Source organism: Neorhizobium populisoli (assembly GCF_019430945.1).
Lineage (GTDB): Bacteria > Pseudomonadota > Alphaproteobacteria > Rhizobiales > Rhizobiaceae > Neorhizobium > Neorhizobium populisoli.
Map to the genome: position 1 here is coordinate 114189 of NZ_JAHYCB010000002.1, position 115343 is coordinate 229531.

Below are 115343 nucleotides of genomic sequence, written 5' to 3' on the forward strand. Positions count from 1 at the left end.
CAAAGACGAGATCGATCGCCGGGTGCGCTCGGCGGCGAATATCCTGCAGCTGACGCCCTATCTCGACCGCCTGCCCAAGGCGCTGTCCGGCGGCCAGCGCCAGCGCGTCGCGATCGGTCGCGCCATCTGCCGCAATCCGAAAGTCTTCCTGTTCGACGAGCCGCTGTCCAACCTCGATGCCGCACTGCGCGTCGCGACCCGCATCGAGATCGCCAAGCTCAAGGAGGCGATGCCGGATACGACGATGATCTACGTCACGCACGACCAGGTCGAGGCGATGACGCTTGCAGACCGTATCGTCGTGCTGTCGGCCGGCCATATCGAGCAGGTCGGTCCGCCGCTGGAACTGTACGAGCGGCCCAAGAACCTCTTCGTCGCCCGCTTCATCGGCTCACCGGCGATGAACATCATTCCGGCCACGGTAAGCGAGACGGGAGAGAGCACCACCGTCTCTCTGAAAGGCGGCAAGTCCGTCCGCGTTCCGGTGCCGACTGCGGCATCCGAAAAGGGCAAGACGACCAGCTTCGGCGTGCGCCCCGAAGACCTGACGATCGCCACCGGCGAGGATTATCTTTTCGAAGGGACGATTTCGATCGTCGAGGCGCTTGGCGAGGTGACATTGCTTTATGTCGAAGGCCTTGCCGAAAACGAGCCGATCATCGCGAAAATTCCCGGTATTCTGGACATCAGGAAAGGCCAGACGATGCGCTTCTCGGCTGATCCGAAGAAACTGCATCTTTTCGATGCAGAAGGTAAGACCTACCGTATTTAAGCGGTAACTGCATATTTACTATGCTGTTGCTTGGTGCGGGCCACGTTGTGCCATTGTGATACCTCCTCACCATCTGTTAAATTTCAGCATTTAATCTTCTTTCCATGAAAAGGAGAGATGACGTGAGTGCTGCACCGGGGAACAAGCCTAGCTACCTGAACAAGGAAGAGTCTTTCATGTACGACCGCGAGAAGCGGTTCAAGATGGAAGACACGATGAACGCAGCTCGTATCGAGTACACGGAAAAAGGCGTGATGAACATGGCGCAGCGCCGCTGCGACGTTCTCCGCATCTCGCAGAGCGAAGCGGTTCTCGGCATTCTCACGCAATACAATCTGCCCCAGCAGTTCTACCTCGATATCCCGGATGCCCGCATCACGAAGGTCGGTTGCCTGCTGATGCGCGCCAATTCCAACAACACGATCCAGGTTCGCTTCCTGCGCCTGCTGTCGGAAAAGGAGATGAACCGCATCTTCGTTTTCTCGACGCATCCGAACCACAAGGATCGCACGATCGATATCCGCGCCTGGTAAGATCGCGCTGCTTTCCAATCCGTGTCGCCCGAAACCATTTCTGGTCTCGGGCGATTTGCTTTTTATGGCCCGGTATTAAGCCTTCTTGGCCAGCGTCTCGGCAACAAGCGGCTTGAGTTTCACGTCCGGCAATTCGGTAAAGGCGATGTCCTCGCGGCCGAAATAGCTCTTCTGGTTGATTGCCGACCAGTCATTGCAGACGATTCTGTAGCGCTGCTTGCCTTCCGGCGCCTTCGGCGACGCATAGAGGAAATCGCCGGTGCGGGTGGCAAGCGGGATGTTGCCATCCTGGTTGCAACGGGCGAGGATGGCGGTCAGCACCGCCGCGTCCACTTCCGAGACCATTAATTTGCCTTCGAAGCGCAGGCCGGCATTGTAGTCGAACCGTGTCACGTCGCCGGCCGGCAGACCGGTGCCGAAAGATGTGTGGCCGATGAAGCCGATATCGGCTCCGGCCTTCGCCGCCATCGCTTCCGAGCTGAAACGGGCGAGTTCGCCAAGCGTCATGGCCTTGGAGGTTTTGGCGATAACGGCGCGCTCCTCTTCCTTCAGGTGCTTGGCAAGCACGGCCGGGATGAGATCCTTCAACACGGAAGAGGAGGGAGCCGCGCGGTCGATCTCGACGCGGGCGAGTTCTGGCGCCTTGCCGGCCGCCTTGAAGGTGGCGACCATGATTGCCGAAGACCAGGAGCCGGTATGGATATAGCGGGTCTCGCCCTGGTTATGGGTCAGCGTCAGGTGGTCATGACCGCCGATCATCAGGGTGCCATCCGGAATGATCGGTAGAATATCGCGATCCGGTACGACACCTGCATGGCTGAGCACGATATTGACGCCTTCGCCAGCCAGGAGCGAGGGAAGATTGGCCTTCGCCCATTCGACCGGCTTCGGGATGTCCATCATCTCGCGGGTCGGCTTCGGATAGGTGCCGAGCGCATCGGTCGCAAAAGCGGCGAGCTTCACCTTGAGGCCGCCGATTTCCATCACCTTACCGGCATCCGCATAGGGCTTGCCGGTGCGTTTGTCGGTGATGTTGCTGAGCACGGTGACGCCAAGACCACGGGCGCGTTCGACGAAATGGGCAAGATCGTTGTCGAGATCCGGCTCATGATTGCCGATATTGACGACGGTCGGCGCAAGCTTGGCAAGGGCGCCGAGGAAAGCCCAGTCGATCTCGCCGGCGGATCGTGTGGCGACGACATTGCCGAGTTCGAAGATGTCACCGTTGATCAGGATGAGCTGCGGCACGCTGGCCGCGGCTACCTGTTTCTCGACGACGTCCAGCAATTGGCCCATGCGCTCATAAGCCGAATGCAGATCGGAGAGGATGATCGCCTGAAAGCCCTGGTCGGCAGCCATGACCGGCATTGGGACGAAGGGCACCATGGAAGCCGACGCCAGCAGGGTCAGCAGGTCGCGGCGAGTAATCTGAACGGTCATCGGTACGTCTCCCAAGCAATGTGTTCGCTTGGGAGTTTCTTAGAAATCGCTGAAGACAACCGTGTGACGCGTGCTGCCGGCCGATCAGGCGAAGACGCTTGCCCCGTGTTCCGCATGGCCGACATTGCGGCGGAAGGCGGCGAAGAGTTCGCGGCCCATCCCGAATTCATTGTCGGAAAGGTCGATGACGACGGCTTCCCGCGAAGCGAGTTCGGTCGCGTCCACCAGCACTTCCAGCGTGCCCTTGACGGCATCGAGCCGGATCATGTCGCCGTTGCGGATCTTGGAGATCGGGCCGCCGAGTGAGGCTTCCGGTGTCACATGGATAGCGGCCGGCACCTTGCCGGATGCGCCGGACATGCGGCCGTCGGTGACCAGCGCCACCTTGAAGCCGCGATCTTGCAGCACGCCGAGCGGCGGAGTAAGGCGGTGCAGTTCCGGCATGCCGTTCGCCTGCGGGCCCTGGAAGCGCACGACGGCGATGAAATCGCGGTTCAGCTCTCCGCGCTTGAAAGCGTCCTGCAATTCCTGCTGGCCGTGGAAAACGACGGCCGGTGCCTCGACGATATGCCGCTCCGGCTTGACCGCGGAAATCTTGATGACCGAACGGCCGATATTGCCGGACAGCATCTTGAGGCCGCCGGTCGCCTGGAACGGTGCATCGACCGTCGTCAGCACTTTCGGATCGCCGCTTTCATCGGGGATCGCCTGACGGGTCACATTGCCCTTTTCATCCAGCTTTGCCTCCACCGTATAGGCTTCGAGCCCGTGGCCGAAGACCGTGCGGACATCGTCATGCACATAACCATTCTTCAGGAGCTGCTTGATGAGGAAGCCCATGCCACCGGCGGCGTGGAAATGGTTCACGTCGGCAAGCCCGTTGGGATAGACGCGAGCGAGCAACGGCACGACGTCGGACAGTTCGGAAATGTCCTGCCACGTCAGCTTGATGCCGGCAGCCGCTGCCATGGCGACGAGGTGCATCGTGTGATTCGTCGAGCCGCCCGTTGCGTGCAGGCCGACAACGCCGTTGACGATCGAGCGCTCGTCGATCATCTCGCCGGCCGGCGTGAATTCGTTGCCAAGAGCGGTAATCGCCAACGCGCGCTTGGCCGCCTCGCGCGTCAGTGCATCACGCAGCGGCGTGCCCGGATTGACGAAGGAGGAACCGGGCAGATGGAAGCCCATGATCTCCATCAGCATCTGGTTGGAATTGGCGGTGCCGTAGAACGTACAGGTGCCGGGGCCGTGGTAGGATTTGGACTCCGACTCCAGCAGTTCGGCGCGGCCGACCTTGCCTTCCGCATAAAGCTGGCGGGTCTTGGCCTTTTCGTCGTTCGGAAGACCCGTGGTCATCGGCCCTGCCGGGACGAATACCGAAGGCAGATGGCCGAAAGTCAGCGCAGCAATCGTCAGGCCAGGGACGATCTTATCGCAGATGCCGAGGAAGACGGCCGCATCGAACATGTTGTGCGACAGGCCGATGCCGGCTGCCATGGCGATCGCATCGCGGGAGAACAGCGACAGTTCCATGCCGGCTTCGCCCTGGGTCACGCCGTCGCACATGGCCGGCACGCCGCCGGCCACCTGGGCGACACCGCCGGCTTCTTTGGCGGCCTGCCGGATCAGCGCCGGATAAGTCTCGTACGGCTGATGGGCCGAAAGCATGTCGTTATAGGAGGTGATGATGCCGAGGTTCGGGACGACGTCTCCTGCGAGCGCGGCCTTCTCGGCGGGGGAACAGGCTGCAAAGCCGTGGGCGAGGTTGGCGCAGGAGAGGGCGGCGCGATGCGGGCCTTTTGCGGCTGCCCGTTTCACCCGGTCGAGATAGGCCTCGCGATGGGGTTTCGAGCGTTCGACGATACGGGCGGTGATCGCCTCGATCCTGGAATGGGCGGCCATGTCATGTCCTCTTTTCATCGATCCCGGCCTGGGAGCGGCCAGGGTGATGAAGCCCTGACCAACCGGGATCGCTGTCGTTGCAAATTCGGGAGCGCTTAAGGCGCCCAGTAGATATCGACGATCGATACGGAGCGGGTCAGCACGGCGCGGATCGGCATTTCGGACTCGTCGGAGCCTGAATTTGCCTGTTGCAGCACGTCCTTCTTGCCCTGGCCTTCGATATGCAGCGCCAGGAAGCGGGCGTCCGCAAGGCTGGCGAAGGAGAAGGTCAGGCGTTCTTCGCCGGCGCCTTCCGCCTGCATGGTCAGGATGCCGCGCGGACCGGAAAGGTCGAGCGCCTGATCTAGATTGTTGCCGCGCGGGAAGAACGAGGCGGTATGACCGTCACCACCCATGCCGAGGATCGCCACATCGAACGGATTGCCGATGCCGGCAGTCTCTTCCGTCGCCTTCACGGCGGCATCCTCGATCGAGGCCACGTCATAATAGAGCGGAATGAACTTGGCGGCTGCGGCCTTGTCCTTCAGCAGATGCGTTGCCACCAGCTTGTGGTTGGAGCGATCGCTGTCGGCCGGCACGAAACGTTCGTCGACCAGCGTCACCGTCACCTTGGCCCAGTCGATATCCCGCGTCGAAAGCGTCTCGAAGAAACGCTTCGGCGTCGAGCCGCCGGAGACCGCGATCGAGGCTGTGCCCCGGTCGCGGATTGCGGCTGCGAGGCGTGCCGCAACCTCGTCCGCCAAGGTGGCGGCGAGGGCTGCGGCATCCGGAAATTCATGCATATGCGCAGTCATTGCGGTTGCCTCGTTCCGGTTCAGCCTTCATGCCAGGTGCGGCCGTCACGCTCGATCAGCGCGATAGCCTGGCTCGGACCCCAGGTGCCGGCGGTATAACCCTGCACCTGTTGGCCCGTGGCTTCCCAGCCCTTGAGGATCGGATCGACCCAGCGCCATGCGGCTTCCACTTCGTCGCGGCGCATGAACAGTGTCTGGTTGGAGCGGATCGTGTCCGTCAGCAGGCGCTCATAGGCATCCGGGTTACGAACCGAGAAGGATTCCGCAAAGCTCATGTCGAGCGAGACTTCGCGCAGGCGCATGCCGCCCGGACCGGGATCCTTGATCATCAGCGACTGCTTGACGCCTTCGTCCGGCTGCAGGCGGATGATAAGCTGGTTGGCAGCGATACGGCCGGCAGTTGAATCGAAGATGTTGTGCGGGATCGGCTTGAAGGTGATGACGATTTCCGAAACGCGGTTCGCCAGGCGCTTGCCGGTGCGGATGTAGAAAGGCACGCCCGCCCAGCGCCAGTTGCCGATCTCGGCCTTGATGGCGACGAAGGTTTCGGTGTTGGAAACGCCGCCTTCCAGCTCTTCCAGGTAACCCTTGACCGGGCCGCCCGCGGAAGCACCGGCGCGATACTGGCCGCGCACCGTCATCTGCTCGACATTGGATTCGTTGATCGGCTTCAGTGCCCGCAGAACCTTCAGCTTCTCGTCGCGTACCGCTTCGGAGAACATTGAGGAGGGCACTTCCATCGCGACAAGGCAGAGGAGTTGCAGGATATGGTTCTGCACCATGTCGCGCAGCGCGCCGGCCGTGTCGTAATAACCGGCGCGGCCTTCGAGGCCAACGGCTTCAGCGACCGTGATCTGCACGTGGTCGATATGCTGGGCGTTCCACAGCGGCTCATAGAGGGCGTTGGCGAAGCGCAGCGCCATCAGGTTCTGCACCGTCTCCTTGCCGAGATAGTGGTCGATACGGAAGATCTGTTCTTCGTTGAACGCCTTGCCGATCGTGTCGTTGAGCTGCAGCGCCGACGCAAGATCGCGGCCGATCGGCTTCTCGACGACGATGCGAGTCTGCTTGGTGATCAGCTTGTGATCGCGGATCTTTTCCGAGATGGGGCCGAAAATGCCCGGAGCGACAGCAAGATAGAACACGCGAATGCGGTCCTTGCCATCGTCGAGCAGCTTCTTGAGCTCGGCCCAGCCGCCTTCCGCCTTCGCGTCGACGGAAACGTAATAGAGCCGCTGGCAGAATTTCTGGACTTCCGCCTCGTCATATTCGCCCTTCTTCAGATGCTCCTTGAGAGCATCCTGAGCGAATTTGCGGTAATCCTCGTGGGACAGCGCACTACGGGAGGCGCCGATAATGCGGGTCGGGTCGGTAAACTGACCTTCGATCTGGCGGTGGTAGAGCGCCGGCAAAAGCTTGCGTTCCGCAAGGTCGCCGGTACCGCCGAACACGACACAATCAAAAGGCTCAACTGGGATGATCTGGGCGCTCATCGCTGTTCTTTCGTCCTGCATGGTTAGGGGCACACTTATTCTAATCGATTTAAAAACGCTAGCCCGAAATGGCTTCCGGGCTGTACTAATGTCGCTGGCTTGTCAGAGCCTGTCGCGCAGCGCAAACCACGTGAGAGCCAGGAAAAGCAGCGGCGTTCGCATTCGGCGCCCGCCGGGGAAGGCGGGAATTTTGAGGGCAGCAAGATGATCGAGATCGGTCGCCTTGCCGGTGACCATATCAGCATAAAGCTTGCCGCAGTAATTTGACAGCATCACGCCATGACCGGAAAATCCTCCGATCGACGTCACGCCGGGCATCACTTCCCGCACGAAAGGCTGCCGCGGCATGGTGATTCCGACGTTTCCACCCCATGCGTGGGTGATTTCCACGTTCTTGAGGGCCGGATAGGTGGCAACGATCTGCTGCCGGATGGCGTTAGCGGTATCTGCCGGATTTTTCGACGAATAGACCTCGCGGCCACCGAACAGCAGCCTGTTGTCGCGGCTTTTGCGGAAATAACGCACCACGAAGCGCGAATCACATGCCGCTTCGCCGCCCGGAATGACGGATGGAAAATCGTCGAGCGGCGCGGTTGCTGCAATGAACGAACCGATCGGCATGACATGCGCCGAGGTGACCGGTTCGAGATCACCGATATAGGCATTGGTGGCGATCAGCACCCGGTCGGCGGTGAGCGTTCCTTTCTGCGTCTTCACCAGGATCTTGCCACCAGGACCGTTTCTGGTTTTCTCGATGCCGCTCGCCCGGGTCATCTCGAAGATCTGCGCGCCGGCTTCGTTTGCGACCCTTGCCAGGCCGACCAGCAATTTTAGCGGATGAATATGGCCGGTGCCGGTATCCCGCACGCCGCAATAATAATCGCCGGTGCCGAGCCGTTCGGCGGTTTCCCGCTTGTCCATGAAGGATACGTGCGGATAGCCATAGCGCGCCGCCGCGATCTCGGCATTCGCCTGATATTCCTTATCGTGTCCCGGCTTGTGGGAAACGTTCATCTGGCCCGGCATGTAATCCATGTCGATGCCGTGGCTTTCGGAAAACTGCATCAGGTGCCGTTTGGCATCTTCCGCCATGTCGAACAGGGTTTTCGACCGCTCGTAGCCGATCTGCTGCTCGAGTTCTTCCGGCCACCAGCGCTGCCCGGTGCCGAGCTGTCCGCCATTGCGGCCGGATGCACCGTCGCCGAAGCGGCCGGCCTCGATCAGTGCGACCGAGACACCGGCTTTGGCAAGGTTATAGGCCGCCTGCAGGCCGGTATAACCGCCGCCGATGATCGCCACATCGACAGTCTTCGAACCGTCGAGCACCGGATAGGCTGGTCGCTCGCCGACCGTTGCCTGATACCAGGAAATCCCCGGCGCGATCGGGCTTTGCCACGCATCCATGGATCGGCCCTCACACGTTGAGGAGCAGGAATTCGCGCTCCCAGGGGCTGATCACCTGCATGAAGGTCTCGAACTCGCCGCGCTTGACGCCGGCATAAAGGCCAATGAACTCCGCGCTCAGCACGCTCGCCAGTGCCGGGTCGGATTCCAAAAGCGAGAGGGCTTCCAAAAGGCCGCGCGGCAGCTCGATGTCGCCATCATTGGCAGTGTCTTCCGTCGGCGGCGTGGGGGTGAGCCCGTTCATGATGCCAAGCAGACCGCAGCCAAGCGAGGCCGCAAGCGCCAGATAAGGGTTTGCGTCCGAGCTCGGCAGCCGGTTTTCGACACGTCGGGCATTGGCATCCGAGATCGGGATGCGGAACGCGGTCGTGCGGTTGTCGTAACCCCAGGCGGTGTTGACCGGCGCGGACATGTCCGGCGTCAGGCGACGGTAGGAATTCACATAGGGCGCCATCATGACCAGCGTCTTCGGAATGAAGTTCTGCATGCCGCCGATGAACTGGAAGAATTCCTTGGAGGCCGAGCCGTCCGGGTTGGAGAAGACGTTCTTGCCGGTCTTGATATCCACCACCGATTGGTGGATGTGCATGGCCGAACCCGCCTGGCCCTGCATCGGCTTGGCCATGAACGTGGCATAGATGCCGTGTTTCATCGCCGCCTCGCGGATCGTCCTCTTGAACATGAAGACCTGGTCGGCAAGCTCGATCGGATCGCCATGTCGCAGGTTGATTTCGAGCTGCGCCGGACCTTCTTCATGGATCAGCGTGTCGATTTCGAGGCCCTGCTTTTCGGAGAAATGGTAGATATCATCGATCAGCTCGTCGAACTCGTTGATGCCGGCGATCGAATAGCCCTGGCCGCTGAGTATGGAACGGCCGGAACGGCCCTTCGGCGGATGCAGCGGATAGTCCGGGTCGTCGTTCTTGGCGACGAGGTAGAATTCGATTTCGGGTGCCACGACTGGCTTCCAGCCGCGCTCCTCGTAGAGATTGACGACGTTCTTCAGCACGTTACGCGGCGTATAGGGCACGGACTTGCCGTCGGTATCGACGATATCGCAGATGACCTGCGCGGTCGGATCGGTTTCCCAGGGCACGACGGAAAGCGTCGAAAGGTCCGGTACCAGCTTCAGGTCGCTGTCGCGCGGCTCGTAGCGGAAACTGCCGGTTTCATCGGGATATTCGCCGGAAATTGTATGGCGATAGACAGCGGACGGCAGCGCCAGGGACGTGTTCGACGTGAATTTCGACGAAGGCATCATCTTGCCGCGCGGCACGCCGGCGAGGTCGGGCGTGATGCATTCGATATCCTCGATGCCACGCGCCCGCAACCATGCCGCGGCCTCCTTCCAGTCCGCCACGCCTCGAAGCGAGGTCAACGTTGGCTGAGCAACGGCTGCTTTCGCGACCGTGCCGACTTTGGGAGTGGGGTTGGCTTTTTTGGGCGGCATGACACACCGGTGTGAGGTTGATCGAAGTTCCCATCATAACCACGGATTGGCAATTGGCGAGGGGGCAGCATTGACTTTGGAACAACTATGGCGAAGAGCGGAGCCGACAACCTAAGGAGCAGCAATTGGCGCGCAAATTCGATGTGGTGATCCTTGGCGCCGGTGCGGCGGGCATGATGTGCGCCATCCGGGCCGGTGCCCGCGGCCGCTCCGTGCTCGTCATCGACCATGCCAAGGCGCCGGGCGAAAAGATCCGCATCTCCGGCGGTGGGCGCTGCAATTTCACCAATATCCATGCCGGGCCGAAGAACTACCTCTCCGCCAATCCGCATTTCGCCAAGTCGGCGCTTGCCCGCTACACCCCGCGCGATTTCCTTGATCTGGTCGAGCGTCACCGCATCGCCTGGCACGAAAAGACGCTCGGCCAGCTTTTCTGCGACGACAGCGCCAAGGACATCATCCAGATGCTGCTGTCGGAGATGAAGGCAGCCGGTGCCGCGCTCGAATTGCAGAAGCAGATCACCTCGGTGGAGAAAACGCCGAATGGTTTTCGCATCGGCACATCGGATGGCCCGATCGAAGCCGGCTCGCTGGTCGTTGCGACCGGCGGCAAATCGATCCCGAAAATGGGAGCGACAGGTCTCGCTTACGATATCGCCAAACAGTTCGGCCTGAAGATGGTTGAAACCCGGCCTGGACTGGTGCCGCTGACGCTCGATCCGAACACGCTCGAAAAACTCTCGCCACTCTCCGGTATCGGCGTTCCCGCAGAGCTTCGTCACGGCAAGACGGCGTTCCGAGAAGCGCTGCTCTTTACCCATCGTGGATTGAGCGGCCCTTCGATCCTGCAGATTTCCTCCTATTGGCGGGAAGGGGATGACGTCACCCTCGTCATCGAACCGGATCTCGACATTGCCGCCGTCCTGAAGGCAGCCCGCAAGGCGAACGGCAAACAGGCGGCCCAGACGGCGCTGGCCGAGGTGCTGCCAAAGCGGCTCGCGCAGTTCTTCGTCGAGGCTCGCGGCATCTCCAGCCATCTTGCCGATCTGTCGGACAAGGCGATCGACGGATTGGTCGCCTCCATCCAGAACTGGACGATCCGCCCTGCCGGTTCAGAAGGTTATCGTACGGCGGAAGTGACGCTTGGCGGCATCGATACATCGGATCTGGATTCAAAGACCATGCAGGCCAAGGCGGTGCCAGGTCTCCACTTCATCGGTGAATGCGTCGATGTTACCGGCTGGCTCGGCGGCTACAATTTCCAGTGGGCATGGGCTTCGGGCCATGTTTGCGGGGAAGCATTGTAATACCGATTGATTCAGCACTTCTTAATGTGCGTGGCGGATGCTGCCTTATTGCCGGCCCGTTCTTGTGTTTCAACGTCGGCATGCGCTTCCTGCCGGGTCGCGGTGGGACGCCAACAATCGTTGTCTGGGGTTCGTAAAACATGCAAAAAACCCGTCGTGCTCGTGCCATCGCCATCGCTCTCGTCAAGGACGACGCAAAACTGAGGCGGCTGCGCTTCCTGGCCATCACGATCGGCGCAACGGCTACCCTTCTGGCACTGCCCGCCCTGTTTCATTGATCGCCAATACGGTATCTGCAGCGAGCGGCTGAAGGCCTGATTTCGGGCCTTTGCAAACGGCGCCCGCAACTGTCGGACGGCACTGCAACTCTCGATTAAATGCAGATTTAGTGAATTTTTACATATATCGCTAATATTGGATCGATTACCTGGCGAATTGGGGAACCGGTCCATGTCTAGATTTCTGCCGTCATCCGTCGTTTCGCGGATCGTTATTCTCTGTCTCTTCATGATCTTCATCGCGGTGTCTGCCGTCGGCGGCCTGGCCTATCTTTACCTGCGCAGCGACATCATGGACACCGCGAAGGATGATGCCCACAAGGCCATGCGGACGATGAGCCTGCTTTATGAAGTAGAGCTTGCCGGCGTAAAGGCGGATATGAAGGACGGCGTCGTGGCGCGCGTCACCCAAGGCGACGGCGCTTTGAAAGACCACGACATGGTCGATCGCACAGCAAATGCGATCGGCGGCGTGGCGACTGTCTTCGAAAAGCGCGGCACCGATTACGTTCGCATCTCCACCAACGTCAAAACCGAAAAGGGCGAGCGCGCCGTCGGCACCAAGCTCGCTGCAGAACATCCCGCCCAGCCTCTACTCGCCCAGGGCAAGGCCTATTTCGGCCCCGCCGTTCTGTTCGGCAAGGATTTCATGACCGGTTATTTCCCGATCACCAATTCCTCCAACGCCGTCACCGGTGTCCTCTTCATCGGCATTCCGATGGAAGTCTATTTCGCCCATATCGCCAATTCCGGTTATGTGGTGATCGGCAGCTCGATCGCCGCGCTGATCGCGGTCGGGCTCGTGAGTCTGTTTGCACTGCGCATCCTGCTTGGCCCGCTCGGCGTTCTGACCGGCACGGTGCGGACGCTGTCGGAAGGCAATCACGAAGCTGAAATCCCTTACGTCCAGCGCCGAAACGAGTTCGGAAACATTGCCCGCGCACTGGAAGTCTTCCGTGATTCCGGTCGCGAAAAGCGGCGTATCGAGAACCGCAGCGCCGAAGAGCGCGCCGAAGCGGAAGCCGAGCGCCATCGCAACGATACCGAAAAGCAGCGCGTCGACAGCCAGATCGATCTTGCCGTGAGTGAGCTCGGCGCCGCATTGTCCCGCCTGGCCCAGGGCGATCTGTCGAGCACGATCGAAACCCGGTTCTCCGGCCGCCTCGAACAGCTCCGCAACGATTTCAACGGTTCGATCATCCGCCTGCGCGATACGCTTTCGCATATTCGCGGCAGCACGCTGGCGATCCAGAAGAACAGTGCCGAACTCAGCCATTCGTCGACGGAACTCTCTCGCCGTACTGAAACCCAGGCAGCCTCGCTGGAGGAAACCGCCGCTGCCGTCGACGAGATCACCGCGACCGTGCGTTCTTCCGCCGAGCGTGCCCATGAAGCCAACCAGGCCGTTTCCACCACCAAGAAAAGCGCCGACAGCTCCGGCACGGTCGTTAGCAACGCCGTCGCGGCCATGTCCCGCATCGAGGAAGCCTCGCAGAAGATCGAACTCATCATCGAAGTGATCGACGACATCGCTTTCCAGACCAACCTTCTGGCGCTAAATGCCGGTATCGAGGCCGCTCGCGCCGGCGAGGCTGGCAAGGGGTTTGCCGTCGTGGCGCAGGAAGTGCGCGAACTCGCACAGCGTTCTGCCGGCGCCGCCAAGGAGATCAAGGACCTGATCACCCAGTCAAGCCGCGAGGTCAGCTCCGGCGCCGGTCTCGTGCAGCAGGCAGGCGAGGTTCTGGCAAGCATCAGCCAGCAGATCACCGGCATCAGCCAGCACGTGGACATGATCGCCACCGCCAGCAAGGACCAGTCGGCGGCGCTGCAGGACATCAACAATTCCGTCAACCGCATGGACCAGATGACCCAGCAGAATGGCGCCATGGTCGGCGAGACGACGCAGGCAAGCCTGCGCCTGGCGGAGGAGGCCGATGCCCTTCTGCAGCTCGTACAGCAGTTCAGAATAGAAGCGGTTGGCCGCGAAAGGCATTCGCGCGCAGCATAATATCTAGAAATACTAATTGTCGGAAATGTAATTTTACAAGTTAAGTTACATTTCCGACTAGTTTTCGCCACGGATAATTACAGTTAATTTTAACTGAGGTTTAAACGCTGGATTTTAACGTAACGTCGGACTGACCTTACGGATGACCAGCTGCTGGATTTCATTCTGCCGACGGCACCGTTTGGAGGTGTAGTGTTGAGGCGCCTGTTTCGGGCGTCATTTCTTGTTGGGGGAATGAAATGAAGCGTCCGAACATCCGGACCTCGATGACCGGCATTTTTGCCGTGTTCGCGGTTCTGTTTGCTCTCACCGGTGTCGTCTCGCTGAACGGCCTTGCCGAGCTGAACGCCAATACCCAGGAACAGGCAACCAATATTCAGCCGAGTATTTCTCGTGCTAAGGATATCCAGATCGCGCGTTATTCGCTGCGCGGTTCCTATGGCGACTACGCGATGGGACGCCTTTCCGGCAATCCGGCAGCGCTTGAAGAGAAGATCGTCAAGAAGGAAAAGGTCCTGATTGACACGATCGCCGGCTACAAGAACCTTGTAAGCTCCAACGCCGAACGCGCCGCCTTCACCGAGATCGAAACTTCCGCGAAGAAGTATATCGATGTCGGCCAGAAGATGCTTGCCGTTGCCAAGGCCGGCAAGAGCAAGGAAGCCATGGACGCTTTCGACAACGATCTCGGCCCGGTTGCCGATTATCTGGCTGAAAACGTCGACAAGCTCGTCAAGGTAAACCAGCAGGAATCGGATGCGGGCATTGTTGAAAGCCGCTCGCAATATGCGACGACGTTGACGGTTATTTACGCGATCCTCGGTTTCAGCGCCTTCATGGTCTGCCTCGCCGCCTATTTCGGCATCGCCAGCATCGCTGTTCCGGTCACCCGTATCACCAAGGCGATGCGCGAACTGGCAAACGGCAATACCGATTATCAGGTCGCCGACAAGGAACGTGCCGACGAGATCGGCGAGATGGCCAATGCCGTCGAAGTCTTCCGCCAGGCCGCTCTTGCCAATCGTCAGCTGCAGACCGATGCCGAAGCCCAGCGTTCGAAGTCTGAAGCCGAGCGCAATCGCCTGATGGCTGATGCCGAAGCTGCCGCCCAGACCCGTCTGCAGGAGGCGACCGCCGGTCTTGCCGCCGGTCTGCGTCGCCTCTCGGCAGGCGACCTGTCCTTCCAGCTCAATGACCCTTTCGCTCCGGACTTCGAATCGCTCCGTCATGACCTGAATGCTGCCATCTCGCAGCTCGGTTCGGCTCTCGGCGCAGTGGCGCATTCGGCAAGCTCGATCGACAGCGGCGTCCAGGAAATCGGCCGCGGCGCCGACGACCTTTCCAAGCGTACCGAACAGCAGGCCGCTTCGCTCGAAGAAACCGCAGCGGCACTCGACGAGATCACTGCAAACGTCTCGAACTCCTCGAAGCGTACCGACGAGGCCCGTCAGGTTGCCGTCCAGGCAAACGAGAGCGCTGCACAGTCCGGCAAGGTCGTCGCCAACGCCGTCCAGGCGATGCAGAAGATCGAGGACTCGTCCAACCAGATCTCCAGCATCATCGGCGTGATCGACGAGATCGCCTTCCAGACCAACCTTCTGGCGCTGAACGCCGGCGTCGAAGCAGCGCGTGCCGGTGAAGCCGGCAAGGGCTTCGCGGTCGTCGCACAGGAAGTCCGCGAACTTGCCCAGCGTTCCGCACAGGCCGCCAAGCAGATCAAGGACCTCATCCGCAACTCGACGGAAGAAGTCGAAGGCGGCGTGAAGCTTGTCCGCGAGACCGGTGAGGCGCTGAAGGGCATCGAAAGCCTGATCGTGACCATCAACCAGCATATGAACGCGATCGCCACCTCGTCCCGCGAACAGGCGACCGGGCTTGCTGAAGTCAACACCGCCGTCAACCAGATGGACCAGGTGACCCAGCAGAATGCCGCCATGGTCGAAGAAACCAACGCCGCCAGCGCGACGCTTGCTTCCGAGGCGGTCCGCATGCGCGAGCTGATCGGCCGCTTCCAGCTCGGCAATGGCGGCTCGGCAGGCAATCAGGCAAACCGCCTGCGCCAGACGGCAGCCGCCATGGCCCAGCCCGCACGCGAAACCGGCCGCTACACGGCACCGGCGACCCGCGGCAACGCCGCCGTCAAGCAGGAATGGTCGGAATTCTGATCAGCCGGATCGGGAAACCGGGCACGACATGAATTGGGGGTGGCAGCAATGCCGCCCCTTTTCGTTTCCGATCTGGCGCGAAGCCCGATCATCCATCCGAACCAATGCGGATAGGGGTGCGCAAGACGCCGGTAGAAATCGTCTTCGGCGCGACGATCCTGAGGACTGGATCTCCACTGTGATCTTTTGGAGAGCAGGATTGCGACGACATTCTCATACATCGGATATCCTCCGTTGGTTGATGCCGTCTTTCTCAGTAAACACAAAAATCCGCTTCTTGTAGCGATGAATCCCCGCTATGTTTTTCACCCATGAAAAACATCAATTGGTATGCTTACGAGCTTTTTCTGCAGGTCGCACGGCTCGGCGGGCTATCCGGCGCCTCCGGTGCGACAGGCTTGAGCCCTGCCACGATCGGCCGGCGCATGCTCGATCTCGAGGAAGCGATCGGCCGTCCGCTGTTTTCCCGCAGCCGGACCGGCTACCAGCTCACCGCCGACGGGTCGGCGCTGTTTTCGCAATTGCTGGAAATGGAAGGCGTCGCGCGTCGCGTCGAAAGCTGGAAGCACGAAGGAGCGGGAACGCCGCTGGTGCGGATCGCTTGCGGCACCTGGCTTGCCTGGATGCTGACCCGCAATTTCGCCGATATCCGCACCGAGCGGGACGAGTTCCGGCTGGACTTCTTCATCGCCGAGCGGCGTGCCAGCCTGGCTCATCGCGAAAGCGATATCGGCATCCGCGCCTTCGAGCCGGAAGAACCCAATCTGGCGGCAATCAAGCTTGGCGAGGTCGCCTATGCGGCCTATCGTGCCCGCAATGCCCATCCCTCCATTGCCGAGCGCTGGCTGGCGGTGGCTGAAGAGGATGCGATCTCGAATTACTTGCGCTGGCCGCATCAGGAACGGGCAGGGCAGATCGCAGTCACCGTCAACCGGCCGCGCTCCTTGCGTGACCTGGCGCTCGGCGGGGCAGGGACGGCGGTGCTGCCTTGTTTTATCGGCGATCAGGACATGCGGCTCGAGCGTGTCGGCGACGAGATTGCCAGCCTTCGCCACCGTCAATGGATCGTCATGAACAACGACGACCGCCACCGGCGGGAAATCCGCACGGTGGCCGATCGCATGGTGAAGTTCGTCAAGGACCGCACTCAGCTTTTCGCCGGGCAGCGGCCGTAATCACTGCGTGCGGTTTGTCACGATGACGGGGATCATCAGATCACCCCAATGCCCGTCGCCGCCATGATGGCGTGCCGAGCGGACAAGCTCGACTGAAACACCGGCCTCGACGGCTTTCATGATCGCATGGTTGAGGCGGTGCAGGTCGTTGGCCAGCGAGCGGATCGCCGCCTGCTGGTCGGGCGTCATTGCGGACGCCTGTTCCTCGGCGCGTTCCTTGACGTGTGTTTTGAGCGGGGTCTGGATGTTCATCTTGGGTCTCCTCTGGTTGGGGTTTGAGTGATGCCCCTCATCCGGCTGCCGCCACCTTCTCCCCGCTCGCGGGGAGAAGGACACATGCCGCATCGGCATCGACTTATTTCAACTTGGCGCGGGGCACGTTCCCTCTCCCCGCAAGCGGGGAGAGGGTTAGGGTGAGGGGCGATGATGGTGCGGTTATTCCGCTGCCGGCCGGAACTGGTCGTGCTCGGTCGATTCCTTCATCGCCGTGGTCGACGAAAGCCCGCCGGTGATGGCCATCGAGACGGCATCGAAGTAACCGGTCCCCACCTCGCGCTGATGTTTGGTTGCCGTATAGCCATTAACCTCGGAAGCGAATTCTGCCTCCTGCAGCTCGGAATAGGCGGCCATCTGCCGCTCCTTGTAGCCGCGGGCCAGTTCGAACATGCCGAAGTTCAGCTGATGGAAGCCGGCCAGCGTGATGAACTGGAACTTGTAGCCCATCGCCCCCAGCTCCCGCTGGAACCTGGCGATCGTCGCGTCGTCGAGGTTCTTTTTCCAGTTGAACGACGGCGAGCAGTTATAGGCGAGCATCTTGCCCGGATGGACCTTGTGGACGCCTTCCGCAAACCGGCGCGCCTGTTCCAGATCCGGCTTGGAGGTCTCGCACCAGATGAGATCGCAATAGGGCGCATAGGCCACCGCGCGGGCAATGCAGGGCTCAAGCCCGCTGCGAACATTGTAGAAGCCCTCGACCGTTCGGCCCGCATCGTAATCGACGAACGGCCGATCGCGCTCGTCGATATCGGAGGTGAGCAGCTTGGCCGCCTCCGCATCCGTGCGGGCGATGACGAGCGACGGCACGCCCATGACGTCGGCGGCAAGCCGCGCGGCGGTAAGGTTGCGGATATGCGCCGCCGTCGGGATCAGCACCTTGCCGCCCAGATGGCCACATTTCTTCTCGGACGCCAGCTGGTCTTCGTAATGAACGCCGGCGGCACCCGCTTCGATGAAGGCCTTAATGATCTCGAACGCATTCAGCGGCCCGCCGAACCCGGCCTCCGCGTCCGCGACGATCGGCGCAAACCAGGTATCGACCGAAAGGCCCTTGCCCTCGGATGTCTCGATCTGGTCGGCGCGCTGCAGGGTGCGGTTGATGCGCCGCGCCAGTTCCGGCGCGGCATTGGCCGGATAAAGCGACTGGTCAGGATACATGGAGGACGCAGTATTGCTGTCGGCGGCGACCTGCCAGCCGGAGAGATAGATGGCCTTCAGACCGGCGCGTACCTGCTGCATGGCCTGATTGCCGGTCATGGCGCCGAGCGCGTTGACGAAGTCTTCCTTATGCAGCAGCGACCACAGCCGATTGGCCCCGGCTTCCGCCAGCGAATAGCGGATATCGATCGATCCGCGCAGCCGCTTGACGTCCTCTGCCGAATAGGGCCGTTCGATACCGTCGAACCGACCCTTCGATGCGCCAGGAACCAGTGTGTAAAAATCTGTCATGCCTTCTCTCCCATGTAAAATCTTTGACCGCTTCCGAGCGATTTCGATGTGACTGAATTTACAGACGGGAATGCTGCATTGCGAGAAGAGATGCAGAAACGGCGCTTTGAAAAGGGTTAGGATGTCTTGTCTTTCACAGGCGCCTCTGTGAAGATGTCAAAATAGTCAAAACGGCGTTCTGTCGAATTCTGTAAAAGCGAGAGCCATGGTGGAGCGGAAGATTTTTGCTGGCCCGCGCGTCCGGCGCGTCCGGTTGGGGCTGAGTCTGACCCAGACGGCCATGGCCGAAGGGCTTGGCATCTCGCCGTCCTATCTCAACCTGATCGAGCGCAACCAGCGCCCGCTGACGGTCCAGCTCCTCCTCAAGCTCGCCTCCGTCTACAAGGTCGATCTCGATGCGCTACAAGGTGAGGGCGGCGGGCTGGCGAGCCAGTTGCGCGAGGTCTTCGCCGATCCGCTGCTGGCCGGCGAAATTCCCGGTGACCAGGAAATTATCGAGGTCGCCGAAGCCGCACCTAATGCCGCGCTCGGATTGATGAAGCTTTACCGCGCATATCGCGAGCAGGCAGGGCGCTTGTCCGACCTTGCCGAGATGCTCGCCCGCGAAGGCCGGGAAACCTCGCTTGCCGGTGCCCGCCTGCCGATCGACGAGGTGCGCGAGACGCTGGAACGCCGTCCGAATTTCTTCGCGCGGATCGAGGATGCGGCGGAAGCCTTCTCGGCAAAACTCGGCGCCGGAGACGAACTTCCCGTTGCGCTAAAGGCTTGGGCGAAAAGCGAACATGGCATCGTGGTGCGGACTCTGCCCGTGCATGCCATGCCGAACCTGCGCCGCCGCTACGACCGGCATTCCATGCGGCTTTTCCTCTCCGAGCGGCTTTCGCCTTTCGATCGCACCCGCGAGCTGGCCATGGAGGTCTCGCTTCTGGTATTCTCAGAGGAGATCGCCGCCGAGCTTGCGGAACTTAATCTTTCCAGCAACGAAGCAAAACGCATCGGCCGTTTCGAACTGGCGCGCTATGCCGCCCATGCGTTGATGATGCCCTACGGAGCCTTTCTCACGGCCGCCCAGCGCGCCCGTTACGATATCGATGTCCTGCGTTCCCGCTTCGACGTTTCGTTCGAACAGGCGGCAACCCGGCTCACCTCGCTTGTCCGCCCCGGCGCTTCGGCAATCCCGTTTTTCCTGATGGAGATGGATCATGCCGGCAATATCATCCGGCGCGCCGGCACTCAGGGTTTTCCGCATGCCCGCTTCGGCGGAGGGTGTCCCAAGCTCGGCATTCATACGGCCTTCGCACAACCCGGTCAGGTTCTGACTGATCGAATAGAAATGCCGGATGGAAGTTTGTTCATGACATTGTCGCGCACGCTGGAAGGACCGCAAGCGGGGTTTGCCGAGCGCGTCCGCCGCACGGCGATCCTTCTCGGCTGTGATTTCTCCGCAGCGGGTGAAACCCTTTACGGTGAAGCGGCTTCGCACCCTGCCGCCATGGTGTTTGCTGGCACATCGTGCCGGCTTTGCGAACGGCAGGGCTGCCTGTCGCGCGCCGAGCCGCCGGTCACCCGCCCGCTCGGGTTGGACGAGATGGCGACGGGCCTGAGCGCCTTCGATTTTCAGTAAGCAGTTGAGTAGGGAACATTTACCTCTTGTGGCGAGAAAAATTCCTTTCTACTCTCGCGGAAAACATAAGGGAATTTATGCGCGGTTTTGATTTTGCGCAGAAAAAGCTGGAACAGGAGAGATCATGAAAAACCATTTGCTCAGCCTCGCCGCAGCCCTGGCCGCGTCCGCCTTCGCCGCCACCGCTGCCTTCGCGCAGGAAAAGGAAGTCCACGTCTATAACTGGTCGGACTATATCGACGAATCGATCCTGGCGGATTTCACCAAGGAAACCGGCATCAAGGTCGTCTACGATGTCTTCGACAGCAACGACATCCTGGAAACCAAGCTGCTTGCCGGCGGCTCCGGTTACGACGTCGTGGTGCCGACCGCGCCCTTCCTCTCCCGCCAGATTGCGGCGGGCGTCTTCCAGAAGCTCGACAAGTCCAAGCTGCCGAACCTTACCAACCTGTGGCCGCAGATCACCGAGCGGCTCGCCAAGTATGACCCCGGCAATCAATATGCCGTGAACTACATGTGGGGCACGACCGGCATCGGCTTCAACGTCGACAAGGTCAAGAAAGCGCTCGGCGACGTGCCGCTCGACAGCTGGGATATCATCTTCAAGCCGGAAAACGCCAAGAAGCTGAAGGCCTGCGGCCTCAACATCCTCGATGCGTCCGACGAGACCTTCGCGATTGCGATGAACTACATCGGCAAGAACCCGGACAGCAAGGAAACCAAAGATCTCGAAGCCGGCGGCAAAGTCTATTCGGGCATCCGTCCTTACGCCAAGACCTTCAATTCCTCGGCCTATATCGATGACCTCGCCAATGGCGATATCTGCATGACGATCGGCTGGTCGGGCGACATCGTCCAGGCCAAGACCCGGGCGGAAGAAGCCAAGAACAATGTCAACATCGACTTCATCATCCCGAAGGAAGGCACATACATGTGGTTCGACAACCTCGCGATCCCCAAGGACGCGAAACATGTCGACGAAGCGCATGCCTTCATCAACTACCTGATGAAGCCGGAAGTCATCGCCAAGGCTTCTAACTACGTCCAATATGCCAACGGTAACCTTGCTTCGCAGAAATTCATCGACAAGTCCGTTCTGGACAATCCGAACATCTACCCGCCGGAAGATGTCGTGAAGAAGCTCTTCACCATCTCCGCCTACGGACCCAAGGAACAGCGCGTTCTGAACCGGGTCTGGACCCAGATCAAGACCGGCAAGTAATCGACATCGGGGCAGGCCGCAAAGCCTGCCCCGAATGCTTTTGATGTTGTAATTGGGCGAAAAGGGCTGGGGCATGGCTAAATCACTTGGACCGGTAAAGCGTAAATTCTCACCCTGGACCGATCCTTCGGCCGTGCCCTTCATCCGCTTCGAAAACGTCACCAAGCGTTTCGGCACGTTCACCGCCGTCAACGACCTGACGCTCGATATCTACGAGCGCGAATTCTTCTCGCTGCTCGGTCCCTCCGGCTGCGGCAAGACGACCCTCATGCGCATGCTGGCCGGCTTCGAAGAGCCGACGTCGGGCCGCATCCTGCTGCAGGGAAAGGATATTTCCGGCGTGCCGCCCTATCGCCGGCCGACCAACATGATGTTCCAGTCCTATGCTCTTTTCCCGCATATGTCTGTCGAGAAGAACATCGCCTTCGGCCTCGAGCAGGACAATCTGCCGAAGGGCGAAATCTCGGCCCGCGTCGAGGAAATGCTGAAACTCGTCAAGCTCGATCAATTCGCCAAGCGCAAGCCGGCACAGCTTTCCGGCGGCCAGCGCCAGCGCGTGGCGCTCGCCCGTTCGCTCGCCAAGCGCCCGAAGGTGCTGCTGCTCGACGAACCGCTCGGCGCGCTCGACAAGAAGCTGCGCGAGGAAACCCAGTTCGAACTGATGGATATCCAGCACACGCTGGGCCTGACCTTCCTGATTGTCACCCATGACCAGGAAGAGGCGATGACCGTGTCCGACCGCATCGCTGTGATGGACAAGGGCATCATCATGCAGGTGGCGACGCCGGCGGAAATCTACGAGGCGCCGAGCAGCCGTTACGTTGCGGATTTCATCGGCGACATCAACATCCTCGAAGGCACGATCTCGAAGACCGAGGCGGCACTCGGCGCGCCCGGCGCGATCCACATCGACAGCGATGGCATCGCCGTCAAGGTGGAGCAGGAATGCCAGGCGGTACAAGGCGACAAGGTCGCTTTCGCCGTCCGCCCGGAAAAGGTCCGCATCTCGCCGGAACAGCCGGCCGATACCTCCGTCAACGCGGTTTACGGCGAGGTCTGGGACATCGGTTATCTCGGCGACTTCTCGGTCTTCCTCGTCCGCACGGCGGATGGCCGCATCGTCCGTGCCGCGCAGGCAAACGTCTCGCGTCTCGTCGACCGGCCGATCACGTTCGGCGACATGGTGTGGCTGACCTGGTCGGCGGATGCCGGCCTCGTGCTGACACGCTGAGGGGAGAAGGAAATGGCAACCGTTTCCGAACCCCAGACCGGCGATCGCTCCAACCCGGCCCGCTGGCTGGTCGTCGCCATCCCCTATATCTGGCTGCTGCTTTTCTTCGCGGTACCCTTCCTGATCATCCTGAAGATCTCCTTCTCGGATACGGCGATCTCCATTCCGCCCTATACGCCGGTCTTCGAAGGTTTCGGCGCGATCGGCGATTACCTCTCGCAGCTGGATTTCGAGAACTATCTGTTCCTGACCGACGATCCGCTGTATTTCCAGGCCTATATCTCCTCACTCCGGATCGCGCTCATCTCGACCTTTCTGCTGCTGCTGATCGGTTATCCGATGGCGCTCGCAATGGCGCGCGCGCCATCGTCGATCCGGCCGACGCTGGTCATGCTGGTCATCCTGCCGTTCTGGACGTCGTTCCTGATCCGCGTCTATGCCTGGATCGGCATCCTCAAGCCGGACGGCCTGCTGACGCTGCTCCTGCAGACCATCGGCCTGATGGGACCGGACGACCAGGTGCAGATTTTCCGCACTGACTACGCCGTCTTCATCGGCATCGTATATTCCTACCTGCCGTTCATGGTCCTGCCGCTCTATGCGGCACTAGAGAAGATGGACAATACGCTTTTGGAGGCCGCAAGCGATCTCGGGTGCCCGCCCTGGAAGGCTTTCTGGAAAATCACTTTCCCGCTGTCCTTGCCGGGCGTCATCGCCGGTTCGATGATCTGCTTCATCCCGATCACCGGCGAATTCGTCATTCCGGACCTGCTCGGCGGCGCAGATACGCTGATGATCGGCAAGACCCTGTGGACCGAGTTCTTCAGCAACCGCGACTGGCCGCTCGCCTCCGCCGTGGCGGTGGTGCTGCTGCTGATGCTTGTGGTGCCGATCGCCATCTTCCAGAACCAGCAGAAGAAGGTGGCGTGAGATGAAGTCACATCGTTTCGACGCGACCGTCCTGACCCTCGGTTTCGCCTTCCTCTATATCCCGATCATCATCCTGGTCGTCTATTCGTTCAACGCATCTCGGCTCGTTACCGTCTGGGGCGGCTTCTCGCTCAACTGGTACACGACCATGTGGTCTAACGAGGGATTGATGGATGCCGCCTGGGTGACGGCGCGGGTCGGCGTGATCAGCGCGACGCTCGGCACCATCCTCGGCACACTGGCGGCGCTGACGCTCGTCCGTTTCGTCAGGTTCCCGGGCCGGATGCTGTTTTCCGGGATGATATACGCGCCGCTCGTCATGCCGGAAGTCATTACCGGCCTTTCGATGCTGCTGCTCTTCGTGGCGCTCGGTATCGACCGCGGCTTCTGGACGGTGATCATCGCGCACACGACCTTTACCATGTGCTACGTGGCGATTGTCGTGCAATCGCGGCTGCTGACCTTCGACCGCAGCCTGGAAGAGGCGGCACTCGATCTCGGCTGCCCACCGGTCAAGACCTTCTTCAAGATCACCCTGCCACTGATCATGCCGGCTGTCGTCGCGGGCTGGATGCTCGCCTTCACCCTGTCGCTCGACGACTTGGTGATTGCAAGCTTCAACACCGGACCGGGTGCAACGACGCTGCCGATCAAGATCTATTCGCAGGTCCGTCTTGGCGTGACGCCGGAAATCAACGCGATCTGCACCATCCTGATCGGTCTCGTGACGCTCGGCGTCATCGCCACCTCGATCAGCACCAAGCGGACCGAACTGCGCCGCATCCGCGACGAACACGAGGCCGCCCGCGGAGCGTGAGCACCGGACAGGTTTATGGCGTGGGTTTCGCAGGCGCCTGCGAGATCGGCCAGAGCACCGGGTCCGGCCATGAACCGCCGATAAAGGTTGCGAATGCAGCCGCTTCTTCGCCGGCTGGCCTGAAGGCGGCGGAAAGTGCGAGACTGTTGCTGGCGTAAGGAATGACGCCGGAAAGGCTGAGCGCGCCTTCGCTTCCGACGATCTGCCCTTCCCTGATATCGGCCGATCCATTTGAAAGTGACGCGGCAATAGTCATGCTATCGAAGGGAAACTGACCTTTGCCGGCTTCGCTCAAGGCAAAATAGGGCTTTTGCGCAGCAAGCTTGCGGATGCCGGAAATATCGACACCCTGCAGCACGCCACGCCCCGCCTTCAGCCGGATGTCGCCTGCCGCATTCTGCCATGCCTCGCGGGTCATCGGCCGGTCAATATCCAGCACCAGTTCCAGGGATCCACGACCATTCGGCAATGGTCCCGGAAGCGCCAGCTGTTTGACGATCGAACCCAGATCGGCGTCGTGTATGTCGAGCCGCAAACCAACGCCGCCCTCCGCGCTGCTTCCCTTGATGGTCGCAATGCGGCCGGTCAGCCTGCCGCTCTCGAAATCGCTGTCGACGATGTCGATGCGCGATTGATCGGCCGTGCTCATGACGCTGATCGCAGCCTCGGAAAGCTGGAATGGGCCGAGCATTGCCTGTTGGGCGGAGAGGCGCATGTCCAGATCGAGCAAGGTGCGCAATCCTGCGCCAGGCGACGCAGACCCGAGTGCCCGAGGTGCTACGGCGGCAAGCACGCCGGAAAAATCCAGCTGATCGAAGGCGAGCGTTCCCGTCAGCCGCGGGGCCCGGCCCGGTATCGTGACGAGGTCCAGAATGCCGCTCGCTTTGGCATCGTTGAGGGCAAGGCTTAAATCGTCGAACCGAAGGGCGTTGTCGTTGGTGACAAGCCGGGCTTCGAACGAAAGCTTTTTCAGCCGCTCTGCACCGGGGAAATCCAGCCCGGACCATGCCCGCATGGCGACGAGGTCAGGGATTTCCAACTCCGCTTCACCGGAAAGGTAGGGCTGGGTGGTAAAATCAATCGATCCATCAAAACGACCCTGAAAAAGCTCGGATCGCAGAGTGCCGGTGGCCTGGCCGCTTCTGCCGGACAAGAGCAACAGCGGTTGTGTCGAGCTCGCATCAAGCGAAAGCCGGCGCCCGTTGACCTGGCCTGCGGCCTTGATTGCAATGCCATGGGAAAGCCACGGCCAATCGAACGAGCCCTGGACGGAGCGAATCTGCAAGGTTTGGCGGCTTGCAACATCGAAAACGGCCACCGTACCGTTGACGATCTCCACGGCGCCCATGCGCGCATCGGCATCGGAGGCCAACACCTGCCCGGAGCCGTCCGGCTTCACTTCGCGCACGGCCCGGCTCAGAATGCCGTCATTGGCCCAGTCGAGGCGCCCGTCGGCCTCCCGGATGACATGGATTTCCGGATCGGTCAGCCGAAAATCCTGAAACTCCGGCTTGCCGATCAAGGCGCGGAAAACATCGAACGAGGCCGAGAGACTGGCGACCTGCCCGAGCAGCACGTCCTTGCCGTCCTGCTTCTTGCGTACGGTGATATCGCGAAGCGTCACGCGCGGCTTTGGCCAGAAACGGATATCCGGCGCGCCGGCGATGGTCACTTCATGGCCGGTCCATCGGGCCACCGCCCGCTCCATGTTTTCGCGAACCAGTGTCGAGGATATGAGGAACGGCGCAAGCGCCTGGAACAGCACGAGAATGCACAGCACGACGCCGGCAATGATCAGCGCGCGTTTTGAGCGCCTGCCAAGCGGGCGGCCGAAATTTTTCCGCAAATGTGCAAACCCGTTTCTCAGCATGGTACCGCGCATATAGGAATTGCAGGTATGGCGCAAACAGGGGCCTGGAAGTCCCCCGGTTGTCCTCTTTATCCTGCATTGCAACATGCTATACAGGCCAGAGGATTTTGCCTGATTTCGGGCCTGAAGTTGGGTGAGTGAGGAAAATGACGCGTCTTCCATTTCCGGTCTTGGCCGGAGGCCAAGGAAGAGCGGATTGGGAGGATTGAATGGCCAACGAACAGCCGCTGTGGAGCCCTTCGAAAGAGCAGCAGGAAAAGACCCCGCTTTCTCACTTCATCGGCTGGTGCGCTGAGCATTACGGCAGGGATTTCTCAGGTTACGACGCCTTTTATGCCTGGTCGATCACTGAGCGCAGCGATTTCTGGTCGGCCGTCTGGGATTATTGCAACGTCCGGGGCGAGCGCGGTGATCGTGCGCTGATCGACGGCGACGATATGCTCGGCGCCCGGTTCTTTCCCGATGCAACACTGAACTTTGCCGAAAACCTGCTGACCGGTGCCGGTGCAGGCGACGCGTTGATCTTCCGTGGCGAAGACAAGGTGAGCTATCGCTGGTCCTGGGACAGGCTGCGCGAAGAAGTCTCGCGACTGCAGCAGGCGTTCAAGGCGCTCGGCATCGAAAAGGGCGACCGCGTCGCCGCCATGATGCCGAACATGCCGGAAACGATCGCCTGCATGCTGGCCGCGGCTTCGATCGGCGCCATCTGGTCCTCCTGTTCACCGGATTTCGGCGAACAGGGCGTGCTTGATCGGTTCGGCCAGATTGGCCCGAAACTGTTCATCACCTGCGATGCCTATTGGTATAACGGCAAGCTGCAGGATGTGTCCGCCAAGGTGAAGACCGTCTCGGGCATCCTCAAGGCGCCGGTTCTGGTCGTGCCTTATGCGGGTGATGCGCCGGTTCTTGCCGCCTCGCTGGCCGATGGCCGCACGCTGGCCGATTTCACAGCAGCCTATCAGGCGCAGGCGGTGGAGTTCGAGCCGCTACCGTTCGCGCATCCGCTCTATATCCTCTTCTCCTCCGGCACGACCGGCGTGCCGAAATGCATCGTCCATTCGGCCGGCGGCACGCTGCTGCAGCACCTGAAGGAACATCGGCTGCATTGCAGCCTGGAGCCGGGCGAACGCCTGTTCTATTTCACCACCTGCGGCTGGATGATGTGGAACTGGCTGGTCTCAGGCCTCGCGGTCGGCGCAACGCTCTGCCTGTTCGACGGTTCGCCCTTTGCACCGGATGGCAATGTCCTGTTCGATTATGCGCAGGACGAGAAGTTTGCCGTCTTCGGCACGTCGGCGAAATATATCGACGCGGTCCGCAAGGGCGGCATCGTGCCAAAACAGACGCACGATCTTTCAGCGCTCCGGCTGCTGACCTCGACCGGTTCGCCGCTCTCGCCCGAAGGCTTCTCCTTCGTCTACGACGGCATCAAGGGTGACGTGCATCTCGCCTCGATCTCCGGCGGCACGGATATCGTTTCCTGCTTCGTGCTCGGCAATCCACTGAAGCCCGTCTGGCGCGGCGAGATCCAGGGGCCGGGCCTCGGCCTGGCGGTCGATGTCTGGGATGACGACGGCAAGCCGGTGCGCCGTGAAAAAGGCGAGCTGGTCTGCACCAAGGCGTTTCCCTCCATGCCGATCATGTTCTGGAACGACCCGGAGGGCAAGAAATACCGCGCCGCCTATTTCGAGCGCTTCGACAATATCTGGTGCCATGGCGATTTCGCCGAGTGGACGGAGCATGACGGTATCGTCATCCATGGCCGTTCGGACGCGACGCTCAATCCGGGCGGCGTGCGCATCGGCACGGCGGAAATCTACAATCAGGTCGAGCAGATGGAAGAGGTCGCCGAGGCGATCTGCATCGGCCAGGATTGGGATGATGACGTCCGCGTCGTGCTCTTCGTCCGTCTGGCCGGCGGCCGCGCTTTGAACGCCGATCTCGACAAGGCGATCAAGACACGCATCCGCACCGGCGCCTCGCCGCGCCACGTGCCGGCCAAGGTCATTCAGGTTGCGGATATCCCCCGTACCAAGTCCGGCAAGATCGTCGAACTCGCAGTCCGCGACGTGGTCCACGGACGCCCGGTCAAGAACAAGGAAGCGCTGGCAAACCCGGAGGCGCTCGATCTTTTCGCCGATCTCCCGGAGTTGAAGAGTTGATTTTTGCTATCGAAGGATGTGGACATGTATCATTTGATAACAGACCTGACATAAATTCCGAAAATCGGACGGTGTTTACGGCTTGTTAAGTCGCGTTGGTCAAAAGTGGAGCAACATGGTTTCGTCTCGTGTATGAAAGACCCGTAACCGCGAGTTTTCATAGACATGACGTCTCCTCCGACCCTCGTTGGACAGCATTAAATTTATAAAGGCAGCCTCGGCTGCCTTTTTTTTATGCCGGATCATCGCGCGCGATCGAGAGAGCGTGAAACGAACAGAACCGGGATCAGCCCTGCCGCGATGATGATGATCGCCGCGACCGAGGAATCCTCGATTTTCGCTCGCGACGCATCCTCGTAAACCAGCGTCGCCAGCGTATTGAAGTTGAACGGCCGGAGCATGATCGTCGCCGAAAGCTCCTTCATCGTCTCGATGAACACGAAGAGGGCGGCGGTCAACAGGGCAGGGTGCATGTTGGGCAGAAGCACCGAGACAAGCGTCTGCCGCCGGTTGCGGCCAAGCGCGCGGGCGGCCATGTCGAGATGCGGCGAAAGCTTCTGGAAGCCGGCATCCAGGCTACCCTCCGCCATGGTCATGAACCGCACGGTGCAGGCATAAACGATGGCAAAGCCGGTGCCGGAAAGCAGCAGTCCGGTCGAGATGCCGAAATGGGTGCGCAGATATCCATCCAGCGCATTGTCGAAACCGGCCAGCGGGATCAGCACGCCGATCGCCAGCACCGTTCCCGGCACGCCGTAACCGTGCGAAGCGATGCGGCCAGCAAAACTAGCGAGCGGCGATTGTTCGCTGCGTGCGGCATAGGTCAGCACAAAGCCCAGCGTAACGGCGACGAGTGCAGCCGCGGCCGAAACCGCCATGCTGTTCCACAACGCTTCGACAAGCCGGGGATCGGCAAACATATCCAGCCGGGCAAAGGCGAAGCGGCCGAGCACAGAGACCGGAATCAGAAAGCCGAAGATCAGCGGCAGTGCGCAGAGGGTCACCGCCAATCCGCCCCTGGCGCCGGAAAGCCTTGGTCGCACGGCATTCTGCATGGTCGTCCGGTTGCCGGCGAAGCGTTGGCGTTGGCGGGCGCGTCGCTCGATGACGATCAGCAGGGCCACGACGATCAGCATCACACTGGCGATCTGGGCCGCACCCGGCAGATTGCCGCGGTTGAGCCATGTATCGTAGATCGAAAAGGTCAGCGTGTTGACGCCGAGATATTCCACCGCGCCGATATCGTTCAGCGCCTCCATCATCACCAGCGTCAGACCGATCATGATCGCCGGCCGCGCCATCGGCATCTGCACCTTGAGAAAAACCCGGAGCGGCCCGGCGCCGAGCGTGCGAGCTACATCCGCCGCGGCGCGGCCCTGCATGGCAAACATCGAGCGGCAGGCGAGATAGACATAAGGATAAAGCACCGAGGACAGCACGGTTACAGCGCCTCCGATCGATCGGATCTCCGGAAACCAGTAGTCCCGCGCCGAACGATACCCGAAAACCTGCCGGTACCAGGTTTGAACCGGGCCGGTGAAATCAAGGAATTCGCCGTAGGAATAGGCTGCGAGATAGGAAGGGATCGCCAGCGGCAGGACAAGTGCGGCCGAGAGCAGGCGCCTGCCCGGAAACTCGAAACTGGTGACCAGCCATGCCGAAAGAATGCCGAAAAAAGCCGTGACGGCTCCAATCATCAGCAGAAGCGAGAGCGTCCGGCCGGTGGCGCGCGGGATCACGTTGGCGACGATATGGCCCCAGGTATCATCGGCCCCGGAGGCCGCGATCCAGAAGATCGCCAGGATCGGCAGGACGACGACCGCGCCGATGCCCATGGCGAGCCATGAAAGGGAGCGGCCGGGCCGGCGCGCTTTCCGCGCGGACGCGGCGGATGTCCCTAAAACCTGCAAGCAGCACTCCTCTTTCTCAGAGGAGTGCTAACCGGCGCGATCTCAGTTCGCAAGCACCCGCGGCGAGGGGAAGGTGATTTCCACCAGCGTGCCTTCATTCGGCGCCGAGGTGATCGCGAAGGCGGCGCGGTTCGCATCCACCATCGCCTTGGTCAGCGGCAGGCCGAGACCGGTGCCGTCGCCCCGCTTGCGCGAACCGCCGGCCACCTGCCGGAATGGCTTCATGGCAAGTTCCAGCTCGGAACGGGTCATGCCGATGCCGGTGTCGCGGATGCGCAGAACCACGCTGCCATTCGCCTCATAGGCGGTAGAAACGACGATCTGGCCGCCGGACGGCGTGAACCGGATGGCATTCGACAGGATGTTCAGCACGATCTGCTTGATCGAACGAAGGTCGGCGACCACCTGCGGCACGGAATGCGACAGCGCGGTGCGGATGATCACCCGCTGGCCGTTTGCCTGCGGCTGCACCAGCGAAACCGCTTCCGACACCGTCTCGTTCAGGCCGACCGCGATGAAATCCAGTTCCAGTTCGCCCGCCTCGATCTTCGATATGTCGAGGAGGTCGTTGACGATGTCGAGCACATGGCGGCCGGAGCGGCCGATATCATTGGCATATTCCACGTAACGCGGATGGCCGATCGGTCCGAAACGCTCGGTCGCCATCATATCGGCAAAGCCGATGATCGCGTTGAGCGGCGTGCGGATTTCATGGCTGACATGCGCCAGGAATTCGCTCTTGTGGGCGTTTGCCGTCTCGGCGGCGCGCTTGGCAGTGCGCAGCTCGTCCTCGGTCCGTTTCCATTGGGTGATATCGCGGATCACGGCGCAATAGCCGTTGGAAGAGGTAAGCTTGCCGATCGTCATGAACAGCGGCAGGAAACCGCCGGATGCCTCGCGGCCGATGACTTCGCGCCCGTCATTCAGCACGCTCGCGACGCCATGGCCGGAAAGGCCGCTCAGGTAATCCAGGATCGCCCTCTGGCTCTCATGCGCAAACAGGGTCACGAAGGGCTGACCGCTGACTTCTTCGTTGTCGTAGTTGAACAGCGCGCTGGCGGCCCGGTTGACCGAACGGATTTCGCCGTCGGCGCCAAGGATGACGACACCATCGGTCGCGGTTTCCAGAATGGCGCGCAATTCCTCGACTTCCACCTGCAGCTTGGCGAGCTGATCGGCCGGACGCACGACGCGCAGCGGCACGACTTCGGCGATAGTCTCCGCTTCGCTCGCCGGCTGGCTTTCGGCGGCAACCGGCATCAAAGCCAGCATCAGCGCAGTCATATCGCCCCAGCGGACGGATTGCAGACGCGCGGTGACGGGTACGATGGCATCGTCGGCACGCACAACGACCATGCCACCGGCTTCCGCCGTCTTGCCTTCCAGATCCTGGCGCTGCAGCAAGGCATCGAGCCCGCCGACCTCGGCAAGATCGTCGAGAGAGGTATAACCGGTCAGGCGCAGGAATTCCGGATTGCCGTGGATCAGCGTATCGCCGGCATGAACCAGCAGGGCCACCGGCATCTGGTCGATGATCTCTGCCGAAAGCCCGATCCGCTCACGTACGGGGATCATCTGGCTCAGGAGTTCGCGGTCGGAAAGCTCCGGATGCGGGTCGTCCGAACGGGCGGCGACCGGCGGCACATCGCCTGGCTGAGCGGCAGCGATCTTCGCCAGTTCCTCGGGCTCCGTCGGTGCCTCGAATGCTTCATTGGCATTTTCGGCAAAGGCCTCGGCCTCTTCCTCGGAAATTGCCGGGGTCTCATCGAGCGAAGCCGTTTCCGAAGCATCCTGATCCGCTTCCGCCGCTTCGTCGGAGACCGGATCGGCTTCCGTGAAAGAGGCGGTTTCGCGCTCTTCATTCAGCAGGACATGCGGATCTTTGGCCGGATCGATCTCGACAGGCGTGGCGGCATTCGCCAAAGGCGCTTCCGGAGCAGCCGCAGTTTCGGTTTCCGGAGCTGCCGGCTTGTTTTCTTCGTTGCGACGCCCAACGAAATTGTCGAGCTGACGGGCGATTTCCTTGAAGGCGGCCTGCTCGTTGGGCGAGAGGCCGTCACGGCGCGTGGTGCGGCGCTCTTCGAGCTGGATCACCTTGTCGGAATGGCGGTGGCCGGGGTTTTCGATGATCCGCAGTGCCGGGCGCTCGCCTGCCGGCCAGTCCAACAGCGACGGAACCTGACGGCCGGACATCGGCTGATCTGTCTCGGTCGGCTCGGAGGCTTCACCTTCTTCCGACGTTGCGATCACATCCGACAATTCTGCGGCAGGTGCCTCGGTCGGAGTTTCATTGACGGCCTCTTCACTCGGCTGCAGCGTTTCGGAAACCAAACCGTCATCGTTCGACGGCTCCGTAATCTCATCGGCGGCAGGGTGGTGATCAGGCGTTTCCGAAACTTCGGCTGCTTCCTCGGAAACAGGTTCCGGATCCACAGCCACTTCCATCACCTGCGATGCAAGTTCCGGAGTGTCGGAAACGGCTTCGTCCGTCGACATCTCTTCCGGCCGTTCCGAAGGCGCAAAGCTCACCTGTTCGGCGGGCATGTCCGTCCCTACCTCTGCAGTTTGCTGCACCTTGTCCTCAAGGATGGAAGGTACAAGCGCCAGGCCGGTCGCAGTCGGATCTTCCGCCGCATCGCCGATACGCACGATGCCGAAGCCGCGGAAGCCGTCGAATTCACGGGTGCGGGTATAGGTCGGCAATGCGGCGAGGTCGACGGGCACGACAAGCGACGTTCCTTCGACCGGCCACCAGATGGTCTTGCCCGACCAGGTATCCCGCTTGTTCAGAAGCTCGATGATCTTGCCTTCGGGATCGAGATTGAAGAGGGCGGCGAGATCGGAAAAAGCCATGCCGTTGATATCGGCAGCATGCGGGCCGACGGCATCGGCAAATTCGCTGGAGACTTCGCTGAAGCGACCTTCCGCATCGATCTTCCAGACGAAACGCGTGGCGCGGCCATCGCGGCGGAAGGCGAAAGCCGGAACTTCCGGTTCTGCTTCGACCGTCTCGACAACCGGCGCCGATTGTTCGACTGCTTGTTCGGCGATCGCCTCGGCAGGCTGTTCGGTCCCGGCAACGATATCGATAGTATCTTCCGCGGGGATATTTGCCGGCTCCTTGGCCTCAGCATCTGCCGGCGCGTCATCCGTTGCTGCTTCAACAAGTGCTGCCGGTTGTTCCGTAACCTGAGCCGGCACATCGGCGGTTTCGAGAGAGATTTCCTCGTTGGCCTCTTCAGTCTCTTCGATCTCGGAAACGGCGGTGATGACATCCGCAAAATTGTCGGACGGTACAGCCTCGGCGGTAAACTCTTCGCTCGGTGCCGGTTCAGTCGTGGCCTCTTCAGGCTCGGTCGCGGCAATGTCTTCTACGGCTCCAGGGACGGGCTCTTCCGAAGCCATCTCATCCACAACAACCGGAGCCGTTGCAGCGTCGCGCGGCTCAAGACTGGCTTCCTGTGCCGGACGCCCGCCTACGGCCTCGACCGTGAAGAGCAGGTGCAGGGCCGGATCGTCGGAAAGCTTGCCGATCGCCGCCGGCAGATAGCCTTTCGAGGTGGCAATGGGGCGCTTCACGAGCCGGCTCGGGTCAGCGCCGGCCATGGTCGTCATCATCTCGGCCGTCTGTTTCGTGACGCCGAGCGCCGCGAAATCGGCGGAGGCGGCCAGTACGTCGCCATTCTCGTCGATGACCGCCATATGCGTATCCGGGTCGTCGAACCCTTCGATCATCCGGGCGGCACAGGCCGCAGGCGACAGCCGGCCCTTTTCGACCGGCGCGCTGAACAATACGGCGGTCTCGCCCTGAACCTTGATGAGTTCACAAACCGCCTGCACCGGAATGCGCTGGAAACCGGACGCAATGCGCATGGTGAAATTGCGGATATCGCCGATGGAACCGAGCTGGCGCGCCGCCGCCTCGGTCTGACGGAAGGCGATATCGATGCGGTTCGGGCCCTGGTCGAGGAAGTCGTAGATCGACGCGAAGCCGAAAAGATCGGCACCGCGGCCGTTTGCCCAGAGCGGGCTCTTCATATCCGGCGAAAACAGCACGATCGCTTCGCCAGCCGCGAAGCGTTCTCGCACACGCTCGTGCACGGCTATATCGATGAACGGATACTGGACTGCGGACATAGGCGAAACCTACAGGACGTTTGGAACCGGATTTCTTGGTATTTAACGGATTGTTAATAACCTTCCGCTGGTCTTGGGTCGAGAGTGGCGCTTCGCAAACCAAGGATAGGGTTAATTCGGGAAAGAATTTTTGTGCAGCGCACAATCATGTTGCAATGCACAACGACATCGTCTATATAAGAGGCATGAGATCTTCGGTGCTGCCGAAGAAAACGCCAACGAGGACCAATAGCGATGGCATACACCAACGACGTATTTTCTTTCTCCGCTTTCGACCCGTCGAAGTTCACTGAAAGCTTCCGCGACTTCGCTGAAAAGGGCGCCACCCAGTCCCGCGAAGCCTATGCTAAGATGAAAACCGCTACTGAGGAAGCCACCAAGACCGTGGAATCCACAATGCAGTCTGCTCAGGCTGGTTCCGTCGAACTGGGCCTCAAGGCGATCGACGCACTGCGCACCAATGCCGACGCTTCGCTTTCCCACATGGAAGCCCTGCTGGGTGTGAAGTCCGTTTCGGAACTTTTCGAACTGCAGACTTCTTTCTTCCGCAAGCAGGCTGAACTCACCGTCGAGCAGGCCAAGTCCATGCAGGACACTGCTCGCAAGATCGTCGAAGACGTTGCCAAGCCGGGCAAGGACGCTGCCGAAAAGGCAATGTCGACCTTCAAGGCCGCTTGATCTGCTGCATGATTTGAGAAGAGGCTGGAGCTGAAGTTCCGGCCTCTTCTATTTGCACGAAGGGGCTTGCCAAAACGGTTCGATGGCCGTATGTGACGCCTCAACGACGCCTGCGGGCGTTTGTGCGGTTGTAGCTCAGTTGGTTAGAGCGCAGGTTTGTGGCACCTGAGGTCGGAGGTTCGAGACCCCCCAACCGTACCATTCTATCCTATAAGCATTCTTCCTTCCCTATCTGCTTAACTCCTGTCATTTTCGCAGCGCCATCGTTCGACCCGAAATCGAACACATTTTTGTGCGCTGCACTATAAACCCTTGTCAGGATCGTAAGCATGCCTATGTTTGCGCCAGCAGGTGCCTAATTTTTTAGACTCTTGCGTCTTGGGCGCTTGCCCCCTTCACCTGCCAGATAGTCCGGCAGGCGTTTCCAGAAGGAGTCATGTAGATGACAATTTCCATGAATGATTTCGCATCCGCGAATGGAGCAAAACTTTCTCCGCAGCCTATTGCCGCCGCAGTTTCGGAGGCTCGCCGCGCAGTCGGTTACAGTGTCGAAGATCTCGCCGTCACGACCGGTCTCATCAACGATGAGATCTTGCGCATCGAAAACGGCACCGATGCCGACCCGGCCAAGCTGAAGCGTATCGCCTCGGCTCTCAAGGTTCCGGTTTCAAAGTTCCTGACGTCTTAAAGCAGGATATATGCCGGCCGCATCGGCGGCCGGCATTCGGCCACGCTATCCTGGCGAAGGCTTTTTTCTTTCCCATTCCCCATTGCTGCCTGTCCGTATCGCCTGACTATCAGGGCGACCCCGTGCGTCGCATGAAAACATCGCCTTCGGTTTCGACCAGTTCCTTCAGGAACTCGACGACGGCCCGCAGGCGCATGAGATCGCGTGTCGTTTCGTGATAGGTCGTCCAGTAGGAACGGCGGATCGAAATCTCGGGCAGTACAGGGGTGAGCTCGGGATATTGGCGTGCGACATAATCGTGCAGGATGCCGATGCCGGCGCCGGAGCGCACCGCTTCCGTCTGGCCGATTGCGCTCGATATCTCGAAACTGGCGTCCCAGTCGCGCATCACCTCGCCCGTGAAGTTGAGGGAAGGGGAGAAGATCAGGTCTTCCACATAACCGATGCGCGGATGGCCCTTAAGCTCATCGACGGTCTTCGGCACGCCTGCCTGCTCCAGATAGGCTTTCGAGGCATAAAGCCCGAGCGTATAATCCGTGAGCTTTGATGAAATCAGCCGCCCTTGTTCCGGCCGCTCGATGGTAATGGCGATATCCGCCTCGCGCTGCGATAACGAGAACGACCGTGGTACCGGCACCAACTGCAGCTTCAATTCCGGATGCCGGCGCGTCAGCTGACCGAGCCGCGAGGCGAGGAACGATACCCCGAAACCGTCCGGCGCGCCGATCCGCACCGTGCCGGCAATCGCCGTATCGATGCGGCCGGTGCTTGCCTGCGCCGCCAGCATTTCCGTTTCCATCCGCTCGGCGGCGCGAAAGAAGACTTCGCCCTCGGCCGTCAGCTCGCAGCCATTGGTGCGGCGGATAAGAAGCCGGGTGCGCAGATCCTCCTCCAGCGCCGTGACCCGCCGGCCGAGCGTCGCGTGGTTGATCCCCAGCCGGCGCGAGGCTGCAAGGATCTGGCCGGAGCGCGCCACCGCCAGGAACATACGGACGTCATCCCAGTTCATGATCCCTCACTTCGCCCCCATCATGATGGGATCGACATCGATCAGCCTCAGCGACCGCACCATATCTGCCGTCTCCCGCATGTATTTGAGGAAATGCGGCATTCCCAAATGGGCATCATAGGCCTCCCGGCCGGCATAGACTTCCAGAATTCGGATCAATTCCGGCTGCGCTTTTTCCGAGACCGCATGCAGCATCAGCACGCCGGGCTCCAATGCGATCGACGCTTCTATTTCTTCGGACAGCAGTGCCCGGTAGGCGTCCAGCCGGGCAGGATCGATTTCAAGCTCCGCAATCCTGACGATCTTTTCCGACACGATCTTGCCAACCTTGCTTCAATTTTTGCACAACGGATACTTATTTCATTCCATTGCGCTGTGCAAATTGAGGAGTACACTCCCGCCATCTATAAAAACGGAGGAGCATACCCATGCGCGAGATCGGGCATTTCATCGGCGGCAAGCACGTTGCCGGCACCAGCGGCCGTACGGCCGACGTCTTCAATCCCGCCACTGGCGAAGTCCAGGCGAAGGTGGCGCTGGCGAGCGTTTCCGAAATCCGCGCCGCGGTGGAAAACGCCAAGGAAGCGCAGCCGAAATGGGCCGCCACCAACCCACAGCGCCGCGCCCGTGTCTTCATGAAGTTCGTCGACCTGCTCAACCAGAACATGGACGAACTGGCCGAGATGCTGTCGAGGGAGCATGGCAAGACGGTCGAGGATTCCAAGGGCGACGTCATTCGCGGTCTCGAAGTCTGCGAATTCGTCATCGGCATCCCGCACCTGTCCAAGGGCGAGTTCACCGAGGGCGCCGGCCCGCAGATCGACATGTATTCGATGCGCCAGCCGGTCGGCATCGGCGCGGGCATCACGCCGTTCAATTTCCCGGGCATGATCCCGATGTGGATGTTTGCGCCGGCCATCGCCTGCGGCAATGCCTTCATCCTGAAACCGTCCGAGCGCGATCCGTCCCTGCCGATCCGCCTTGCCGAACTGATGATCGAGGCGGGCCTTCCGGCCGGCATCCTCAACGTCGTCAACGGCGACAAGGCGGCCGTCGATGCGATCCTCACCGATCCGGATATCGGCGCCGTTTCCTTCGTCGGTTCGACGCCGATTGCCCGTTATGTCTATGGTACGGCCGCGATGAACGGCAAGCGCGCCCAGTGCTTCGGCGGCGCCAAGAACCACATGATCATTATGCCGGATGCCGATCTGGACCAGGCCGTCAACGCCCTGATGGGCGCGGGCTACGGTTCGGCCGGCGAGCGCTGCATGGCCGTTTCCGTCGCGGTGCCTGTCGGTGAGGAAACCGCCAACCGCCTGGTCGAGAAGCTGGTACCGAAGATCGAGTCGCTTCGCATCGGCCCCTATACCGACGACAAGGCCGACATGGGTCCAGTCGTCACCAAGGAAGCGCATGCCCGCATCAATGGCCTGATCGACCGCGGCGTCGAAGAGGGCGCAAAGCTGGTGGTCGATGGCCGCGGCTTCAAGCTGCAGGGTTATGAAAACGGCTATTTCGTCGGCGGCACGCTGTTCGACAATGTCACGCCGGATATGGACATCTACAAGCAGGAAATCTTCGGACCGGTTCTCTCCGTTGTTCGCGCCCATAACTATGAAGATGCCCTGTCACTGCCGATGAAGCATGAATACGGCAACGGCGTCGCGATCTTCACCCGCGACGGCGACGCGGCCCGTGACTTCGCAAGCCGCATCAATATCGGCATGATCGGGATCAACGTGCCGATCCCGGTTCCGCTCGCCTACCATTCCTTCGGCGGCTGGAAGGCTTCGTCTTTCGGCGACCTCAACCAGCACGGCACGGACTCGATCAAGTTCTGGACCAAGACCAAGACGATCACCGCCCGCTGGCCGTCCGGCATCAAGGACGGCGCCGAGTTCGTCATGCCTGTCATGAAGTGATAGTGAAGGCGCCGGCCAACCGGCGCCTTAAATTTCCCCAACGCCTTGAATTAAAAAGAATAGTCGGGTTTTTTCGGAAACCTGACTATTTTTGTCGTTGGACTACTTGAAAGTCGTGGAGTGCTCTAACATTTCCCCCGGGTTTTGGGTTGGCCGGCCATGGGGATGGCGGTCGTTAGGGGATTTATTTCATGGCTATGTCAGGAATGGCGCCTTCCGCAGGCGCGGGTCAGTTTCAGCGTGCCTCGTTCACCGGCAGCGCCGGCGAATATTTCGGCATCTGGATCGTCAACGTACTTCTGACGATCATCACGCTCGGCATCTATTCGGCCTGGGCGAAAGTACGCCGCAACCGCTATTTTTACGGCAACACGGTCATCCTGGATCGTGCTTTCGAATATCACGCCACCGGCAAGCAGATCTTCATCGGCCGGCTGATCGTCGTCGGCTTCTTCATCGTCATGAACATCCTGGCCGTGATCGTGCCGCCGGTGGCGATCATCACGCCGATCGTGCTGTTGATCGCACTGCCCTGGCTGATCCAGCGCGGCGTGCGTTTCAGCGCCCGCGTCACCAGCTATCGCAATGTCCGTTTCGATTTCGTAGGCACCGCCGGCGGCGCCTTCAAGGCGATCATTCTCGGCAGCATCATCGCCGCGATCACGTTTGGTATCCTGGCGCCGGTCGCCAGCCGCTGGCTGTGGCGTTATCTGTTCAACAACTTCCGTTACGGTGACCGCAAGTTCGCCACCGAGCCGCGTCTTGGCGCGATCTATGGCGTCTGGTTCCTTTCCGCGGCCATGGTCGTCATCGGTACCGTCATCGTCGGTGGCATTGTCGCGGTGGTGGTTGCCGGCGCATCCGCTGCCGGAGAAGGCCTTGCAGGTGAATTGGAAGGCTTCAACGTCGCGGCTTTCCTCGGCATTTATGCCGTCGCCATCGTCTATTTCCTCGTGTACGGCCTCGCGGCACTCTTCTACCGCGCTGGTGTGCGCAATGTCGCTTGGTCTGCCGCGACGCTCGATGGCCGCCATGAACTGTTGAGCGATGTGTCGCGCGTTCGTTACGCCTGGATCGTCATCTCCAACATCATCCTGACGGTTCTGACGCTCGGCCTGATGCGGCCCTGGGCGGCGGTGCGCATGGCGCGTTACGTCAACGAGCACACGGCGATCCGCGTCAACGGCAATATCGGCGAGGTCCTGTCGTCAATGGAAGCGTCGGGTGCGGCGATCAGTGCCGAATACATGGATCTGGAAGGCTTCGACTTTGGCTTCTGATCACGGGATCATCGCTAAAGGAGAATGGCACAAGGCCAATTCCAGCCAGGCCATGGAAGCGGAACTGCGCGAGGAGGAGGGGCGGGTCACCGCCCTTTCCGACGGGCAGGTTTTTGCTTTCGCGGTGCTGGGTCGGGTGGAGTTCAGCCAGCGGGTGGGCTCGATCCCGCGCCGTGTGACGTTCCCGGACGGCTCGGTCTTCGAAACGCGCGATAATGACGCCGTCGATGCCTACCTGCGTGCCCGTCACGGAGTGCGAAGCGGGATCATCCATCGGCTGGAAGAATTTCACCCACGCCTGATCGTCTTCACCATCGCGGTGATCCTGCTCGGCATGTCGATCTACCGCTACGCTCTGCCGGCGCTGGTGGAAGTCGCCGTGCTGGTAACGCCACCCTTCGTGCCGGAAATGATCGGTTCCGGAACGCTGGCCTCGCTAGACAGAACGGTTCTCAAGCCATCAGAACTTCCGGAAGCGCAACAGCGGAAGTTCGCCGAAGGGTTTTCCAAGCTTGCCGCGCGCTCCAAGGGCGGAGAGGCGGCCTATAAGCTGAATTTCCGCGATGGCGGCGTGATCGGCCCGAATGCCTTCGCCTTGCCGGATGGCAACCTGATCCTCACCGACGATCTGGTGAAGCTAGCCGGCAGCGACGAGGAAATGGTGCTCGGCGTGCTCGGCCACGAGATCGCCCATGTGGAAGGCGAGCACAGCCTGCGCCAGCTCTATCGCGCAGCCGGCGTTGCCGGTCTCGTCATGCTGATCGCCGGCGATGTGGGCTCGGGCGTCGAGGATATCCTCACCCAGGGCGGCACGCTTCTGGCATTGTCCTATTCCCGCTCTGCGGAAGCGGAGGCTGACCGTCGCTCCGTCGAATTGATGAACGCCGGGGGTTACGATCCTGCCGCCCTTGCCCGCTTCTTCGCCATCCTGGAAGACAAGCTTGGCGATCACGGCAAGACGAATATGCTCTCCAGCCACCCCGGCACGCCGGAGCGCCAGCAGGATATCCGCGCCTATGCCGCTGAAATCAAAGGCCGACCTCAGCCATGACAAGCATGAGACAAGGTAAGCATGATTGAACACAGCTGTTGACGTATCCGAAGGCTGATCTAATTTAGCCTGTGGAGTAGGAGTGGGGAGTTCAGTTATGGTTTATGAGTGGGACGAAAAGCGTGCCCGTCGCGCGCATCTGGCCCGTATGGGCATCGGCATGCTGTTCGGTCTGATGATCGTCGCGGTTCCGGCCTGGGTTGCGATCAGCCTGGAAATTCTTTGATCTCGCACGCTTCGGCATGTCTCTATCCCGGCATGCTCTCATATGACGTGAAAACGCATAAGGGCCGACTTTCGCCGGCCCTTTTTGTTTGCGCTCTTTGATCAGCCCTCAGCTTTCCGGGCCTTCGTTGAAGCCGACCTTGTCGACCAGCTCGGAGGCCTTCTTGCGGTTGGCGGCGATATCGGCAAGCGACAGCGTATCCGGCTTGATCGGGCCGAAGCCCTTGACGACGGCGGACGGCTCCGCACCCGGCATGACCGGATATTCGAACACCTGTTCCGCATAGATCTGCTGCGCCTTGCCGGACGACAGGAATTCCATCAGCTTGACGGCATCGGCCTTGTTCGGCGAATTCTTGGCGAGCGCCATGCCGGAAATGTTTACATGAGTGCCGCGATCATTGGCATTCGGGAACATGACCTTGATCGCCTCGGCCCACTTCTTCTGCTCCGGCTCCTTCTCGTTGGTCTGCATCAGACCGACATAATAGCTGTTGCCGATGCCGATATCGCAGCCGCCGGCGAGAATCGCCTTGGCCTGGTCGCGGTCGCCGCCGCTCGGCTTGGAGGTCAGGTTGTTCTTGACGCCCTTCAGCCAGGTTTCGGTCTTGGCTTCGCCATGCACGGCGATCATCGAGGCGATCAGGCCGATATTGTAGGAATGCTGGCCGTCGCGGACGCAGATCTTGCCCTTCCATTTCGGATCGGCAAGTTCCTCATAGGTGATGGCCGTCTGGGTGACGCGCTCCTTGGAGGCGTAGATGACACGGCCGCGGGTGGTCAGGCCGAACCATTCACCCTGCGGATCGCGCAGATTGGCCGGGATGTCCTTGTTGATCGTCGCATTGCCGGTAACGGGCTGCGTCACGCCGCCTTCCTTGGCTTCCATCAGGCGGGCGATGTCGATCGTCATGATGACGTCGGCCGGCGAATTGGCGCCTTCCGCCTTGATGCGCTCGACCAGACCCTTGTCGAGGAAGAGCACGTTGGTTTTGATTCCCGTCTCCTTGGTAAAGGCATCGAGCACCGGCTTGATCAGATCCGGCTGGCGATAGGAGTATATATTCACCTCCCCAGCCGCCGATGCCGCGGTGGCGCTCGCAAGCGCAGATACACCAATAAGTGTAAATTCGCGGAATGACCGGAAAAATGACATGCAAAATCCTCCTAGGGTTGTTATCTTGACGCAGATGGTCATGATTTGATTTAACCGTCAATGGGAGAGGATCAGAGCTGCCGGAAAACCTGATCACGATTTTCTTATTTTGGAATTGTTCAAAACTAGCAGAGCCTCTATATAGGGACTGCAAGAGTCTCGGGAGACCAGCATGCGCTTGACGAAACAGACGAATTACGCGGTACGGATGCTAATGTACTGCGCGGCGAATGAAGGTCACCTCAGCCGTATTCCGGAAATTGCCAGGGCTTACGGCGTTTCCGAACTCTTTCTTTTCAAGATTCTCCAGCCGCTCACCAAGGCCGGTCTGGTCGAAACCGTTCGCGGCCGCAACGGCGGCGTGAAGCTCGGCCGCGCAGCCGACCGCATCACTCTTTTTGACGTGGTTCGCGTCACGGAAGACAGTTTTGCCATGGCGGAATGCTTCGAGGATGGTGCGGTGGAATGTCCGCTTGTTGACAGCTGCGGCCTCAACTCGGCGCTTCGCAAGGCACTGAACGCCTTCTTCGACGTGCTGGCCGAATATACGATCGACGATCTGGTCAAGGCGCGCCCGCAGATCAATTTCCTGCTCGGCCTCGACACGCTGCATCTGCCGAAGATCGTTGCTCCTGCGGCCTGATTGTAATTCGCTGGTCTCTTTTGAAAGCGTCGCCGACCGGGCGGCGCTTTTTGCTTTTTGTCATTTCCCGCAATTGACGTCGCCCGCATATGCAATAGAAGGGCTTTAGGCGTTTGCGGCCTTTCGGCCATTCCTTTCCTGTGGCGCCTTCAGGACATGTGCCCATGAATTTTCCGGAATTGCGGGACTTCGCGCTGACGGCGCTGATCGGTACCGCCGGCGCCCTGATCGCAATCGCGGTCGCTTTTCCCGCTCCTTATCTCATTGGCCCCGCCATTGCGGTGACGATTGCCGGACTGGCAGGCGTCAGGCTTTCCGTGCCGAACGTGGTTCGCAGCGCCTGTTTTGTCGTCGTCGGGGTCTCCATGGGCACGACGGTGACGCCGGAGGTGATCGAGGCTGCGCGCACATGGCCGCTGAGTTTCGTCATGGTTCTGGTGACGGTGGTGATCCTGCTTTACGCCAGCTGCTTCGTGCTGCAGCGGTTCTTCCACTATGACCGTATCACGTCGCTCCTGTCGTCCTCTCCCGGCCACCTGAGCTATATCCTCAGCCTTGCCGCCGAGATGCGCTGCGACCTGCGCACCGTCAGCATTTCTCAGAGCGTGCGCGTCCTAGCTTTAACCATCACCACGCCGATCATCGTCAGCGCGCTGGATCTGGTCGACGTGAACGCCGTGCTGGTCATCCAGCCGATGAGCACGCCGATGCTTGTCGGATCGTTGGTCGCGGCCGTACTCGTCGGCCTTTTCTTCATGCGGCTGAACTTTCCGGCCGCGCTTCTTCTCGGCGGTGTTGCGGTGTCCATCGGTACGCATGTGACGGGCTTTATCAGCGGTGCGGTTCCGGACTGGCTGCTGACCCCGATCTATATTCTGCTCGGCGCGCTGATCGGCACCCGTTTCAGCGGCGTCTCGATCCGCGAAGTCCGAAAGGCCTTTCTTGCCGGTGCCGTCGTCACCGTCGTCGTAACCATTCTTGCCGGAAGCGTTGCGCTCTGCGTTTCCTATTTCCTCGGCGTGCCGCTGGATGCCGCGCTGATCGCCTTTGCACCGGGCGGGCTGGAAACCATGTCCGCCATGGCGGTCATGCTCAATGCAAACCCGACCTATGTCGGCGCCCATCATGTCCTGCGACTGCTGTTCCTGTCGGTGCTGATGCCGCTGGTGCTCGGCAAAGATGCCCGCCAGAAATAGCAGCTCCGGAGGCGGCCGCCGTTCCTGCTTGCCGAGCCGGTCCAACCCGGTTATCCCGTCCTTGAGACATGAACGGAAATGGGCCGGCAATCATGGTTGAGAAAGCTTCCTTGGCAGTTATCGTCATGGGCGTCAGCGGATCGGGAAAAACCTCCGTCGGCGAAATGATGGCCAAAAATCTCGGTTGCCGTTTCGTCGAAGGCGACCGCCTGCATCCGGCTGCCAACATCGAAAAGATGGAAAAGGGTGTCCCGCTGACCGACGAGGACCGCTGGCCTTGGCTCGATCTGATCGGCGATGAACTGGCTGCCGCCGTTCGCGACGGCCAGGATATCGTCGTCACCTGCTCGGCGCTGAAGAAAATCTACCGCGAGCGGCTCCGCAATGCCGCTGCCGGCCGGCTGAAATTCGTCTTTCTCACCGGCGACCCAAAGGTGCTGGAAAGCAGGATGGGCGCGCGTACCGGCCATTTCATGCCGACCTCGCTTTTGCAGAGCCAGCTCGCGACGCTTGAAAGCCCGGAGGGCGAGCCGGGCGTGGTGACGGTGAATATCGATGCGCATGTTGATGTCATCGTCGAGGAGGCCTTGAAAGGCCTGTCGAAGAATTGACGCCAAGAATTGACACGCGTCAATAAAATCTGATTACTGCTCTTATTTCGGCTTTACAGAGGCCTATAGTGACGGTCCAAGTATTTTAACAAAAACCGAAAAACCGTGTGATCTGAAACTCTTCACGCGCCGTATAAAGACACACTTTGTGTTTGTGCGATCTCGTCATGTCTCCGAAAAATCGGCCATGGACGGAATGCATTGATGGCACGTTTGAGGAGAGACTGTGCGAATGGCAGATTCGACGCAAGGGCCTGGGCGAGGTTCGCTTCGCCGGGTTCCGAAACAGGAGAGAAGCCGCGAGCGCATCGACGAGATCCTCAAAGTATCGATGGACCTGATCGGCCGCAAAGGCATCGATGCCGTGACCATGAAGGAAATCGCCGCGCTCTCAGGCGGTCCGATTGCCTCTGTTTACCAGTATTTCCCGAATAAATCCGCCATCATAGCCATGCTCTACGAGCGTTATGTCGAGGAAGTGCGCGGCCTGGTCAGCGGCCATATCGGCGCCATCACCACGCCGGATCAGGCGCTTGACGCCACCGACCTGCTGTTCGACGCTTATTATTACAAAATGCGCGAAAGACCTTCCACGCAGGATTTGCTGAACGCCATCCAGGCGGACAAGGCGCTTGCCGATCTGGATATCGCCGAAACGCGTTTCCAGGCCGAGGTCTTTTATCGGGCGACCGAACATTTCGTCGGCGAAGGCCTTCGCGAAGGATACGGCCGCACGCTGTTCGTGATGTTCCACATGGCGGGTGCCACGCTGCGGTTGGCGCTGATGGTGTCAGAAGCGGAGGCCGCGCAGGTCATCTCGCAGTTCAAGTCGATCGTCCGCGCCCAGTCGACCTTTTTCTTCACCGGCAGCTTCCCGGCTTCGGCCTGATCAGAGGCCGAGGCGGTCCCGAAGACCGTACCACCATGCCCCGAGCATGGTGAGCGGCACGCGGAACGTACGTCCGCCGGGGAAGGGGAGGTTGGGCAGCGATGCCCAGATATCGAACCGCTCCGCATGACCGGCGACTGCTTCGCCCAGAATTTTTCCGAGCAGATGCGTGGTGGTCACCCCGTGGCCACTGTCGCCATGCGAGAAATAGACTTTGTCGGAAAGCCGGCCGATATGAGGAATACGAGTCAGCGTCAGCGCGAAATTGCCGCTCCAGGCATAATCGATCTTCACATCCTTCAACTGCGGAAAGGTCTTCAGCATATTGGGGCGGATGACGCCGGTGAGATCCTTCGGATCGTTGCCGCCATAACCGATGCCGCCGCCATAAAGCAGCCGGTTGTCGGAGGTGCGGCGGTAATAATCGAGGATATAGTTGGCATCCTCGACGCAATAATTCTCCGGCAACAGGCTCTCGATCAGCCGGGCATCCAGCGGTTCCGTCGCCATCACCTGGCTTGAGACCGGCATCATCCGGCCGTGCACTTCGGGCATGAGCGGCGCGAGATAGGCGTTGCCGCAAACGAGCACGTAGTAAGCCCTCACGGAACCCTTATCCGTCCGCACCACCGGCGTCTCGCCCGTATCGAGACCGATGACGCGCGAACCCTCGAAAATCCGTCCGCCAAGGCTTTCCACCGCCGCCGCCTCGCCGAGAACGAGGTTAAGCGGATGGATATGCCCGCCGAGCTTGTCGATCATTCCGCCGGCATACCGGTCGGTCTTCACATATTTGCCGACCTCGGCCTTCGAGACCATTTCCAGTCCGGTATGGCCGTGCTTTTCCCAATGCGCCTTGCCGTCCGCCATCTCGCGGATCTGCTTGTCGGTGAAAGCCGCAAAGAAGCCGCCATGCACGAGGTCGCAATCGATCCCGTATTTCGCCACCCGTCCGCGAATGATCTCGCCGCCTTCCAGCGACATTTCGCCGAGCTTCACCGCCTTCTCATGCCCGTAGCGGCTGGCGATCACTTCGAGGTCGCGGCTATAGCCGTTGACGATCTGCCCGCCATTGCGGCCGGAGGCACCGAAGCCGATGCGTTCCGCCTCCAGCACAACGACCGAATATCCACGCTCGGCAAGTTCGAGAGCCGCGGAAATGCCGGTGAAGCCGGCGCCGATGACGCAGATATCCGCTTCCGTTTCGCCTTCCAAAACGGGCCGGACACGTTTGTCCTTGGCGGAGGCGGCGTACCAGGAGTTCGTATGGCGCGGATTGTCGGCAGGTTTGAAAGCCATGTCTTACACCGTCCGGATATAGGCGTCGTATTCCACATCGGTGACGCGGAGCGAGAATTCGGAAAGTTCCTGTTGTTTGCAGGCCGTATAGAGCGCCCGGTATTTTGGCCCGAGCGTCGCATAGGCGAAGGTCGAGCGGCTGAACTGTTGCAGCGCATAATCCCAGTTGGTCGGCAGCGGCTCGTGGCTGATCGCATGCTGGTCGCGCCGCCCGGATTGCGCTTTTCCTTCATGCCGGTCAGCGCCGCATTGAGGATCATCGCCAGGACCAGATAGGGATTGGTGTCGGACCCCGCGACGCGATGTTCGATACGCGTGGCCGGCTTCGAGGCGGTGATCACCCGCACCGCCGCCGAACGGTTATCGAAGCCCCAGGAGGCATAGGTCGGCGCATGTTCGGAGGGGCGCAGGCGGCGGTAGGAATTGGCATGCGGCGCAAACACCGCCATGCTTTCTCCCATGTTTTCCAACAATCCGCCGACCGAATGGAACAGTGCTTCCGAAGGCCCGTCATCGCCGACATAGACATTGCGTCCGGCCTCGTCGATCAGCGAGAAATGCACATGCATGCCACTGCCGGCCTGCATGCCATAGGGTTTCGCCATGAAGGTGGCATCGAGATCGTTGGCCCGCGCCACGCCCTTAACGATGCGCTTCAGCAGCACCGCGTAATCGGCCGCCTTCAGCGCATCCGGCACATGGTTGAGGTTGATCTCATACTGGCCGGGACCGTTTTCCCGCAGCGTCGTATCGGCTGGAATGCCTTGCGCCCGAGCCGCGCTGGCGATGCCGTGGAAGACATCCTCGAAATCCTGCAGTTCCGAGATTGAAAGCACCTGCGTCTGCCCCGTATGCCAGCGGCCATCGCGGGAATTCGGTGGACGCACCGGATCGAGCGCCGAGCGCACCGGATCGATGAGGTAGAATTCCAGCTCCGTTGCCACGACCGGTGTCAGGCCGATCTTCGCAAAGCCTTTCAGCACATTTGCTAAAACCTGCCGCGGATCGCCGTAGAAGCCGGCGCCATCCGGATCACGCATGCCGAGCAGGACCTGTGCGGTCGGTCGGTTCAGCCATGTGACGCGCGACAGCGTGCCGGGGATCGGGAAACAGATGCCGTCCGGATCGCCGGTGCCTTCCGCCAGCCCGGCATTGTTGACGTCGCGGCCCCAGACGTCCAGCGCGTAAACGGAGCGCGGCATCGCCATGCCTTTCGACAACACGTCGAGCGCCCGTTCGCGCGGAATCCATTTGCCGCGCGGCACGCCGTTCACGTCGATGACGAAGGCTTCGAGGACTTCGATATCCGGATTGTTTTCGAAAAAGATCTGGGCGTAGCTGATATCATCCATGGGATATCAGATAGCCCAGACTTCAAAGCATGTCGCGCAAAAGTGTGCCGCGGTTTTGCGAGAACGACATGCGAAAAAAGAGACGCTAAAGTGCTCGAGCGAATCCGCAAGATCGCGGTGCGCTTTAGCTTTCGACTAGGCGTTGAAACGTTCCGGGCGATAGGCCGAGATATCGATCAACGTCTTTTCACCGCAGATGGCTTCCGCGATCACCTGACCCGTTACCGGGCCGAGGGTGAGGCCGTGATGCGCGTGGCCGAAGGCGAACCACAGGCCTTCATGGCGCGGCGCCTTGCCGATGACCGGCATCATGTCCGGCGTGCAGGGGCGGGCGCCCATCCAGGGCTCCTTGTCCAGCCGTTCGCCAAGCGGGAAGATTTCCCGCGCGACCGCTTCGGCGCGCTGCAACTGCACCGGCGTCTTCGGCGCATCGCGGCGGGCGAACTCGGCGCCGGTGGTCAGGCGGATGCCCTGATTCATCGGCGCGAGGAAATAACCCCGCTCCGCATCCATGGTCCAGCCATTCAGCTTGGCATTGCCCTTCGGCGCATAATGCATGTGATAGCCGCGCTTGACGCCCACCAGGAAATTGTAGCCGAGCGGCTTGGTGACCGTATCCGACCACGGCCCGAGCGCCACGACCACATGCTTCGCCTCGACCGTGCCGTCTGCCACGACGACTCGCCAGCCGGTGGTCGTCTTGGAAAGGCTCTTCGCATCGCCCTTCAGCACCCGGCCGCCAAGCTTTTCGAACAGTGCCAGATAGGCACGCGTCAGCGCCAGCGGATCCTTGACCGACCATGGATCTTCCCAGCGCAGCCCGCCGACGAAATCACCAGACAGATTGGGCTCCTGCTCGGCGATATCGGCCGGTGAAAGCTCCTTGAAGGCAACGCCATATTCCTTTTTGAGCCGCGTCGCCTCGCCGATTTCGCCGTCATGCTTGGCGCGGGTGCGGAACACTTCCGTCCAGCCGTTCTTGGCGATCAGATCCTGCGCGCCGGCTTCCTCGATCAGCTCGTTATGGGTGGAGATCGAATGCTCGATCAGCGGCGCATAGGAACGCGCGATCAGCTGATGACGGGTCAGGTTCGAGTTCCACCAGTATTTCGCCAGGAACGATGTGACCGAGGGAATGGCCTTCCAGTGGTAATGCGCATCGATGCGGTTGTTCAGCGCATAACGCAGGATCAGACCGAACTGCTGCGGAAAACCGTAGGGCACCACGCCTTCGCGCTGGATCAGGCCGGCATTGCCGTAGGACGTTTCCATGCCCGGTTCCTGCCGGTCGACGAGAACAACCGACTTGCCGCGCCGCGCCAGCTGTACTGCCGTCGAAACGCCGATGATGCCGGCTCCCAGCACGATCACATCTGTTGTTGCCATGATCTGAATTCCATTCCCAAGTTTTATGGTTCAAGTCTTTTATGCTTCTAGCACCTGACCATGCCGCCCCGGATGCTGCGGTGCAATTGAAAAATTGCCACCACATATATGGATTCCCTATTTCTTCGTGCCCGGCATCCAATCGAATGCCTATGGGCCGCTCGCTACCTTCTGGATCGTGCATCGCTTTCGATGCCATCCATCAAGGAGTGACTGAAATGTTTGGTCGTTTGGGAAGCATTACCTTCCTGCATCTCGCCGAAGCCGAGGCGCAACGACGCCGGCTCGCCGATGGCAACCGCCCGGAAGATGCCAATCTCGGCATTTTCCTGCGGCTGATCGGCGTCATCGCGCTCGGCGTCTGCGCGGCAAGCCTCGTCTCGATGGCGGTGGCTTGAAGGAGATGGCCATGAACAAGTCTAAGCTCAGCAACGCCTGGAAAAGCGAACCTCCCCAACGCGCCGGCGTACGCTTCATGGTCGGCCGCGATGCCGGCGGCCGCTGGATCGTCTCCGACCGCGAAGGTCGTGTCGGCGGCCTGTTCACCGACCGTGCCTCGGCAGTGCATTTCGCCATGTTCGAAAGCGACCACTTGCCGGGCGCCGTCTGCTGCGTGCCGGAAGAGGTGACGCTGAGCTTGGATTCGGCTTTCGACAGCCGGGCGATGCGGCCGGGCATTAAGGTCGCGGGCAGGGCATAGAGGCGGACATGTCCAAGTCGTTCGATCGGGTGCGCGGGTATGTTTATCCGCGGGCGGTGAATTTTGACGCGCGGGATAGTGCCCGGGCTTCAACGGTCATTCTTGGCATGCTGGGTGTGATGTGGGTTGTCATTCTCATCGCCCAGGTGATCATGCTGATTGCGGGGTAGGGAGGGAGCCGCGCGCTCCTGTCTTCCCCCTTGCGGGGAAGATGTCAGCAGAGCTGACAGATGGGGGTGGTGCCACGAACCCGACGTTAGAGGTTGTTGAACCACCCCCCTCCGCCCTGCCGGGCACCTCCCCCGCAAGGGGGGAGGCTGGCCAGAGGCGCTGCTCAACCCCAAAATTCCTATAAAATTCCTATTTCTTTCCCCGTCCCTCAATCTCGAACCCCTATGCGCTCCAGCCGCATATTAGGCGTCGAGATGCAGACCATCTCAAAAGCCAGAAAAGCATGATCGGTGCCCCATCCGGACGGCACCCTTCATCTTGCCTGGCTCCCCAAAACCCGGAGTCCAGATCGATGATGGATATCATTCTACTCGGCACAGCGGTCGTCTTCTTCGCGCTCTGCTTTGCCTACACGCAAGCCTGCGACAGGCTTTGAAAGGAGGCCGCCGATGATCTTCGATTATGTCCTGAGCGGTGCCGTGACCGTATTTCTCACCGTCTATCTCACCTACGCTCTCATTCGTCCCGAACGTTTCTGACGAAGCGCGGGTATTGAAAGTTTCCTCCCATGACCCTCAACGGATGGTTACAGATCCTCGTTTTCTGCGGGGTTCTGATCATGCTCGTCAAACCGCTCGGCGCTTATATCACGCGGGTGTTTTCCGGCGAGCGCACACTCCTCTCCCCGGTCCTCGTTCCCGTCGAACGGGGCCTTTACGCATTGGCCGGCACCAGCGAGCGCGAAGAACAGCATTGGACCTCCTATGCCTTCTCGCTGCTGATGTTCAACCTGCTCGGCACGCTGGTTCTCTACGGCCTGCTGCGCTTCCAGGACATGCTGCCGATGAACCCGGCCGGCATGGCTGCCGTCGGCCCCGAGCTTTCCTTCAACACCGCCACCAGCTTCGTCGCCAACACCAACTGGCAGAGCTACGGCGGTGAAAGCACCATGTCCTATCTCAGCCAGATGATGGGCCTTGCCGTGCAGAACTTCGTGTCTGCCGCAACCGGCATGGCGATAGCCATCGGCCTGATCCGTGCCTTCTCGCGCGCCTCCGGTAAGGCGCTCGGCAATTTCTGGGTCGATATGACCCGCGCCGTTCTTTATGTCCTGCTGCCGATCTGCGTCGTGCTGACGCTCGTTTATGTCTGGCTCGGCGTACCGCAGACCTTCGGTCCTTACGTGGAAGCCACGACGCTCGAAGGCGCCAAGCAGACGATCGCGCTCGGGCCTGTCGCCTCGCAGCTCGCCATCAAGATGCTCGGCACCAATGGCGGCGGTTTCTTCAACGCCAACTCCGCGCATCCGTTCGAAAACCCCGACAATATCTCGAACATGATTCAGATGTTGTCGATCTTCGCGATCGGTGCAGCCTTCACCAACGTCTTCGGCCGCATGGTCGGCAACCAGCGCCAGGGCTGGGCGATCCTCTCTGCAATGTTCATCCTGTTCATTGCTGGCGTGGCCGTCGTCTACTGGGCGGAAGCTGCCGGCAATCCGATCATGCACCAGCTTGGCCTTGCAGGTGGCAACATGGAAGGCAAGGAAGTCCGCTTCGGTGTCGTCATGTCGTCGCTCTTCGCGGTCATCACCACGGCTGCCTCCTGCGGCGCGGTCAATGCGATGCACGGCTCGTTCACGGCGCTTGGCGGCCTGATCCCGATCATCAACATGCAGCTCGGCGAAGTCATCGTCGGCGGCGTCGGCGCGGGCTTCTACGGTATCGTGATGTTCATCATCGTCGCCGTCTTCGTGGCGGGCCTGATGGTCGGCCGCACGCCGGAATATCTCGGCAAGAAGATCGAGGCGAAGGAAATGAAGATGGCGCTTCTCGCCGTCCTCTGCCTGCCGCTCGCCATGTTGGTCTTCGCCGCGATCGCCACCGTGCTGCCCTCCGCCGTCGCCTCGATCGGCACGGCCGGTCCGCATGGCTTCTCCGAAATCCTCTATGCCTATACGTCGGCTGCGGCCAACAACGGCTCGGCTTTCGGTGGCCTCACCGGCAACACGCCCTGGTACAACGTCACGCTCGGCATCGCCATGCTGATGGGGCGTTTCCTGGTCATCATCCCGGCGCTCGCCATTGCCGGCTCGCTGGTCGCCAAGAAAACGGTTCCCGCTTCGGCCGGCACGTTCCCGACCGATGGCGGCCTGTTCGTCGGTCTTCTCGTCGGCACGATCCTGATCGTCGGCGGCCTCACCTTCATGCCCGCCCTGGCGCTCGGCCCCGTGGTCGAACACCTGGTCATGATCGCCGGCCAGACATTTTGAGGATGGTAGTCATGAGCATTCGTCAGGCCCTCCGCAAACAGTCCGACCTTGCCTCGCAAAAGCGGGGCAAGGGGACCACCAAAGGTCATCAGAGCTGGTGTGGTTCCAATGCAATCCTCGCGATGATGGCGGGTGTTCTCGCCATCGTCTGCGCAGTCGAAATCCTTCACGGCTGATCAGCTTCCCTTATCGGGAACGCAAGTCGCCTCTTTTTCAAAGCTGGAGTCTCTTATGAGCCAGTCCAAATCCGCGAGTATCCTCGATAGTCGCATCCTCATTCCGGCCGTGGGCGGCGCTTTTACCAAGCTCAACCCGCGGACGCTCGCCAAGAACCCGGTCATGTTCGTCGTGGCCGTCGTCTCGGTACTGACTACCATCCTGTTCCTCCGCGACCTTGCGAGCGGCAACGGCAATCTCGGCTTCTCCTTCCAGATCAACCTTTGGCTCTGGTTCACCGTGCTGTTCGCCAACTTCGCGGAGGCCGTTGCCGAGGGCCGCGGCAAGGCGCAGGCGGATTCGCTGCGCAAGACCCGCACTGAAACCCAGGCCAAACTGCTGACCGGCAATGACCGCACCGCCTACAAGATGGTGCCCGGCACCAGCCTCAAGGTGAACGACGTCGTCATCGTCGAGGCGGGCGATATCATTCCGTCGGACGGCGAAGTGATCGAAGGCGTCGCCTCGGTCAACGAAGCCGCCATCACCGGTGAATCCGCCCCGGTCATCCGCGAATCCGGCGGCGACCGTTCGGCTGTGACAGGCGGCACGCAGGTCCTGTCCGACTGGATCCGCGTGCGCATCACCGCCGCTGCCGGCTCCACCTTCATCGACCGGATGATCGCGCTCGTTGAAGGCGCCGAACGCCAGAAGACGCCGAACGAGATCGCGCTCAACATCCTGCTTGCCGGCATGACGCTGATCTTCGTACTCGCCACCGCGACGATCCCGAGCTTCGCATCCTATGCCGGCGGCTCGATCCCGATCATCGTACTGGTCGCGCTGTTCGTGACGCTGATCCCGACGACGATCGGCGCGCTTCTCTCGGCCATCGGCATCGCCGGCATGGACCGCCTCGTCCGTTTCAACGTGCTCGCCATGTCCGGCCGCGCCGTGGAGGCTGCCGGCGATGTCGATACGCTGCTCTTGGACAAGACCGGCACGATCACCCTTGGCAACCGTCAGGCGACGGAGTTTAAGCCGGTCCGCGGAGTTACCGCCCAAGAACTGGCCGATGCTGCCCAGCTTGCCTCGCTCGCCGACGAAACGCCGGAAGGCCGCTCGGTCGTCGTGCTCGCCAAGGAGAAATACGCCATCCGCGCCCGCGACATGGCGAGCCTGCAGGCGACCTTCATTCCGTTTACCGCCCAGACCCGCATGAGCGGCGTCGATATCGACGGTTCGCAGATCCGCAAGGGCGCCGTCGATGCGGTTCTCGCCTATGTCGGTTCAGGTCCGCTGCAGGTTTCCGGCAACACGGCGATTGCCGTGAGCCCGGAAAATGAAACCGTGCGTGAACTGCGCGGCATTGCCGAGGAGATTGCCAAGGCCGGCGGCACCCCGCTCGCTGTCGCCCGCGACGGCAAACTGCTCGGAGTCATCCAGCTCAAGGATATCGTCAAGGGCGGCATCCGCGAACGGTTCGCGGAGCTGCGCCGCATGGGCATCCGCACCGTGATGATCACCGGCGACAACCCGATGACCGCCGCCGCCATCGCTGCCGAAGCCGGCGTCGACGACTTCCTCGCCCAGGCCACACCGGAAATGAAACTCGCCCTCATTCGCGAGGAGCAGGCCAAGGGTAAGCTGGTCGCCATGTGCGGCGACGGCACCAATGACGCTCCCGCGCTGGCCCAGTCAGACGTTGGCGTTGCCATGAACACCGGCACGGTGGCCGCCCGCGAGGCCGGCAACATGGTCGACCTCGACTCGGACCCGACGAAGCTCATCGAGATCGTCGAGATCGGCAAGCAGCTCTTGATGACCCGTGGCGCACTGACGACGTTTTCGATCGCCAACGACATCGCCAAGTATTTCGCCATTATCCCGGCGATGTTCCTGGCCTTTTATCCGCAGCTTGGTGTGCTCAACATCATGGGCCTCGCCACGCCGCAGAGCGCCATCCTGTCAGCGATCATCTTCAATGCGCTGATCATCATCGCGCTGATCCCGCTGTCGCTGAAGGGCGTGAAGTACCGCGCCATCGGCGCCGGCGCGCTTCTGTCCCGTAACCTGCTGGTCTACGGCCTCGGTGGCATCATCGTCCCGTTCATCGGCATCAAGGCGATCGACATGGTCATCACGGCAATCGGTCTCGCTTAAGGAATCTCGTCATGTTGAAACAACTCCGCCCGGCAATCGTCATGATCGTTGCCACCACTGTTATCACCGGTCTGATTTACCCCTTCGCGATGACCAGCGTTGCCCAGGCCATATTCCCGGCGCAGGCAAACGGCAGCCTGATCGAAAAGAACGGTCAGGTTGTCGGCTCGAAACTGATCGGCCAGGCTTTTGCCGGCGACCAGTATTTCCATGGCCGGCCCTCGGCTGCCGGCGCCAATGGCTATGATGCTGCCTCGTCCTCCGGCTCCAACCTCGGCCCGACCAGCCAGAAGCTGATCGATCGCGTGAAGGCCGATTATGAGGCGGCCAAGGCGACCAATCCGAATGCAGAAGTGCCGATCGATCTGGTCACCGCCTCGGGTAGTGGGCTTGATCCGCATATCTCGCCGGAAGCGGCTTATTTTCAGGTGCCGCGTGTGGCGAAGGCTCGCAATGTGGATGAGGCCAAGGTTCGTGCACTGGTCGATGAGAGTGTCGAGGGTCGCGAACTCGGGTTCCTCGGTGAACCTGTCGTCAATGTGCTTGCGCTTAATATGAAGCTTGATGCACCTATGACGCGGTGAGGGATGGCGCAAGCGGCCCCCTCACCCGGCCTCCGCTTTGCTCGGCCACCCTCTCCCCGAGGGGAGAGGAGGAGCGGCGACGGTGCGGCACTTCCCCTTCTCCCCAGCGGGGAGAAGGTGGCCCGAAGGGTCGGATGAGGGGGCCGTTTGCGCCAACCGATAAGAAAGACCAAACGCATGCTCGACGATAGCCGCGATACTCCCAACCGCCCATCCCCGGACGCTCTCCTCGAGCACGCCGAACGGGAAACCCGCGGCCGTCTGAAAATCTTCCTCGGCGCTGCCCCTGGTGTCGGCAAGACTTACGAAATGCTGATGTCCGGCCGCGCTCGCCGGGCAGATGGCCTGGACGTGGTGATCGGCGTCGTCGAAACCCACGGCCGCCGGGAAACCGAGGCGCTGGTCGACGGTTTCGAGATCATTCCCCGCAGGAAGATCGACTACCGCGGCCAGCAGCTTGACGAGATGGATATCGACGCCATCCTCGCCCGCCGCCCGAAACTGGTTCTGGTCGATGAGCTCGCCCATACCAACGCCGCCGGCAGCCGCCATCCGAAACGCTACATGGATGTGCAGGAAATTCTCTCCAATGGCATCGACGTCTATTCGACGCTCAACATCCAGCACATCGAAAGCCTGAACGACATCGTCGCGCAGATCACCAAGGTCCGGGTGCGCGAGACGGTGCCGGATACGATCATCGACCGCGCCGACGACGTGGAAATCATCGACATCACCCCGGACGACCTGATCAAGCGGCTGAACGACGGCAAGGTCTATGTGCCGACCACCGCCCGCCGAGCCGTCGAGAACTATTTTTCGCCCGGCAATCTCACGGCGCTGCGCGAGCTGGCGCTCCGCCGAACCGCCCAGCGGGTGGACGAACAGCTCCTGAACCACATGCAGGCGCATGCCATTTCCGGCCCATGGGCGGCCGGGGACCGCGTGCTAGTCTGCATCGACCACGGCCGCAATGGCGCGAGCCTCGTGCGGTATGCCCGCCGACAGGCCGATCGCCTGCGCGCGCCCTGGGCGGCACTGCATCTCGAAACGCCGCAGTCGGCCAATCTCTCCGATGAAGACAAGGACCGGCTCGCCGCCAACATGCGGCTTGCCCAAAGCCTCGGCGCCGAAACGGTGACACTTCCGGCCGTCCAGCCATCACGCGAGATCATCGCCTATGCAAACGCCAACAACTTCACCCATATCGTTGTCGGCCGGCCGGGCAAGCCACGCTGGCGGCAATGGTGGCAGGGTTCCGTCACCCACGACCTGATCCGGTATGCCGGCGATATCAGCGTCCACGTCATTTCCGGCGATACGAAAGAGGGCGAACCGCAGCGAGGGGTGAAAGCCGCGCTGCCGCCAAAGCCTTTTCGCCTCAAACCATATCTGCTCAGCGCCGCCTTCGTCGTGCTGGCAATCCTTGCCGGCGTGACGCTCGATCAGACGCTCGACGTGCAGAATCTGGCACTCGTTTTCCTCATGGCGGTACTGGCAGCATCCGTGCGCGGCGGTCTTGGGCCGGGCCTCTTCGCATCGTTGCTGGGCGCCCTGTCTTTCAACTTCTTCTTCCTCGAGCCGCGTTACACCTTCACCGTCCGCGATCCGGAAAGTGTCATCGCCCTCATGTTCTTTCTCGGCGTTGCGGTGATCGCATCCAACCTGACGGCAGCCGTGCAGCGCCAGGCCGCGGCGGCGCGACAAAGGGCGCGCACCACCGAAGACCTCTATCTTTTCTCCAAGAAACTCGCCGGCACCGGCACGCTGGACGACGTGCTCTGGGCAACCGCCTTCCAGATCGCCTCGATGCTGAAGGTCCGCGTTGTCATCCTGTTGCCGGAAGGCAATTCGATTGCGGTGAAGGCCGGTTACCCGCCGGACGATACTTTGGTCGACGCGGATATCGCCGCCGCCAAATGGGCCTGGGAGCATAATCGCCCCGCCGGCCGCGCCGCCGATACGCTGCCGGGCGCCAAACGTCTCTATCTGCCGCTGCGCACCGGCCGCGAGGCCGTCGGCGTCATCGGTCTCGACAACGACAAGCAGGGACCGCTTCTGACGCCGGAACAGCAGCGTCTGTTCGATGCGCTGGCGGATCAGGCGGCGCTTGCGATCGAACGCATCCAGCTGGTGTCCGATGTCGATAAGGCCAAGCTTGCCGCCGAGACGGATCGCTTGCGCACCGCACTTCTGACCTCCATCTCGCATGACCTGAAAACGCCGCTCGTCGCCATCATGGGGTCGGCCGGCACGCTGAAGGATTTCGGCTCGGATATTCCGGAGGAAGCCCGCAACGAACTGCTCGGCAGTGTCGTCGATGAATCCGAACGGCTGAACCGCTTCATCTCCAACCTTTTGGACATGACCCGCATCGGCTCCGGCGCCATGGAGCCGAATTACGCCTTCCACTTCGCAGGCGATATCGTCGGCACGGCGCTGTCGAGGACGGCGAAGATCACGGCTCATCACAAGGTCAAGGTCGGCATTCCGGCAGACCTGCCGATGCTCCGGGTCGATCCGGTTCTTTTCGAACAGGTGCTCTTCAACCTCATCGATAACGCCGCCAAATATGCGCCTGACGATACCGTCATTGATATAAGCGGCTGGCAAGATGGAGCCTCGATCCTTATCTCCATCATGGACGAAGGGCCGGGCATTCCGCTCGACGACCTCGAACGCATCTTCGACAGTTTCTACCGGGTGCGAAAAGGCGACCATGTGCGAGCCGGCACCGGCCTCGGGCTCTCCATCTGCCGTGGTTTTATCGAAGCCATGGGCGGCACGATCCGCGCCGCCAACCGTTCCGACCGCAACGGCGCGATCTTCACGATCCGCATGCCCTTTTCCGAAAACAAATTTGCGCCGGCCGAAATGCCCATCTTGGGAGAGCAAGAATGACCAATACCGCCGTCCGCATCCTGATCGTCGATGACGAGCCGCCGATCCGTAAATTGCTGCGCGTCGGCCTGTCGACGCAGGATTATGCCGTCAGCGAGGCGATGAATGCCAAGGTGGCGATCGAACTCGCCAATGCAGACAAGCCGGATCTCATCATCCTCGATCTCGGCCTGCCGGACATGTCCGGCCATGATCTATTGGCCAAATGGCGCGGCGAGGGGCTGACCCTGCCGATCGTCATCCTGTCCAGCCGCACCGATGAGGCGGGCATCGTCAAGGCACTGGAACTTGGCGCTGACGACTATGTGGCGAAGCCTTTCGGCATGAACGAACTCGTCGCCCGCATCCGCGTGGCACTGCGTCATCGGCTACAGGCCCAGGGCGAAAAGCCGATCTTCCAGACCGGCGATCTCTCTGTGGATCTCGTCAAGCGCATCGTCAAGGTTGGCGGCCGCGAAGTAAAACTGTCGCCGAAGGAATACGACATCCTGCGCATCCTTGTGCAGCATGCCGGCAAGGTGCTCACTCATCGTTTCCTGCTGGAACACGTCTGGGATGGCCTGACGGACGTGCAATACCTGCGCGTCTATGTCCGCCAGCTTCGCCAGAAGATCGAGGCGACACCTGACCAGCCACAATACATCCTGACCGAGACGGGCGTCGGCTACCGTCTGCAGGAAGGCCAGTAACGGCTTCCGTCATTCAAGAGAAATGCCATGAACCTCCGTGATTATCTCCCTCTGGAGAACATCGTGCTTGACGTGTCGGCGCCGTCTAAAACGGTGCTGCTCAAGAAGCTTTCTGCGCTCGCGGCCGAACGCCTGTTGTTAGGCGAGGCCGAAATCACCCGCGTGCTCACCAATCGCGAAAACCTGGGCTCAACCGGCATAGGCGCAGGTGTGGCCGTTCCGCATGCCAGCGTGAAAGGCCTCGACCGCCACTTCTGCCTGTTCGTACGGCTCGCGAAGCCGATTGACTTCGAAGCAGTGGATGAACAGCCCGTTGATCTCGTCTTCCTGCTGCTCAATCCGGAAAACCGCGCCGATCACCTGAACATCCTGTCCTGCATTGCGCGGCGCGTGCGGGAGGAACTGACGGCTGCCACCATCCGGAGTGCGGCGAGCCCGCAGGATATCTATGCGCAGCTTTGCCCGCAAATACGGGATGAAAATGAAGGCCTAAAAATTTAGGCGAACTTAAACGACTTTTCTCTAAACGTCTCTATGGCGGATCGTAACTCCTGAGCCGCCCTGTGTTGCGTCGGTTTGGGAGGGAAGGATGATCGGTGCTTTGAATGGTTCCTCGGTGCGCACTTTTGCGACCGTCGCCTTCGCCGTCTGCGGCTTTCTGGGATTGATCATCTGGGGCGAATATTCGAGCTGGCGATCGCAGGTCGTACGTATCGAGGCCGAGCTTGTCCAGACTTCCAAGGCGCTCGTGCAACATGCCGATGATACGATCGACATGTCCAAATTCCCGCTTTCGGCTTTGATGACCCAGATCGAGCAGGAGCGCGCAGATCCGAATCTCGCGGTCAAGATCGCCGCGACGATGAAGCGGCAGGTCGATACCACGTCATGGCTCGATACGCTTTCCGTCATGAGCGCCGACGGACGGATCGTTGCAACGTCGTCTCAAGTCCAGACACAGAATCTGAGCTTTGCGGATCGCGACTATTTCAAGTTTCACAAATCCTCGATCACCCGCCAGCCGGTATTGAGCAAGCCCGTCAAGAGCCGGATTTCCGGAGAGTGGATATTGCCGATCACCCAGCGGATCAGCAATCTGGACGGCAGTTTCGGCGGCATTGCCTTTGCGAGCATCACGGTCGCGGATTTCGTGAAATTCTTTGAGGCGTTCAGGATCGGAAACGAAGGTTCGTTTCAGCTGATCAGGAGCGATGGGATCATTCTCGCGCGCCAGCCTTTCGTCGAAAGCCTGATGGCGACGGATGTTTCCGGTTACGATCTTTTCAAGGTCCATCTCGCTCACGGCGAGGAAGGTTCCTACCACTATATCTCCCCGGTGGATGGGACGCAGCGCATCGGCGGCTTCTACCGGAGCCAGCACAGCGGTCTGGTCGGACTTGCGGCGGCGTCCCAGTCCGAGGCTCTCTCGGCATGGATGAGAGGCGCCCATCAGCGCTGGTTGTCCGGCATCGTCGTGGTGACAATCACCGGCATGCTGGCCTGGCGCTGGCGGCGGCAGGTCCTGCTGCGCCGCGCCGGTGAGGCTTTGCTTGTCGCCCGCGAGGCGGAATTCCGGCTGCTGGCGGAAGGGTCGAGCGATCTGATCCAGCGCTTCAACGGCCTTGGCGTGCGCGAATATCTGTCGCCGTCGTCCAAGGAAATCTTCGGCATCGACGCCGAGCATATGATCGGCACCAGCATCCTCGACAACCTGCATGAGGATGACCGGGAGGGCGTCATCCAGATGATGAATCGTCTTCGGTCCGGGTCATTGCGCGAAAACATGATCGTACGCCGCAAGCGGGCCGATGGAAAGCAGATCTGGCTGGAAACGACACTGAACCGGTTGCCGGGCGCGATTGCCGAAATCAAGGACATTCGCCTCGTTGCAGTGACGCGCGATGTCACGCGCCAGAAAAAGCTTCAGGAAGAACTCGATCAGCTCGCCAATACCGACGAACTGACACAGCTTGCCAATCGCCGTTCCTTCAACATCCATTTCGACGAGATGGTCGAACGGGCGACGATGCAGAAATTGCCGCTGTCGCTGTTGATGATCGATGCCGATCGCTTCAAGTTCTTCAACGATACCTACGGCCATGCGGCAGGCGACGACTGTCTCAAGGCGCTCGCGCAGGTCGCGCTTGGCTCCATTCGTCGCGCCAAGGACCTCGCCGCGCGTTATGGCGGCGAAGAGATCGCCATTCTCCTGCCGGATACGGATGTCACCGGCGCCGAGCGGGTTGCGCAGACGATCCGCCAGCGTGTCGCAAACCTCAAGCTGCCGCATGAGAAGAACATTCCCTGGGGGTATGTGACGATCAGCATCGGCACGGCGACGCTTCATTCGGACGAGGCGGGCCTGCTGACGGCATCCGAACTTTTTGACCGGGCCGATCATGCGCTCTATCAGGCCAAGAATGCCGGTCGCAATCAGGTGCTCGCCGCCGAAGACGAAGGTGTCATCGCCGCAATGATCACCGGCAGCCGTTCGGCCTGATCGACCGACGCTATCGAAAGGTCATCACTTTTGACAGGCGCCGAATTTGGCGCTTGACGTTGGCGTGGACGCTAATACTAAGGTCTACTTAGTAAACGACGGCCATTGGAGCAGCTTGCGCAGGCTCACAAGCGTCCCAGACCGCCAAACGTCCATTCTATTGCGCGCCCCGCGGCGTTTCCTGGTGAATTCCATGACCCATCCCCGCTCGAACCGGGCGCTCGTCATTGTTGCCGTAATGGCAAGCATGGCGATGATCGCCATCGAAGCGACCATCGTTTCGACGGCCATGCCGCAGATTGCGGCGCAGCTCGGCCAGCTCAACCTCTATAGCTGGGTCTTTTCGTCCTTCCTTCTCGCCCAGACGGCACTGACGGTGCTGTTCGGCAAGCTTTCCGACATTTATGGCCGCAAGCCGATCATTCTGGTAGGCACGGCGATCTTCCTGGTCGCCTCCATCCTTGCCGGTTTTGCCTGGTCCATGCCATCGATGATCGCCTTCCGCCTGTTGCAGGGCGTTGGCGCCGGTGCAATCCAGCCGGTGATCATGACCGTCGTCGCCGACCTCTATCCCGGTGCCGAACGCGGCAAGGTGCAGGGGTATCTCGCCAGCGTCTGGGCACTGTCGGCGGTCGTCGGCCCGCTGCTCGGCAGTATCATCGTCCACAGCCTGCCCTGGGCCTGGGTCTTCTGGATCAACGTGCCGATCGGCATTGCCTCTTCGCTCGGCTTCATCTTGTTCCTGCACGAGGAAAAACGCTCGCGCACGGTCTCCATCGATTTCCTGGGCGCCGGCCTCTTCACCATCGCCATTTCTTCGCTGATGGTGGCGTTGACCGAAGCCGAGGGCAAATCCCTCTATATGACCTTGTCGATGGTGATCTTTGCCACGAGCTTCGTCCTGTTCATATGGCAGGAACGCCGCGCCGAAGCGCCGATGATCTCGCTCGATCTGTGGCTCAAACGGCCGATCGCTGCCGCCAACACGGCCGTCTTCCTGTCCGCCATGGCGATCATGGGCCTCACCACCTTCCTGCCCATGTACGTGCAGACGGTGTTGAACCGTTCGCCGCTGGTGGCTGGTTTTGCCCTCACCATGCTTCTGGTCGGCTGGCCGAGCGGCGGCACGGTCGCGTCGAGGCTTTTCCCGCGCTTCGGCCTGCGCCCGCTGATGCTGGTCGGCAGCGTCTTCGTACCCGCCGGCGCCTTCCTCCTGGTGCTCCTGACGCCGGGCAGCTCGCCGGTTCAGGCCGGGCTGGGCTCGCTCATCATGGGCTTCGGCATGGGCCTCCTCAATATCTCCGGCCTCGTCATCATCCAGGAAAATGTCGGCTGGTCGGAGCGAGGCAGCGCCACGGCCTCCAACGTCTTTTCCCGAAACCTTGGCAGCACGCTGGGCGCCACGTTGCTCGGCGCCGTTCTGAGCTACAGTCTTGCCCATACAGCCGGCGTCGGGCCGATTACTTCGGATCAGCTGCGCGACCTTCTGCAGGGGACCGGCGTGGGACTGGCCGAGGACTCGCCTGTCCGTTTCGCGCTCCAGCACGCCCTGCACCTGACCTTTATCGCCATGTTCGTGATTTCCGCGCTGATCGTCATTGCCTGTCTCAGTGTACCAAGCAAGCTGCACCGGGAAGCGGCGCAGGAAAGCTGATTTCTATCGAAAACGAGGGAAAAGGAGAAACCTATGTCTGATCTCAATGCAGCTAAATCCGGCACCTTCAAGATCGGCGGGGAGCTTCAGGTGACCCGCCTGGGTTTCGGCGCCATGCGCATCACCGGCAAGGGCATCTGGGGCGAGCCGGCCGATCGCCACGAGGCGCTCCGCACCCTGAAGCGGGTACCGGAACTCGGCATCGATTTCATCGATACGGCCGATTCCTACGGTCCCGATGTCTCCGAGGAGTTGATCCGCGAAGCCCTGCATCCATATGGCAAGACCGTCATCGCCACCAAGGGCGGTCTGACCCGCACTGGTCCGGATCGCTGGATTCCAGTTGGCCGTCCCGAATATCTCATCCAGCAGGCCCACAAGAGCCTGCGCCAGCTCGGTGTCGACCGGATCGACCTCTGGCAGCTGCACCGTATCGATCCGAAAGTGCCGGCCGCCGAACAGTTCGACGCGGTGAAGTCGCTGATCGATGCCGGAATCATCCGGTTCGCGGGCCTGAGCGAAGTCTCGGTTGCGCAGATCGAGGAGGCCTCGAAATATTTCCCGGTTGCCACCGTGCAGAACCAATACAATCTGGTCGATCGCAAGAGCGAGGCGGTGCTCGCCTATTGTGAAAAACACGATATCGGCTTCATTCCGTGGCATCCGCTGGCCGCCGGCAATCTTGCCAAGCCCGGCTCGGTTCTCGATACCATCGCCCACAAGCACAATGCGGCACCGAGCCAGATTGCGCTTGCCTGGGTTCTGAAGCGCAGCCCGGTCATGCTGCCCATCCCCGGCACGTCTAAGGTGAAGCATCTCGAAGAAAACGTCGCCGGCGTGAATATCGATCTCTCCGAAGAGGACTTTGCAGCGCTCGACGCCGCCGGCCGCGTATGACGGTCATCCGAATTGCTGCGGCTCTCGTGCTGCGCACCGATGGCGATACGCTTCTGGTGCGCAAGCATGGAGCCGTGGCCTTCATGCAGCCGGGCGGTAAGATAGAACCGGGTGAGGAGCCGGAAACAGCGCTGCTTCGGGAATTACAAGAAGAGATCGGCTTGCAGCTGACGCCGGAAGAGCTGAGGCCCTTCGGGCATTTCGAGGCCCCGGCGGCCAACGAGCCGGATCATATCGTCACGGCTGATGTTTTCATCGTTGAAATCGGCGACATACCGGTCGCCCACGCGGCGGAGATCGCGGAAATCCGCTGGATATCGCCGAAAGCCCCCGGCGATATCATTCTGGCGGAACTCACCGGCCGGCATATCCTGCCGGCTTGGTTACATTTAAAAGAAGACGATTAGTTGCCGAGCCCGGCTTCCGCGACAAGCACCGGCTTTTCCCGATACTCGTTCGGGAAGATGCCCTTGAGGTTCTCGATCTTCGGCAGGTCGTTATAGACGATGTAGGGATAGGTCGGATTATTGGTCAGGAAGTCCTGATGATAACCCTCGGCCGGGTAAAAGGCCTTGCCCGGCTCGATCGTCGTGACGATCTTTTCCTTGTAGACCTTTGCCTTGTCGAGCTGGTCAATATAGGCCTTGGCGATCTTGCCCTGATCCTCGTTGGTCGGGAAAACTGCAGAACGATACTGAGTGCCGACATCCGGACCCTGGCGGTTTAGCTCTGTCGGATTGTGCGCCACGGAGAAATAGATCTGCAGCAGGCGGCCATAGGTGACCTTTTTCGGATCGTAGCTCACCTTGACCGATTCCGCATGGCCGGTCTTGCCGTAGCCGACTTGCTCGTACTGGGCGGTATCCTTGGCGCCGCCCGCATAACCGGACACGGCATTCTTGACGCCTTCGACATGCTGGAACACGCCCTGCACACCCCAGAAACAGCCGCCGGCAAAAACCGCGGTTTCGGTCGCAGCGGAGCCGGGCTTTTCGTCGACGGTCGGAGCGGGAATGACGATCCCCTCTTCGGCGGCCGCTGCGGATGCGCCGAGAACAATGCCTGCGACCGCGAAGAGCGCGGACAGGGTGGAAGAAGTCTTGTTGGAAAATCGCATGGTGGTCTCCTCAACCGGATAGCGAAATGACGATGGGGCCGGGCCTTTTCAGGCGGAAACCGGCCGGAATTTCATGGCAATGCCGTTCATGCAATAGCGCAGGCCGGTCGGCTTCGGTCCGTCATCGAACACATGACCCAGATGCCCGCCGCAACGGCTGCAGAACACCGCGTCGCGAACCATGCCGACCGACGTGTCGCGAAACGTTCCGACGGCATTCTCGATCGGCGCCCAGAAGCTCGGCCAGCCGGTGCCGCTCTCGAACTTTGTGTTCGATGCAAACAGGTCCTGATCGCAGCCGACGCAGCCGAACACGCCCTTGCGGTGCTCGTTGAGCAGCACGCTGGTGCCCGGATATTCGGTGCCTTCTTCGCGCAGGATATTATACTGCTCCGCCGTCAGCAGCTTGCGCCACTCGTCATCGGTATGCGTGACGGCGAATTTGCGTGCCGGCATCGCCGCCCGCGTCGCCGAAGCAAGGGAAAATGCCGCAGCGGCAAGTGTGCTGCCGGCCAGAAATAAACGTCTGCTCAACATGATCGGACCTCCATGTCCATGATCTGCTCTTTTGCATGATTACGGAAGATGGAGGAACTTGGTTACACACATCGACACGATACACGGGAACGTGATCTTAGCTGCTGTTCTTCAGATCAGAACTGTGAGGCGTAGGCGCTATCAAATGATGAACAACAGGCCTTCAGTCCTGTCTTAACCACGGCGAGATCGAGCGCCGCGCCAAAAAGTGAAAAAGCACAGTCCCATAAAAAGGGTTGCTGTCGAGGTGATGATCAGGAATGGCAAATCCAGGCCGTCCATCCCACTTTGATCATAGAAGCCTTCCCGAAATAATATGATGATATGCGCAATCGGATTGCTTAAAATATACCCTTTCATGGGATCCGGCATGCTATTTGGCAGATAAACAACTCCGGAAAGAAGTAGCAATGGACGAGTTACGATAGAGTATACCTTTTGATATAGCGGGTAGCTGTCGAATAGCACGATATTGCAGGATGCGATGCCAAACGCAAATATCCAGGCCAAGCCAATCGCTTCCAGTATCGGCGCCCAATTGAGTGTTACCGAATAGCGATCCGTCAAAATCTCGGCGCCGATAATAACGCCTGTGACAACCACGGACGTTGCGCCCTGTAGAATGAAGCGGGCGACAACCGCGTCTACCGGAGCGACCACCGGATAGGCCAGAAGGTTCCTGTTGGAGCTGATTGCCGAACTGAGGTACCCCTCCATAGCTTTGAAAAAGTTATAGCCGAGATAGCCTGTGGAATAAAAGAGCGCGAAGCTTTCCCCCACGGCCGGCACTTTACCAAAAACGCCCATGATTTGTGACATGATGGCAATGAACGCGACTGGCTCGATAAGCGCCCAGATATAACCGCCGGGGTTTTTGCCATAGCGCGTTGCGATTTCGCGCATGACGAATGCGACAACGATGCGAAAATGCGAACTGATATTGTACACGATATAATTCCAACGCAGGGCTTTTTTACAAGACCGGCAAACGCGTGAAAAGAGCGTTTTAGCCAAGTTTCCATTAACTTTAAGCAATGAAGCTCACGTGGGCGGAAAGCCCCGCAGTGTTTGGAGGCAAACTATATTCTTGGCTGAAAATTAGGGATTTCGCTAGGGAACCTGAACGATAATCCAACTTTGTTAAGTGCCTTGATTATGCGTAAGGTATTGCTATTTAATAGCTTATTCTTCTAGAGGTTGCCCGAATCTACATCCCGTCAGATCTAAGAGATCACTTCCCGAGTGAGGACAAAAAAGTTTTGTTGCAAACCAAGGATGAAGCTGTCGCAATGCGGCGGCTCAACTTCGAACTCCAGAAATGGGACGCCGAGTTTGCAGACATCCGCGCTCGTCGCCATCTCACCGACGAGGATAGGGCAGTGGCCGTCTGGGAGCATTATGAAGCGCGGCTACTTTCGCTCTCAGCTATCATTTGACTTCAACGAAGAGACGGTCTGAACCGAACGCGCCCTATCATCAGATGCTGTCAAGCAATCACAAAATCCGCATACGTCAGCCCGAGACCAACCGAGATGGTAGCGAACTGCACGGCGGCAACACCGCCCGCCTTATTGCCATCCAGGTCGTAGAACACGGCACCGCTGTCGGTGTCGTAGAGGATGCGGTCGCTGCCGTCATGCGCCGTGCCGGCAGCGCTCGCCCAGAACGAGTCTTGGCCCAGAGCACCGAGATTTCCGGCCGCGCTGAAGATAGCCTTCTTCAGTTCGATCGTGTCAGCCGCCACATTATAGTCTCCAATCCTGTCGATGCCCTGGCTGGGGGCGGAGGAGAAGACGAACGTGTCGGCTCCGCCGCGCCCGTTCAGCGTATCAGCTCCGCCCTTGCCGTCGATCCGATTGACGCCGTCATTGCCGATTACCGACTGGGCGAAATCGTTACCGGTCAAGTTGAGCGCAGTCGTGCCACTGCCATCGCCGGTGGCCAGCAATTCCACTTGCGCTGCCGCTGTCAGCACATAGGAAATCTTGTTAACGTAGACAGCATCGGCCGTGCCGCCACCGGCAATTTCGACGATGCTATCGCCGGCATTATCGACGACATAGCTGTCGTTGCCAGCGCGACCATTCATCGTGTCGGCCCCACCCTTGCCGTCAAGGCGGTTGACGCCGTTATTGCCAATGATTGACTGGGCGAAATCGTTGCCCGTGAGGTTCAGCGCCGTCGTGCCGCCGCCGTCGCCGGTGGCCAGCAGTTCGATCTCCGCACCGGCCGTCAATGCATACGAGACATTGTTGACATAGGCTGCGTCTGCGGTTCCGCCGCCGACACCCTCGACGATTTTATCGGCGGCATTATCGACGACATAGATATCGTTGCCGCCAAGGCCGCTCATCGTATCGGCGCCGGCCTTGCCGTCGATCCGGTTGGAGGCGTCATTGCCAGTAATGGTGTTGGCAAGGCCATTGCCCGTGCCGCTGATGTCGCCTGTGCCCGTCAGCGTCAGTTTCTCGAAATTATCGCCGAGCGTCCAGGAGATGCTTGCTTGAACGGTATCGGTGCCTTGGTTGGCGAGTTCGACCAGAGTGTCCTGATCATTAACGATATAGATATCGTTGCCCTCTTCGCCATATAAGAAGTCGCCTTCGGTGCCGCCATCAAGCCGGTCACCGTCTTTCCCGCCACGCAGAATATCGACACCCGACTCTCCGCTCAGGTCATCGCCACCAGCTCCCCCGAAAAGTCGATCCGAACCAGCTCCTCCATAGATCCTATCTGCGCCAAAGCCGCCAAATATCTGGTCATTGTCAGCATCGCCGTAAAGTCTGTCCTCTCCCAGACCGCCCCAAATCACATCGTCTCCCGCTTTGCCAAACACGACGTCATTGCCGCTTCCGCCCCAGATGCGATTGGCGGTCGTATTTCCATTGACGTAATCAGCGCCGTAGCCAGCAATGGCATCTATGCCTTGGCCTATTTGAATAACATCGTTCAACTGGTCTGTAATAATTCGTTCATTAGCCGCACCAGTGTAGTCTCCGGACGCGTATTTATCGACGCCGGAAAGTGTCGTCATGGAGATACTGGCTCCGCCAGGAAGTCCAGAAATATCCGCTAACTGTATATAGAAAACTCCACCGTCTCCGGCATTTAGTTGAAAAGTCTGGGAAATTGAGACCGCTTCAATCAAATTCCCAGAGGCATCGAAGAGGTTCGCCGTCGCGGAATTGCTGTAATCTCCGACTTTGGACATATACATTTTGTATGTGACGCCGGCGATAGCTTCAAATTTGAACCAGAGGGATCCGTCAAATTCAGTAATCTCTCCACTACCTTCCGCAGACGCATGGGCAGTGTCCCATTCGAATTCTGTAAGTTCTGATGCTGAAGGCAAAGTGACCATTGCTGTCTCCATGAGTTAAGCGAGAACTGATTGCGAAAGATTGCATGGAATAACCGCGCGGTCACTCCCTTGAAGTCAAAGTGTACCCGGGCGATTCATCACTTAATATGTCACATTCTACTCAATCTCGGACCCGCGCAGCACGTTTTCTACTGCGGGTGGCCGCTTCGATGGGAAGTGTCACGCAACCGTGAAACGCGCGCCACATAAAGCGCAGCCGAAGAAGCACTTGAGACAACGACTTGAGCTTTCCTATATGGTTGCCGGTCGCATGTCAGATCCGCAACACGACGCAACATGAAAAGCGTTCTTTTTTGGAAGCGCTTTCGGTCTAAGCATCTGTATTGTCTAGGAAATTTGGCTGGGGAACCTGGATTCTCACATGATTTCAATGGCTTAGTTTAAAAGCCTTGAAATTCCCTCTGTTTTCCAATCGCGAGCGACCGTGGATGCCACCTTTGTGCCCTGGCTTTGGGCATCAGTCAACTGTACGGTCTAACGGTAATAATTTCCGCTTTCGGGCCTCAAGTTTGCGGTGAGGCAGCCACAGATCGCCCGGCAGCTTTGCGCCCGCATGTCGGCCGTAGAAGTCACCGCGCCCAGCTTCTAAAAGCAGACTTACCTGAGGCGAGCTATCATCCAATTTCTACCTTTTGCGCGCTCTTCGGGCCCTGCGGAGTTCGTCCTCAGTTCCGTGATCTCACGCTTTGGGTTCGGCCTTGAGGGCTGGGACGTCACGCAATATGTGCGTCATGAAGTCGATGAAGGCACGCGCCTTCTGGGGTAGAGGACCGCCGCCCACATAGATCGCATGAATGAGCTCAAGGTCGTTAGGGTTGAATTCCTCCAGGAGAGGGACAAGCCGACCAGCTTCTAAATCGTCTGCAACATGAAACAAACCGAGCCTGGCGATCCCCGTGCCCGCCAGCACCATCTGCTTCATCGTTTCCCCGTTATTGACTATAAGGCTTCCCGCGACCGGTTGCTGGTGGTCGCGCCTATCAAGCAGGAACGGCCAGGAAGGCCGTGACCGCCGGAAATTAAAGGTCAGGCAGTCATGATGCTGAAGATCCGCAGGTGTTTCTGGGGGGCCATGGCGCTCTATGTATGATGGGGCAGCGCATACAACGCGGCGGCTTTGGCCGAGCTTGCGGGCGACAAGGCCACTATCCGGCAGATCTCCCATACGGATAGCCACGTCCGTTTTCTCGGCAACAAGATCGACGATACCATCGGTGAAGCTCAGATCAACAATGAGGCTTGGGTTGCCCTTTAGGAACTGAGGCATCGCAGGGGCTACGAACATGGTGCCAAAGGGAATCGTGGTATTGACCCGTAGCCGGCCCCGAATTGCGCCTCCGGATGCTGCCTCTTCGGCATCGGCCAGATCCTGTAGGATCCGCAGTGCCGCATGATGGTAGGCTTGTCCTTCCTCTGTAAGGGCAAGAGCGCGCGTCGTGCGCATCAGTAGCCGCGCGCCGAGCCTCGTCTCGAGGCGGCCTATGAGCTTGCTCACGGCGGAGGGCGTGATGTCGAGGCTGCGTGCGGCAGCCGAAAAGCCTCCCTCATGGACCACCCTTACGAATACTTCCATTTCCCCAGAACGGTCCATCAGGATCTGCGGCATTGATGATCTCCACTCACAGGTGCTTGTCTGTGTAAGGCAATAGTAGCTGGTAGAGCCTGATCATAAATTTCCCTCCGAAACAACGATCGGAGATTGATCATGGACCTGCAACTGAACGACAAGACTGCGCTGGTGACTGGCGGCACTGCCGGTATCGGCCTCGCGATCGCTAAGGCGATGGCATCCGAGGGTGCGCGCGTCATAATCACTGGCCGAGACCAGGATAAGCTGGATGCGGCCGTCGCCGCGATATCGGCATCTGGAGCTTCGTCGATAGAAGGGCTTCTCGCCGACGCCGCAACCGCAGAAGGAGCCTCGACGATCGCCCAGGCGGCACCGTCGGTCGACATCCTGGTGAACAACCTCGGCATCTACGAAAGCAAGGCCTTCGAGCAAATCGACGACGCTGACTGGTACAAGCTCTTCGAGGTGAACGTGATGAGTGGCGTACGCCTATCGCGCACTTACCTTCCAGCGATGATCGAGCGCAACTGGGGCCGCGTGATCTTCATCGCGAGCGAAGCTGGTTTGGCGATACCGTCTGACATGATCCACTACGGAATGACGAAGACAGCCCAACTTTCCGTTTCACGCGGCCTCGCGCAACTCACACGCGGCACCAATGTCACCGTAAACTCTGTTCTGCCTGGTCCTACGCGGTCCGAAGGGATCGAAGCCTTCCTGCGCAGTCAGGCTGCGGATTCATCAGCACCGATGAAGCAGATCGAAAGCCAGTTCTTCGCCACCGCCCGTTCCGCATCGATTCTTCAGCGAATGGTCGAGGCAGAGGAGGTCGCCAGTCTCGTGACCTACCTCGCAAGTCCCCGCTCATCCGCCACCAATGGTGCCGCGCTGCGCGCCGAAGGCGGCCTCGTGAATACCATCGCCTAAGGGATCAAACATGTCAGAATCTGCGATCACCATCATTGCAATCACGACCGCCAAGCTGGGCAAGGAGGCCGCTCTTCGCGCCGCACAGGAAGATCTGGTCAAAGAGACGCTGCTGGAGGACGGGTGCTTGCGCTACGAGCTTCACAAATCGCTCGACGACGACCGCGTCCGCATCTTCGTCGAGACCTGGGAAAGCGAGTCGAAGTGGCATGCTCACATGGAAGGCGACGCCATGAGGCGCTTCCAGGCCAAAGGTGTCGGCGCCTTCTTCGCCGACTTCGCGCTCCACCGACTGACCAAGATCGCCGGCTAAACCACCTTCCAAAGGACCTCATCATGAAGAAAACACTGCTCTCGCTCGCGCTTGCAATCAGTTTCGGTCTCGGCGCAGCAACCGCTCACGCCAAGGATGTGCTCGTCGTCCTATCCAGTTCCGATCATCTCGAACTAAAGGACGGCAAGATCTACAAGACCGGCTTCTATCTCAACGAACTGATGCAGCCTGTGCAGGCGCTTCAGAAGGCGGGTCACAAGTTGACCTTCGTCACGCCCGACGGACGCGCGCCTTCCTTCGACAGGGCGTCGATCGACAAGGCATACTTCGGTGGAGATCAGACTGCCGTTGTTGAAGCGCAGAGACAGCTTGATCACCTGGGCCTGCTGTCGCCGGATACCTCTCCGGTCGTGAGTCTTGCAAGGGTGGAGCAGATCGGCCTCGATCAGTTCGACGCCGTCTATGTTCCAGGGGGTCATGCTCCGATGCAGGACCTCCTTCACGATCAGCGCCTAGGGCGCGTGCTCAATCACTTCCACAAGACGGGGAAGCCGACTGCTTTGGACTGCCACGGGCCGATCGCCCTCCTGTCTTCTCTCAAGGATCCAGAAGTGTTCACGTCTGGCCTCGTTACGGGCGAGAGGGTGGCGTCGTCACAGGACTGGATCTATTCCGGCTACAAGATGACCGCCTTCAGCAACCGGGAGGAAGAGATGGCCAAGAGTATGTTCGGCGGCGAGATGAAATTCTACCCACAGGACGCTCTCGTGCGCGCAGGAGGAACATACAGCCAGGCTTCGGACGCTTTCGCTCCTCACGTGGTCATAGATCGGGAGCTCATCACAGGACAAAATCCCGCGTCGGCCCTTATGGTTGCCAAGGAGCTTTTAAAGCGACTGAAGTAAGCGGCTGATGGAAAGGCCTGCGGTAATTTCATTGACCGCTGAAGCGTTGTTTTGCTGCCTCCGAAACTGTGTGGAGCGTCAGAGTTTCCTCTGGTCAACGAGATAGCGACCGCTCCGACGTCGGCTATGCGCCCCATTTCAGTCGTAGCGGCGCGCCTTCTTGATGGCTGAAAGCGGACATCGTTAAAGATCGAACGGAATTTTCCTCACCTACCGTTCGTGCGCCTTAGTAATTTCATCCATGCCATACAGCTCAAGCATCAGCATCTGATCGATCACGTCGAGCAAACGCCCGCGCAATGCAGGGTCGTTTTCCGAAGCTGCGTATTCGGCTTTAATGAGGTCTCTTAGCTGGTGGATATCCATATCTCTTCGCTTCGCCCCTTCGCCACCAGCCTCTAGGTCGACTATGACTCTCTCCGCAGCGGCAACTACCAAGCCAGCGACATTGCATTGTGCATCTTCCAGCGCATGCAAGAAGGCAAATGTGTCGGTCTCGAATGCCTTGCTCGTCACGTATGCCTGAGCAAGTCCCATAAACGTCGCGAACCGGTCGGAAGGGATCGAGCGAAACACCCCGGACGCCTCATTTCGCACCTTCGGATCGTCATCATCAAAGTAGCGCAAAAGCTTTCTGACGGCCCGATCCCGATAGGTATCTTCCACGGCAGAGTGAGAGGCAATGTCGGCCGCAAGCCGCCTCGCATCCAGCGATGACCTTTCGAGCGAATCCGCCAGAGCGACGTAACTGGCATCGTTGTAGCTGGCTCGTGTGATGTGCCATGTCGCAACCAGCCGCATGTCCGTATTTCCAAATGTGAGCAGCGTGGAAAGCAGGCGCCTGCCGATGACGGGAACTTGATGAATGATGTACGGTAGGAGAGTGGTTGCCGGATGCGTCATCAAGGGTGACAGCCACACTGGATCGTGGGACGAGCGCGTGGCAACAGCGTTGGCCGCGACCTGGCTGGCAGCGGCCAGCATCCTCGCAGCGGTGGGTGGCACCCAGGATGGCGGGAACTGCAGATTCCCTATGGCCCTCGCGGCGAAGCCGGGCCGCTGCGCATCAGGAGAAACAAGTTCTTCCAGAAGAGTCGCACAGCGATCCTTATCCTCGTTGAACATCGGGGTGAGCGGGCGCGGCATGCAGCAACGCACGCTGATCAACGCTTCGTTAGCAATGCGGTCTTCAAACAGCGACCATGCATCGCGGCGCCGTTCCGGTACATGCCAAAGAACCGCTGAAAGCGCCTCCAGGGCCCAACCGCGAGCCCCATTGAGGCCGCGAATATGCAACTTGCCGCCTCGGTTTAGAAGATCTTCGATCGACACCATTTCCCTGTCGGCATGGTCGGTATCGACATCGACATTGTCCGACGCCTCCCCATTCGGGATGTACCAGACCAAGACATCCCAGCATGATTGCGATCTGCCCAGTTCGGGATGGCGCTCGAACAGCCGGGCTATACCATCACCATAAGGCTTGCCTTCGCGAGCATGAGCATTGAGCACCGCTGCTTGCAACGGCTCCAATGCAACGGATTCCGCTTCGGCCAGTCCCCAAAGAAGCTGCTGCACATAAGCAGGATTTGCGTCGGCGGGGATGCGCAGTTGCAGCCCGGCGAATCGCTCTGGGCTTTCTTTCGCGAGTTGCTGCAACACCTGGGCGAGCTGTCGCGCGCCGCCGGTAGCCGAGCCGTTTCCATAGTGCCGCTCTTCGTCACTGTGATGGACACGCATGGCGGACAGCCATTGCTCGTCGGTCATATGGACGGCAGTGTCTTTGGCAATCGGCGATTCAATCGCGTAGGCCTCGACATGGGAGGGCTCTACAACCTTGTCGCCCCGGAATTTTCGCCGCAGTTCATCTAACCGAGCTGCTGCCCTGGAGCTAAGCAAATCCCTCCCGATGGTTTCGAGAATGCAGAATTGCTTGTAGCCTGACCATCTCAACTGACGGACGATATTCTTGGGCTGTGTCCATATCGTCTCCCGCTCTCCAGCTTTGTGCTCCTGCGCGGCTTGGATCGCGAAATCCAATTCGGGCCAATATGCGAGGATCGTCTGTTCCACTGCGGCGCGTTCCGGATCGCCGAGATAGGGAAGCGCCGCCCTCGCCGCGTCGGCAAATGAGCGCCAATCCGCGCCCGTCCATCCCGCCTCAAAGACTATAGGATACGCCAGCAAAGGCAGCAGCTCATTCGCCAGGACCTGCGGATTCGCGGCGATAGTCTCAAGATACAGATGGGCCGCAGCCTCGTGACTTTGCGGATCGATACGGCGCAGTATCAGTCGAGCCTGCTCGGGATTGTCACTGGCCACCTTTTGCAGGGCGGCACGCACCAATTGCAGATACTGGTCGCTGCCGAAATTGTGGCCGGAGTAGGCGCGATGGCGAAAGTTGGAATCGTATTCACCCGCGCCCACCTTTAGGGCAATCCGCTGAAATGTTTTCGCTAGCGCGTCTATCGACCCATCGAGCAGCGCCAGGGGCGACTTCTTTGCCAGTTCGCCAAGTGAGTGCAGGTCGATATCCTGTATTTCGTCCCGGTCGAACGGGTTGCCATTTGGGTGTTCGTCAAACCATGCGTCGAAATAGGCCTTTAGTATCGCTGCTGCGCCGTCGCTGCTTCCTCCGGCGGTCCACGTGGCGATCAGAAGCTCGCGACGAAAATTTCCCTTCCGCTCGAACAAACCGGGCGGACGGGAGTGAACGACGCGCGTACATAGATCGATCAGCGCCTGATCCGGTCCCTGACGGCGCACATAGCCGAACCAGTCCAGGAGTTCAGCACCTTTGTTTCGATCGCCGTTCCACCATGCGTCCAGCACCTGCGCGATAGGCTGTGGCCGAGAACCGGCAATATTTGACAGCCACCAGAGAATGGCCTTTTTGCGGATTTCAACCGTGCTGCGGAGCTGGGCAGCCAGCCAGCCATTTTGATTGAGCACGTCGAACCAACCTGCCGTTCCCTGAATGGCCGTGCGGACCAGCAAGGGAAACTGTTGGGACGACACGTCGAGCTCAAGTATGAGGTCGCGTTCTTGCTCGGTAGGCGAAGAAAGAGCTGCCAGCCATTGGGCGACGGCGATCTTAATATGGAAGCGCACATCCCCCGAGGCAATGACTTGAGCGAGTTCGCGGACGTAGCGCACATAATCGCTTTGGCGCATGTGTTCGAGAATCTGACGTACCTGTGTTCGCCGGAACAAATGCTGTTCGGTCGAGGCTAGTAGATCCAGCAGGCTTTGCTGCCGCGCAGAAAATGCACGCGCGAAGACATAGTCGAAGAAGCTTTCATGGAAAAAATTCAATGTGCCCCGCGAGCGGATCACAAGATGTTCTGAGGTCAGAATCTCGACTGCTCGGGAGAATCCGTCGAGTATGGTATGAGGAGCATCTAACCGTTGCCGTGCGCTCATCCAATCGGCAAGTGACGTGAGCGGGGTCATCAGTGCCCAACTGACCTGGTCGCGGTTCTGAGCGATCAATCGCTCCTTTCGCTGCAGGAGTTTCGCGAAAAGGTCGTTGCGATTGCCGAACTGGGTATCGCCATCGATCGCTATTTCGGCGAAGACCGCCAAGTTAAGGGGAAGCCTCAAGAGCTCCTTCTGGCTAGCATCGAGGGTATCCGGACCTACGCCAAGGCTGGCGACCACTGGCGCAACGTCAGTGCTCCAGTCGAGGAGTGGTACATCGACCTGCGCCACATCGCTGGACTGCCTTAGCTGTTTGATCCGCTCGTCGCTCTCAATGTCGAAAGCGCGGCACACCAGGACGATCCGCACCGACCCGTAGTGCCGGGCCTCGTCGACCATCCCCAAGACGGCGTTTTTTGCCGCGCCGTTTCGACCTGATACCTCGCTGACGGCGTCGATCTGGTCGATGAGCAGAACCGTCCGATCGTCGGGAGACAGACCCTTTAGCACCGTAACCGGACTATCTTCACGCCCGAGAATTGTGCGTCCGAAATCCCGCGGTGATCGGCAGTCGAGATGCTGATCGATGCGAAGGGCCAGATGAAGAATGCTGGCATCGGTCAGCTTTTCGATAATGTCACGTACGACACCGGATTTGCCGGATCCCGCGACGCCGCTCAGCAAGACTACGCTTGGGCCAGCCTGGCTATCCAGCAGGGACATGACCTCGTCAGAATAGGTTCGGGCGACGACATGTCCGTGCGCGCCGAACGGCGCATAGCTGTCCAAATAGGCGTTGGTCTCGTCAGCCAGCGTTTGGCGCAAGGTCGGATCGAGCGACCATTCCTTGATCCGCAACTTGGCGACAGCGGCCATGTCCGCGCGAATGATCTCCGTCGTCAGAACTCTGTTAAGCCTCGCTTCGAGGTATCCCCTGAGCGCCGGGTACACCTCTGCTGGCTCACAATCGAACAAAAGAGAGCCGAACGTTTCGATGGCAGAGGTGATTTCGGATTCCGGCATGACACGGAAATCGCAACGGCGAAGCCAATTAAAGGACACTTCGGGCGTGACACCGACAGTCGTATGAAAGCTCTTGAATTTCTCTTGTGATCCTTTCGGCAGTGCGCCTTCGAAATCGGCAAAATCGCTGGCGTAGGAGGCTTTGCTGGCAAGGTCGAGTAGGTCCGCTGGCGGGCTTTGCGAAACGAATACGCAGCGATCCCGATCATTTGCTCGGAGCCTGTCCGCAAAGGCAGAAAGCACGCCCTCCTGCTCTAGCGCGCGGATGGTCCAATTCTGACCTGGGGCGTTGATCTTGGTCTGGTGCCAGGCGATATGGGGCCCGTAATTGACCGCAAATTCGAAGCCTTTGAATGCAGCGCTGATGCCTTCGAGACGCATGGAGCGCGCCTTGGCATTGAGAACCTCCAGTAGTTGAAGAACAGCCCATCGCGCTTCGTAGGCATTACCGAATTTATCTGCGATCCCGCCCCCGAACACCTATCCCCCCATAAGCCGTGCCATCACGGAATCGGCTGTACTACTGATTGAGGCATGCGGCCTCGTTTCCTGTCGTTTTCTATTTCTGAATTCCTTTAACTGCAATGTTGAAGAGGCAGATTTTGCTTGATCAAGCAGACCCGAACGGCAGCTTACCGCCGATCGCTTTCCAAAAACCGACAGTCAGCACACGGCCCCATTTCAGTCATTAATCGCGGGGCCCCAGCCAATTTGCCGAGCCACCTTCGAACAGGACGGATGGCCCAAGGAACTGGGGCTGGGATGGCTCAACTTATTGAGAAGACGCCACTTTTTAACGCAGGAGATAGTCGCTAATTTGGATCGAAAAATCGGCCAAAAACGACTTGCCTGGGGACCTTGGATTCTCACATGATTTCAATGGCTTAGTGGAAAGACCTTGAAATTCCCTCTGTTTTCCCATCGCGAGCGACCATGGATGCCACCTTTGTGCCCTGGCTTTGGGCATCAGTCAACCAAAGGGCCGAGCGGCAATAATTTCCGCTATCCGGACCTTGCTACAGCGAAAATGCGCTCGACAGATCTGCGTCCCATTCAAGCCGGCAGATTGCCCTGTGCCATTTCATAAGGGCAAGCGGTAGTGCCGACAATGAACGATCATGGCAAGAGCCAGAAGCCACCACCTTGATTGAGAATATTCTTAGTCATCAAGGTACCTGTAAGTGCAGCTATTACTCTAAGGACGCCCAAATCGCGGAAAGTCTGAATCCGAGCAAGGTAGGTTGACTAGGTTTACTTTGGAGTATTTGGTTTAACCAAGGAGCTTGGGAGGGGCGCAAGTGATCGATGATTTAGCGGTAGCGAAAGCTGCCTCGTTCTTCGTTGTCAAAAAGAGGATATCAGCGAAGGCCGTAGAGGCGCTTTTCGTGACGCTTCGAGCGAACTACGATGTCTCTGCTCACAATATCTTCAAACACACTCGCAAAGTCCAAGGGACCGCGCGCTGGTCCGCGATCTGTTTCACCTATCAGGCGCCGCCATCGTTCTTGGTCTCGACGACGGATGTCAGAGAAACCCTATGCGGCTATCTGCTACTTGTCGAGTATCAGAGCCACGCCGCTGTTTTTGCGTCACGTATAAGCCTGCCGACATCCTTTAAAACCGCACACTTTTCACCTGTTCCCGTGGAGCGCGTGGAGGGTGCGATCGCCAAAGGTGACGCCGTATTCCAGCGCATGCGTATGCGGAATATGTCAGTCTCGCAGTTTGCGATGCGCAACAAAACGCTGGAAGCGCCAAATCTGGCGACTGTAGTCGGACCAGCAGGCAGTCGCAGATATGCGCTGCAGACCTACACAGTTACGGTGAACGGTACGCACAGCACGGCCACGCCTAACACAGGGCGGATCGCCGTGCGGTCGGACCGAGTGGGGCTCGATGAGTTGATCGATTTCGCCGAAGATGTCCTTGATGCAGTTCGTCTTGATCCTGTAGATGTCTCTTCATTCATTAGATCCTTTGCAAGACCGGTATCGCTACCCGACGCCCTTAACTCATCCGAACCGATCACAATGGCCATCGACACGAGCGCGCTTGTTGATGCCGTGACCGGCGCGGAGGCAACGGTCCGGCTCATACATGCTGGAGACAATCCCGTCGAGCTAACCACCGCTGAATTGAACGCGCTGATCGCTCAACTTGACGTACCGCTGGACATCGTCGGTGATGCTCGCGTTCGTGAGGCACGGGTTTCAGGCACCAACATTGAATCAGCGTTGATCAGCCTGAATAAGAGTCGGATTTCCCTTAGGTCACTATCGCTATCACCAGCCGCAGATGTCGAGGTGGAAAGTCTAAGCATGCCGCTCGGTGAAGACCCGGAGCGACGATCCCTTCAACGATACCTAGATGAAACCGATGCCTTGATTGTTCTGTTCGACGATTTTCAACTTGCCTACATCAATGGTCAAGTATTCCGTGACGAGGGGATGCAGGGCGGTGGCACTGCGTTTCTACGCTACCTGCATCCGAACGATGCGCTCTCTGGCGTGACAAGCGAAAAAGGTAACTTCGCCGCCGCACAAGTTTCGTTTGAAGCTACGTCGTCTTTTGGGGCGATAGTCGATCACATTGCCGCCGCTGACGAGATCCTCATCTGTGATGACCTTGGCGACGAGTGGGCGGATTTCATCGGAATACGTGAGAACGATGGCGTTACGCAGGTGAGCTTCTACCATGCCAAGCACGGCGACCTGTCGTTGGGGGCTGGTCCCTTCCACATAGCCGTGAGCCAAGCGATCAAAAACCTGGCGAATATGTCGTTTCCCGAAGAGCGGATGGCAGCAAAGGTGTTGGGATGGGGCAATACTTATAATGCGCCGGGGCACGCGACTCAGATCCCGCGAACTATACGCTCGAACGCGCCAGACCTTCTGAATGCTGTGGCAAGGGCGAGGAACGCTCCTGAAGCGCTACGCCGCGCGACGATCGTTACTTCGTCGCTCAGCAAGCAGGCAGTGGAACAAGCGTTCGCCGAAATTCAGACCGGGCAGCCACCGCCGCCATCATTCGTTCAGCTTTACTGGCTGCTGCAGTCGTTCTTCTCAGCGTGTACTGAGGTTGGTGCGACGGGTTCGATCGTATGCCGGCCCTGACAGTCAACCGCCTAATTGTTGAATTATTACTACGCGACTTTTCGGGCCCTAGCGTTTCTTAAGTCATGCGAAAACCTTTTGATCGTCACTAAGGGACTAAATGTAATGTGTTGCATTACACATTACATTATGGCATACGCGGCTAATCATTTGAAGGGTTAGCACCATGGCCAGTGAGCCGATCCATCCGGGTCAATATGTCCGAACGACCTATCTGATCCCCCGCAAGATCAGCGTCACCGACGCGGCGAAACTAATCGGCATCAGCCGTCCTGGTGTATCGAATTTCTTGAACGGGAAGGTTTCGACCACTCCCGAGATGGCGGCGCGGATCGAGACGGCATTTGGTATGCCTGCCGCGACTCTCTTAGAGATGCAAGCCGCCTTTGATGCGCACGGGACGAAAACGAAGCCGGCACCAACAAGCGCTAAGGCATATGTGCCCCCGTTCCTGAGCTTCAAGGCCAACGATGTCACCGATTGGGTCGATCACAACATTCCAGCAAGATCTCGACTATCGGTGTTTCTGAGAACGTTGGTGAATTCCACGGGGGGCAGGCTCGAAAAGGTCGACTTCCCCGGCAACGACGATGCGGAGCGCGCCGGCTGGGACGGTTGGACGGAAGCGAAGGATGGAACGCCGTGGATCCCGGCTGGAGCCGCGGGTTGGGAGTTCGGCGTCAACGAAGACCCGAAGTCCAAGGCCGACGGCGACTTCGCCAAGAGCGTGAAGGCCTACAAGCGAAAAGCTGAGCGCGATCAGATCACGTTCGTTTTCGTCACGCCACGCAGGTGGCCGGGGAAAGCGAAATGGATCGCCGATATGAAGGCCAAAAAGCAGTGGAAGGATGTCCGGGCGTACGACGCAAGCGACCTTGAGCAATGGATGGAGCAGTCGCTTGCTGGCCAGGCATGGTTTGCCAACGAAACGGAACGCCCATCGCAAGGTGTCCGGTCACTCGACAAATGTTGGAGCGATTGGGCCAATGTCGCAAAACCTCCGTTGGACGGCAGTCTGTTCAAAACTGCGATCAGTATCGCACGGGACAAATTTAAGAGCTTTCTCGATCAGCCTGCGTCGGAGCCAATGGTTATTGCCGGCGACTCCGTGGAGGAGGCGTTGGGCTTTTTAAGTCAGTTGTTCTCCGATCCCGAGTTTACCGAGGCTCGTGATCGCGCGCTAGTGTTTGACCAGGTGGGTGTCTTACCCAAACTGGCGCAGGGGTCGAAGGACTTCGTCGCAGTCATTCATTCACGCGACGTGGAGCGCGAGCTGGGGCCATATTCCAATGCACTTCGATCGATCGTCCTTTATCCGCGCAACGCCACGAATTCAGAACCCCACGTCATCCTTGAGCCGCTTGGCTACGAGCCATTCCAGGTGGGTCTGGAGGCGATGGGGTATGACCGCGACGACATTACGAAACATGCAAATGCGTCCGGCCGTTCGTTAACGGTCCTTCGGCGCCAGCTCTCCAATGTCGAAGCCATCCGAACGCCGGAGTGGGCTGCAGACAACAAGATCGCGTCTTCTTTGGTGCCGCTGATGCTCGTCGGTGCATGGAATGCCGACAACGAGTCAGACCAGATTGCCCTAAGTTTGGTGGCAGGCGACTTACCTTACGAAGAACTGGAACGCCGCATTCTGGAACTGCTGGCACTCAATGATGCCCCGATGTGGTCCATCGGTGGCTATCGCGGGGTTATTTCAAAAATCGATGCGCTATTTGCGATCGCCAAGGTGATCACCCTGGCCGACCTTAAGCGGTACCTCGACTTGGCCAAGGTGGTATTGAGTGAGGACGATCCGGCGCTTGATCTACCTGAAAAAGAGCGTTGGGCGGCGGCGTCGCATGGAAAGCAGCGTGAGTTTTCGTCGGCGCTGCGCGAGGGTATTTCGGAGACGTTGGTGTTGCTGGCCGTTCATGGCAATCACCTCTTCAAGACGCGCCTCGGCTTCGACGGCGAAGTTGCCGCGTCAAGGCTTGTGACGGAGCTGCTGGAGCCGCTTTCGAAGCGGAAAATAGAAGCCAACGAACGTGACATGCCGTTGTATGCAGAAGCTGCTCCTGACACGTTCCTGAAGATTTTCGAGCGTGACCTGAAGACGGAACAACCGGCGTCAATATCGATCCTCAAGCCGGTCGAGGCGGGGCTGTTCGGATTCCATTGCTCGCGCGTCGGGCTGTTGTGGGCATTGGAAGGCTTGGCTTGGAACCCCGCTACACTGGCGCGCGCGGTGCTAATCCTTGGCCGACTGGCCTGCGTTGAAATCAACGACAACCATGGGAACAAGCCGATCGCGTCGTTGGAAGCAATCTTTCGCGCATGGATGCCCCAGACCGCGGCCGACCACAATCAGCGCCTGAAAGCGATCACGTTACTTTTGGAGAAGTTTCCGTCGGTCGGTTGGAAAGTCTGCGTCGACCAGTTCGGCCATTACGGCAATAGCGTAGGCGATTACAGCCACAAGCCAAAATGGCGTCCTGACGGCTACGGTTTTGGTGAGCCGTTCAAGTTCATGTCACCCATTCACGCGTTCGTTCGCGAGATGGTCGAGGTGTCGCTTTCCCGTCCGACCTATTCGGCAGATATGCTGTGCGACCTCGTCGAACGGCTGCATGGTCTTGCGGATAAGGATCAGGAGCGTGTCTGGAAGAACATTGAAGCATGGAAGGGGAGCGCGTCCGATCCGGACATTGCGAAGGTGCGCGAAAAAATTCGGGTCACCGTTTTGTCGCGCCGTGGGCGCAGGAGAGCCAAAGATGAGAATTTCGCGACTTTGACCAAGACGGCAAAGGCTGTCTACGCCACCATGGAGCCGACCGACCTAGCCAACAGGTATGAATGGCTTTTCAGCCAGTCGTGGGTCGAGGAGTCTGCCGATGAACTGGATGATGATGAGCTGGATTTCCGCAAACGCGAGGAGCGCGTCGAACAGCTTCGAGTAGCTGCCTTGACGGACGTTTTTACCCAGCAAGGTATGGATGGGATATTCGCGCTTGCGGATCAGGGGAAAGCGCAAAGTCAAATCGGATGGCATCTTATCCGCAGCGTCCTCGGCGGCGACGAGAAGCACAAGTTGATCGTGGAGGCGCTCCAGCCGGGATCGAACGGTTTATCGGCAGAGAGGAGGAACCTGATTTTCGGTGCGTTGCGCGCCATGACGATCGATGACCGGGCCGTCTTCTTTGCAACGGTCATGTCGTCGCTATCGGAGGACGACATGCTCAGGCTCTTGCTGCTATCACCTTTCAATTCGGGAACGTGGGAAATTGTCGATACGCTTTCTGAAACCGGACAGGAGGGCTACTGGCAGGCCGTAAATCCGGAGTGGATTTTCGAGCCTGAAGGGGAGAACAACAAAGCGGTCGAGCGCATGCTGAAAGCTGAAAGGCCGCGCGCTGCTTTCGCTGCGGTCCACTTTAAGCTTGAAGCAATCAGCCCGTCACTCCTCTACCGGATGCTGTCCGGCATAGCCCAGGATGGCAAGGACAAGTCGGGCGAGTATCAGCTACAGGAGTACGACATCAAAAAAGCGTTCTCGCTGCTTGATCGCAATGCCGATGTGACGCTCGAGGAAAAGGCAGGACTGGAGTTCGCGTATATCGAGGTCTTGTCCCGCGCCTTCGGTAACGAAACACAGCACATCCCGAACCTTGAGCGATACATTGAGACGCACCCGGAAATGTATGTGCAGGCGCTAGTCTGGGCCTATCGCCGGAACGACGGTCAGGAAGACCCGGAGAAATTCCGCACTCCAGAGGGGCGAAAAGACTTGGCGATGAGGGGGTATCGACTCCTTGAAGGCATCGAACGAATACCGGGTTACGACAAGATGGGCTTCCTAAAAAAGGAGAACCTAGCAAGGTGGGTGAGCGAGGTTCGCAAGCTTGCGGTTGAACTAGACCGATTGGCAGTCTGTGACATCTGCCTTGGCAAGCTATTTTCAAGCGCCCCTGCCGATGCTGACGGAAACTGGCCGTGCGAGCCTGTTCGCGATGTTATGGAAGAGCTGCAGTCCGAGGAGATATCTCGTGGGGCGCACACAGGTCTTTACAACGCACGCGGCGTTCATTGGCGCGGCGAAGGTGGCGGTCAAGAACGCGAGCTGGCGGAGAAATACAGTAAATGGGCCGAGGCAATCCAGTTCAGCCACCCTTTCGTGTCGTCAACATTGCTGATGGGCATGGTGAACACCTACCAGCAGGAAGCTGACCGGGAAGACAATGAAGCGGGTATCCGTCGACGTCTGCGTCACTGACTGATATACTAGCTGACCTTGCCAGACACCCATCATAATTGGGCGGACCTGAGGTCTGCGAAAGGCCGCTACCGCTCTCACTTCATGAGGGGTATGGCCGCCTATGGCTTGCTTCAGACAAGACGCAGGTGTTCACGGACAAATCCGAGACTTCCTTTACTGCACCGCCCCTTGAATATACGTTTCACGTTGAGGGTCTGGGGGCAGGAACTCATATCAATGGTCAGGGAAAGTCCGCGAGCACATCACATGGCCGACAATGACCGGATGCCTGCTGAGGCTGCAAGCGATACCGTCCGCGCCGAAATTCTTGCTCATGCTGCCAACGGCTCGTTGCTGCATGCGATCTTCTACGATTATGGACGGCGCTGTCTCGATGACAGTGATCCGACGATCGAGACGCTCAGCGATCTTCATAATAGCGGCGAGATCGATCTTCTTGGCCTGGTGACCCGCGACTCCATCCAGGCGTTTCAGGGCCAGATCTTCTGGCGCGGCCAGCACGTCTACCGCGCATTGATCAGCCGTCTTCAAGCACCCGCCGAAACGCTTCTGAATGTTGTCCAGACTCTCATTGAAGCCGCGGGGCAGGACATGGCCGCCGGCATGCCGGTCGAGGAATTCTCGAAATGGTGTGGATCAGAACGGTCGCGGCCGACTGAACTGCTGGGCCTTATTGATCGCAAGGTTCCGCACGCAGATCGCTTTCTGACCATTGCGATCAAGCAAGGCGTAGCTGTTAACCGGCCCTATTTCCTCGATCGGGCCTATGGATTTCTCACGAGCGGGAGCGAGACCGAGAAGCAGGCCGCGATCAATGCGCTTGGCCAGATCGCATGCCAAAATGATAGAGAGTGGAATCGCCTTATTGCGGCGTTTTCGGACCTTGTGAGTGCCGACGACGCAATTCGTTCGCCGTTGATCACTGCCGTGGCGCGGCTTTTGAAGGACGCTCCACCTGGTCGACGGAACGAATTGACCGGACTGACGGTCGCAGCGATGGAGCAGTATGGCGACTATTCGCTTGATACGGCGGCGCGCACGCTTGCCTTCGATCTCGAACATCTGCCGGAAGAGTTGATCGATGTCCTGCTCGAGGCCTTGCTGGCCATCAATGCTTCTAACAAAGGGACGGTCGAGATGCTTGATCTGGCCCTGACGAAGCTGGTGCAGAAAGGTAACGCCGACCGCGCTCGTCGCTATCTCGACCACGTCCTGCGCCGCGAGGAGGACCGGATCGAATTCGAGCAGCTCGATTCACTCAGCTACACGCTGCGCGACGCCGGCGAGCAGGTTTTGGACGACTGGGTTGTCGCTTGGCTGCTGGATGGAGATTATGAACTCTGCCGCGCGATGAACGACGCGCTGTTCGGTGCCGGGTCAGACGAATTCATCTTCCGGATCGACTTTGCGCGGTTTTCGCTCACGGATGCTGATTATGCTTATTTGGCACGCAAGGCGATCGCCACCTTCTTCCTGAAACAGAGCATCATGACGTCGCTGCTCGTGTCGCTGTTGCGCACTGCGCCGGTCGAAGCCACAGAGGAGATCGTCGATCTGCTCGTCGATCCCATTCTCATCAACTATGCTAAAATCACGGACGACTATCTCAAGCCGATTTCGGAAGATGGCAGCGATCCGGCGCAAGCGGCCGTGCAGCGGGCGCTCGAGGGGCAGCAGGCCTATCTCGAAGGCCTTAGCTCGATAGGGAAGGTGCCGGAACTCCATCCATCAGAGCGCGAACGACAGCTAGAATGGCAGCGGCATTCGGATAGCATGGCCGAAGCCTGGCAGGCGGCCAAGAAGAAATCGATCTTCGCCCAGATCGCGACGGAATCACTCATACTGTACGGAACCCGCTCGGTATCTTGGTTCGGGGACCATACGGACGAGCGGCGGCGGATCGAAACCGCCATGAAGAGCATCAGCCATTCCTTCGAGATGCCACGGGTCGAAATCGTCGATCCGATGGGACTGCAGATGATGCTGCTTCGCTTCCGAGGGGAAGTCCGCCCGCAATGAAGCTGATTTTCCGCCAGTACCTTGCATCGTTACGCGAACGCCGTGAACTAGACGCGGTGCTACCCGACCTGCTGAGCGAGCTAGGCTATACGGTGATTTCGCGGCCTTCGATCGGCACGCGGCAGTATGGTGTTGACGTCGCAGCCCTCAGCCCGCCGGACAGCGGAGGCAAGCGCAAACTTTACTTGTTTTCGCTGAAGCAAGGGGATCTAACTCGGGCCGACTGGGACGGCACTCCGCAGGCGCTACGCAGCTCGATTAACGAGATTATCGACGTCTATATTCCGACGCGTGTTGCCAACACCTATCGCAAGTATGATGTGGTAATCTGCCTCTGCTTTGGCGGTGATGTGCAGGAAGCGGTCCGCGACAATATGACGAATTTCACCAATGGGCTGACGCGCAAGGGTCTGTCCTTCGATGAGTGGAACGGTGACTACCTGGCTGGCCTCCTCGTCGACGGCGTGCTGCGCGAGCAACTCGTCCGCCCGGAGCTGCGTACGCATTTCCAGAAAGCAGTCGCGATGGTCGACGAGCCAGAGGTGGCATTTACTCATTTCGCCGCACTCATCCGCGGCATCTGCGCGACCATCGGAACGACCTCCAAGCAGCGCACCACGATTTTGCGCCAGCTCTCGATCTGTCTATGGGTTTTCTTCGTCTGGGCGCGCGACACGCGAAACATCGAAGCACCTTACCGGGCAAGCGAGCGTGCGCTTCTGCATGCCTGGCAGCTCGTCCATGAAGATATCGCCCAGACGGGCAAGGCAAGCGATGAGGTCGGGATCGCCTATGCTGACCTGGCCGATCTGCATTTCACGATCTGGGATGCTTTGATCGGCGAGAAGATTCTGCCGTTCGTTGATAAGCAACATGCTATATCGGTTGCCGTCAATTCGGCGGCGTCCGGCGACGTCAATCTAAAGCTGTTTGAGAACCTGGGCCGAGTGGCTATGCGAGGCCTCTGGCACCTCTGGTCCAAGTCGGGGGCGGCGCTTCTGCCTGAGGTCCGTTCGGACTGGGAGTTGCCGGAAGCCACCGAGCTGGCCCAGCAGACTGTTCTGCTGATCCGCAACAATCCCATCCTCCTAAGCCCGATCACAGATGAGCAGGTCGTTGATGTGGGCGTGACTCTGCTTTTTCTGTCGATGCTGGAACAATGGAACCAGGCGGCATGCAACTACGCGGAGGCGGTGATAGAGCGGATCACCTTGGCTTATCGGACACACAATCGATATCCTACAATCCACAGCGACTATCGCACTATCATCGGTCATCCGCACGAGCGTACCGACGAATTTAGGCAAGCGCAGACCAAAGGGAGCACCCTAATCCCGCTCCTCGCTCTTTGGGCTGCGTCTCTTGGCGGCGCGAGGAGCGCGGCGCATCTGGCGCAATTTACGACGAAATTCATGAGCCATTGTAACGCTCAGTTCTGGATCGCGGATGCGGATACAGAGGATCGCATTTATGTCGGCGACACGCAGCACGGTGCTTCGCTCGGCGGGCTGCCGATCACAGAGGACGGCGCCGAGCTGATGCGCATTCTTGAAGCCGAGTGTTCGCCGTCCGAGCCCTTCCTCCAGCTTTCTGCTATTCGGCTTGGTCATTGGCCGATCCTTGCGCTGGCATGCCGTCACTATCGCCTGCCATTGCCGCCTGACCTATGGATGGGGCTCATGAAGCAATTGCGCGCAAACAACGGATTGATAGAAACGGTGCCCGCCCAAAGGACGAAAAGGAAACGTCAGCCACGGGCGCAGCCATCTCGCCGGAAATAATTTCCGCCACGTCACCCCTTGAACACCTTCTCGCGGTGGTACTGCAGAAACTGCGAATGCGGCCGATCGTCCGCGCGAGCCGGCACAAGCAGGCGTCGCTCCGGATTGATGAGCCGCGTGATGGTATCAGGAACGGCGCCACCCGCAATCAAAAGGGTGTAGTCGTCATCGACGGAGATCAGGCCGCGATCGAACATCCAGTGCACGGTTCCGGACAACGCGAGGCCGTTACGAACACTATCCGGCCCGCAATCTGCGACCGGACGAATATGGGCGGCCTGCACTTCCGAGCGCCCGCCGCCATTGATCAGCTTCAGGCCGGTGACGGAGCAGGTATCTTGGTAGGCTGACTTGATCGCCACGGAAAACGCCCGGTCCCGGAAGGGACGCTGCAGGACTTGGGACACGATCCGTCGGTCGATGCTGTCGATCTCGAAGGGCATCTGTGGATTGTCGCAAAAGCCGAGGCGCGCCTCCTCAGCCGGATCAGGCGCAGGGCGTTCCCGATCCCGCTTGCCCAGTACATGTGCGAAACCAGCGGCGAGGATCAGGTCATATTCTTCATCTGAGATGTTGCGAACAGCGCGCCCGAAGGCGCCCTTGTTCGTAGAGCCGTCCTCCTTGCGCAGGCCGTCCTCATAATAGTGGTCCCCGTCCTTGAAGGGTACGGCATGATTGAAGGGAAGGAAGTCGTCAATCAGCGCATAGAAGTGGTCGGCCTTCGACGAATCTCCGATGATGTTGGTGATCCTGGCTGTCGCGAAATATGCCTGCTTGCCGCCCGTTTTCATCAGATGGCCGCTCGGCCGTCGTGGCTCGTAGTAGACGATCCAGTCTCCCCGCGCAGCCTCGATCTGACGCAGATAGGTGCGCGGGAAGTGGTAGCGCTGCTCCGGAAGATCGTCGTAGGTCGGATTGACTTTTGTCGTCAGGACCGCTTTTGACATCGTGGTACCTCTATGAACTGTCTAGGTGTTACCAGTTCGGCGGGTCTGCGAAAACATGCACGGGCGCGCAAGGTAGCGCGCCCTGTGGTTGTGTTTTTTTACTTTGGCCGATTCGAAGTAAGAAAAATTTTTATGCGCCAAAAATGAAATAAAACAAGTATAATATCACGAAATATTTTCAAATCGCGAAGTAAAAACTGGATATGCAACTTTTGGTGCGCCTTGAGTTACTTGCGAATTCAAGGGATAATTTACATATCAATTGCGCAGGTGCAGTTGATGCTTTTGCAACACGCAAGGATCTTTGACATGACGAAGAAAACGAACGAAGCGGCATCCGGCCGCTTTGACTACGACGCGCTCAACATCGGCGCGCAGAGCAAGAGAGCGTTGGAAACGACAGCCTCCAACATTCAGGCTTTGGGACGCCGCTCCACGGAGCAGGCGTTCGAGCTGGGCGACCTGCTGGAGCAGGCGTCCACACTCGTTGAGCCGGGTACTTTCGAGAAATGGGTATCGCAGCGATGCGACATCTCCTCGAAGACCGCGCGCAACTATCGGGCTGTTGCTCGCAATCTCGCTCCGTACCGTACGCGTGCGGTCGAGCTGGCCGTCAGCCCCACGGTTCTTTTTCATCTGGCGTCCGCGCCGGACGAAAAAGTTGAGGCTGCCCTGGCCTTTGCAAAGGAGAACGACGGCATTCGCGTCAGTGAGGTGAAAGCTCTGCTGACGGACGGTTCCGAAGCAGTCTCCGAAGAGGTCACCGCAACGGAGCTTCCCGACGTCGGCGGTCTGTCCGGGCTGCGGGCGCTGATCGACCTCAAGACGAAAAGCGGTCTTGCCGCTTTCGTTGAGAATGCGGCAATACTTGCCACGACTGTCGAGGACATTCTCGAACGCAAACCTCGGGGCAAGCGTCTTCAGAAGAAAGCACTCGTTCCAGTGCTTGAGCCCTTGGGCCGACTTGCCAAGCGCAGCCTGGGCAACGTCCTACTTCTCGATGCGCCAGGCGACATCGACGTCCGTAAGCTCTCCGCGACTGAGCTTGCCCCCGGAAGCCGCTGGCACAGAGTGTTCGAGACGCTCGATGACGTGGGCGATCGCGAAGCTTGGCCTGAGGCCAAGGAACTCGAACTGTGGCTAAGCCAGGAGCTGCTGCCGCTCCTCGATTGGGCAACCTCGAGAGCGAAGCAGCCTGAGTGGCCGCTCGAGGCCGCTGTTGCCTCGAACTCACCCGACCAGGTCATGCGCCGTGGGTTGGAGGCGCTGGGTGGCGTCGTGCGGGTTGACGCGCCGAGGCTCGATGCGTCCGAGGACGAGGATGAAACGCTCGAGGACTACGTACCGCCGGCGATGTTCACCCGGAGGGGTGGAGCATCTGAGACCGCCGGTTCCAACGTCCTTTCTTTCGGTTCGACCGAAGGGCTGCCTGGACTAAGGAAGCCAAAGGCGCTCACGCGCAAACCCGCCGAGGCGTCGGCGGACTGAACATAAGAAAGGGGCTTTCGAGCCCCTTTCTTGATTCCGGCTATTCGCGTGCGGATGTGCTCATGGCAAACTCACCGCGATTTACTGCTCGTTCGTTCACCATCGTGCGGGATTCGAATTCGGACGTGAGCCCGCCGTTAACCGCGTTCAGGATCTGTTCTCATTCTTCGCTTCCAGGGTGCTTGAGATCCGGTCCGGGTCCTGTCAGGACTGGGTGGCTCCACGAGATGGAGCAAGCGGCCCAAGCCGGTGCTGGAACACCGACAAGGGCCTGACCCTCAAGCCTTGTTGAAGAAGGAATCGGGCTGTGACTATTCATACTGCCAAGACCCCAGCCGGGGAAGTTCTGCGCGCCGCGTCAGCGGCATCCTCCAGCATGTCTTTTGCCGCCGGCTCGGCGTCGCGCCGCCACTTCGGCGAGCGCTTCGCTCTCCAGGCTGAACCGCCGGCGCTGCGCCGCCACCCGCATCTGGTGCGTTATCCGGACGTCGAGGCCGACTTCGACGTGCTGATCGACAGAGCCATCGCCGTGATCGCTGATGGGGAGCCGGTCGAGGACGAAATCCTCGGCCACTACGTCAATGTCGCCTCGCTCGTGCGCGCCGTGTCCTTCCGCGAGGGAAAGCTGCTGGAGCAGGCCGTTGAGCGGCTAGCCAAGGCTAATCCGAATATCCTCGTGCTGATGCAGTCGATCAAGCTGCCGCTGGTAAAGGCGGCCATTGAAGCGGTTGCCGGCAATCACTGGCGCCAGCTTGAAGGCGTCCGGCTTGACTGCGAGGCGCCGGCCAAAGGCAGCTACACGCCGGACCTGATCATCGTGAACCGCGCCAAGCGCGCCGCCTTCGTGTTGGACCTGAAGCGCTCGCTCGCGTCCTACGGCGACACCAGCCGGCTCGAAGAGCTGAAGCTCAAGATGCTGGCATCGGCCATGGTGCTGCCGGACTGGCTCTACAAAACGCAGAAGCGGCTAATGGTCGAGACGGTCGGTGTCGCGATCATCGATGGCGCCAGCCGTCCGAGCGATCATACGGCGGGTGTCTGGGCGCTCTCGGAGATCGACGATCTTCTGGAGATCGATGGCGCCGCGGCTTGCATGGCGGAACTGCGCCTACGCTTCGGGCGCCGCGTGCAGCAGCTTCTCGAGGCTGAGGCTCGCCTTGCGCTTGGTCTACCGGAGACGCCAATGTTGACGGCCACCCCACCGCTCGCCGCCGCTGCCTTCACGACGTCGCTCCATGCGCGCCGGTTTGGGACGCTGCGGGCGATCCCACGCGTGATGGTCTGCGAGGACGTCACCGGCGACACCGAGGATCACGGAGCCGGATGCCGTTGCGGCGACTGCGAAGGATCGAGCTTCGATGATGACGACGATGGTCGCGATGATCCGGAAGCGCTGACGGACGACAGCGTCTCCTGGCCGCCGGAGCACATCCGCATTGGCTTTGCGCGGCGCCTGCTCGACGCCTGAGGCGACCCCACCGTTGCTGGGATGAGGCCATAGCTGCGGCGCGTGACGCCGCGGCAGCCTCTCCCGTTCCCATCATCCTCTGAAAACGCCGTCCACGAAGCCGGACCGGCGAGGAGATCCTGCATGCCCGCAGACATCATGTCCACCCAAGCACCATCGACATTTGCCCGCCTCAAGCCGGGCGGCTCGAGAGCTTCCAAGCCCAATCAGCCTCTTGTGGCTCCTCGTCCGCAGGACGACCCGGCTCTGATCATCGGCCTCGCTCTTGCGTTTGCTCGGCAAGGGTCATCGAACATGCGCGAGATTCCCTCCATGGTACTGGAACCACTCCGCCGCCTGGCAGAATCCGGCGATCCCGCCTGCCGGCTGGTTCTCGACTGCCTCAGCAGGAGGGCAGGCGCCAATGATAGGACGTTCGCTCGTCAAGTCGTGCCGACGGAAATTGTTTCCGTTCACCCAGCCATGAGGGAGGATCGTTGATGGATCGGTTTTCTTCCTACCTGCTACGGCGCTTGGCCCATGTTGAGCGGCGGGCCGTCCGTCGGCTCGCGGTCCGCAACGGCCTGCTGACGCTGAGCACTGCCATCGTCGACGGTCATGTCGTCAGCCGCTTCAGTCCCGCCTTCGATCTCTCGTATCTCACGGGGGATGCCGAGCAGGACCGGCGTTGGGTACGAGATCATCTTGCCGGCTTTCTGATCGAGGCGCCGCAGGACGGAAACGGTCGTCCCGTTCTCGTCCCGGCCCTGCCGGGGTGGCCAGATCACCTCAGACGGCATCCGGCAAAGATCAAGGCTGCTGACACGGCTGCACATGCCTACGCGGTTCGAGTCGCTGGGGAAGCAGGGTATAATCCGAGCATCAAGCATATGGCTACCCTGCTGCTGCTTGCCGCGGCACTGGAGCAATCGGGCGTCACGCTGCGCGATCTGGTCGAGATCCTGCGCCAGCCCGCACCCGTCTTCTCCGTAGCGGTCCTCGCCGATGGCTTTGAGCGGGCCTTGTCGCAGCTCATCGAAGACACCGGCATCGTGCCGCACGGACCTTACACCGGCGTGGCGGCGGATTTTGCTTTCACCGACGATCTCTGGAGGTGGGTGGATAGCGAGACCAAACGCGTCTTCTTGCAGGTCGCGGCCGGAGAGACCAACCGTCCGAGCCGAGCGGCCCTGCGCGAGCAATTGCTGCGGGCTTTGGCGGATGGCACACCGGTGCTCGCCGCGTCGGAGACAAACACTGGCATTCCCGGTCAGGTCGATCTGACCTGCGACGTCCGATTGACGGGTGCGGGGATCGACCGTCTGCTGATCGCCGACCTGCTCGAAGCCATCTATGGCCGCGAGGCGGTCATGCGCCACGACAGATCCATCGCGGGGATCGATGCGGAGGGGCTGACGCTCGACGATCTCGCCATCGCCATCCGCCCAGGACGCCCAATCCTCTCCAGCCTTGATGCGCTTGCCGGACTGGCGGCGCTTAATCGCGGGGACAAGGAAGATGACAAGAACGGAGACAAGGCTGATGCCTCGCGGCGGCTGATCACGCAGAGCCCAAGCGAGCGAAGAGAGCAGACGTCGCGGGATGGCGGCAACACCGACGATCGCGCGGCATCGACGTCGACCGCCTCGTCCAAGGGCAAGGCAAAATCGAAAAGCAAGCCAACCGGCGCCGAGGTGATCCAGCCGGAGCCCTTCGATGCGGCATCGAGGCCGGCTGTGCCGCCCGTGCTGCGCGTTGAGACGCTGACGGGCTATGGTGCAGCAAAAGATTGGGCGCTTGGCCTGAAAGTCGATCTCGCGGATTATCTGACGGGAGGCCTCGCCTGGTCGCACATGAGCACGAAGCTGCTTCTCTCCGGACCGCCGGGGACTGGCAAGACTACTTTTGCACGGGCGCTTTGCAACACGCTGCAGGTTCCACTGGTCGTCACCTCTGTCTCGACCTGGCTACAGGGCGAGTATCTGCATGATGTGCTGGACCGCATGGCAAACACGTTCGCGGAAGCCCGACGTCAGGCGCCGTCCATCCTGTTCATCGACGAGATCGACGGCATCGGTCAGCGTGCCTCGGCGTCGCGACCCTACGCCGACTACTGGAACGCCTGCGTCAACAAGCTGTTGGAGCTTCTCGACGGCGCGCTGAAAACCGACGGCGTCATCGTCGTTGGCGCCACGAACCGGCCGACCGAAATCGACGAGGCGATCCGCCGCTCGGGACGACTGGAAACACATATCGAAATCCCGCGACCGGATATTCCGACGCTCGCTGGCATTCTCGCCCATCATCTTGGCAGCGACCTCGATGCCGTCACCGTGTCGGACACCCAGATCGGAGGTCAGCCATGACGGGAAACACCAAAGTTGGCGGCTCGATGGACGAGATCGAGGTCATCCTGGAGGATGACGGCGAGCGCGACATCGACACGCCAGAGACGGCCGAGGATGATAACCCAGTGCCGCAGGCGTTGCGACGTCTGGCAACCCGAGCAATGGGCCTGACTGGCGCCGACATTGAACGGATCGTCCGCGAAGCCCGATTGAGAGCTCGTCGAGAAAAGCGCCGCCTCACCTATGCAGACATCGAAGCGGTCATTCGCGGTCACCGCCCGCCGGTCCCGTATGATGTCCGATGGCGCTTCGCCATCCACGAGTCCGGTCATGCGGTGGTGCATCACGCTCTGCGTCTCGGGTCGATCAGGGGGCTGACAATCGACGCCAAGGACGGCGGCCACAATCTGCTGACCTTTGCGACCAACGCACCTGATACCGAAGCTTGGTATGAGCGGCTGCTGGCAATGCTGATGGCTGGCCGCGCGGCTGAACTCATCGTGCTCAAGACCGTCTCCGGAGGCTCCGGCGGCGCCGAAGAGAGCGACCTTGCACGCGCGACCCGCATTGCTGTCGATATGGAGCAGGCGCTGGGATTTGGTGGCAGTCATCCGCTGCTCTATCTCGAGCACCAGAATCCCACCGCGATTCTCAGTCGCGACGCCGAGCTGGCAGAGCGCGTGCATCGCCGACTCGAGTTCGCGCAGGCACGGGCGACGGAGGTCATCATCGAGAACCGGCGGGCCTTCGACCGATTGGTGCGCGCGCTCTTCGACGCCCAGGCGCTCGATGGTCAGGCGGTCATGGACATCCTGGTCGCTGACTCGTAAATCCGGAGCGAGGTATGGAGGACGGAATGTCTGCAACGGTTATCGCACATTGCGACTGGAGCATCGAAGCCAAGAAGCGGTGGATGTGCGTGGCGGTCCGCCAGGGCGAGACATGGGTGCTGTCGGCGCCGGAGCCTGTCGGCGACACGCGGAACCTCACACATCGACTGCGACAGCGGTCGCCAGACGCCGGGGTGCTGATGGGTTTCGACTTCCCGATCGGTCTTCCAGCCGCCTACGGCAGAGCTTTAGGAACCCTCGACTTCCGTTCCTTTTTGCGGTCGTTCGGGGAAGCACGCTTTGCGCGATGGTTCGACGTAGCGGAGCATCGCGACCAAATCACCATCGATCGACCGTTTTATCCCATGCGGCCTGGGGGCACGCAGCGGCAGCACCTTTTCGACGCTTTAGGGCTGAGCGGTAAGGATCTACTGCGCCGCTGCGAGCGGGCGACGCCGGATCGCGGCGACGCCTGCATGCTGTTCTGGACGCTCGGCGGTAATCAGGTAGGCAAGGCCGCCTTGACCGGCTGGCGCGAAATCATCCTCCCGAACCTCGGGGAGCTATCGCTATGGCCGTTCGACGGGCCGCTCCATGAGTTGATGATACCGGGTACCACTGTCGTCGCCGAGACCTATCCCGGCGACGTTTATGGCCAGCTTGGAATTCCCCGACGCCCTGTTTGGAGTAAGCGACAGCAAGACGGACGCCGGTCCGTCGCAAGACATCTGATGCGGTGGCTGGAGAACAGGCCACACGTCGATGGGCGCGAACTCCAAAGTCTGATCAGTGATGGCTTCGGAAACGGCAAGGACGGTGAGGACCGGTTCGACGCGACGGTCGGCCTACTCGGCATGATCGACGTCATCGATGGCCGACGGGGCGAAGGCGTACCGGAAGCAGATGACGTCAAAACGTGGGAAGGCTGGATCCTCGGTCAGCAGGCTTAAGTCTCCCGCAAGTTGATCTACCTTAGAACGAGCTGATGCAGGTCGCCGGCAACCTGAAACAAATTGCGCTCATTCGATTCGAACTTCCGGGCGAACGATTCGAAAGTCGAGGGCAACGTTTCCAAGCTCTGGGCAAACGTTTCGATCGTCCAGATTTCCGATTCACCAGAAATCGGAATGGTCGCACCTTGTGCGTCCGGCGCCGTCTACATAGCCGCGAGATTGCCGGCAACTTGTCTCGACGTGCCCGCAACCTAAAACAAATTGCGCTCATTCGATTCCAAACTCGAAAATTCCGATTCACAACACGATGATTCTGTTTCGGTGACAAACGCCTTGCGCCGTGCCGCCGGTCCTCTGACCATAAGAGTGCCATCAACGAAAACAGGGGAAAGATAACATGGCGCGACAGACCTTGGAGGAGCGCAACGCCAAGCAGAGGGAGCGGCAGCAGCGGCTGAGGGACCGGCATCGGGCCGAGCGGCGTCCGGATCGTGACGACGTCGCGCGGGCCATGCTGTTCTGGACGATCAGCAGCTATCTCGACCAGGGACGGCAGGACTGGATAGAAGAGCTGGCCGACGCCGTGGTTGGGGTTCTCGTCGACCAAGGTTTCGACGAGCGGGCAGCCGACGAAGTCTTCGATGATCTCGTCGATCGCTATGCCCGCGACGACCAGCCCTTTCGAAGTAAGCCGCACCTGCGGGGCTGATGATTTCTGGCCATCTGCTCTGCCTGATCACCAACTATTTGTGCAAACGGCGTTCACATTCGGGGACTTCGTCCCCCCGTTACTTCGTGAAACGCCGTTTGCAACTGAATCGTTTTTATGAAGCCATTCGTCCACGAAAACCCTTGGTTACCGGAGGTTAACTCCATTCGCATAGCTCGCGTGCCCCGCCTCTGCGGGAACGACCAACAACAGCTACGTGAATGGAAATGAACCAATTTTCTGCCAAAGCCTTTCAACGCAAGATCGATGCCTTCTGCCAACTGCGGCTGGCGCCGCTTTTCAAGGACGACGAACTTCCCCGGCTGAAGTGGTATTTGCACACGCTCATTCAGACGAGGAGACCGGCGCCAAGAACCAGCGGCAGGACGGACTGGCACGTTGTCGCGGCAGCCTGCGGCCTGAACACCAATCTGCTTGCGGGCAACGCGCGTCAGATCGATCCAGCCTTTGACGCCATTAGTCGGTGGATCCGGGACACGCGCCTCTTAGCCACGGCAGCAGAGCCCGAAGTCCGTCGAACACAAAAGACGCCGAGGACGAAGGCGGTGCCCAGAAGTCCGCGACCAGCTCGCCCACCCCAGAACCAGCTCAAACCAGCATCGGGCGCTACAGCAGCAAGTCCACGCACAGGTCTCGAATTCCCAGAACCGTTGTTCGACGTCAGGGAAGATCCGACGGACTTTTGCGAGGCTTTGCAGCTCCAGCTCCGGCGCCATGGCGAAACGTACTGGACGCTCCATCGTGCCATCACCGGTCCAGATGACGTCACAGACAAGAATACGCTTTTAAGCTGGGTCGAAGGCCGGAAAGTGCCGCGGAGTATCGAGAGTTTCGAGATCTTGTCACGGATCGAGCGACGGTACCGGCTTCCTACTGGCTACTTCAAAGCCAAGCTTCCACACCCTTCACGATCGGCGTCAGGGTTTGAGCTGTCCGGCATAGAGCCTGCCGAACGGCGTCGCATCGCCTGGCATCTGCCTGAGGATTTCAACACGCTGTCCTTCCAGAAAAGGGAGGAGATCGTCGATTGGGTAAGGCGGGTCATTATCAGCGGCACGACGGACTACCGGAAGTACCAGGCAGCCGCCGCCAAGCAGCGTTACGCCATCCGTTTCCCTGGCGTCTCCTATGGTGGGCGGGCGCCACGCGACGGTAAGATTGTAGTCCCTGCGAACTATGAGCAGACCTGGGTCGAGGATCCTGACTTGCTGTCAGGCGTGATAGAAGCGCCACCGTCACTCGCCATGGAAATGGCCGACCTCGTGCGCTTCAAAACGTCGGCTCTGACGTCGGTCGGCTTTCAGCGAAACGGGGTCTGGGGCGAAGAAACCGCCTCACAGAAGATCGAGCATCTCGGGCTGATGTTCGGTGCCCTTGCAGCAGCGAGAGATGGAGAGGTGAAGGGCTACGGGGTGCCGGTCCGGCAGTTGACGTTCGGGCTCCTCATTTTCCCCGGCGTCTGGGACTGGTATCTGCAGTGGCGGGAGACGCGCCGCGGCTTTTTCACTGCTTGGGAAGTCGACATGTTGCGGATCGCCTTGGCGATCACCAAGGAGGGGACCGGATGGCTTCGGCAGCATCCGGAGCTTCTGGCGCGGGCCCAGTCGATTGCCGGCCTCGTTTCGCAAAACGAGATCGACTATGCCAATGCGGACTGGCACGGTGCCTGCGACGACTTCCACAAGCATGCTGCCCACCGGGTCAAGGAAATCCAGCGGATCGCGCGCGTCCATCGCGATCCGTTCGAGCCGATCATGCCGGTCGTTGAGGCGGCAAGCCCCGTTGGCGAGTATCGCAAGATCACCGAAGAGATCATCCGCCTGATGCCGGATGAACATCGTTATCCTCGGCCGGCTGCCGAAGCGGTGCGATCATTTCTGATGCTGAGATTGGGATTGCATCTTGGGCTTCGCCAGAAGAACCTCCGGCAACTGATGCTCAATCCGAAAGGCTCGATGCCGCGCTCGGAACGCGCGCTGGAAAAGATGAAGCGGGGCGAAATCCGGTGGAGTGACCGGGAAGGTGGCTGGGAGGTCTTCATTCCTGCTGTCGCGTTCAAGAACGCACACTCGTCCTTCTTTGGCGACAAGCCGTTTCGGCTCGTGCTTCCGGACCTCCTGGATCTCTACAAGTACATTGACGCCTATGTCGACCGGCACCGCTCGGTGCTCTTACGGTCGGCCGCGGATCCCGGCACGTTCTTCGTCAAGACCGTCAAGACGACCAGCACAAACGCGGCCTATGACACGACCAGTTTCTACGAGGCCTGGCGTCACACGATCCAGCGCTACGGCATCTACAACCCCTATACCGGACGAGGCGCGATCAAGGGGCTGCTCCCGCACGGTCCCCATAATGTCCGTGACGTGCTGGCAACCCACATCCTGAAGCAGACTGGCTCCTATGAGCAGGCGAGCTACGCCATCCAGGACACAGCCGAAATGGTCGCCAAGCACTACGGGCGCTTCCTCCCGCAGGACAAGGCCGCACTTGCGGCACGTATCCTGAATCAGGTCTGGGAAGCCGCTTAATGGAGAAGGAGGCGTCGGAAATTATTTCCGGCGTCTCGAATCGTTTTTCGCTCCGCGCGCCCACGGCGGCGGCAGCCGTTTTTCAATCCATGGCAGTAGTTTGATCGGCTTCGGGTCGATGCCGGCGGTGATGATTGGATACTTGCTAAGAGCATCGCGCATCAATGGCAGACCAGCGGGGTTGGTGTAGCGCGTGTTGGTTTCACTTCCCTCGCTCAGGCGTCCAGAAATGTCATCGATAATCAGAGGCGGGACCCCCGCCTGAAGGAGGGTATCTGCCATGCCGTGGCGGAACGCGTGTAAAGCGCGCTCCCACATGTTCTCTCCGAGGCACTGTTTCATGATCGGGAGGAAGACGTCATAGAAGCGGTCGCCGGGATCGTTCAACGTCTTGTCGGAGAACAGTTCAGGGAACACGGCCTCATACCCCAGCTCCTGTAGCAATGCACAATAGTCCAGGAAACCCAGGCGAACCAGCTCGTCCGGCAGCGGCAAAGCGCGCGCTGATTGCACAGTCTTGAGCCGCCGGAACTTGTTTGTCCGGATGATGAGCACAAGACCATCATCGTCTTCGGCGATGTCGTCCAATGCAAGCCCTGCAAACTCGAGCCTGCGGGCACCGAGATAGGAAAACATAATAGGCAGGAAGTAAGCCGCGTCATGAAAGACGTGCGGTCCCGGCTTTTTGCGGCCTCGATCGTGGTTCAGCGAGCCAGTGTAGATCGGGCTTGAGAAAATCGGTTTGATCTCGTCGGGCTTCGGCTTGTGCTGTTGTGTACGAATAAGCCCGGCCTTAGGCTTTCTCGGCCTCAAACCCTGGAAAGTCCAATCGCCAACTTCGAACCCGCGAGCGCGGACATAGGTCAGAAAATGGTTGAGGTTCCCGATGTGTTTGCGGATGGTGGCTGCCTTGAGGCCCACCTTCGCCTTTTTGCCCTCCGCGTTGGCCCGCTCGCGTAGCCTCTCGCCCTCAGCGCGAAGCTCGGGCGCGGACATCGCCCTCATTCTGGCGCTTTTTCCCCAGTTAACGGGGATGTCGTTGAAGTGCTGGCGAAGCTCGCCGAGATGGTATTGCGTAATCTGCCCGGTATGTTCCACTTCGTGTTCTTCGAGCACGCCCATGAACATGCGAACGAGCGCACGAGCGTCACGTGCGGTCGTCTCATCCCAAGCGTCCTTCATGTTCTTGACGAGCCCTTCGCACGCAGATTCGAAATCCGCGACCGCAATGACGCGGCGGGGCTTTTCGTCAATTGGCTCACTGACAGCGACCTGCGGCGAGGAAGTGAGATCGAGCAGCCTCACCGGCGGCACAGCGGGCGCGGAGGGCCCGACAACATCTTCAGCGGGAACCGCGATCTCCAACGATGGCGGCGTCATTTTCAAGGGTGCGGCGTCCTCGATAAATGCAGGCTGTGGTGTCGAAGCCGGACCGCCGGTGAGTTCGCTCAGGTCACGATCGGCGAGAGGATGCCGTTCCGCGACATCGAAGAGCGCTTCCGCCCGCCCGCTGAAATAGGCCTTCATCGCCTTTTCCTCGTTGAGCGGGTGGGAACTGATTTCGAAGAGGTGCATCAATCTTCGAATGCCCTCCTTGAAGCCGCGCGAGTTCGCCTCTTGGAGGAGTTCGAGGTAGTTCGAGTTGATCGCAAAGACGTGGGAGGCGGGAACCCCGTTTTGCCTAAGGTAGGCTAAGCCGCGGCAATTGTCTTTCAACGTCAGGTGATGGGTGATGCCGAACATACCGAGCAGTCGAAAGGCCCATGCATTTTCCAGATCCATTTCCAGCTCTGAAATGTCGGCGGGACGGCCATAGCGCCGCGCCACCATCGAGACATCTTCCAGATGCATGAGCATCATGTCTCGCTCGTGTTCGCAAAGCTTTTGGAGCTGCACCTTGGACATGGGTTCCTTCTGGTTCAACTTCAGTTCGGCGACCAGCATGTTGAGCTTGCGGCCGATCGCCTGCGCTTTCTTATGATCAGAACAGTGAAGGCTCAATGAAAGCCGGCTGCCTGGTTGGCACTGCCCGAAGGCGTTGGGCACGCGCGCACGCCAATAGAAGATATTGCCGCGGCGGGTGAGATTCTCGACGTCGTGGCGGACCGCCATCAGGTTGATACCCTTGCCTGCCACCGGTGTTGCCGCCGCACATAATTCGCGTGGGCATCACCTGTGGGCTACAGTTCTGGGCATCAGGTCGCCAATGATGCCAAAACGATATCCGACACGACTGGAAAATCAAGGAATTAAGGGCTTTTAGGGAGAATTGGCTGGGGAACCTGGATTCGAACCAAGATTAACGGAGTCAGAGTCCGTCGTTCTACCGTTGAACTATTCCCCAGCAGGGTGCCGAAGCGCTTGGCTTGGCCGGTGTGCGGCGCTTATAAACAAAAGCAGGCGGATTGCAAATACCGATTTTCAAAAAAAATGCGTTTTTCGCCTTTGTTCTGAAGGCATCGCGAAATCGGGCTGAGAGACCGGAATCGGCGTCGAAATAGCCGGCGGGACGCTTTCGGGAAAAAGCCGTTGGCGAAAACGCCCGTCGCTGTTATCTTTGCACCAACGAAACAATCAGACACCAGCGGCATGCCTGCAAAAGGCCTTGCGCGGTGAGATGGACATAAACGTGATGGACCCCGATAGCGGCGCAAAGCCGCCTGAAGGCGGGGCGTCGGCGGCAGCGCATGTGGAGGGGAGATCCTCCCGGCGCAGAAAAGCGAAGCGACACGGCAAGCAACGTGAAGCGGCGCACGCCACAGGTGCAGGTTCGGCCGATTCGCCGAACCCTACCGGACGCCCTCATTCTCCCGAGCAGGATCAGCCGGCGCGCAAGCGTAAGCGGAGACGTTCGAAATCCGCGAGCAAGACTCCGGATGTGCCGAAGGCAGTTGTGAACGTTATCGATGCCGGCCAGAATGTTCGTCCGGCGGATGGTGAAAACGACCGGGATCCCGCTCAGAATCCAGGAAAATCCCGCAATCGGCGCAAGAAGAATCGCGGTGGGCGCGGCCTGCAGGGTCGTCCGCTGGCGCCATCCAAGACCTCGCCAGGCGTCGCCAAGGCTCCCGCTGCCGGATCAGGCCATCAGAAGGATGCTCGCGGCAAGACAAGTGACGCGCAGTCGGCGGAGGCCCGCGAGAAGCATGGCTATGTCAACGATCTCTATGCCGCGCTCGATCTCGGCACCAACAATTGCCGGCTGCTGATCGCCCAACCGACCCGTCCCGGCCAATTCCGGGTGGTGGATGCGTTTTCGCGCATCGTCCGGCTTGGCGAAGGTCTTGGCGCAAGCCGCCGCCTTTCGCAGGATGCGATGGACCGTGCCGTCGAAGCGCTGCGCATCTGCGCCACGAAACTTGCCCACAAGCCGATCAGGCGCATGCGGCTGATCGCCACCGAAGCCTGCCGTGCAGCCGAAAATGGCGAGGAGTTCCTTGCTCGCGTAACCGCCGAGACGGGGCTCATGCTGGAGATCATCGATCGCGAGACAGAGGCGCGGCTGGCCGTTTCCGGTTGTTCCTCGCTGGTCGGACGCGAGGCCCGCTCGGTCGTCCTTTTCGATATCGGCGGCGGCTCGTCGGAAATCGCCGTCATCCGCATCGGTGACAGCCGCTCCAGCCGGCTTGCCAACCACATCACCCACTGGACCTCGCTGCCGGTCGGCGTCGTCACGCTATCTGAGCGGCATGGCGGACGCGATGTCACGCCGGAAGTCTTTGCGGCCATGGTGGCGGAAGTCGAGGGCATGCTTGCCGGTTTCGATTGCCCGCCGCTCGGACCGTTGCGCCGCCAGGGGGCTGAGGACTTTCATCTAATCGGCACGTCGGGCACGGTCACCACGCTGGCCGGCGTACATCTGGATTTGCCGCGTTACGACCGGCGCAGGGTCGATGGTGTCTGGCTCTCGGATGATGAGGTCAGCGCCATGCAGGATAAACTGCTTTCCTGGGATTTCGCCGGCCGCGCCGCCAATCCCTGCATCGGGCCGGATCGCGCCGATCTGGTATTGGCCGGCTGTGCCATTCTCGAGGCGATCCGCAGGCGGTGGCCGAGCCAGCGCATGCGCGTGGCCGATCGCGGCCTGCGCGAAGGCCTGTTGACGGATATGATGGCCGATGACGGCGTGTGGCGTCGCGTACGCCAGCGTCGCAATCACAACACTGGCGGCCACGAAGAGGCGGGGACGAAACGATGACGAAACCCCCGATCGGCGGCAACCGCACCGGCCGTAAACTCACCCAGAAGGTTAAGAAGGGCAAGCTGAAGGCGTCGTCACGCCGCTGGCTCGAGCGCCATATCAACGATCCCTATGTGCAGCGTGCCAAGCTGGAAGGTTATCGCGCCCGCGCGGCCTTCAAGCTTCTGGAAATCGACGAGAAGCATCAGATCCTGAAGGGTGCGCGCCGCATCATCGATCTGGGTGCGGCACCGGGCAGCTGGTCGCAGATTGCCGCCAAGGTGACGGATTCGACCGACGAGGATATCCGCGTTGCGGCGATCGACTTTCTGGAAATGGCACCGCTTGCGGGCGTCAAGATCCTGCAGCTCGACTTCCTCGATCCGGATGCGCCGCGTCTGTTGATGGAGGCAATCGGCGGCACGCCGGATCTGGTGATTTCCGACATGGCGGCGCCGACCACCGGCCATCAGAAGACCGACCATCTGCGCACCATGCATCTCTGCGAAGTGGCGGCGCATTTCGCCGTCGAAGTGCTGGGCGAGGGCGGCCATTTCCTGGCCAAGACCTTCCAGGGCGGCACGGAGAAGGATCTTCTCAACTTGCTGAAGCTGAACTTCAAGCAGGTCGTCCATATCAAGCCCGGCTCTTCGCGTTCGGAATCGGTCGAGATGTTCCTGCTTGCCAAGCACTTCAAGGGCCGCCGTGTGCTGCCTGCCGGAGAGGTGGAACCGGAAGCCGAAATCGAAATCGACGAGCTGGACTGAGTTCTATTCGCCGGCTTCGGGCTGGATTCGGTTCCGGCGGTGGCCGGAGACCTCTGAGCCGGTCATCGGATCGAGCCTCAGCAGCGGAAACACCGACAGCAGCGACAGGCCGGCCACCAGGAAGAATGCCAGGTGGAAATCGGCAAGCTGAAGATGCGTGCCCGAAATCATCGACGATGCTTCCAGGATGAAGGCCGCGAAGGCAACGCCGAGCGCCAGGCTGATCTGTTGCAGCACGGAGGCGATCGAGGTTGCCTGGCTCGCCTGCTCGTCGCTGATATCCGAATAGCTGAGCGCATTCGAGCCGGTGAAGAAGAACGACCGCGCGAAGCCCGACATCAGCAGGAAGGCGACGATGAAGACATGCGGCGTTTCCGGCGTGAAGAAGCCGTTGGCGCCTGTCAGGATCGCGCCGGCGATGCCGGATACGATCAGCGTCACCTTGAAACCGGTCGCCGCGAAGACACGGCGGGCGACAAATTTCACAATCAGCGCCCCGAGCGCACCGGCAAAAGTGATCAGGCCCGATTGGAACGGGTTGAGGCCGAAGCCGAGCTGCAGCATCAGCGGCATCAGGAAGGGGATGGCGCCGGTCGAGACGCGAAACAGCGTGCCGCTGTTGCTCGCCGCCCGGAAAGCATCGTTCTGAAAGAGCCTCAGGTTCAGGATCGGCGCCGGATGGTTGCGGGCGTGGATGACATAAGCGATGGCGGCGGCGATGCCGACTGCTGTCGCGGAAATGCCCATCGCCGGCGGCAGTGCCGGCAGGCCGATCACCGACAGGCCGAAGACCGTGCCGGCGGCGGTGACGGATGTCAGGAAGAAACCCCACCAGTCGATTGCGGGCGGATTGGTCGTCTCGACCTCCGGCAGGAAGATGGTGGACAGCCAGATGCCGAGCACACCGACGGGCACGTTGATCAGGAAAATCCAGTGCCAGCTGAAATAGGTGGTGATGAAACCGCCGATCGGCGGGCCGGTGAGCGGGCCGATCAATGCAGGAATGGTCAAAAGCGCCATGGCCGACACCAGTTCGCTGCGCGGTGTGGTGCGCAGCAGAACGAGACGCCCGACCGGCGTCATCATCGCGCCGCCCATGCCCTGCAGGAAGCGTGAAATGACGAATTGCAGCAGATTGCCGGAGAAGGCGCAGCAGATCGAGCCGATCACGAAAACCAGGATTGCGATCCGGAAGATCTTCTTGGCGCCGAACCGGTCCGCCATCCACCCGCTGATCGGAATGAACATCGCCAGCGCCACCATGTAGGAGGTCAGCGCCAGCTTCAGCGTGATCGGCCCGACATTGAGGTCCGCGGCGATGGCCGGAAGCGCGGTGGCAATGACGGTGGAGTCCATCTGCTCCATGAAGAGAGCGACGGCGAGGATAAGCGGAACGATGCGATTCATCGGAAGAGAGCCTGCGATGCGCGGGATTTTGCGCGTCCTTAAACCTCTTGGCCGCATCTGCCAATTGCAGAATCTCACCTTTCGAGCATTTGGGTCACGTCTGCGTGAGATCGGATTTCCTTGTAACGCGCGGCGGTTATCTTGCCCGCACCGGACTCAACCAAGCGGGTCTGGCAACAAGATCTGGAGGGAGCTACATCATGACGTCATTCACGATCGGCCGGCGAGCGCTGCTCGGCACCGCGGGCCTTGGAATTATCGCAGCGCCTGCGATCATCAGCGGGCGGGCTGAAGCCCAGGAGACAAAGAACTTGGCCATCAATCGCGTCATCCCGCCGGACATCCACAAATTCAAGCTCGGCGGTTTTCAGGTTCTCGTCGTCAAGGATGGCGCTCGTCCGTCCGGCAATCCGGGTGAGACCTTCGGCACCAACCAGCCCGCTGACGCCGTCGGCAAACTCCTGACCGACAATTTCCTGCCGGCCACGGAATTCGTCAACAGCTTCTCGCCGACGCTGATCGATACCGGCAGCGACGTCATCCTGTTCGATACCGGTCTTGGCAAGGCAGGACGCGCCCAGGGGACGGGCCGCCTGATCGAAGGCCTGGCGGCCGCAGGCTACATGCCGGAAGACATCACCGCCGTCGTCATTACCCACATGCATGGCGACCATATCGGCGGTATCATGGAAGACGGCAAGCCGGCCTTCCCGAAGGCGCGTTATTTCGCCGGCGAGGCCGAATACAATTTCTGGACCGACGCCGCCCGTGCCGGCACGCCTGCCGAAGGCAACCAGAAGGGCGTGCTTGCCAGCGTCAAGCCGAATGCCGAAAAGACGACCTTCCTCAAGGAAGGCGGTTCCGTGGTTTCCGGCATCACCGCCATGCTGGCGCCCGGCCACACGCCCGGCCATATGGTCTTCAACATCGAATCCCAGGGCAAGCGGCTGATCCTGACGGCCGATGCGGCGAACCATTACATTCTGTCGCTGCAGCGTCCGGAATGGGAAGTCCGTTTCGACATGGACAAGGCGCAGGCCGCCGCGACCCGCAAGAAACTGTTCGACATGATCGCCACCGACAAGGTTGCCTTCCTCGGTTATCACATGCCGTTCCCGGCCGTGGGTTACGCCGAAAAGCAGCAGACCGGTTATCGTTTCGTGCCGAAGAGCTATCAGTTCGATCTCTGATCGAACGATTGCTGTGGAATACGAGCTATGCAAACCCGAGGGGACTGCCCTCGGGTTTTTTCTGTTCCCTTGGTGTCATTAACGTGTTACCAGCCCTCGCCAACTTCCAAGCAATTGTTGCCGGAGCGTCGGGACGTTTAGAGTCGTTCCTGAGCGTATCCCGCATTTTCTAGATCGAAGGAAATTGGCCATGGCACGCATCATTGAAACGGCAACCGGCGCAGATGCGCTCACCTTTGACGACGTGCTGCTGCAGCCCGGCCATTCTGAAGTCATGCCGGGCCAGACCAACATTGCCACCACCATCGCCCAGGACATCGACCTCAACCTGCCGATCCTTTCTGCAGCCATGGACACCGTGACGGAAAGCCGTCTGGCGATCGCCATGGCGCAGGCCGGCGGCATCGGCGTCATCCACCGCAACCTTACCCCTGTCGTCCAGGCCGAGCAGGTTCGTCAGGTCAAGAAGTTCGAAAGCGGCATGGTCGTCAATCCGGTCACGATCGGTCCGGATTCGACGCTTGCCGAAGCACTGTCGCTGATGAAGGGCCATGGCATTTCCGGTATCCCTGTCGTCGAAAACGGTGGTTCTGCCAGCAATATACCGGGCCGCCTCGTCGGCATCCTGACCAATCGCGACGTCCGCTTCGCCTCCGACCCGAACCAGCGCATCTACGAACTGATGACCCGCGAAAACCTGATCACGGTCAAGGAAAGCGTCGATCAGTCGGAAGCCAAGCGCCTTCTCCACAAGCACCGCATCGAGAAGCTGCTGGTGGTGGATGCCGAAGGCCGTTGCGTCGGCCTCATCACCGTCAAGGATATCGAGAAGTCGCAGCTTAACCCGAACGCCTCCAAGGATGCCCAGGGCCGCCTGCGCGCCGCTGCCGCCATCAGCGTCGGCGACGACGGTTTCGAGCGTGCCGAACGCCTGATCGAGGCCGGCGTCGATCTGCTGGTCGTCGATACCGCGCATGGCCATTCGCAGCGCGTTCTGGACGCCGTCACCCGCGTCAAGAAGCTTTCCAACCACGTACGCATCATGGCCGGCAACGTCGCCACTTATGACGGCACCAGGGCGCTGATCGATGCCGGTGCGGATGCCGTCAAGGTCGGTATCGGTCCGGGCTCGATCTGCACGACCCGCATCGTCGCCGGCGTCGGCGTGCCGCAGCTCGCTGCCATCATGTCGGCGGTCGAAGCTGCCCGCGCCCAGAACATCCCGGTCATCGCCGATGGCGGCATCAAGTTTTCCGGCGACCTGGCCAAGGCGATCGCCGCCGGTGCATCGGCCGTCATGGTCGGTTCGCTGCTGGCCGGCACGGACGAAAGCCCGGGCGAAGTTTACCTGCACCAGGGCCGTTCCTTCAAATCCTACCGCGGCATGGGCTCCGTCGGCGCCATGGCACGCGGCTCGGCTGATCGCTATTTCCAGGCGGAAGTGCGCGACACGCTGAAGCTCGTGCCGGAAGGTATCGAAGGTCAGGTTCCTTACAAGGGCTCGGTTTCCGGCGTGCTGCACCAGCTCGGCGGCGGCCTGAAGGCAGCCATGGGTTATGTCGGCGGCGCCGATCTCAAGGACTTCCAGGAGCGCGCCACTTTCGTGCGGATCTCCGGTGCCGGCCTGCGCGAAAGCCATGCACATGACGTGACGATCACCCGCGAGAGCCCGAACTATCCGGGTGCCGGCGTCTGATCAGACTATTTTTGGGTGGGCTGCGAAATTTGAGGCAACGCCTCCGCGGCCCTCTCAAAACTCATGGGTTTCTCTCGTATGATGTGTAGGCCGGCAAAACCGCCGGCCTATTTTCTTTTGGGGGTAATCATGAAGAAGTTTCTGGCTTGTGCTCTCCTGGGCGCCGCCTTTGTTACGCCTGTGCAGGCACAGACGGTTCGCGAAGGTGGCTACAATGTCGAAGGCACCAACCTCGACGGCTCGCCCTACAAGGGCACCGCGACGATCAAGCTGACCAGCGAAACCACCTGCGCCATCCAGTGGAAGACCGGAAGCACCACATCGGACGGTATCTGCATGCTCTACGGTGATAGTTTTGCCGCCGGTTACGTCCTCGGCAGTTCCGTCGGCCTGATCGTCTACAAGGTCAACGACGATGGCTCGCTCGAAGGCGCCTGGACAATCTCCGGCAAGAACGGCTCCGGCACCGAAAACCTGACCCCGCAATAATTCAGCCTTCCCGAATGCCCCTGGGGTGCTGTCGCATCAAATGGCGCCGGGATGCCGGCGCCATGTCATTTAAGATTGTCGATTGCCTCCGCCGGTTCTATGCATGTTCGCTAAACGAACAGGAGAACCGATGCCTCTTACCGATGCCACGCTCTGGCCGATGATTGCCCATGCGGCGCTCGTCTTCTTTCTCTATTGGCTCCTATCGCGCCGGCGCTTTGAGGCGGTGCGGGCCGGTAGCATCAAAGCCGGTGATTTTCGCGAAAACCGCCAGGAGCCGCCGGAAAGCCTGCTCGTCAACAATAATATCAAGAACCAGTTCGAACTGCCGGTCTTGTTCTATGCCGTCAGCCTGGCGCTCTATGCCTCGACTGCCGACAATTGGGGAACCGTCGCCCTCGGCTGGATCTTCGTCCTGTCGCGTTATGCGCATTCCTATATCCACCTCACCAGCAACCGCCTGCGTTATCGCCGCCCGGCCTTCATGATCGGCTTCTTTTCGCTGTTCCTGATGTGGGTCTGGCTGGCCGTCTGGATCGCGATGAGCTGATCCGGACTCGCCCAATCCGATAATTTTCACGAACAAGTGTTGGCTATCCGGCCAAAATCACTCGCTTTTTCATCTGCAAGTGGTGTGCGGTCGTTATAGGCTCCATCATCTGTCGACTGTTGGCAAAGAGGAGAGAGCCATGGACAACGAGACGCCGAAAATTACCCAGGCGATGATCAACGCCTATGACGAATATACGCATTTGTCACTGGACCGCCGCAAGTTCATGGAAAGGCTGACCCAGCTTGCGGGTTCCGGCGCCGCTGCCGCTGCGATCGCGCCGATGCTGGCCGCCAGTGGCGCCAAGGCCGACATCATTCCGGCCACCGACGACCGCCTGACCACCCAGGACGTCACCTATCCGGGTGCCAACGGCGTCACCATGAAGGGTTATCTCGCCAGGTCGAAAAGCGCTTCCGGCGCGCTCGGCGGCGTTCTCGTCATCCACGAGAACCGCGGCCTTAACAATCATATCAAGGATGTCGCCCGTCGCATCGCGCTGGAAGGCTTCAATGCGCTGGCCGTCGACTTCCTGTCGCCGAACGGCGGCACGCCGGCTGATGAAGAGCAGGCCCGCCAGATGTTCACCAATCTCGACGCGGCCGGCGTTGCCGCCAATGGCGAAGCGAGCCGCGCCTATCTCGCCGGCATCCAGGGTGCCAACGGCAAGGTCGGCGCGATCGGCTTCTGCTGGGGCGGCGGCACGGTCAACAACATCGCCGTGAAGTCCCCGAACCTCAATGCCGGCGTCGCCTATTACGGCGCCCAGCCTAAGGCGGAAGACGTGCCGTCGATCAAGGCACCGCTGATGCTGCATTACGGCGGCCTCGACGAACGCATCAATGCCGGCATCCCGGCTTTCAAGGAAGCGCTGGAAAAGAACGGCAAGACTTTCGAGATCTTCGTCTACGATGGCGCCAACCACGCCTTCAACAACGAAACCTCTGCGGCACGCTACGACAAGAAAGCCGCCGATCTCGCCTGGAGCCGGACCGTTGCGTTCTTCAAGAAGAACCTCGCGTAACTTTCGACTAGACGCAGAAACAGAAAAGCCGGGTCTATGCCCGGCTTTTTTTCGTTCCGATTATCCCGGCAGCAGCCTGTGTTCGCTCATCTTGAACCACGCCTTGGCGATTTTGCCGTTTTCCACCTCGTAGATGCAGACGACATCCACTTCTCCCTTTCCTTCCGGAAAGTTGCGGGTGATCGTTTCATGATCCACCACGGCATTGCCCACGACAATGCGCGTCAGAAGCTTGCCGAAGAGATCGGGCTCCTTGAAGCGTTCGACATGGCGCGCGCGGATTTCTGCCGCATTCCCTGCCAGAAGCGTGGAGGGGAAAGCGTAATACTGGCAGTCATCAGCCCACTAAGGCATGAACGCGTCGATATCGCGCGCATTGTAAGCCTCGAGCTGTTTCAGCACAGGCAGCTCGATCGGATCTTTCACAGACAAAGCCTCACCACCCCGGCATGACGGAACCCGCAGCGCGAGCACGCGGCATCCGCTGGAACTGCTTGACCTCGCCGCTGTCCAGATCGTCCGGGATTGCGGCCGGTGAAATGTTATCGAGGCACGCGGTGATGTGGTCGGTGATGGCGTTCATCAACGAGGGCGACAGGCCCGGCCGCTTCATCAGGCCGATCTGTACAGGCGGCAGGGGCGGGAAGCCGTCCGCGGCCGTCAGCACCTTCATGCCGGTGCGCAACGCCGATTCCGGCAGGACCGAGACGGCCATGCCGGCCAGCACGGCGGCCGCCACCACGGTCGAGGACCAGCTGGTAAACAGGACCTGATATTCGCGCCCGTCTGCGTCCAGCGCCGAACAGGCAAGCTGCCGCCACAGGCAATCGCGGCGGCCGACGGCGAGCGGTACCGGTGCGTCGTCCTTCAGCGGATGGTTGGCGGAGGCGACCCAGCAGAGCGGCTCGGTGCGCACCACGTCGGAAATCCGCTGGCGCGGGTTATGGGTGACGAGCGCGATATCGAGTTCGCCGCGCGCCATCTTTTCCGCCAGGCTCACCGATGGTTCGCAGACGATATAGAGCTCGACATTCGGATGCGTCTTGGCGAAGCGGCCGATGATTTCCGGCATGTAGCGGTCGGCATAGTCGTCCGGCGTACCGATGCGGATCGTGCCTTCCAGACGATTGTCGTCGAAGGCGGCGATCGCCTCGTTGTTCAGCCGGATGATACGGCGGGCATAGTTCAGAAGCTTCTCGCCCTCGGCGGTCAGCCGGTTGCCGCGGCCATCCTTGGCGAAGAGCTGCTTGCCGATGCGTTCCTCGAGCCGGCGCATCTGCATCGAGACGGCGGACTGCGTCTTGAACACCCGGTCGGCAGCCTTGGTAAAGCTGCCGGCATCCACGATAGCAATAAAGGTATGCAATTGGTCGATGTCGAGCGGAGCAGACATGAGGGATCATCCATCAGAGGGTTTGATGATAATCATTAGAAACATTCGTTGGACTGATCAATAGGATTTCCGCATAACAGGATCACAAATCAAGAACGTCGGGCGGCCTTCTCCCTGAGGCGCCCAGATTAGGCAACTCTTCCGCAGGACCTCGCGGAAGGGAAAGCCTTACCCGTGCCTGCGAAAGGATAGTCCCATGAGCACGACCGAATGCGGAACTGAACTCGACCTCGTTCACGAAAGGCGCGGTCCCGAAGGCCGTCTGGCCATCGTGATGCAGCGAACGAAATCCGTATGGCGTGCCTTTCGCAATCGTCTGGCGGCCAATAGCCTCTATGATCTCGACGACAGCCAGCTCAACGATATCGGCATCACACGGCATGATGTGGTGATCGCGCTCGACCGTTCCGGCCTTCTCGACGATCCGTCACGGCTTCTTGCCGGCGCCGCCCGCCAGAATTCGCGCTCGCGCTTCATGGCGATGGCTCGAGGCTAGTTGTATACAGTTTTCCCCGCAGGGTGATAGCCAATAGCCCTGCTCCTTGCCCGGCCGGTAGACCCGCGCCGGGCTTTTTTATTGCGATCTTGCGGGATGCCTGAGAGAGCTACTTGCCTGAAGACGTTGGATTGCCGCCGTTGCGCATCGTCTCGAAGATCGCTTCCATATTTTTCTGGTAGGTCTTCTGCACGTCGAGACCGCTGTCGAACATGCTGTTGAGCATGTCGCGATAGGCATTCGGCTCGATGGACGGGGCTGTCTTTTCGGCAGGCTTTTCCGGCTCGGTCGGCTTTCCGGCAAAGTTGCCGGCCATCATGTCTTGAAACGTTTTGGCAAACGGGTTGAAGGAGAAGGGATCGGCGGTTGAAGCCGGCTGCGGCTGTTCCGGCTTTTCGAGACCCCACATGGAGCGCATCGCCTGAGTGAATGGATTGTCGAACGGATTTGTGGCCGGCTGCGGCTTGGCCTTCAGGCCCATGGCTTCCAGCCATTGCTGGGACATCTGGCCCATCGGCGAGGAAGCGAAGGCGTCGTTGGCGGAAGACATCTGGCCGGTCATCTGCTTGAAAAGGCCGCCCATCACCGCATCGGCCATGACAGGCATCATCTTCTTGAAGACTTCCTGACCGATGCCGGTAAACTGTTCCGCCTGCTGGGCGATGGCGCGCGACACGTCCTTGGAGCCGAACAGCTTTTCCAGAACCGCATTGCCGTCCTGCACGCCCTGTGGCGTAAAGGCTTTGCTCATGTCCTCGAAATATTTGGCATAGGAGCCGGAGAACATGCTGCCCATCAGCTGGGTGAGATCGTAGGGATTGGCGCTCGAGCGTTTGAAGCCGGAGGAGAAGGCGGGCATCAGCGCCGCCATAGCCTGCGTCGCCTGTTCCTGGGCCAGATTGAACTGCTTGGCGATCGCCTCCATGCCTGCGCCGTTCTGAGCTCTGAGCATCATGTCGAACAGTGGCAGCATGGAGAATCCTTTCCGGCCCGGTTGTGACGGCTACTATAACCGGAAAGCGCTGGACGGAAACAGCTTTTTGGAACTGGGCGTCACGGCGGCAGTTATCGGGAAGGCGGCGAGCTTTCTTCGTCCCGAACCGGCAGGAGCACGATGTCGATGATCAGGAAATTCCCGGCGCTCTTTGCCGCGCTCATCCTTGCCGGCTGCACCACATCCATGGCCTCGTCTGGAAGCGGCGGCGCGCCGCAGCCGCTGAAACGGATCGATGCCGCACGCTTCTATTCCGGCACATGGCTGGAAGTCGCCCGTCGTCCGATGCTGATCACCAATGGCTGCGTTGCCGGCACGACAAGTTATGGCGGCGCGAAAGGAACCTCGGTGGCCGTCAAGGATGCTTGCCGCGACGGCAATCCGGGTGGCCGCGAAAAATCGATCACCGGCGACGGCACCATCATAGACATGAAGACCAATGCCAAGCTGCGGGTTCGTTACAATGCTTTCGCCACCCGCGAATACTGGATCATCGATCGTGCCGCCGATTACAGCTGGTTCATCGAGGCGAGCCCGGATTTCCGGGATCTCTATATCTTCACGCGCAAAGTGCCGTCGAAACGGCTGCTCGATAAGCTCGTGGCCCGTGCCGCAGCCCTCGGCTACGACACCAGCAAGCTGGAATTCCCCGAGCAGCCGCCACGTTGAGCAGCGTCGGGTTGATCAATACTGGTAATCCTCGAAAACCGGCTCGACGGAGCCGTTCCAGCGACCGTTGAACAGCGCCAGCATGTCTTCCGCCATCGTCGCCTTCTTGGCCAGAACCTCTTCCAGCGGCTGAAGGAAGATGCTCTCATCCTGGCCTTCGCCGTTCAGGCGGTTGCGGGACCTGAGGCCGGCCTTGGAAATTCCCACGATTTCGCGGGAAACGTCGAGAACCGAACGGCCCTTGATATCGGCCTGAAGTCCCTTGGCCGGCACGGCATTGCGCATCGCCACCACGTCTTCGAAGGTCCAGTCGGCGGTCAGTGCCTCGGCATCGGCAAGCGCGGTATCGTCGTAAAGCAGGCCGACCCAGAAGGCCGGCAGCGCACAGATGCGGCGCCACGGGCCGCCATCGGCGCCGCGCATTTCCAGGAATTTCTTCAGGCGGACATCCGGGA

Annotated in this window: 92 protein-coding genes, 2 tRNA genes and 2 pseudogenes (2 of these 96 cut by a window edge); 65 read left to right on the forward strand and 31 right to left on the reverse strand. The window is 60.0% G+C overall.

The genetic code is table 11. The features are described from left to right. Together KX729_RS04840 and KX729_RS04845 are read left to right on the forward strand one after the other, a co-directional pair. Nucleotides 1-772 carry the 3' portion of an ABC transporter ATP-binding protein gene (locus KX729_RS04840; RefSeq protein ID WP_219741317.1) on the forward strand. Its footprint begins 317 nt before the window's first position, so 772 of the gene's 1089 nt are visible here — the last part of the coding sequence; the start codon falls outside the window, past its left edge; the stop codon is at nucleotides 770-772. Between the two features lie 176 nt (nucleotides 773-948). After that, complete coding sequence (locus tag KX729_RS04845; protein ID WP_219741836.1) at nucleotides 949-1305, forward strand: hypothetical protein; 357 nt, start codon at nucleotides 949-951, stop codon at nucleotides 1303-1305. A 75-nt stretch (nucleotides 1306-1380) separates the two neighbouring features. Here KX729_RS04845 and KX729_RS04850 read toward each other — a convergent pair whose 3' ends face one another. The 6 genes from KX729_RS04850 to KX729_RS04875 all read right to left on the reverse strand — a co-directional run bounded on the left by KX729_RS04850 (nucleotide 1381) and on the right by KX729_RS04875 (nucleotide 9788). Next, entirely contained in the window at nucleotides 1381-2745 is a 1365-nt protein-coding gene (locus tag KX729_RS04850; protein ID WP_219741318.1) for a metallophosphoesterase, read from the reverse strand. 84 nt (nucleotides 2746-2829) lie between these two features. Next, on the reverse strand, nucleotides 2830-4647 hold the full coding sequence (gene edd, locus KX729_RS04855; protein WP_219741319.1) for a phosphogluconate dehydratase: 1818 nt from the start codon (nucleotides 4645-4647) through the stop codon (nucleotides 2830-2832). Between the two features lie 95 nt (nucleotides 4648-4742). After that, nucleotides 4743-5441, reverse strand: coding sequence for a 6-phosphogluconolactonase (pgl, locus tag KX729_RS04860; RefSeq protein WP_219741320.1), 699 nt, complete (start codon nucleotides 5439-5441; stop codon nucleotides 4743-4745). A 20-nt stretch (nucleotides 5442-5461) separates the two neighbouring features. Next, entirely contained in the window at nucleotides 5462-6934 is a 1473-nt protein-coding gene (gene zwf / locus KX729_RS04865; protein ID WP_219741321.1) for a glucose-6-phosphate dehydrogenase, read from the reverse strand. A 102-nt stretch (nucleotides 6935-7036) separates the two neighbouring features. Further along, nucleotides 7037-8338, reverse strand: coding sequence for an NAD(P)/FAD-dependent oxidoreductase (locus tag KX729_RS04870; protein ID WP_219741322.1), 1302 nt, complete (start codon nucleotides 8336-8338; stop codon nucleotides 7037-7039). A gap of 10 nt (nucleotides 8339-8348) precedes the next feature. Next, on the reverse strand, nucleotides 8349-9788 hold the full coding sequence (locus KX729_RS04875; RefSeq protein ID WP_219741323.1) for a glutamine synthetase family protein: 1440 nt from the start codon (nucleotides 9786-9788) through the stop codon (nucleotides 8349-8351). Nucleotides 9789-9913: 125 nt separating this feature from the next. Here KX729_RS04875 and KX729_RS04880 point away from each other — a divergent pair, with 125 nt between their 5' ends. The 5 genes from KX729_RS04880 to KX729_RS04900 all read left to right on the forward strand — a co-directional run bounded on the left by KX729_RS04880 (nucleotide 9914) and on the right by KX729_RS04900 (nucleotide 16721). Continuing rightward, complete coding sequence (locus KX729_RS04880) at nucleotides 9914-11095, forward strand: BaiN/RdsA family NAD(P)/FAD-dependent oxidoreductase (RefSeq protein ID WP_219741324.1); 1182 nt, start codon at nucleotides 9914-9916, stop codon at nucleotides 11093-11095. A 140-nt stretch (nucleotides 11096-11235) separates the two neighbouring features. Further along, nucleotides 11236-11373: a hypothetical protein gene (locus tag KX729_RS04885; protein ID WP_219741325.1), complete on the forward strand. Its 138-nt coding sequence runs from the start codon at nucleotides 11236-11238 to the stop codon at nucleotides 11371-11373. Between the two features lie 172 nt (nucleotides 11374-11545). Beyond that, on the forward strand, nucleotides 11546-13381 hold the full coding sequence (locus KX729_RS04890) for a methyl-accepting chemotaxis protein (RefSeq protein WP_219741326.1): 1836 nt from the start codon (nucleotides 11546-11548) through the stop codon (nucleotides 13379-13381). 239 nt (nucleotides 13382-13620) lie between these two features. Next, entirely contained in the window at nucleotides 13621-15546 is a 1926-nt protein-coding gene (locus tag KX729_RS04895) for a methyl-accepting chemotaxis protein (RefSeq protein ID WP_219741327.1), read from the forward strand. A 311-nt stretch (nucleotides 15547-15857) separates the two neighbouring features. Continuing rightward, nucleotides 15858-16721 (forward strand): LysR family transcriptional regulator, encoded by an 864-nt coding sequence (locus KX729_RS04900; protein WP_219741328.1) that lies wholly within the window; start codon nucleotides 15858-15860, stop codon nucleotides 16719-16721. On the opposite strand, the gene KX729_RS04905 is transcribed toward KX729_RS04900, so the two are convergent. Together KX729_RS04905 and aceA are read right to left on the reverse strand one after the other, a co-directional pair. Then, on the reverse strand, nucleotides 16722-16973 hold the full coding sequence (locus KX729_RS04905) for an SMc00767 family acetate metabolism repressor (protein WP_219741329.1): 252 nt from the start codon (nucleotides 16971-16973) through the stop codon (nucleotides 16722-16724). A gap of 183 nt (nucleotides 16974-17156) precedes the next feature. Beyond that, nucleotides 17157-18446 carry an isocitrate lyase gene (gene aceA, locus KX729_RS04910; RefSeq protein WP_219741330.1) on the reverse strand — a complete coding sequence of 430 codons (1290 nt, stop codon included), beginning with the start codon at nucleotides 18444-18446 and terminating at the stop codon, nucleotides 17157-17159. A gap of 205 nt (nucleotides 18447-18651) precedes the next feature. On the opposite strand from aceA, the gene KX729_RS04915 reads away from it, so the two are divergent. From KX729_RS04915 to KX729_RS04935, 5 genes are all read left to right on the forward strand, one after another. After that, a complete protein-coding gene (locus KX729_RS04915; RefSeq protein ID WP_219741331.1) occupies nucleotides 18652-20070 on the forward strand; it encodes a helix-turn-helix domain-containing protein in 1419 nt (472 codons plus the stop codon). Nucleotides 20071-20194: 124 nt separating this feature from the next. Then, nucleotides 20195-21292, forward strand: a complete 1098-nt coding sequence (locus KX729_RS04920; protein WP_219741332.1) for a polyamine ABC transporter substrate-binding protein — start codon at nucleotides 20195-20197, stop codon at nucleotides 21290-21292. A gap of 73 nt (nucleotides 21293-21365) precedes the next feature. Next, nucleotides 21366-22523, forward strand: a complete 1158-nt coding sequence (locus KX729_RS04925) for an ABC transporter ATP-binding protein (protein ID WP_219741333.1) — start codon at nucleotides 21366-21368, stop codon at nucleotides 22521-22523. A 12-nt stretch (nucleotides 22524-22535) separates the two neighbouring features. Then, entirely contained in the window at nucleotides 22536-23453 is a 918-nt protein-coding gene (locus KX729_RS04930) for an ABC transporter permease subunit (RefSeq protein ID WP_219741334.1), read from the forward strand. Between the two features lies 1 nt (nucleotide 23454). Next, complete coding sequence (locus KX729_RS04935) at nucleotides 23455-24270, forward strand: ABC transporter permease (RefSeq protein WP_219741335.1); 816 nt, start codon at nucleotides 23455-23457, stop codon at nucleotides 24268-24270. A gap of 13 nt (nucleotides 24271-24283) precedes the next feature. Here the strand turns inward: KX729_RS04935 and KX729_RS04940 are convergent, their stop codons facing one another. Next, on the reverse strand, nucleotides 24284-26116 hold the full coding sequence (locus KX729_RS04940) for an AsmA family protein (RefSeq protein WP_219741336.1): 1833 nt from the start codon (nucleotides 26114-26116) through the stop codon (nucleotides 24284-24286). A 233-nt stretch (nucleotides 26117-26349) separates the two neighbouring features. Between KX729_RS04940 and KX729_RS04945 the strand changes: the two genes are divergently transcribed. Beyond that, nucleotides 26350-28302: an acetoacetate--CoA ligase gene (locus KX729_RS04945; protein ID WP_219741337.1), complete on the forward strand. Its 1953-nt coding sequence runs from the start codon at nucleotides 26350-26352 to the stop codon at nucleotides 28300-28302. Nucleotides 28303-28544: 242 nt separating this feature from the next. On the opposite strand, the gene KX729_RS04950 is transcribed toward KX729_RS04945, so the two are convergent. Beyond that, nucleotides 28545-30137 carry an ABC transporter permease gene (locus tag KX729_RS04950; protein ID WP_219741837.1) on the reverse strand — a complete coding sequence of 531 codons (1593 nt, stop codon included), beginning with the start codon at nucleotides 30135-30137 and terminating at the stop codon, nucleotides 28545-28547. A gap of 117 nt (nucleotides 30138-30254) precedes the next feature. After that, nucleotides 30255-34349 (reverse strand): ATP-binding protein, encoded by a 4095-nt coding sequence (locus KX729_RS04955; protein WP_219741338.1) that lies wholly within the window; start codon nucleotides 34347-34349, stop codon nucleotides 30255-30257. A 234-nt stretch (nucleotides 34350-34583) separates the two neighbouring features. Here KX729_RS04955 and KX729_RS04960 point away from each other — a divergent pair, with 234 nt between their 5' ends. From KX729_RS04960 to KX729_RS04970, 3 genes are all read left to right on the forward strand, one after another. Further along, nucleotides 34584-35027 carry a phasin gene (locus KX729_RS04960; protein ID WP_219741339.1) on the forward strand — a complete coding sequence of 148 codons (444 nt, stop codon included), beginning with the start codon at nucleotides 34584-34586 and terminating at the stop codon, nucleotides 35025-35027. Nucleotides 35028-35151: 124 nt separating this feature from the next. Further along, a tRNA-His gene (locus tag KX729_RS04965) sits at nucleotides 35152-35228 on the forward strand. Between the two features lie 241 nt (nucleotides 35229-35469). Then, nucleotides 35470-35715 (forward strand): helix-turn-helix domain-containing protein, encoded by a 246-nt coding sequence (locus KX729_RS04970; RefSeq protein WP_219741340.1) that lies wholly within the window; start codon nucleotides 35470-35472, stop codon nucleotides 35713-35715. Between the two features lie 109 nt (nucleotides 35716-35824). Here the strand turns inward: KX729_RS04970 and KX729_RS04975 are convergent, their stop codons facing one another. Next, nucleotides 35825-36724, reverse strand: coding sequence for a LysR family transcriptional regulator (locus KX729_RS04975; protein ID WP_219741341.1), 900 nt, complete (start codon nucleotides 36722-36724; stop codon nucleotides 35825-35827). Between the two features lie 6 nt (nucleotides 36725-36730). Next, complete coding sequence (locus KX729_RS04980) at nucleotides 36731-37039, reverse strand: putative quinol monooxygenase (RefSeq protein WP_376775919.1); 309 nt, start codon at nucleotides 37037-37039, stop codon at nucleotides 36731-36733. Nucleotides 37040-37152: 113 nt separating this feature from the next. Between KX729_RS04980 and KX729_RS04985 the strand changes: the two genes are divergently transcribed. The 4 genes from KX729_RS04985 (at nucleotide 37153) to KX729_RS34230 (ending at nucleotide 41206) form a co-directional block, all read left to right on the forward strand. After that, nucleotides 37153-38649: a CoA-acylating methylmalonate-semialdehyde dehydrogenase gene (locus KX729_RS04985; RefSeq protein ID WP_219741342.1), complete on the forward strand. Its 1497-nt coding sequence runs from the start codon at nucleotides 37153-37155 to the stop codon at nucleotides 38647-38649. Between the two features lie 191 nt (nucleotides 38650-38840). Next, nucleotides 38841-39929, forward strand: a complete 1089-nt coding sequence (locus KX729_RS04990; RefSeq protein WP_219741343.1) for a YjgN family protein — start codon at nucleotides 38841-38843, stop codon at nucleotides 39927-39929. Continuing rightward, nucleotides 39919-40980 carry a M48 family metallopeptidase gene (locus KX729_RS04995; RefSeq protein WP_246617418.1) on the forward strand — a complete coding sequence of 354 codons (1062 nt, stop codon included), beginning with the start codon at nucleotides 39919-39921 and terminating at the stop codon, nucleotides 40978-40980. Before KX729_RS04990 ends, KX729_RS04995 begins: the two co-directional genes overlap by 11 nt. A 97-nt stretch (nucleotides 40981-41077) precedes the next feature. Then, nucleotides 41078-41206 (forward strand): hypothetical protein, encoded by a 129-nt coding sequence (locus KX729_RS34230; protein ID WP_281423210.1) that lies wholly within the window; start codon nucleotides 41078-41080, stop codon nucleotides 41204-41206. Between the two features lie 108 nt (nucleotides 41207-41314). On the opposite strand, the gene KX729_RS05000 is transcribed toward KX729_RS34230, so the two are convergent. Continuing rightward, entirely contained in the window at nucleotides 41315-42361 is a 1047-nt protein-coding gene (locus KX729_RS05000; RefSeq protein WP_219741344.1) for a Fe(3+) ABC transporter substrate-binding protein, read from the reverse strand. Between the two features lie 172 nt (nucleotides 42362-42533). Between KX729_RS05000 and rirA the strand changes: the two genes are divergently transcribed. The 4 genes from rirA (at nucleotide 42534) to KX729_RS05020 (ending at nucleotide 45700) form a co-directional block, all read left to right on the forward strand. Further along, nucleotides 42534-43004 (forward strand): iron-responsive transcriptional regulator RirA, encoded by a 471-nt coding sequence (gene rirA / locus KX729_RS05005; RefSeq protein ID WP_219741345.1) that lies wholly within the window; start codon nucleotides 42534-42536, stop codon nucleotides 43002-43004. A 164-nt stretch (nucleotides 43005-43168) separates the two neighbouring features. After that, entirely contained in the window at nucleotides 43169-44200 is a 1032-nt protein-coding gene (locus KX729_RS05010) for an AbrB family protein (RefSeq protein WP_219741346.1), read from the forward strand. Nucleotides 44201-44268: 68 nt separating this feature from the next. After that, nucleotides 44269-44811: a gluconokinase gene (locus tag KX729_RS05015; protein ID WP_376775920.1), complete on the forward strand. Its 543-nt coding sequence runs from the start codon at nucleotides 44269-44271 to the stop codon at nucleotides 44809-44811. Between the two features lie 232 nt (nucleotides 44812-45043). Further along, on the forward strand, nucleotides 45044-45700 hold the full coding sequence (locus KX729_RS05020) for a TetR/AcrR family transcriptional regulator (protein ID WP_219741347.1): 657 nt from the start codon (nucleotides 45044-45046) through the stop codon (nucleotides 45698-45700). Here KX729_RS05020 and KX729_RS05025 read toward each other — a convergent pair whose 3' ends face one another. The 3 genes and pseudogenes from KX729_RS05025 to KX729_RS05035 all read right to left on the reverse strand — a co-directional run bounded on the left by KX729_RS05025 (nucleotide 45701) and on the right by KX729_RS05035 (nucleotide 49737). Next, on the reverse strand, nucleotides 45701-46999 hold the full coding sequence (locus KX729_RS05025) for an NAD(P)/FAD-dependent oxidoreductase (protein ID WP_219741348.1): 1299 nt from the start codon (nucleotides 46997-46999) through the stop codon (nucleotides 45701-45703). A gap of 3 nt (nucleotides 47000-47002) precedes the next feature. Then, a pseudogene (locus KX729_RS34380) lies at nucleotides 47003-48351 on the reverse strand (glutamine synthetase family protein). Nucleotides 48352-48486: 135 nt separating this feature from the next. After that, the gene (locus KX729_RS05035; protein ID WP_219741349.1) at nucleotides 48487-49737 is read right to left on the reverse strand and encodes an NAD(P)/FAD-dependent oxidoreductase; all 1251 of its coding nucleotides are present in this window, start codon (nucleotides 49735-49737) and stop codon (nucleotides 48487-48489) included. A 218-nt stretch (nucleotides 49738-49955) separates the two neighbouring features. Here KX729_RS05035 and KX729_RS05040 point away from each other — a divergent pair, with 218 nt between their 5' ends. The 8 genes from KX729_RS05040 (at nucleotide 49956) to kdpC (ending at nucleotide 55783) form a co-directional block, all read left to right on the forward strand. Then, nucleotides 49956-50135 carry a hypothetical protein gene (locus KX729_RS05040; protein WP_219741350.1) on the forward strand — a complete coding sequence of 60 codons (180 nt, stop codon included), beginning with the start codon at nucleotides 49956-49958 and terminating at the stop codon, nucleotides 50133-50135. A gap of 11 nt (nucleotides 50136-50146) precedes the next feature. Further along, the gene (locus KX729_RS05045; RefSeq protein ID WP_219741351.1) at nucleotides 50147-50437 is read left to right on the forward strand and encodes a hypothetical protein; all 291 of its coding nucleotides are present in this window, start codon (nucleotides 50147-50149) and stop codon (nucleotides 50435-50437) included. Nucleotides 50438-50445: 8 nt separating this feature from the next. Next, nucleotides 50446-50607, forward strand: a complete 162-nt coding sequence (locus KX729_RS05050) for a hypothetical protein (protein WP_219741352.1) — start codon at nucleotides 50446-50448, stop codon at nucleotides 50605-50607. Between the two features lie 450 nt (nucleotides 50608-51057). Then, nucleotides 51058-51147, forward strand: coding sequence for a K(+)-transporting ATPase subunit F (locus tag KX729_RS05055; RefSeq protein WP_111561755.1), 90 nt, complete (start codon nucleotides 51058-51060; stop codon nucleotides 51145-51147). Between the two features lie 29 nt (nucleotides 51148-51176). Next, nucleotides 51177-52880, forward strand: coding sequence for a potassium-transporting ATPase subunit KdpA (kdpA, locus tag KX729_RS05060; protein ID WP_219741353.1), 1704 nt, complete (start codon nucleotides 51177-51179; stop codon nucleotides 52878-52880). An 11-nt stretch (nucleotides 52881-52891) separates the two neighbouring features. After that, nucleotides 52892-53056: a hypothetical protein gene (locus KX729_RS05065; protein ID WP_219741354.1), complete on the forward strand. Its 165-nt coding sequence runs from the start codon at nucleotides 52892-52894 to the stop codon at nucleotides 53054-53056. Nucleotides 53057-53111: 55 nt separating this feature from the next. Next, a complete protein-coding gene (gene kdpB / locus KX729_RS05070; protein WP_219741355.1) occupies nucleotides 53112-55199 on the forward strand; it encodes a potassium-transporting ATPase subunit KdpB in 2088 nt (695 codons plus the stop codon). An 11-nt stretch (nucleotides 55200-55210) separates the two neighbouring features. Further along, nucleotides 55211-55783 (forward strand): potassium-transporting ATPase subunit KdpC, encoded by a 573-nt coding sequence (kdpC, locus tag KX729_RS05075; RefSeq protein WP_219741356.1) that lies wholly within the window; start codon nucleotides 55211-55213, stop codon nucleotides 55781-55783. 14 nt (nucleotides 55784-55797) lie between these two features. Here kdpC and KX729_RS34825 read toward each other — a convergent pair. Beyond that, nucleotides 55798-55939 (reverse strand): annotated as a pseudogene (locus tag KX729_RS34825) (endonuclease domain-containing protein); the annotation flags it as partial. A gap of 21 nt (nucleotides 55940-55960) precedes the next feature. Here KX729_RS34825 and KX729_RS05080 point away from each other — a divergent pair. The 7 genes from KX729_RS05080 to KX729_RS05110 all read left to right on the forward strand — a co-directional run bounded on the left by KX729_RS05080 (nucleotide 55961) and on the right by KX729_RS05110 (nucleotide 64831). Then, nucleotides 55961-58684, forward strand: coding sequence for a DUF4118 domain-containing protein (locus KX729_RS05080; protein ID WP_219741357.1), 2724 nt, complete (start codon nucleotides 55961-55963; stop codon nucleotides 58682-58684). Then, nucleotides 58681-59373, forward strand: a complete 693-nt coding sequence (locus tag KX729_RS05085) for a response regulator transcription factor (RefSeq protein ID WP_219741358.1) — start codon at nucleotides 58681-58683, stop codon at nucleotides 59371-59373. The genes KX729_RS05080 and KX729_RS05085 overlap by 4 nt, the downstream gene beginning before the upstream one ends. A 27-nt stretch (nucleotides 59374-59400) precedes the next feature. Further along, a complete protein-coding gene (locus tag KX729_RS05090) occupies nucleotides 59401-59874 on the forward strand; it encodes a PTS sugar transporter subunit IIA (RefSeq protein WP_219741359.1) in 474 nt (157 codons plus the stop codon). 88 nt (nucleotides 59875-59962) lie between these two features. Then, complete coding sequence (locus KX729_RS05095; RefSeq protein ID WP_219741360.1) at nucleotides 59963-61873, forward strand: sensor domain-containing diguanylate cyclase; 1911 nt, start codon at nucleotides 59963-59965, stop codon at nucleotides 61871-61873. Between the two features lie 193 nt (nucleotides 61874-62066). After that, entirely contained in the window at nucleotides 62067-63527 is a 1461-nt protein-coding gene (locus tag KX729_RS05100; RefSeq protein ID WP_219741361.1) for an MDR family MFS transporter, read from the forward strand. Between the two features lie 33 nt (nucleotides 63528-63560). Further along, nucleotides 63561-64424: an aldo/keto reductase gene (locus KX729_RS05105; RefSeq protein WP_219741362.1), complete on the forward strand. Its 864-nt coding sequence runs from the start codon at nucleotides 63561-63563 to the stop codon at nucleotides 64422-64424. Continuing rightward, a complete protein-coding gene (locus KX729_RS05110; RefSeq protein WP_219741363.1) occupies nucleotides 64421-64831 on the forward strand; it encodes an NUDIX hydrolase in 411 nt (136 codons plus the stop codon). The genes KX729_RS05105 and KX729_RS05110 overlap by 4 nt, the downstream gene beginning before the upstream one ends. Here KX729_RS05110 and msrA read toward each other — a convergent pair. The 3 genes from msrA to KX729_RS05125 all read right to left on the reverse strand — a co-directional run bounded on the left by msrA (nucleotide 64828) and on the right by KX729_RS05125 (nucleotide 67026). Further along, nucleotides 64828-65541: a peptide-methionine (S)-S-oxide reductase MsrA gene (msrA, locus tag KX729_RS05115; protein WP_219741364.1), complete on the reverse strand. Its 714-nt coding sequence runs from the start codon at nucleotides 65539-65541 to the stop codon at nucleotides 64828-64830. The two genes, KX729_RS05110 and msrA, sit on opposite strands and share 4 nt — an antisense overlap. A 48-nt stretch (nucleotides 65542-65589) precedes the next feature. Further along, the gene (gene msrB / locus KX729_RS05120; RefSeq protein ID WP_219741365.1) at nucleotides 65590-66078 is read right to left on the reverse strand and encodes a peptide-methionine (R)-S-oxide reductase MsrB; all 489 of its coding nucleotides are present in this window, start codon (nucleotides 66076-66078) and stop codon (nucleotides 65590-65592) included. 174 nt (nucleotides 66079-66252) lie between these two features. After that, nucleotides 66253-67026 (reverse strand): ABC transporter permease, encoded by a 774-nt coding sequence (locus KX729_RS05125; RefSeq protein WP_219741366.1) that lies wholly within the window; start codon nucleotides 67024-67026, stop codon nucleotides 66253-66255. A gap of 263 nt (nucleotides 67027-67289) precedes the next feature. Between KX729_RS05125 and KX729_RS05130 the strand changes: the two genes are divergently transcribed. Beyond that, the gene (locus KX729_RS05130; protein WP_312990563.1) at nucleotides 67290-67514 is read left to right on the forward strand and encodes a DUF6538 domain-containing protein; all 225 of its coding nucleotides are present in this window, start codon (nucleotides 67290-67292) and stop codon (nucleotides 67512-67514) included. 50 nt (nucleotides 67515-67564) lie between these two features. Here the strand turns inward: KX729_RS05130 and KX729_RS05135 are convergent, their stop codons facing one another. Both KX729_RS05135 and KX729_RS05140 read right to left on the reverse strand, forming a co-directional pair. After that, entirely contained in the window at nucleotides 67565-69439 is a 1875-nt protein-coding gene (locus KX729_RS05135; RefSeq protein ID WP_219741368.1) for a calcium-binding protein, read from the reverse strand. Between the two features lie 700 nt (nucleotides 69440-70139). Beyond that, nucleotides 70140-71066: a LysR family transcriptional regulator gene (locus KX729_RS05140; protein WP_219741369.1), complete on the reverse strand. Its 927-nt coding sequence runs from the start codon at nucleotides 71064-71066 to the stop codon at nucleotides 70140-70142. Between the two features lie 99 nt (nucleotides 71067-71165). Between KX729_RS05140 and KX729_RS05145 the strand changes: the two genes are divergently transcribed. Genes KX729_RS05145 through KX729_RS05155 form a run of 3 tightly spaced genes read left to right on the forward strand, consistent with a single transcriptional unit; the run spans nucleotide 71166 to nucleotide 73136 of the window. Continuing rightward, the gene (locus KX729_RS05145; RefSeq protein WP_219741370.1) at nucleotides 71166-71957 is read left to right on the forward strand and encodes an SDR family NAD(P)-dependent oxidoreductase; all 792 of its coding nucleotides are present in this window, start codon (nucleotides 71166-71168) and stop codon (nucleotides 71955-71957) included. Between the two features lie 10 nt (nucleotides 71958-71967). Beyond that, the gene (locus tag KX729_RS05150) at nucleotides 71968-72270 is read left to right on the forward strand and encodes a putative quinol monooxygenase (protein ID WP_219741371.1); all 303 of its coding nucleotides are present in this window, start codon (nucleotides 71968-71970) and stop codon (nucleotides 72268-72270) included. A 23-nt stretch (nucleotides 72271-72293) separates the two neighbouring features. Beyond that, nucleotides 72294-73136, forward strand: a complete 843-nt coding sequence (locus KX729_RS05155; protein ID WP_219741372.1) for a type 1 glutamine amidotransferase domain-containing protein — start codon at nucleotides 72294-72296, stop codon at nucleotides 73134-73136. Nucleotides 73137-73346: 210 nt separating this feature from the next. Here KX729_RS05155 and KX729_RS05160 read toward each other — a convergent pair whose 3' ends face one another. After that, on the reverse strand, nucleotides 73347-78059 hold the full coding sequence (locus KX729_RS05160; RefSeq protein WP_219741373.1) for an NACHT domain-containing protein: 4713 nt from the start codon (nucleotides 78057-78059) through the stop codon (nucleotides 73347-73349). Between the two features lie 818 nt (nucleotides 78060-78877). Between KX729_RS05160 and KX729_RS05165 the strand changes: the two genes are divergently transcribed. From KX729_RS05165 to KX729_RS05180, 4 genes are all read left to right on the forward strand, one after another. Continuing rightward, nucleotides 78878-80692, forward strand: a complete 1815-nt coding sequence (locus KX729_RS05165; RefSeq protein ID WP_219741374.1) for a hypothetical protein — start codon at nucleotides 78878-78880, stop codon at nucleotides 80690-80692. 166 nt (nucleotides 80693-80858) lie between these two features. Then, nucleotides 80859-84956, forward strand: a complete 4098-nt coding sequence (locus KX729_RS05170) for a HigA family addiction module antitoxin (protein WP_219741375.1) — start codon at nucleotides 80859-80861, stop codon at nucleotides 84954-84956. A 249-nt stretch (nucleotides 84957-85205) separates the two neighbouring features. After that, complete coding sequence (locus KX729_RS05175) at nucleotides 85206-86978, forward strand: hypothetical protein (RefSeq protein ID WP_219741376.1); 1773 nt, start codon at nucleotides 85206-85208, stop codon at nucleotides 86976-86978. Beyond that, nucleotides 86975-88759 carry a hypothetical protein gene (locus tag KX729_RS05180; protein ID WP_219741377.1) on the forward strand — a complete coding sequence of 595 codons (1785 nt, stop codon included), beginning with the start codon at nucleotides 86975-86977 and terminating at the stop codon, nucleotides 88757-88759. Before KX729_RS05175 ends, KX729_RS05180 begins: the two co-directional genes overlap by 4 nt. Nucleotides 88760-88770: 11 nt before the next feature. Here the strand turns inward: KX729_RS05180 and KX729_RS05185 are convergent, their stop codons facing one another. Beyond that, nucleotides 88771-89706, reverse strand: a complete 936-nt coding sequence (locus KX729_RS05185) for an HNH endonuclease (protein WP_219741378.1) — start codon at nucleotides 89704-89706, stop codon at nucleotides 88771-88773. 309 nt (nucleotides 89707-90015) lie between these two features. Between KX729_RS05185 and KX729_RS05190 the strand changes: the two genes are divergently transcribed. The 8 genes from KX729_RS05190 (at nucleotide 90016) to KX729_RS05225 (ending at nucleotide 100033) form a co-directional block, all read left to right on the forward strand. Next, complete coding sequence (locus KX729_RS05190; protein WP_219741379.1) at nucleotides 90016-91194, forward strand: hypothetical protein; 1179 nt, start codon at nucleotides 90016-90018, stop codon at nucleotides 91192-91194. 307 nt (nucleotides 91195-91501) lie between these two features. Further along, nucleotides 91502-92662, forward strand: coding sequence for a hypothetical protein (locus KX729_RS05195; RefSeq protein ID WP_312990547.1), 1161 nt, complete (start codon nucleotides 91502-91504; stop codon nucleotides 92660-92662). Between the two features lie 123 nt (nucleotides 92663-92785). Continuing rightward, complete coding sequence (locus tag KX729_RS05200) at nucleotides 92786-93142, forward strand: hypothetical protein (protein WP_219741380.1); 357 nt, start codon at nucleotides 92786-92788, stop codon at nucleotides 93140-93142. Then, entirely contained in the window at nucleotides 93142-95007 is a 1866-nt protein-coding gene (locus tag KX729_RS05205; protein WP_219741381.1) for an ATP-binding protein, read from the forward strand. The genes KX729_RS05200 and KX729_RS05205 overlap by 1 nt, the downstream gene beginning before the upstream one ends. After that, nucleotides 95004-95819, forward strand: a complete 816-nt coding sequence (locus tag KX729_RS05210) for an ATP-dependent metallopeptidase FtsH/Yme1/Tma family protein (protein ID WP_219741382.1) — start codon at nucleotides 95004-95006, stop codon at nucleotides 95817-95819. The genes KX729_RS05205 and KX729_RS05210 overlap by 4 nt, the downstream gene beginning before the upstream one ends. 26 nt (nucleotides 95820-95845) lie before the next feature. Continuing rightward, on the forward strand, nucleotides 95846-96769 hold the full coding sequence (locus KX729_RS05215; protein WP_219741383.1) for a DUF429 domain-containing protein: 924 nt from the start codon (nucleotides 95846-95848) through the stop codon (nucleotides 96767-96769). Between the two features lie 400 nt (nucleotides 96770-97169). Then, entirely contained in the window at nucleotides 97170-97481 is a 312-nt protein-coding gene (locus tag KX729_RS05220) for a hypothetical protein (protein WP_219741384.1), read from the forward strand. Nucleotides 97482-97702: 221 nt separating this feature from the next. Beyond that, complete coding sequence (locus KX729_RS05225; RefSeq protein ID WP_219741385.1) at nucleotides 97703-100033, forward strand: hypothetical protein; 2331 nt, start codon at nucleotides 97703-97705, stop codon at nucleotides 100031-100033. A 21-nt stretch (nucleotides 100034-100054) separates the two neighbouring features. Here the strand turns inward: KX729_RS05225 and KX729_RS05230 are convergent, their stop codons facing one another. Both KX729_RS05230 and KX729_RS05235 read right to left on the reverse strand, forming a co-directional pair. Further along, a complete protein-coding gene (locus KX729_RS05230) occupies nucleotides 100055-102169 on the reverse strand; it encodes an integrase (protein WP_312990548.1) in 2115 nt (704 codons plus the stop codon). Between the two features lie 134 nt (nucleotides 102170-102303). Further along, nucleotides 102304-102377: transfer RNA gene (locus KX729_RS05235), tRNA-Gln, on the reverse strand. 273 nt (nucleotides 102378-102650) lie between these two features. On the opposite strand from KX729_RS05235, the gene KX729_RS05240 reads away from it, so the two are divergent. Next, nucleotides 102651-104231, forward strand: a complete 1581-nt coding sequence (locus tag KX729_RS05240; protein ID WP_246617420.1) for a Ppx/GppA phosphatase family protein — start codon at nucleotides 102651-102653, stop codon at nucleotides 104229-104231. Continuing rightward, entirely contained in the window at nucleotides 104228-104980 is a 753-nt protein-coding gene (locus KX729_RS05245; RefSeq protein ID WP_219741387.1) for an RlmE family RNA methyltransferase, read from the forward strand. Before KX729_RS05240 ends, KX729_RS05245 begins: the two co-directional genes overlap by 4 nt. Nucleotides 104981-104983: 3 nt before the next feature. On the opposite strand, the gene KX729_RS05250 is transcribed toward KX729_RS05245, so the two are convergent. Then, entirely contained in the window at nucleotides 104984-106387 is a 1404-nt protein-coding gene (locus KX729_RS05250) for a DHA2 family efflux MFS transporter permease subunit (RefSeq protein ID WP_219741388.1), read from the reverse strand. A gap of 200 nt (nucleotides 106388-106587) precedes the next feature. Here KX729_RS05250 and KX729_RS05255 point away from each other — a divergent pair, with 200 nt between their 5' ends. From KX729_RS05255 to KX729_RS34520, 6 genes are all read left to right on the forward strand, one after another. Then, the gene (locus KX729_RS05255) at nucleotides 106588-107577 is read left to right on the forward strand and encodes an MBL fold metallo-hydrolase (RefSeq protein WP_219741389.1); all 990 of its coding nucleotides are present in this window, start codon (nucleotides 106588-106590) and stop codon (nucleotides 107575-107577) included. A gap of 190 nt (nucleotides 107578-107767) precedes the next feature. After that, nucleotides 107768-109273, forward strand: coding sequence for an IMP dehydrogenase (gene guaB, locus KX729_RS05260; RefSeq protein ID WP_219741390.1), 1506 nt, complete (start codon nucleotides 107768-107770; stop codon nucleotides 109271-109273). Between the two features lie 129 nt (nucleotides 109274-109402). Beyond that, complete coding sequence (locus KX729_RS05265; protein ID WP_246617421.1) at nucleotides 109403-109762, forward strand: hypothetical protein; 360 nt, start codon at nucleotides 109403-109405, stop codon at nucleotides 109760-109762. A 130-nt stretch (nucleotides 109763-109892) separates the two neighbouring features. Further along, complete coding sequence (locus KX729_RS05270; protein ID WP_219741391.1) at nucleotides 109893-110312, forward strand: MAPEG family protein; 420 nt, start codon at nucleotides 109893-109895, stop codon at nucleotides 110310-110312. Nucleotides 110313-110451: 139 nt separating this feature from the next. Further along, nucleotides 110452-111336, forward strand: a complete 885-nt coding sequence (locus KX729_RS05275) for a dienelactone hydrolase family protein (RefSeq protein WP_219741392.1) — start codon at nucleotides 110452-110454, stop codon at nucleotides 111334-111336. A gap of 36 nt (nucleotides 111337-111372) precedes the next feature. Beyond that, the gene (locus tag KX729_RS34520) at nucleotides 111373-111789 is read left to right on the forward strand and encodes a hypothetical protein (protein ID WP_219741393.1); all 417 of its coding nucleotides are present in this window, start codon (nucleotides 111373-111375) and stop codon (nucleotides 111787-111789) included. On the opposite strand, the gene KX729_RS05285 is transcribed toward KX729_RS34520, so the two are convergent. Beyond that, nucleotides 111773-112729, reverse strand: coding sequence for a LysR substrate-binding domain-containing protein (locus tag KX729_RS05285; RefSeq protein ID WP_219741394.1), 957 nt, complete (start codon nucleotides 112727-112729; stop codon nucleotides 111773-111775). The two genes, KX729_RS34520 and KX729_RS05285, sit on opposite strands and share 17 nt — an antisense overlap. 196 nt (nucleotides 112730-112925) lie before the next feature. Between KX729_RS05285 and KX729_RS05290 the strand changes: the two genes are divergently transcribed. Then, the gene (locus KX729_RS05290) at nucleotides 112926-113225 is read left to right on the forward strand and encodes a YjiS-like domain-containing protein (protein ID WP_219741395.1); all 300 of its coding nucleotides are present in this window, start codon (nucleotides 112926-112928) and stop codon (nucleotides 113223-113225) included. Between the two features lie 109 nt (nucleotides 113226-113334). Here KX729_RS05290 and KX729_RS05295 read toward each other — a convergent pair whose 3' ends face one another. Continuing rightward, entirely contained in the window at nucleotides 113335-114198 is an 864-nt protein-coding gene (locus KX729_RS05295) for a DUF937 domain-containing protein (RefSeq protein ID WP_219741396.1), read from the reverse strand. Between the two features lie 147 nt (nucleotides 114199-114345). Here KX729_RS05295 and KX729_RS05300 point away from each other — a divergent pair, with 147 nt between their 5' ends. Further along, nucleotides 114346-114888, forward strand: coding sequence for a lipocalin family protein (locus tag KX729_RS05300; RefSeq protein WP_219741397.1), 543 nt, complete (start codon nucleotides 114346-114348; stop codon nucleotides 114886-114888). Nucleotides 114889-114903: 15 nt separating this feature from the next. Here KX729_RS05300 and KX729_RS05305 read toward each other — a convergent pair whose 3' ends face one another. Beyond that, a protein-coding gene (locus KX729_RS05305) for a glutamate--cysteine ligase (protein ID WP_219741398.1) crosses the window boundary here: on the reverse strand, nucleotides 114904-115343 show its final stretch. Its footprint extends 934 nt past the window's final position; the window shows 440 of its 1374 coding nt (coding positions 935-1374); its start codon lies off the right edge, out of view — the gene reads right to left on this strand; the stop codon is at nucleotides 114904-114906.

Excerpts from the sequence above, each read along its gene's own strand:
- KX729_RS04870 (WP_219741322.1), bottom strand. The coding sequence starts at position 8,338 with ATGGATGCGTGGCAAAGCCCGATCGCGCCGGGGATTTCCTGGTATCAG.
- KX729_RS05155 (WP_219741372.1), top strand. The coding sequence starts at position 72,294 with ATGAAGAAAACACTGCTCTCGCTCGCGCTTGCAATCAGTTTCGGTCTC.
- KX729_RS04945 (WP_219741337.1), top strand. The coding sequence starts at position 26,350 with ATGGCCAACGAACAGCCGCTGTGGAGCCCTTCGAAAGAGCAGCAGGAA.
- KX729_RS04960 (WP_219741339.1), top strand. The coding sequence starts at position 34,584 with ATGGCATACACCAACGACGTATTTTCTTTCTCCGCTTTCGACCCGTCG.
- KX729_RS05245 (WP_219741387.1), top strand. The coding sequence starts at position 104,228 with ATGACGAAACCCCCGATCGGCGGCAACCGCACCGGCCGTAAACTCACC.
- KX729_RS05045 (WP_219741351.1), top strand. The coding sequence starts at position 50,147 with ATGAACAAGTCTAAGCTCAGCAACGCCTGGAAAAGCGAACCTCCCCAA.
- KX729_RS05175 (WP_219741376.1), top strand. The coding sequence starts at position 85,206 with ATGGCCGACAATGACCGGATGCCTGCTGAGGCTGCAAGCGATACCGTC.
- KX729_RS04935 (WP_219741335.1), top strand. The coding sequence starts at position 23,455 with ATGAAGTCACATCGTTTCGACGCGACCGTCCTGACCCTCGGTTTCGCC.
- KX729_RS05025 (WP_219741348.1), bottom strand. The coding sequence starts at position 46,999 with ATGGCTTTCAAACCTGCCGACAATCCGCGCCATACGAACTCCTGGTAC.
- KX729_RS05290 (WP_219741395.1), top strand. The coding sequence starts at position 112,926 with ATGAGCACGACCGAATGCGGAACTGAACTCGACCTCGTTCACGAAAGG.
- KX729_RS04895 (WP_219741327.1), top strand. The coding sequence starts at position 13,621 with ATGAAGCGTCCGAACATCCGGACCTCGATGACCGGCATTTTTGCCGTG.
- KX729_RS05110 (WP_219741363.1), top strand. The coding sequence starts at position 64,421 with ATGACGGTCATCCGAATTGCTGCGGCTCTCGTGCTGCGCACCGATGGC.
- KX729_RS04905 (WP_219741329.1), bottom strand. The coding sequence starts at position 16,973 with ATGAACATCCAGACCCCGCTCAAAACACACGTCAAGGAACGCGCCGAG.
- KX729_RS04925 (WP_219741333.1), top strand. The coding sequence starts at position 21,366 with ATGGCTAAATCACTTGGACCGGTAAAGCGTAAATTCTCACCCTGGACC.
- KX729_RS05295 (WP_219741396.1), bottom strand. The coding sequence starts at position 114,198 with ATGCTGCCACTGTTCGACATGATGCTCAGAGCTCAGAACGGCGCAGGC.
- pgl (WP_219741320.1), bottom strand. The coding sequence starts at position 5,441 with ATGACTGCGCATATGCATGAATTTCCGGATGCCGCAGCCCTCGCCGCC.
- aceA (WP_219741330.1), bottom strand. The coding sequence starts at position 18,446 with ATGACAGATTTTTACACACTGGTTCCTGGCGCATCGAAGGGTCGGTTC.
- KX729_RS05300 (WP_219741397.1), top strand. The coding sequence starts at position 114,346 with ATGATCAGGAAATTCCCGGCGCTCTTTGCCGCGCTCATCCTTGCCGGC.
- KX729_RS04875 (WP_219741323.1), bottom strand. The coding sequence starts at position 9,788 with ATGCCGCCCAAAAAAGCCAACCCCACTCCCAAAGTCGGCACGGTCGCG.
- KX729_RS05085 (WP_219741358.1), top strand. The coding sequence starts at position 58,681 with ATGACCAATACCGCCGTCCGCATCCTGATCGTCGATGACGAGCCGCCG.
- KX729_RS05080 (WP_219741357.1), top strand. The coding sequence starts at position 55,961 with ATGCTCGACGATAGCCGCGATACTCCCAACCGCCCATCCCCGGACGCT.
- KX729_RS05050 (WP_219741352.1), top strand. The coding sequence starts at position 50,446 with ATGTCCAAGTCGTTCGATCGGGTGCGCGGGTATGTTTATCCGCGGGCG.
- KX729_RS05255 (WP_219741389.1), top strand. The coding sequence starts at position 106,588 with ATGACGTCATTCACGATCGGCCGGCGAGCGCTGCTCGGCACCGCGGGC.
- guaB (WP_219741390.1), top strand. The coding sequence starts at position 107,768 with ATGGCACGCATCATTGAAACGGCAACCGGCGCAGATGCGCTCACCTTT.
- KX729_RS04920 (WP_219741332.1), top strand. The coding sequence starts at position 20,195 with ATGAAAAACCATTTGCTCAGCCTCGCCGCAGCCCTGGCCGCGTCCGCC.
- KX729_RS04845 (WP_219741836.1), top strand. The coding sequence starts at position 949 with ATGTACGACCGCGAGAAGCGGTTCAAGATGGAAGACACGATGAACGCA.
- KX729_RS05140 (WP_219741369.1), bottom strand. The coding sequence starts at position 71,066 with ATGCCGCAGATCCTGATGGACCGTTCTGGGGAAATGGAAGTATTCGTA.
- KX729_RS04970 (WP_219741340.1), top strand. The coding sequence starts at position 35,470 with ATGACAATTTCCATGAATGATTTCGCATCCGCGAATGGAGCAAAACTT.
- KX729_RS04990 (WP_219741343.1), top strand. The coding sequence starts at position 38,841 with ATGGCTATGTCAGGAATGGCGCCTTCCGCAGGCGCGGGTCAGTTTCAG.
- KX729_RS04930 (WP_219741334.1), top strand. The coding sequence starts at position 22,536 with ATGGCAACCGTTTCCGAACCCCAGACCGGCGATCGCTCCAACCCGGCC.
- KX729_RS04955 (WP_219741338.1), bottom strand. The coding sequence starts at position 34,349 with ATGTCCGCAGTCCAGTATCCGTTCATCGATATAGCCGTGCACGAGCGT.
- KX729_RS05275 (WP_219741392.1), top strand. The coding sequence starts at position 110,452 with ATGGACAACGAGACGCCGAAAATTACCCAGGCGATGATCAACGCCTAT.
- kdpB (WP_219741355.1), top strand. The coding sequence starts at position 53,112 with ATGAGCCAGTCCAAATCCGCGAGTATCCTCGATAGTCGCATCCTCATT.
- KX729_RS05000 (WP_219741344.1), bottom strand. The coding sequence starts at position 42,361 with ATGTCATTTTTCCGGTCATTCCGCGAATTTACACTTATTGGTGTATCT.
- KX729_RS05015 (WP_376775920.1), top strand. The coding sequence starts at position 44,269 with ATGAACGGAAATGGGCCGGCAATCATGGTTGAGAAAGCTTCCTTGGCA.
- KX729_RS05215 (WP_219741383.1), top strand. The coding sequence starts at position 95,846 with ATGTCTGCAACGGTTATCGCACATTGCGACTGGAGCATCGAAGCCAAG.
- KX729_RS04915 (WP_219741331.1), top strand. The coding sequence starts at position 18,652 with ATGGTGGAGCGGAAGATTTTTGCTGGCCCGCGCGTCCGGCGCGTCCGG.
- KX729_RS04950 (WP_219741837.1), bottom strand. The coding sequence starts at position 30,137 with ATGGGCATCGGCGCGGTCGTCGTCCTGCCGATCCTGGCGATCTTCTGG.
- KX729_RS04885 (WP_219741325.1), top strand. The coding sequence starts at position 11,236 with ATGCAAAAAACCCGTCGTGCTCGTGCCATCGCCATCGCTCTCGTCAAG.
- KX729_RS34230 (WP_281423210.1), top strand. The coding sequence starts at position 41,078 with ATGGTTTATGAGTGGGACGAAAAGCGTGCCCGTCGCGCGCATCTGGCC.
- KX729_RS05200 (WP_219741380.1), top strand. The coding sequence starts at position 92,786 with ATGCCCGCAGACATCATGTCCACCCAAGCACCATCGACATTTGCCCGC.
- KX729_RS05185 (WP_219741378.1), bottom strand. The coding sequence starts at position 89,706 with ATGTCAAAAGCGGTCCTGACGACAAAAGTCAATCCGACCTACGACGAT.
- kdpC (WP_219741356.1), top strand. The coding sequence starts at position 55,211 with ATGTTGAAACAACTCCGCCCGGCAATCGTCATGATCGTTGCCACCACT.
- KX729_RS05100 (WP_219741361.1), top strand. The coding sequence starts at position 62,067 with ATGACCCATCCCCGCTCGAACCGGGCGCTCGTCATTGTTGCCGTAATG.
- KX729_RS04985 (WP_219741342.1), top strand. The coding sequence starts at position 37,153 with ATGCGCGAGATCGGGCATTTCATCGGCGGCAAGCACGTTGCCGGCACC.
- KX729_RS05225 (WP_219741385.1), top strand. The coding sequence starts at position 97,703 with ATGGAAATGAACCAATTTTCTGCCAAAGCCTTTCAACGCAAGATCGAT.
- KX729_RS05135 (WP_219741368.1), bottom strand. The coding sequence starts at position 69,439 with ATGGTCACTTTGCCTTCAGCATCAGAACTTACAGAATTCGAATGGGAC.
- KX729_RS05170 (WP_219741375.1), top strand. The coding sequence starts at position 80,859 with ATGGCCAGTGAGCCGATCCATCCGGGTCAATATGTCCGAACGACCTAT.
- KX729_RS04900 (WP_219741328.1), top strand. The coding sequence starts at position 15,858 with ATGAAAAACATCAATTGGTATGCTTACGAGCTTTTTCTGCAGGTCGCA.
- KX729_RS05020 (WP_219741347.1), top strand. The coding sequence starts at position 45,044 with ATGGCAGATTCGACGCAAGGGCCTGGGCGAGGTTCGCTTCGCCGGGTT.
- KX729_RS05270 (WP_219741391.1), top strand. The coding sequence starts at position 109,893 with ATGCCTCTTACCGATGCCACGCTCTGGCCGATGATTGCCCATGCGGCG.
- KX729_RS05250 (WP_219741388.1), bottom strand. The coding sequence starts at position 106,387 with ATGAATCGCATCGTTCCGCTTATCCTCGCCGTCGCTCTCTTCATGGAG.
- KX729_RS05285 (WP_219741394.1), bottom strand. The coding sequence starts at position 112,729 with ATGTCTGCTCCGCTCGACATCGACCAATTGCATACCTTTATTGCTATC.
- KX729_RS05035 (WP_219741349.1), bottom strand. The coding sequence starts at position 49,737 with ATGGCAACAACAGATGTGATCGTGCTGGGAGCCGGCATCATCGGCGTT.
- kdpA (WP_219741353.1), top strand. The coding sequence starts at position 51,177 with ATGACCCTCAACGGATGGTTACAGATCCTCGTTTTCTGCGGGGTTCTG.
- KX729_RS05090 (WP_219741359.1), top strand. The coding sequence starts at position 59,401 with ATGAACCTCCGTGATTATCTCCCTCTGGAGAACATCGTGCTTGACGTG.
- KX729_RS04890 (WP_219741326.1), top strand. The coding sequence starts at position 11,546 with ATGTCTAGATTTCTGCCGTCATCCGTCGTTTCGCGGATCGTTATTCTC.
- KX729_RS05065 (WP_219741354.1), top strand. The coding sequence starts at position 52,892 with ATGAGCATTCGTCAGGCCCTCCGCAAACAGTCCGACCTTGCCTCGCAA.
- KX729_RS34520 (WP_219741393.1), top strand. The coding sequence starts at position 111,373 with ATGCCCGGCTTTTTTTCGTTCCGATTATCCCGGCAGCAGCCTGTGTTC.
- KX729_RS05095 (WP_219741360.1), top strand. The coding sequence starts at position 59,963 with ATGATCGGTGCTTTGAATGGTTCCTCGGTGCGCACTTTTGCGACCGTC.
- KX729_RS04850 (WP_219741318.1), bottom strand. The coding sequence starts at position 2,745 with ATGACCGTTCAGATTACTCGCCGCGACCTGCTGACCCTGCTGGCGTCG.
- KX729_RS05210 (WP_219741382.1), top strand. The coding sequence starts at position 95,004 with ATGACGGGAAACACCAAAGTTGGCGGCTCGATGGACGAGATCGAGGTC.
- msrA (WP_219741364.1), bottom strand. The coding sequence starts at position 65,541 with ATGCGATTTTCCAACAAGACTTCTTCCACCCTGTCCGCGCTCTTCGCG.
- KX729_RS05055 (WP_111561755.1), top strand. The coding sequence starts at position 51,058 with ATGATCTTCGATTATGTCCTGAGCGGTGCCGTGACCGTATTTCTCACC.
- KX729_RS05150 (WP_219741371.1), top strand. The coding sequence starts at position 71,968 with ATGTCAGAATCTGCGATCACCATCATTGCAATCACGACCGCCAAGCTG.
- KX729_RS05205 (WP_219741381.1), top strand. The coding sequence starts at position 93,142 with ATGGATCGGTTTTCTTCCTACCTGCTACGGCGCTTGGCCCATGTTGAG.
- KX729_RS05265 (WP_246617421.1), top strand. The coding sequence starts at position 109,403 with ATGAAGAAGTTTCTGGCTTGTGCTCTCCTGGGCGCCGCCTTTGTTACG.
- KX729_RS05240 (WP_246617420.1), top strand. The coding sequence starts at position 102,651 with ATGGACATAAACGTGATGGACCCCGATAGCGGCGCAAAGCCGCCTGAA.
- zwf (WP_219741321.1), bottom strand. The coding sequence starts at position 6,934 with ATGAGCGCCCAGATCATCCCAGTTGAGCCTTTTGATTGTGTCGTGTTC.
- msrB (WP_219741365.1), bottom strand. The coding sequence starts at position 66,078 with ATGTTGAGCAGACGTTTATTTCTGGCCGGCAGCACACTTGCCGCTGCG.
- KX729_RS05105 (WP_219741362.1), top strand. The coding sequence starts at position 63,561 with ATGTCTGATCTCAATGCAGCTAAATCCGGCACCTTCAAGATCGGCGGG.
- KX729_RS05145 (WP_219741370.1), top strand. The coding sequence starts at position 71,166 with ATGGACCTGCAACTGAACGACAAGACTGCGCTGGTGACTGGCGGCACT.
- KX729_RS05220 (WP_219741384.1), top strand. The coding sequence starts at position 97,170 with ATGGCGCGACAGACCTTGGAGGAGCGCAACGCCAAGCAGAGGGAGCGG.
- edd (WP_219741319.1), bottom strand. The coding sequence starts at position 4,647 with ATGGCCGCCCATTCCAGGATCGAGGCGATCACCGCCCGTATCGTCGAA.
- KX729_RS05040 (WP_219741350.1), top strand. The coding sequence starts at position 49,956 with ATGTTTGGTCGTTTGGGAAGCATTACCTTCCTGCATCTCGCCGAAGCC.
- KX729_RS05180 (WP_219741377.1), top strand. The coding sequence starts at position 86,975 with ATGAAGCTGATTTTCCGCCAGTACCTTGCATCGTTACGCGAACGCCGT.
- KX729_RS04975 (WP_219741341.1), bottom strand. The coding sequence starts at position 36,724 with ATGAACTGGGATGACGTCCGTATGTTCCTGGCGGTGGCGCGCTCCGGC.
- KX729_RS05190 (WP_219741379.1), top strand. The coding sequence starts at position 90,016 with ATGACGAAGAAAACGAACGAAGCGGCATCCGGCCGCTTTGACTACGAC.
- rirA (WP_219741345.1), top strand. The coding sequence starts at position 42,534 with ATGCGCTTGACGAAACAGACGAATTACGCGGTACGGATGCTAATGTAC.
- KX729_RS05010 (WP_219741346.1), top strand. The coding sequence starts at position 43,169 with ATGAATTTTCCGGAATTGCGGGACTTCGCGCTGACGGCGCTGATCGGT.